Source organism: Variovorax gracilis (assembly GCF_030317115.1).
Classification (GTDB): Bacteria; Pseudomonadota; Gammaproteobacteria; order Burkholderiales; family Burkholderiaceae_C; genus Variovorax; species Variovorax gracilis.
In genome coordinates this window covers 1-102,961 of sequence record NZ_JASZYF010000021.1, presented here as the reverse complement: position 1 = coordinate 102,961, position 102,961 = coordinate 1, and the positions used below count along the sequence as shown (strand labels likewise).

Here is a 102,961-nt window from a genome sequence, read left to right as displayed (position 1 = left end):
CGTGTCGATCACGGTGAAGCTGATCAACCCGATCGCGATGGAAGAAGGCCTGCGCTTCGCCATCCGTGAAGGCGGCCGTACCGTCGGTTCGGGCGTCGTGGCCAAGATCCTCGACGTCTGATTTAAGGATCGCGAAGGGGTATAGCTCAATTGGCAGAGCGTCGGTCTCCAAAACCGAAGGTTGTAGGTTCGATTCCTACTGCCCCTGCCACCTAGGTGGCCCCGAAACAAGCCCGTCATGTCCTGACGGGCTTCGGCGTCTCAAGCGACGTAATGAATTGAAGGCTGCAAGGCCGCAGGAACAAAGCCAAAGATGGCCACTTCTCAAATCGAAACCGTGAGCACGAGTGCGGACAAGGCCAAGCTGGCTGCGGCCGTCGTGCTGGCGGTCGGCGCCATCGTGGCGTTCTATCTGCTTGCGCGCCAGGGCGCGATCGTGCAGTGGATTGCCTTGCTCGTCGGTCTCGCTGCCGCCGTGGGCGCATTCGCGAGTTCGGAGAGTGGTCGCCAGTTGTGGGCCTTCGGCCGCGACTCGTGGCGCGAGGTCAAGAAGGTTGTCTGGCCGACGCGCAAGGAAGCGATCCAGATGACGGCCTATGTGTTTGCCTTCGTGGCCATCATGTCGATCTTCCTTTGGCTCACCGACAAGACGCTCGAATGGGTGTTTTTCGACCTCATTCTGGGCTGGAGAAAATAATGACTGACGACGCTGTCGAAGCCACGCCGGAAAGCACGTCCGTGCTGGCCGCGCCCGCCCATCCCGACCTGCGCTGGTACGTGGTGCACGCGTACTCCGGCATGGAGAAGGCCGTGGAGCGCAACATCACCGAGCGCATTGCCCGCGCCGGCATGCAGGACAAGTTCGGCCGCATCCTGGTCCCGACCGAAGAAGTGGTCGAGATCAAGAACGGCCAGAAGCGCACCACCGAGCGCCGCTTCTTCCCCGGCTACGTCCTGGTCGAGATGATCATGGACGACGAGAGCTGGCACCTGGTGAAGCACACCAACAAGGTGACTGGCTTTGTGGGCGGTGCGAAGAACCGTCCGGCCCCGATCTCCCAGAAGGAAGTCGAGGACATCGTCAGCCAGATGCAGCAGGGCACCGAGAAGCCCCGCCACAAGGTGGAGTTCGTCGTCGGCGAATTCGTGCGCGTCAAGGAAGGTCCGTTCACCGACTTCAACGGCACCGTCGAGGAAGTCAACTACGAGAAGAGCAAGGTGCGCGTGTCGGTCATGATTTTCGGCCGCGCCACGCCTGTCGAACTCGAATTCAGCCAGGTCGAGAAGACCTGAGCCCCTGGTCGAAAGACCGGAACCATTCCGGCTGCGCGTTGTCCGACTCGGCGCGCGGCCCTGATCGAAGAGTCGTTTAACCCCGGGGAGCCACGGCCCAGTGCCAAGGCGATATCACCCGCAAGGAGCAAAGCATGGCGAAAAAAATCGTCGGCTTCATCAAGCTGCAAGTGCCAGCTGGTAAGGCCAACCCGTCACCGCCCATCGGTCCCGCACTGGGCCAGCGCGGTTTGAACATCATGGAATTCTGCAAGGCGTTCAACGCGCAGACCCAAGGCGTCGAGCCGGGCCTGCCGCTGCCGGTGGTCATCACCGCGTTCGCCGACAAGAGCTTCACCTTCATCATCAAGACGCCGCCGGCGATCACCTTGATCAAGAAGGCAATCAAGCTCGAGAAGGGTTCTGCCCGTCCGCACACCGACAAGGTCGGCAAGATCACGCGCGCACAGCTCGAAGAGATCGCCAAGACCAAGATGAAGGACCTGACGGCTGCCGACCTGGACGCCGCGGTTCGCACCATCGCCGGCTCTGCCCGTTCGATGGGCGTGAATGTGGAGGGCGTGTAAATGGCCAAGATCACCAAGAAGCAAAAAGCCCTCGTGGGCAAGGTCGACAGCAACAAGCTGTACCCGCTCGCTGACGCCATCGGCATCATCAAGGAAGCCGCCACCGCGAAGTTCGACGAGTCGATCGACGTGGCTGTCCAGCTCGGCATCGATGCGAAGAAGTCCGACCAGGTCGTTCGTGGCGCCGTCGTGCTGCCCAATGGCACCGGCAAGACCAAGCGCGTGGCCGTGTTCGCACAGGGCGCCAAGGCTGAGGAAGCCAAGGCCGCTGGCGCCGACATCGTCGGCATGGACGATCTGGCAGCGATGGTGAAGGCTGGCGACATGCCCTTCGACGTCGTGATCGCCGCACCGGATGCGATGCGCGTCGTCGGTACGCTCGGCCAGATCCTCGGCCCGCGCGGCTTGATGCCCAACCCGAAGGTCGGCACCGTGACGCCTGATGTCGCGACCGCCGTCAAGAACGCGAAGGCTGGCCAGGTGCAGTTCCGCGTCGACAAGGCAGGCATCGTGCACGGCACGATCGGCCGTCGTTCGTTCGACACCGACAAGCTGCAGGGCAACCTCGCCGCGCTGATCGATGCGCTGGTCAAGGCCAAGCCGGCTACCAGCAAGGGTGTGTACCTGCGCAAGGTGGCTGTGTCGTCGACGATGGGTCTGGGTGTCCGCGTGGACACGCAAACCATCGCCACGCAAGGCTGATGTGCATGAGGGGTCTCGCCGCGGCGGGACCCTGATGAATTTGCCTCGATGCCGAAAGGCGACGGGGCGAAGTGGTGGGTCGGAGCGTCGTTCATTCGGCGCCCCGGGCCATCCAAGACCGCTGGCGTGCAGTGAAGTCTGCACTTAATCGTTCCACCCTCTCGTGGGACAACCAGCGCAGATGGCGATCCCGCTGCAAAGGAATTCGTTTCCGAAACAGTTGGTCGCTGCATGAAGCGCGTTCCGAGGCCCAGGCCGGAGAGCGCATTAAAAGGAGTAGACCTTGAGTCTGAATCGCAGTGAGAAAGAAGCGGTCATCAGTGATGTGACCAGCCTCGCCGCAAAAGCTCAAACGCTCGTGATGGCGGAATACCGTGGCATCACGGTGGCCGATATGACCAAACTGCGCAACGATGCGCGCAGCAAGGGTGTGAGCCTCAGCGTGTTGAAGAACACGCTGGCCCGCCGTGCTGTCGCAGGTAGCCCGTTTGAGATTGTTGGCGACCAGATGACCGGTCCGCTGATCTATGGCTTCTCCGAAGACGCTGTGGCTGCCGCGAAGGTGGTGGCCGATTTCGCGAAGACCAACGACAAGTTGGTGATTCGCGGCGGCGCATTCGGTGGCAAGGCCCTGGACGTCGACGGCGTGAAGCAATTGGCCAGCATCCCCTCGAAGGAAGTGTTGTTGGCACAACTGCTGGGCTTGATGCAATCCCCGATCTCGCGCACGGCCCGTGTTCTGGCCGCGCTCGCCGAGAAGCGTGGTGGTGGCGATGCACCGGCCGAAGCTCCGGCCGAAGCGCAAGCTGCTTGAGCCTTGCGTTTGAAATATTCAACCCAATTGTTAGGAAATCAAAATGGCATTCGATAAAGACGCATTTCTGACCGCGCTCGACAGCATGACGGTCCTGGAACTCAACGACCTGGTGAAAGCCATCGAAGAGAAGTTCGGCGTGAGCGCCGCAGCCATGTCGGCCCCGGCCGCCGGTGGTGGCGCCGCTGCCGCTGTCGTCGAAGAAAAGACCGAGTTCAACGTCGTTCTGCTCGACGCAGGCGCGAACAAGGTGTCGGCGATCAAGGCCGTGCGCGAAATCACCGGCCTGGGCCTCAAGGAAGCCAAGGACCTGGTGGAAGCCGCTCCCAAGGCTGTCAAGGAAGGCCTGCCGAAGGCAGACGCCGAAGCAGCCAAGAAGAAGCTGGAAGACGCTGGCGCCAAGGTGGAACTGAAGTAATTCAGTCTCCCTGGAGGGCTGGAGTGTGCCGAAAGGCCCTCCAGCCTTTGCCGCTTTCAGAGCGCACCCAAAAACCGGCTTGGTCCAAGACGGTTTTTGAGTGTCTTCTGACCCCGACTGCAGAAGACCCCCTTGGTTCGGGCGATGTGCAACGCATCGCCGTCCGCCAGGGCTGGTAGTGGCCAGCCGCCAAGGAGAGTGGTGCTCAGGCACCTCACCACGTCGCTGAAGATCTCAAGCTCCGGAGCTCTCATGGCCCAAACGTCCACGTACAGTTATACCGAACGCAAGCGCATCCGAAAGAATTTCGGCAATCGCGACAGCGTCGTCGAAATTCCCTACCTCCTGCAAATGCAGAAAGACGCGTATACCGCGTTCCTGCAAGCCGGCATCCCGCCCCAGAAACGCACCGTGGAAGGCCTGCAGGCTGCGTTCGACGCGGCGTTCCCGATCGTCTCGCACAACGGTTTCGTCGAGATGAAGTTTCTCGAATACAACCTGGCGAAGCCGGCTTTCGACGTCCGCGAGTGCCAGACCCGCGGCCTGACCTTCGCCTCGGCCGTTCGCGCCAAGGTCCAGCTGATCATCTATGACCGCGAGTCGTCGACGTCGCAGTCGAAGGTGGTCAAGGAAGTGAAGGAGCAAGAGGTCTACATGGGCGAAGTTCCGCTCATGACGGACAAGGGCTCGTTCATCATCAACGGCACCGAGCGCGTCATCGTGTCGCAGCTGCATCGTTCGCCGGGCGTGTTTTTCGAGCACGACAAGGGCAAGACGCACAGCTCGGGCAAGTTGCTGTTCTCGGCCCGCGTGATTCCCTACCGTGGCTCGTGGCTCGACTTCGAGTTCGACCCGAAGGACATGCTGTACTTCCGCGTCGACCGTCGCCGCAAGATGCCGGTCACGATCCTGCTGAAGGCCATCGGCCTGAATCCGGAATCGATCCTCGCGAACTTCTTCGTGAACGACAACTTCCGCCTGATGGACAGCGGCGCGCAGATGGAGTTCGTCTCCGAGCGCCTGCGCGGTGAAGTCGCACGCTTCGACATCACCGACAAGTCCGGCAAGGTCGTGGTCGCCAAGGACAAGCGCGTCACCGCCCGCCACACGCGTGAACTCGAGCAATCGGGCACCACGCACATCAGCGTGCCGGAAGACTTCCTGGTCGGCCGCGTCATCGCCCGCAACATCGTCGACCCCGACTCCGGCGAGATCCTGGCCAAGGCCAACGACGAACTGACGGAAGCGCTGCTGAAGAAGCTGCGCACCGCCGGCGTGCAGGACGTGCAAGCGATCTACACCAACGAACTCGACCAGGGCGCCTACATCTCGCAGACGCTGCGCATCGACGAAACGGTGGACGAATTCGCCGCGCGCGTGGCCATCTACCGCATGATGCGCCCCGGCGAGCCGCCGACGGAAGACGCGGTGCAGGCCCTGTTCCAGCGCCTCTTCTACAACCCCGACACCTACGACCTGTCGCGCGTCGGCCGCATGAAGTTCAACGCCAAGGTCGGCCGCGACGAGTCGACCGGCCCGATGGTGCTGACCAACGAGGACATCCTGGCCGTGGTCAAGATCCTCGTGGACCTGCGCAATGGCCGCGGCGAAGTCGACGACATCGACCACCTGGGCAATCGCCGCGTGCGTTGCGTCGGCGAACTGGCCGAGAACCAGTACCGCACCGGCCTCGCCCGTATCGAGAAGGCCGTCAAGGAACGTCTGGGTCAAGCGGAACAAGAACCGCTGATGCCGCACGACCTGATCAACAGCAAGCCGATCTCGGCCGCGCTGAAGGAATTCTTCGGTGCGTCGCAGCTGTCGCAGTTCATGGACCAGACCAACCCGCTGTCCGAGATCACGCACAAGCGTCGCGTCTCGGCCCTCGGCCCGGGCGGTCTGACCCGCGAGCGCGCTGGCTTCGAAGTGCGCGACGTGCACGTCACCCACTACGGTCGCGTGTGCCCGATCGAAACGCCTGAAGGCCCGAACATCGGCCTGATCAACTCGCTGGCCCTGTACGCCCGCCTGAACGAATACGGCTTCATCGAGACGCCGTACCGTCGCGTGGTGGACGGCAAGGTCACGATGGACATCGACTACCTCTCGGCCATCGAGGAAGGCAAGTACGTCATCGCGCAGGCCAACGCCGCGCTCGACAAGGACGGCAAGCTGACCGGCGACCTGGTCTCGGCCCGCGAAACCGGCGAATCGATCCTGGTCGGCGCCGAACGCGTGCAGTACATGGACGTGTCGCCCGCGCAGATCGTGTCGGTGGCTGCCTCGCTCGTGCCCTTCCTGGAGCACGACGATGCGAACCGCGCGTTGATGGGCGCCAACATGCAGCGTCAGGCGGTGCCTGTGCTGCGTCCCGAAAAGCCGTTCGTCGGTACCGGTATCGAGCGCGTCTCCGCGGTCGACTCGGGCACCGTCGTGACCGCGACCCGCGGCGGTATCGTCGACTACGTCGACGCGACCCGCATCGTCGTGCGCGTGAACGACGCCGAAGCGGCGGCCGGTGAAGTGGGCGTGGACATCTACAACCTGATCAAGTATCAGCGTTCGAACCAGAACACGAACATTCATCAGCGTCCGATCGTCAAGCGCGGCGACAAGATCGCCAAGGGCGACGTGGTCGCCGACGGCGCATCGACCGACCTGGGCGAGCTCGCGCTCGGCCAGAACATGCTGATCGCGTTCATGCCCTGGAACGGCTACAACTTCGAAGACTCGATCCTGATCAGCGAGCGCGTGGTTGCCGAAGACCGCTACACCTCGATCCACATCGAGGAACTGGTCGTGATGGCTCGCGACACCAAGCTGGGCGCCGAGGAAATCACGCGCGACATCCCGAACCTGGCCGAGCAGCAGCTCAACCGCCTGGACGAATCCGGGATCATCTACGTCGGCGCCGAGGTGCAGCCGGGCGATACGCTGGTCGGCAAGGTCACGCCCAAGGGCGAAACCACGCTGACGCCTGAAGAAAAGCTGCTGCGCGCGATCTTCGGCGAGAAGGCTTCGGACGTGAAGGACACCTCGCTGCGCGTGGACCAGGGCTCGCAAGGCACGGTGATCGACGTGCAGGTGTTCACCCGCGAAGGCATCACGCGCGACAAGCGCGCCCAGCAGATCATCGACGACGAGCTCAAGCGCTTCCGCCTCGACCTGAACGACCAGCTTCGCATCGTCGAAGCGGACGCGTTCGACCGGATCGAGAAGCTGCTGACCGGCAAGGTCGCCAACGGCGGCCCGAACAAGCTGGCCAAGGGCACCAAGCTCGACAAGGCGTACCTCTCGTCGATCGAGAAGTTCCACTGGTTCGACATCCGCCCGGCGGAGGACGAAGTCGCGGCACAGCTCGAGTCGATCAAGAACTCGCTCGAGCAGACGCGCCACAGCTTCGACCTCGCCTTCGAGGAAAAGCGCAAGAAGCTCACGCAAGGCGACGAGCTGCCCGCGGGCGTGCTCAAGATGGTCAAGGTCTACCTGGCCGTCAAGCGCCGCCTGCAACCCGGCGACAAGATGGCCGGCCGCCACGGCAACAAGGGTGTGGTGTCGAAGATCGTTCCGGTCGAAGACATGCCGCACATGGCCGACGGCACGCCGTGCGACATCTGCCTGAACCCGCTGGGCGTGCCTTCGCGGATGAACGTCGGACAGGTGCTCGAAGTGCATCTGGGCTGGGCCGGCAAGGGCGTGGGCCAGCGTATCGGCGACATGCTGCAGGCGGAGGCCAAGGTGGCCGAGCTGCGCAAGTTCCTGGATGAGCTCTACAACGGCTCGGGCCGCAAGGAAGACCTCGGCAAGCTGAGCGACACCGACGTGCTCGAAATGGCACAGAACCTGTCGCAAGGCGTGCCTTTCGCGACCCCGGTGTTCGACGGCGCCTCGGAAGACGAAATCCGCGGCATGCTGAAGCTCGCCTACCCGGACGAGATCGCCAAGCTCAAGGGACTGACCGCAACCCGCACGCAGGCGTACCTGTACGACGGCCGCACAGGCGACCAGTTCGAGCGCCCGGTCACTGTCGGCTACATGCACTTCTTGAAGCTGCACCACTTGGTGGACGACAAGATGCACGCGCGTTCGACCGGCCCGTATTCGCTCGTCACGCAGCAACCGCTGGGCGGCAAGGCGCAGTTCGGTGGCCAGCGTTTCGGGGAAATGGAAGTGTGGGCGCTCGAAGCCTACGGCGCTTCCTACGTCCTGCAGGAAATGCTGACCGTGAAGTCCGACGACGTGCAAGGCCGTACCAAGGTGTACGAAAGCATCGTCAAGGGCGAACACTCCATCGAAGCCGGCATGCCGGAATCGTTCAATGTGCTGGTCAAGGAAATCCGCTCCCTTGGCCTGGACATCGAACTCGAACGCTCATAAGCAGACAAGGAAAGAGTCACATGAAGTCATTACTCGACCTGTTCAAGCAATTCACCCCCGATGAGCATTTCGATGCCATCCGCATCGGCATGGCTTCGCCCGAGAAGATCCGTTCGTGGTCTTTCGGCGAGGTGAAGAAGCCCGAGACCATCAACTACCGGACTTTCAAGCCCGAGCGTGATGGCCTGTTCTGCGCCAAGATCTTCGGCCCGATCAAGGACTACGAGTGCCTGTGCGGCAAGTACAAGCGCCTGAAGCACCGCGGCGTGATCTGCGAGAAGTGCGGCGTTGAAGTCACGCAGACCAAGGTGCGCCGCGAACGCATGGGTCACATCGACCTGGCCGCGCCCTGCGCCCACATCTGGTTCCTGAAGTCGCTGCCGTCGCGCCTGGGCCTTGTGCTCGACATGACGCTGCGCGACATCGAGCGCGTGCTGTACTTCGAAGCCTACGTGATCACCGATCCCGGCATGACCCCGCTGAAGAAGTTCGGCATCATGTCCGAGGACGACTACGACGCGAAGCGCAAGGAATACGGCGACGAGTTCATCGCCAAGATGGGCGCAGAAGGCATCAAGGACCTGCTGGAAGGCATCGAGCTCGACAGCGAGATCGAGAAGCTGCGCGGCGACCTGACCGGCTCCGAAGTCAAGGTCAAGAAGAACTCCAAGCGCCTGAAGGTGCTGGAAGCCTTCCGCAAGTCGGGCATCAAGCCCAACTGGATGGTGCTCGAAGTGCTGCCCGTGCTGCCGCCGGACCTGCGTCCGCTGGTGCCGCTGGACGGCGGCCGCTTCGCGACCTCCGACCTGAACGACCTGTATCGCCGCGTCATCAACCGCAACAGCCGCCTGCGTCGCCTGCTCGAACTGAAGGCGCCGGAAATCATCGCGCGCAACGAGAAGCGCATGCTCCAGGAAGCGGTCGATTCGCTGCTGGACAACGGCCGTCGCGGCAAGGCCATGACGGGCGCCAACAAGCGTGCGCTCAAGTCGCTGGCCGACATGATCAAGGGCAAGAGCGGTCGTTTCCGCCAGAACCTGCTGGGCAAGCGCGTCGACTACTCGGGCCGTTCGGTCATCGTGGTGGGCCCGACGCTCAAGCTGCACCAGTGCGGCCTGCCGAAGCTGATGGCGCTCGAGCTGTTCAAGCCCTTCATCTTCTCGCGCCTCGAAGCCATGGGCATCGCGACCACCATCAAGGCGGCGAAGAAGGAAGTCGAATCCGGTACGCCGGTGGTGTGGGACATCCTTGAAGAAGTCATCAAGGAACACCCGGTGATGCTGAACCGCGCACCGACGCTGCACCGCCTGGGCATCCAGGCCTTCGAGCCCATCCTGATCGAAGGCAAGGCGATCCAGCTGCACCCGCTGGTTTGCGCGGCCTTCAACGCCGACTTCGACGGCGACCAGATGGCCGTCCACGTGCCGTTGTCGGTGGAAGCGCAGATGGAAGCCCGCACGCTGATGCTGGCCTCCAACAACGTGCTGTTCCCGGCTTCCGGCGAACCGTCGATCGTTCCTTCGCAGGACGTGGTGCTGGGTCTGTACTACACGACCCGCGACCGCATCAACGCCAAGGGCGAGGGCCTGGTCTTCTCCGACATCGGTGAAGTCCAGCGCGCGCTCGACGCCAACGTGGTCGAACTCACCGCCAAGATCGCCGTGCGCATCACCGAGTACACCAAGGACAAGGAGACGGGCGAGTTCACGCCGTCGATCTCGCTGGTGGACACGACCGTGGGCCGCGCGCTGCTGTCGGAGATCCTGCCGAAGGGCCTGCCGTTCGCGAACATCAACAAGGCGCTGAAGAAGAAGGAAATCTCCAAGCTCATCAACGTCTCGTTCCGCAAGTGCGGCCTGAAAGAGACCGTCGTGTTCGCCGACAAGCTGCTTCAGAACGGCTTCCGCCTGGCGACCAAGGCCGGTATCTCGATCGCGATCGACGACATGCTGGTGCCGGCCGAGAAGCACGGCATCATCGAGCGTTCCGCCAAGGAAGTGAAGGAGATCGAGCAGCAGTACGTCTCGGGTCTGGTCACCTCCGGCGAGCGCTACAACAAGGTGGTCGACATCTGGGGCAAGGCCGGCGACGAAGTGTCGAAGGTCATGATGGCAAAGCTCTCCAAGGAGAAGGCCACCGATCGCCACGGCAAGGAAGTCGAGCAGGAGTCCTTCAACTCCATCTACATGATGGCCGACTCCGGCGCTCGCGGTTCCGCCGCGCAGATCCGCCAGGTCGCCGGCATGCGGGGCCTGATGGCCAAGCCCGACGGCTCGATCATCGAGACGCCGATCACCGCGAACTTCCGCGAAGGCCTGAACGTGCTGGAGTACTTCATCTCCACCCACGGTGCCCGAAAGGGTCTTGCCGACACGGCGCTGAAGACCGCGAACTCCGGCTACCTGACGCGTCGACTGGTCGACGTGACGCAGGACCTGGTCGTGATCGAGCAGGATTGCGGCACCCACGACGGCGCGTCGATGCGCGCAATCGTCGAAGGCGGTGAAGTGATCGAATCGCTGCGCGAGCGCATCCTGGGCCGTACCGCGGCCGAGGACATCCTGCATCCGGAAACGCGTGCGGTGCTGGCGAAGGCGGGCGACATGCTCGACGAGGACGTGATCGAGGCACTCGAAGCCGAAGGCGTCGACGAAGTCAAGGTCCGCACGGCGCTGACCTGCGCGACCCGTTTCGGCATCTGCGCCAAGTGCTATGGCCGCGACCTCGGCCGCGGCGGCCTGGTCAACAACGGCGAAGCGGTCGGCGTGATCGCGGCACAGTCGATCGGCGAACCCGGCACGCAGCTCACGATGCGTACCTTCCACATCGGTGGTGCGGCATCGCGCGCGGCAGTCGCCTCGAGCGTCGAAGCCAAGTCCAACGGCGTGATCGGCTTCAACGCCACGATGCGCTACGTGACCAACAGCAAGAACGAGCTGGTCGTGATCGCACGTTCGGGCGAGATCATCATCCATGATGAACACGGCCGCGAGCGCGAACGCCACAAGGTGCCGTACGGCGCCACGCTGACGGTCAAGGCCGACCAGCAGATCAAGGCGGGCCACGTGCTGGCCAACTGGGATCCGCTGACGCGCCCGATCATCACGGAATTCGCCGGTCAGACCAAGTTCGAGAACGTCGAGGAAGGCCTCACGGTTGCCAAGCAGGTGGACGAAGTCACCGGCCTGTCGACCCTGGTCGTGATCGACCCGAAGCGCCGCGGCGCTGCCAAGGTCGTGCGTCCGCAAGTGAAGCTGATCGACGCCTCCGGCGCCGAGGTGAAGATCCCCGGCACCGACCACTCGGTGACCATCGGCTTCCCGATCGGCGCGCTGGTCCAGGTGCGTGACGGCCAGGACGTGGGCCCCGGCGAAGTGCTGGCGCGTATTCCGGTCGAAGGCCAGAAGACCCGCGACATCACCGGCGGTCTGCCGCGCGTGGCCGAACTGTTCGAGGCGCGTTCGCCGAAGGACAAGGGCATGCTGGCCGAGATGACCGGTACCGTGTCGTTCGGCAAGGAGACCAAGGGCAAGATCCGCCTGCAGATCACCGACCCGGAAGGCAAGGTCTGGGAAGACCTCGTTCCGAAGGAAAAGAACATCCTGGTGCACGAAGGCCAGGTGGTGAACAAGGGCGAAAGCGTGGTCGACGGTCCGGCGGACCCGCAGGACATCCTGCGCCTGCTGGGTTCGGAAGAACTGGCGCGCTACATCGTGGACGAAGTGCAGGACGTGTACCGCTTGCAAGGCGTGAAGATCAACGACAAGCACATCGAGGTGATCGTTCGCCAGATGCTGCGCCGTGTCGTGGTCGAGAACGTCGGCGATACCAACTACATCGCCGGTGAACAGGTCGAACGCAGCGAGATGCTCAACACCAACGACGCCCTGCGCGCCGAAGGCAAGATCCCCGCGACGTTCACCAACCTGCTGCTGGGTATCACGAAGGCATCGCTGTCGACCGACAGCTTCATCAGCGCCGCATCGTTCCAGGAAACGACGCGCGTGCTGACCGAAGCCGCGATCATGGGCAAGCGCGACGAGCTTCGCGGCCTGAAGGAAAACGTCATCGTCGGCCGCCTGATCCCCGCAGGCACCGGCATGGCCTACCACCAGGCTCGCAAGGTCAAGGACGCCATGGACGAAGCCGAGCGCCGCGCGATCGCCGAAGCGGAAGCTGCCGAGCTGTCCGGTTCCGGCGCCGCAATCGACGACGCGACCACGGTCGACGCCAGCGAAGGCGCTGCTACCGAATAACTGGTTAGCATCACCGGCAAATGACCGGTCTCCAGCGCCCCCCTTCCGCTTGCGGATCGGGGGCTTTTTTCTTCCTGCAACAAGAGTGAGCGGTATGCCCGAATCCTTGCCCTACTGGATCGCCGGCGCCCTTGCGCTCTTCTGGTTTGTGGGTGCTTACAACCGGCTCATGCGCCTGCGCTCAACCGCCTTGCAATCCTATGCGGCGCTCGATGCCACCTTGGTGCGGCAGCTCGATTTCGTTCAGGCCCGCATTGCCGAAGAGCCCCAGACGCCGGGCGAGCAGGCGCTTCCGGCGGCCGCCTCGCTCGACGCCGCGGCCAGCCAGTTGGCGACCCTTCTGGCCACGACGCGCCTGCGGCCGCTCGACCCGGCCGGCATGGCCGGACTCGGCACGGCCATGCACATCCTTGTTGCCGCCTGGCAGCGCATGCATCCCGGTGCGGTGGTCAGCTTCGAGGCCGACGGAACGCTGTCGCGTCCCGCTCCACTCGACGGCACGGACGAGCCGTTCGAAGGCGACGCACCCATGGCCTGGCCCGAGCCTTCGGCTGCTGCGGAAATCGCCCGCGGCCAGTTCAACCTTGCCGTCGCCCAGTACAACGCTGCGATCACGCAGTTCCCGGCCGTGCTGGTGGCGTGGATCATGCAGCTCCGACCGGCGGCCCCGCTGCGCTGACTCCGGCGTGCGCGCGGTCTCCGCGTCCCCGCCATTACCATTCGACCCAAGTTGCCAGATTCTTCAGACTCCACCTCCGCCTCGCCCGGTTCGCCGCCCCTGTGGCGCCAATTGCAGCTCACCGCCTCGGCGCTCGCCTCGATCCGCAGCGGCGTGTCGGGTTCTGTCGCCTTCGAGGCCGTCGACCCGGCCCTGCGCCCCGGCGTGCAGGCGCTCGGTTTCCAGGTGCTGCGCTGGCTCGGCCGCGCCGAAGCGCTGCGCCGCCAGCTCGCCAAGCGCACGCCCCCGCCTGCCGCCGACGCGCTGCTCTGCACCGCCCTTGCGCTGGCCTGGGATGCCGGGCGCTCGCCCTACGAACCTTTCACGCTGGTCGACCAGGCCGTCGAAGCCGCCAAGCGCAATCCGGGCACCCGCGCCCAGGCGAGCTTCATCAATGCCTGCCTGCGGCGCTTCCTGCGCGAGCGCGACGAACTCGTCGCCACCACCGAGCGCGAGCCTGTCGCGCAATGGAATCACCCGCGCTGGTGGATCGAGCGGCTCAAGCGCGACCACCCGCGCGAATGGCAGCGCGTCCTGGCGGCCGACAACATGCAGGCGCCGATGACCCTGCGGGTGAACGCGCGGAAGACCGACGTGGCGTCGTTCCGGCGTGCCCTGGAGGCGAACAACCTGCAGGCCGTGCCGGTCGGCACCAACGGGCTGCAACTGGCGCGAGGCCGGCCGGTCCATCAACTGCCGGGTTTCCTCGACGGCGAGTTCTCGGTGCAGGACGCCGCGGCGCAACTCGCTGCCCCCTTGCTCCTCGATGGCCTCCAGGCGCAAGGACCATCGCCGATGCGGGTGCTCGACGCTTGTGCGGCGCCGGGCGGCAAGACGGCCCACCTGCTCGAATTCGCGGCCCCGGGGGCCATCGAGGTCACGGCGCTGGAGGTCGATGCCGCCCGCAGCCGGCGCATCGACGAAACCCTGGCGCGGCTCGCGATGAACGCCAAGGTGGTCGTAGCCGATGCCTCGCGGCCGCCGCAGTGGTGGGATGGCCTGCCATACGACGCCATCCTGCTCGACGCCCCGTGCACCGCTTCGGGCATCGTCCGCCGGCACCCCGACGTGCGATGGCTGCGCCGGGAAAGCGACATCGAACAGCTTGCGCTCCAGCAGGCGATGCTGCTTGCGGCGCTCTGGCCGCTGGTCCGACCGGGCGGGCGGCTGCTCTATTGCACCTGTTCGGTGTTTCGGGAGGAAGGTTCGCACCAGATTGATGCGTTCCTTGCACACAACACCGATGCCCGATTGCTGCCCTCGCCGGGCCATTTGCTACCCCAAAGCGGGGTGAATACCCGTGGTGTCCCGGACAATCCGTTGGGTGATCACGACGGTTTCTTCTACGCACTGCTCGAGAAGCTCTCACGCTGACCCATCCGGCCCGGCCTGGCTGGCCGTGCTGCTGTTGCTTCTTGCCGTCCTGGCGTGCCTGCCCGGATTGGCGGCCGCCGACCCGCACGGAGCGGCGGTGACCCAGATGCGGCTCGAACAGGCGGACGACGGGGTCTATCTCACCGCCCAGGTCCAGTTCGAGTTGCCGCCCTCCATCGAGGAGGTGCTCGAAAAGGGCATTGCGATCTATTTCGTGGCCGAGGCCGAGCTCTACCGGGAACGCTGGTACTGGACCGACCTCAAAGTTGCACAGGCGACGCGGCACATCCGCCTCGCCTACCAGCCCCTCAGTCGCCGATGGCGGCTCAACGTGTCTCCCGTGCCCATCACCAATGCAGGTTTCGGCGTATCGCTGAACCAGAACTTCGACACCCTGGCCGACGCCCTTGACGGCGTGCGCCGGGTCGGGCGGATGCGGCTCGGCGACGCCGCCGAGATCGGTGACGAGGGCCCGCATCCCGTGACCTTCCGCTTCAGGCTCGATACCTCCCAGCTTCCGCGCCCCTTTCAGATCAGTGCCTTCGGCCAGTCGGACTGGAACATTTCCATCGAGAAGAGTGCCCGCCTGCCGCTGGAGAAGGCGAAGTGAGCACCGATTCGCGCGGTGGCAGCAGGCCGCCGCAGGCGGTGCGGCGCTCCCGCGCCCGCCGCTGGGCCCTGGGCGCCGGCGCAGCGCTGGTCACGGCCATCGGCCTCGTGCTCATGTTCCTGCTGGCGCAGGCCACCAACAACCGCGCCTTCTATGAAAGGAATTACGCGCGCCTCTTCGGCATCAACGTCGTCGTGGCGGTGGTGCTGGTGCTTGTCATCGGTTGGGTGGCGTTCAGGCTCCTGCGGCGTTTGCGGCAGGGCAAGTTCGGCAGTCGCCTGCTGATCAAGCTGGCCGCGATCTTTGCGCTGGTCGGCGTGGTGCCCGGCATGCTGGTGTACGTCGTGTCCTATCAGTTCGTCGCCCGGTCGATCGAAAGCTGGTTCGACGTCAAGGTCGAGGGCGCGCTCGACGCCGGCCTCAACCTCGGGCGCGCCACGCTGGACTCGTTGTCGGAAGACCTGATGAACAAGACCAAGGCCGCCAGCGGCCAACTGGCCAATGTTTCCGACGCCGGCGCCGGCCTCGTGCTCGAACGCATCCGCGACCAGCTCGGCGCGACCGATGTGGTGCTCTGGACCGGCAGCGGCCAGCTCGTGGCCGGCGCGGGCCTGTCGCGCTTCCAGCTCAACCCGGAGCGACCTTCGCCACAGCAACTGCGGCAGGTGCGGGCCGATCGCGCGGTCGCCCATATCGAAGGGCTGGACGAAACGCCCGCCCCGGGCGCTGCCGCGCCGCCGCCGGCCAACGTCAGGGCGCTTGCACTGGTGCAGCGGCAGGGCTTCGAATTCAACACCGAGCCGCGCTTCCTCCAGGTCACACAGCCGCTGCCTCCCGCGGTGGTGGCGAACGCGCTCGCCGTGCAGGAGGCCAACCGCGAATACCAGGAACGGGCACTCGCCCGCGAAGGGTTGCGCCGCATGTACATCGGCACGCTCACGCTGACGCTGTTCCTCGCGGTGTTCGGCGCCGTGCTGCTCGCCGTGCTCTTCGGCAACCAGCTGGCGCGGCCGCTCCTGGTGCTGGCCGATGGCGTGCGCCAGGTGGCGGGCGGCGACCTGCGGCCCACGGCCGTGCTGCAAGGCAAGGATGAGCTCGGCGGCCTCACACGCTCCTTTGCCGTCATGACCCAGCAGCTGGCGGACGCGCGCGGCGCCGTCGAAAAGACCATGGGCGAACTCGACGCCGCCCGCTCCAACCTGCAGACCATCCTCGACAACCTGACCTCGGGCGTGATCGTGCTCGACACCCGGGGCATCATCCACTCGACCAATCCGGGTGCGACCCGCGTGCTGCGCGCGCCGCTGGCCGCCTTCGAGGGCCAACCGCTGGCCGAGGTGCCCGGGCTGGGCGAATTCGCGCAGAACGTGCAGCAGCAGTTCGACGACTTCGAGGTCGAGCGCATGCAGCATGGCCTCGACCATTGGCAGCATGCCTTCGAACTGCACGCCGAAGGCGATGCCATGGGCCAGGACGCCATCAACATCGTGGCGCGCGGAGCCGAGCTGCCGGACTCGGCAAGGCTCCTCGTGTTCGACGACATCTCGGAAATCGTGTCGGCCCAGCGCGCGCAGGCCTGGGGCGAAGTGGCGCGCCGGCTGGCCCATGAGATCAAGAATCCGCTGACGCCGATCCAGTTGTCGGCTGAGCGCCTCGAGATGAAGCTCTCGGGCAAGGTAGCGTCGACCGAGCAGGCGATCCTCACCAAATCGGTGAAGACCATCGTCGACCAGGTCGATGCCATGAAGCGGCTGGTGAACGAGTTCCGCGACTATGCGCGCCTGCCCGCGGCCGACTTGAAGCCGGTGGACCTGAACGCGCTCGTGGCCGATGTCCTGCACCTCTATCCGCCCGACCACCACCCGGGCGTCGCGCTGCGCTTCGAGCTGGATGAGCGCTGCCGGCCGATCCGCGCAGATGCCCAGCAGATCCGCCAGGTCATTCACAACCTGTTGCAAAACGCCCAGGACGCGGCGGAGGTCACCGCGCATCGCACCGGGCAGCCGGGCGAGGTCGTCATCCGCACGCGGCTTTCCGACTCGGGCCAGCGCGTGCGCCTCACCGTGCAGGACAGCGGCACCGGCTTTGCCGAGAACATCCTCAAGCGCGCCTTCGAGCCCTACGTCACGACGAAGTCCAAAGGCACCGGCCTGGGCCTGGCGGTCGTCAAGAAAATTGCAGACGAACACGGTGCGCGGATCGAGCTTTCCAACCGCATCGTCGATGGGGCTGTGGCTGGGGCACAAGTCTCGTTATCATTCGCGCTTGCAGCTGAGCCGCAGGGAGCGGTCGCTTACACCGAAGATTCGAAGTCGTCCATCACCTGACGGACCGGCAAGCGAACCTCTCACTCTATAAGACATACGGCGCATAACTAAGCACAAATGGCAAACATCCTCGTGGTCGACGACGAGCTGGGCATTCGAGACCTGCTCTTCGAAATTCTCAATGACGAAGGCCACAACGTGGAACTCGCCGAGAACGCAGCCGAAGCGCGCGCCGCTCGACAGCGTGCCCGTCCTGACCTGGTTCTCCTCGACATCTGGATGCCTGACACCGACGGCGTGACGCTGCTCAAGGAGTGGTCTGCAGCCGGTCTTTTGAGCATGCCGGTCGTCATGATGAGCGGCCACGCCACGATCGATACCGCGGTGGATGCCACGCGCATCGGCGCATTCGCGTTCCTCGAAAAGCCCATCACCCTGCAGAAGCTGCTGAAGGCCGTCGAACAGGGGCTCGCACGCGAGAGCGCACGCCGCGCCGCGGCCAGCGTGGTGCCGCCCGCGAGCAGCTTTGCCGCCGTGGTCACGACGGTGGGCGACAGCGCGCTGGTGCCTGCCGTGCCGACATTGCCCGCTGCGGACCTGGGGCCGCAGTCCACGCAGAGCTTTGACCTGGACCGGCCGCTGCGCGATGCGCGCGACGGTTTCGAGAAGGCCTACTTCGAGTTCCACCTCGCGATGGAGAACGGCTCCATGACGCGCGTGGCCGAGAAGACCGGCCTCGAACGCACGCACCTTTATCGAAAACTGAAGCAACTCGGCGTCGATCTTTCAAGAGGGCGCAGAAGCGCTGTATAATCGCAGGCTGCACACCAAGGCCCGGTAGCTCAGTTGGTAGAGCAGCGGATTGAAAATCCGCGTGTCGGTGGTTCGATTCCGCCCCAGGCCACCAGTCATAGTCCCTTGCAAATCAACAGGTTAGCAAGGGGCACACAGAAAGCGGCCTCCCAAAAGAGGCCGCTTTTTTGTTTTTCTGTCAATTTTTCTGGCAATCGCCAGTGAAACGACTGCCAAAGACTGCGCGGCAAAGGCCATCGAACAGGGCAGCGATGCGGTCGATTTGCGCGCGAATGCGAAGCGTCGCGAGTAACGGCCGTAACGCGTCTCGAGCTCGGAGGTCCGGTACCGGACCTAAAGAGCTCCGGACGCTCGTTGACTAAAAGCCGCTGACTTCACTCAGCTCCACTCAAGGAGTTGTTTTGAAAGTTTTGTCTCTGTCGTCGTCAGCCCGGGCCGCATTGCCCGATGGCTCCTATCGCGCGGCATCGCCGGCGGCCACCCATGGCGTGCGCATCACCTCGTTCCAGGAGGCGACGCATGGCTAAGCCAAAGTCCAGCGCCTACCAGGAAGGCAAAAAGAAACTCTATTCCGCCCGGCTGCGCCGCGATGGGTATGACGTCTACGTCAGTGGCTTCCGTCTGAAGGAAGACGCCAGCAAGGAGGCCAAGGACAGGCTCGAGGAGCTCGTCGAAAAAGGACAGCCCCACGGGAAAGGGCCGCGCCATACAACGCTCGCGCACGCGCTGCAAGACTACGGGATGACCCGCCTGAAGTTCATGAAGGGCGCGCCTCAGGAGGCGCGGCGCATCAACAAGTACCTGCGTGCGGCCGGGCTGCAGATTCTGGTCATCCAGCCCGTCTCGAACCCCGAGACCCCCAAGGTGCGGTTTCTCGTCAAGCTCAAGGAAGAGACTGCCCAACGCAAGATTCCGAATGGGCTCCACCGTCATCGCGCAAAACTACTGGGAAAGACCGCCAACAGTGATGCCCACCGCGCTTCGCTCGCCACCAAGCGCATGCAGGAGGTCCGGCGCAACGACCTGCAGACGTTCGTCGACGCCATGAACGACGAAGGCGTCGCCCCTGCCACCATCGGGCTGGAGCGCGCGCTGCTGCGGAGGCTCTTTAACTATGCAAGGCGGACTTGGAACTGGGTGTCCTTGGCGGACAACCCGGCCCTCGAGTTGACGATGCCCGCCATCGACAACGGCCGCACGCGCGTGCTTTCCGAGCCGGAACAGGTGCGACTCGATGAGGCAATTGAGGAATGCCGCAATGCACGCGTCGGGCCCGGATGGACCCTGCTTCGGGAAACCGCGATGCGGGCTTCCGAACCCGTGGACGAGGCGCGGTGGTGCGATGTCGACTGGGTCGAGAAGGTCATCAGGTTGCCGGACTCCAAGAACAGTCGCCGCGATGTGCCGTTGTCGCCCGCGGCGCTCCGCGCGCTGGAAGAACTCCAAGCGCTCGGTCCGTACGAGCCTACGGACCGGGTGCTTGATATCTCTTACGAGGCACTACGGGCGGCGTTCAGGCGCGCCTGCGAGCGCGCCGGCGTTGACGGCCTGCGCCTGCAGGACCTGAGACATACGGCCGCGACCCGCCTGGCGTTGAAGACGGGGAACGTCTTTCTGGTCCAGGCGCTCACAGGGCACAAGACTCTGAAAATGGTGGAACGCTACGTCAACGTTAAGGCCAGTGACGTGGTGGCGGTCATGCACAGCCCCGAGGAGCCGACGGGCGGTTCAGCGGGAGAGCCTCCTGTGGCCGCGCCAGTGAACTCACCGCCAGCCGACGCAGCGGCGGGGGCAGGAGCAGGAGCAGGGGTGACGGTGACACTGACCCAGGAGCAACTCGACGCGCTCATGGCACGGGCCGCCGTCGCAGGTGCGGCGGCCGTCACGGCCGCTCACACGCCGCCCGAGTCAAGCGATGCACGCGCCGCGGCCTCTGGCGTGAGCAGGCCGAACTCGGGAGCCGGCAGGCAGCCGGTTCCGACGCCGCGCCAAGGCACCGTCCTGCCTTTTCGGAAGGCCGCCTGAGAGGGTTGCCAGAAATCCGCGCGGACGCCGACAAGCCGCGTGCGCCAGACGCGGCTTGTCGTGGTCAGGAGCGTTGCGATTTGACAGGGACCCGTTGTCGACGCTAGATTCCGCCTCGGTAGCTCTTTCCCGAGTTACGGCTGCGTGTTCGTTCTGTTCCGTGGCTGCCGAGTCCGTTGTTCGCGGCTGGCCGCGACCAGGGTTGTGCCCCAAGGTCGCCCAGCGCCCCGTCGACAACCGGCGGGGTTGGTTCAATCCACGACCGCGCACTTATGGCCATCACCTGCTACATCGACGAAGCCGGCTGCCCCGGAAAACTTCCGGCCGCCAATTCCGAAGTTCAACCTTTTCTTGTCATCGCCGCGCTCGCACTTCGAAGCGAAGACGTCGGCGCGTTCACGCACGAAGTGGTGCGATTGAAGCAGGGCTACCTGAGTGCGCTGACGCCCGGGTGTGGGCCCGCGAGCCTGAGCTTCGAGATAAAGGGGTGCGCGCTGCGCGCGCAGCTTCGACAGGCGGGAACGGCCGAGACGCCGGCGCACCGGCTCCTGGACGGCACGTTCGAAGTTCTGCGGCGCTTCGATGCGCGCGTGTGTGCGCAGGTCACGCCCAAGCCCGCCGGACAAGCGTTCGACGGCAGGGCGACCTATGCCTCGTCGATGCTCCGACTGGCATGCGGTTTTGATGCATGGCTCGGCGAGCAAAACGCTCAGGGGCTGATGATTGCCGACTTCCGGGAGCCCAGCCTGAACGAACTGATGTCGCGCCCGATTCGGGACGCGAAGTTTGGTGCGTCGGATGCGCTGCCGCGCTTGCTCGACGTCCCGGTCTTCGGCCACAGCCAAAGCCACGCCGGGCTCCAGGTCGCCGACTGGATGGCCTCGTCGCTGATATTCGCAGCGGCCTCCGCGCGCCACGCAACGCAACTCAGGGGTCATCCACACCTTCATGTGAACGACCGGGCCATCGCCAAGCGTTATCGCAAGCGGCTTAAAGCCCGGCTGGGGCCGTGCGGCAACGCAACGCATGAGGGCCCCTCGCCGGGCACTTACGACCTGGCCCTGCTGCTGCGCTGAAAGGCCTGGTCGCCGGGGCCTCAATGCCGTGCTGCGCCCTTGGGAGCCCAAGCGCGTTGCTTGGCGAACAGGTGGTCCTGCCATGCGGAGACGGCCTGCTCTGTCCAATAAAGGAAGCGGCCCAGGCGCACGCCCCTTGGGAGCTCGCGAGCAGCAACAAGGTTGTCCACGGTGCGGGTGGACACACCGAGTCTGGCGGCGAGCGCCTTCTTATCGAGCAAGGCGCGAGTGACAGGCGTCGTACCTTCGACGGGCTGGGAGCGGGGGGCGTTGGATTCCATGGTGGTCATAGTTTTAAAGTTGAGGAGGCGAGCCCGCCAAACACGGAGTGCACTGGAGGAGCTCAACAACTTGTAGAACTCAATGTTTAAACGTTTGCACTGAATCGCATCGAATCGCGCGTCGGCATAGTCGAGGTGAAGCTGCTCAAAGGACCGCGTCTCCTGCAAAGAGGACGTGTGCGTTGCCTCACGGTTCGCCGTCGAGGCTCTCTGTGCAGAACGGTGGGCGAGAGCGCGCTCTTTGCAGGTGGCCGTCCGCTTCATGCAAGACACCAGGAATGGCGCAGGCCGGGCCATGACGGTGCGGCCTTGGAGTTCAAGCTAGCAGGAACTTGAAACGCTTCCCGTGGCCACTATGCGCCGATGGCGCATGGACAAAGTCTTGGGTAGGCCAAAGCCCTGTCACGCCGTTGCAGCTGTCCAGTTCCCGGGCCAGGCGCCGCATCAACTAAAAAGGCGGTGCTGTGGAGCTCCGCCGTGTGGAAGGTGATACCGCACCCCGTCTGCAGGGCGGGTGCAGTATCTCCCTAAGTAGTAAGAAATAGAGCAGATGCGTCGACCGTCAGAAAACCCGCGTCGTTGCTGGCTTTCTTGACGATAGGGCGTTCGCGAAATGACGGACTGACGCTCGTGATATGACCCGTCATATCGCGAGCACCCGTCATATCGCGAGCGGGGGGGGCCGCGGCTGGAGACCTCGCCCCCGACGCGAGGCGCTTGATTTCTGCGAGTGCTCTGGCGCGGTCCAGTGTGACAGTCCATTCTTCGAGGCTGTCTATCTCGTCCAGAAACTTTCGGACATCGGAGAGGCGACGTCTGACCGTGCTCTTTGGGATGGGCGCAGGTGTAGGAGTGGCACCGAAATCGGCAAGTGGCCAGAGGCGTTCGACCAACGTGCCGAGGTAGGCCCGGCGGGCCTCGCCGGGCCGCATCCATACGGAGAAGAACGCATGCAAAGCGCGGGCGCCGGGGCTCTGAAGTTGCAGTCGCTCCGTGAGAGAAACCGGCATGTAGTGGGCTTCGCAAATCGCCTCGGCGAGGCGGATGTTGAGCGCGACATGGAGCCGTTTGTCGTCGCCGCGGACCATCGCCAGAAGGAAGGATTGGAAGACCGTTTTTGTGCTCGGGTAATGCTCCCAGACGACGCACTCGCACAGGCGCCGAAGTTGCCCTGCGAGGACCTTCTGCGTCGTACCCCCATGCTTGATTTCGGACAGCGATAGCAACTCGGACCAGGTCGTGGCGAAATGAAGCGTATCGGGTACCTTCCCTACCGTGCCGCGGAAAAGCGCTTGTCGCAATTGCACTTCGGCGGGATGCTGGCTCGCCGAGGTCAACAGGGTCTGATATCGCTGGGCGAGTTCCTGCAGGACCAGCAGTAGCGTTTGCTCCTCAATACCCAGTGCGTCTGGGCCCCTGAACTGGAGGACAAGGCTCTTGTCTTTTGGTGTGTACGACACATCGAGCTTTGGTCTCGGCCCCTTCGGCAAGGGACGGAAGAGCGTGGTGAGGCCGACGGTCGGGTCTTGCCTGACGATGCGGTTGAATTCGGGGCTCATCGTTTGCCTCCGACAGCCGCGTTGTCGGCGAACATCGACGCATTCGCTGCGCCTCGTTGGGGAGCCCCTCTGCGGCGTGTAGGGACGCCCTTTTTGAGCCGCGGTGGGACGACCGCGAGCACCCCGCCTTCGACACGCTGGAGGAGGCTCAGCGGCCGGGGCGCCATGTAGTTGGCTTTGGCGATGTTCAGGCACACGTAGCGCGATACGTCATCCGCTGCGATGTCGTACTGCTTCAGGATGGCGGGTGTTGGCCTCCAGAGGTTGGCCTGCCAGCGAGCAGCGTCGCTCAAGGCCGTGGAGCCTCGCGCGGCGCCGGCCTGGTCTGCGTTGCCTTCGTTGGTGGAGGCACGGTTCGTATGGTGAGCAGCGATGACGGCCGCCCCGGAGCGAGTCGCGAGCTGCTGAAGCAACTGGGCCACAGCATTCATGGCATCGCTCTTGTTTTCGTCGCCTCTGTGGAATTGACGCAATGGGTCGAGCACCACAAGCCGTGCCGACTTGCATACGTCAGCCAAGTCGCTGAAGCTGTCCGTGGGCGCGAAGTCTTCATCCAGTAGCGCTAGGTTGCTCACGCCTTGCAGCGGAAACACCACTAGGTTCGCCTGCAGATGTCGAAGGAACTCGGCGCGGTCGTCCACGGTCATGCTCGGGTCGTCCTTCAAGAGATGCGCGGCGATGGCATGTAGGCGGTGCCAAATGATGCTTGCGGATTCCTCTGCGCATACCATGACCACTTTTGCTGGCGCTCTACGAACGGCGTCGATGTCCTCGAAAAGGCCATCGCACAATGGTGTTCCGGTCGCCAACGCAAAGCACATCTGCAGCAGCAGCGTTGTCTTGCCGCTCCCGCCGGCGGCGGCGCAGACGCCGAAAGTTCCGGCGAGCAGCCCTGGGAGCACTTGGTCGAGGACTGGGGGCGGCGTTGTCAGGACCTTGTGAATGTCCATCGGACGCTCGAAGATGCTGAAGCGTTTGGATGTCGCGCTCATTTTGCGGCTCCCACATCACACCGGTTCGCGCTGACGGGAAACGAGTCGAGCCAGGTTTGGACGTCCTGCTGGCGCCAGCGCAGCAGCTTCGTTCCTGGCAGTTGAAGGCGCGGCGGAACCGCATCCGGATTGCGGCGAAGGTCACGTTTGATGGTGCCGGCACTGCGGCCGAGCACATGGGCGATGTCATCGAGAGTCAAGAGGGGTGTCATTGAGAGGGCTTTCATAAACAGGACACCTGAAGCCCCCTGGGGCCGCGTGGTGCCGCTGAAAGCTGCTTCGCTCTCAGCTCTTGGTATAGCGAGCGATTTATGCCGCGCACACGAATGGCTGCGAGGCTTCAAAGAACGCGTTTTTTTAGTTCCGGCAATGGCGACCGCCTTGCCACTGCGGAGTTTCTGACGCCGGGAGCGTTCGGCGCAGGCCTTGGCCCATGGGTGAGTAGCGTCGTTGCTCTTCCCCGCGGTTCACCCCCCCGGTCATCGCCGGCACAAAGGCAATCGGCCACCGAGGGTGGCCGATTGTTGAATGAACGAGAAGGGGGTTTCCTAAGCCGCGGCGTCCTGCGCGGCGGCCGCTTGCGGGGCAGGCTTGGCGAGTTTCGACGCCTCGAAAGCGATGATGAGGCACGTCCCTGTCGGTTTGCCCTCGCGCGAGAGGTAGTGGTCGACTTTGAGCTTGCCCGTGACTTTGACGAAATCGCCCTTCGCCAGACCCGGGTCGACGTCCTTCATGATGCGCACCGTGTACCACGTTGGGTCGTTGTCGACACCGCGTTGGCTCTCGCACATCCGAAACTCCCAGTATCCCCTGCCAGATGCTCGGGTCTCTTTTTTTTCCGGTTTCGTAGCGCAGTTACCGAATGCTTGCATGCTTGTTTCCTATGATTTGCTGATGGAGCGCCCATCGCCTCCTATAGCGACGTAAATCAATCAGGGTCAGGCGCGCTGGTCAGGAACGGGGAGAGGGGCTTGCGCCAGGGGCCGAGCGAGGCTGGCCGGCGGTAGGGCAGGTAGTTCTCAGCGAACCAACCCTCGGTCGAGAATTCTTCGCCCGCGGCAATGCGAACCTTCGGAAGCCAGATTGGCAACATCTGCACTACGACGTGGCCCAGCACGCATTCCCGCAACGAAGAGCGTCCATCGGCAGCTTTGGCCTTCGCGAGGCCGACCACTTCGAACAGCCCGTCGCCAAGCTCTCGAAGAACACGACTGCTCTGGTTTGTGAGCGCGTTCCCCCTTGTTTCCAGCTTTCCGCGCGCAAGGGCCAGGGCCCGTCCCAGGATGCGGTCCGTCTTCGCCAGGACGACCACGCGTCGCAGCGGCTTTCCGTCGAGCATCGTCGCGCCCACCGTTGCGAACAAGGCGCTCAAGGAGGCCTCGCGCGCCGCGCCCCTCTTGCTGCGGTCAATCTCAAACCAGCTTGCACCGTCCTGTTCATAGGCGACGACGTCGGGGCGCAGCAGGCGCTTCTCCTCCGACTTTCCGACGAACACGCTCACGTTGAGCAAACCTTGGGCGAGCTTGTCGTCCTTGCCTTTGCCTCGATTGAGCTCCCGCAGAAACTCGGCCTCCGTCAGGGCGGTGAGCCCGCGGACCTCGCAACACACAGTGATGAAACTCGCCCAGAGCATGTGCTCGGGATTCGTCATATCGCTCACCCGTCGAACCGACGACGATGCCTCGACTCCGTGCTCTTGCAACAAATCCGCCCCTTTCTTCGTCAATCCGTACACATGCTGCTGCCGGTCGGTGCGGTACCAATGCACAAGCCCGGCCTTCTTCAAGCCCCTCATGGCCTTCTGTGCTGCTGTTAGCGCTGCCTTGAACGGCCGTTCGGGCCCGCAGAGCGCGGCGAGGTCGAACGTCCGGATGACGCGGAATCGATTGAGCGCGGACAATGCTCGGAGCACAGTGGCATCTCGCAGCCGCAGCGGCGACACCACCGTGGTTAGCCCTCGGTCGACACCAGGGCGCGTTGACGTCGAACTAGCTCTGGTCCGTGGCGGCGCCGGGGACACCTCGGTGGCTGAGGCAGCGGACACCGGTGCGGAGGAGTCTGCACCCCGTGGTCGACCGTCTCGACCATCTATGGCGCGGGTGATGTTCTTGGGTGCGCCCGAGGAGGACTCGGAGCCTGTTGGTTGAGCCTGTTGTGGCGTGGTAGTGAGCATGACGGTCCCTATGGGTTGGAGTTTTCGCGGCCGCACTTCATCGCTTGCTCAGCGAGCCTGTGTGGCGTGTTCTCCGTGTAGCGAACCGTTGCGGCACCGCCTCGCATAACAGCGCCCACCAGGCAGCGTCGACCGTCCTTCATGTCCTACTAGGGTTCGCAGCACGGTTGCTCGAGGGCGGGGGTCAACTGTGCTTTCCCCTCGTGCAGCCTCTCGCGCCGGGGGCGCTTGTCTCCGACGTTTTCGTCGCGACGTCCCTCAAGGCCGGCTGTGTCATCTCCCGGCTGCGCCGGTGCGAAACCCGCCGCCGACCAGAACCTTCTTCCAATGCCGCTGTGCTCTCGAGGTCGACGGCTCAACTGTGCTTTCGGCATGCCGTGCTCTCGACGGCTGCCCCACATTTCGAAGGCAAACGTCCTCTCGTCGAACCGTGGGGACCCCGACCGTCTGCCTGACGAGAGGCAAGCCTCTCGCCCTTTCCCGCGATGGCTGCAAGCGCTGGCCGGCGGCGGGTTTCACCCCGCCTCAACCGGGCTGTCGCGAGCAACTGTTCGCCCATTGGCCCTCCCGCTATGCCCCGAGCGACCCGTGCACGCAGCATCTCTCCATCGAGGAACGCGGCTGCACGCCGCGCCGTCCGCCTGCTGATTCTCCGAGGCGATGCCGTCAGGTGCCCTCGGGGCAGACCTGCTTCAAGCCGTTTGCCCAACGACGAGGGCGCCGTCGCGACTGCCGAGGCACAGGATTGAGTCGCGCGCGCCCCAGTGTTTGAAGTCCCTCAGCCCCTGAGGCGCAGGCGGTGGTGCCACGGTGCCTACACGACCAATCAACAACTCAATCTGGAGACAGAAAATGGCATTCATCATCAGGAAAGGCAAGCACTCGGCGCGGCTCATTCGGCGCTCGTGGGTCCCGAAGAACTCGAAGAATGGCAACACCCACGGATACGTGGAGGAGGTCAGCCTTGGCAGCATCCCGCTGACGGCAACGGATTGGCCCCCGGGATTTGCCTCAGACCTCCCGACGGAGATTTCCGCTCTCTCGGTTCGCGAACGGGCGCAGGTGAAGACTGAGGTATTCGACGCCGCAGAGGAGCACGCGGCGAAGCTCAGGCTCGAGGCGGAGGAGCGGGAAGCAGACCCGGCTTGGCGCGTTCGGGAGGCGACTAGATGGCTCGCTGAGGCCGCACCTCTTTGCGAGCAGCGTCCCCTTGACGGGGACCTGTTTGGCGAGCTCCTCGCGGTCATCACGTCTCTCAAAACTGGTGGCGCAGGTGTCGGCTCGAAGGGCGACCCATTGGAAGCGCTGATTCACGCTGCCGAGGTCGCGGCCGCGGCGGTCGCCGGAGGGCTCTACGGCACAAGGCCGGCCGACGGCCCAATGAAGGACACGCCGGTCAGCAATCTCTGGAGCAAGGTGCGCGCTGCCGTGTCCGAGGACGAGGTTGGTAGCTTGAGGACGGCCTTGCAGAGGGCAGGATGGGTGGCAAGGCGCTAGGTGACAGCGATGCCTGAGAAGCGACGCTTCCGTCACGGGGCTCATTGACGTCCTGCGCAGGTTCGGGGCAACCGAAAGCACAGTGCTCCCCCACGGCACGCCGCAAAACAGGCATTTCTTCCTTCTCTCGGCGAAACTTTGCCGGCGACGGGGAGGGCGAAGATGGGGATGCGTTAAGCTAGCGAAATGCGAGCGTTTTACTCACAGGAGCCGTAGATGTCAGTCGGCAAGACGGAAGTCGTCAGCGTAAGGGTGGAGCCTCAAATCAAAGCGGCCCTGCAAGCGGCCGCGGAAAGAGAGATGCGGAGCCTTGCCAATATGGTAGAGGTTATGGTTGTGGCCTATTGCCGGACCAACGGTGTGCCATTGGAAGGGGTCCCCGACAAGACCTTGCCCTCGGCCCGCGCGTCGAGAAGGTAGTGGTGCGCGGGTCTCACCAAGAGCCCCTGTCGGAGCTCGGTTTTCGTTTTGGCATCAATGGTCCGCACGCGGCACGGACCATGATGCTGGAAGACTTTCGCGTGCTGATGGCACACACGCCGGCGTACGCAACGCGAGCAGACTACTCCGCGGCCGTAGTCGACGACAACGTCCTCGGAAAGCCTACTCGCAAAGCGCGTGAGCTTGCATCCAGGCATTTGACGGCCCTGTATGCGTTGGACCTCGCGAACCCAATCTTCAGGGCCTTGCGGCGCTTGTGGCCACTCGATGTTGCTGCCCAGCCGCTTCTCGCATTGGCCGTCGCGCTCGCTCGCGACCCTTTGCTACGCAGTACTCAATCCTTCATCCTCGGGAAGTCCCTGGGTGCTCCCGTCCCCCGTGAGGAGACCGAGGCTTTTCTCGAACGCACGTATCCGGGCCGATTTACGCCGGCCTCACTGAAGTCCTTTGCACAGAACGTGGCTGGGACCTGGACGGCGGCGGGTCTTCTCCATGGACGCGTACGTAAGACCCGGTCCATGGTTCAGCCGCATCCCGAATCCGTCACGCTGCTGCTATTCCTCGGGTACTTGGAAGGTCGGACCGGCCAGCGCTTGTTCTCATCTGAATGGATGAGTTTGATTGGATGCTCACCGGATGAAATAGAGGCGCTTGCAAATTTGGCGTCACATCGAGGATTGCTTGTGTTCATGAACGCCGGCGGTGTCAAGGAAGTGCGTTTCCCTGACTACCTCTCCCCCGAAGAAGAACGAATCCGACAGGAGGTTTCGCATGTCATCTAAGGTTGTCAAACTGGTGTCTGCCTATGGCCAGCACCTAACGGTTCCTTGGCAGGCCGGCCTCGCGGCAATTCAGCGCGTGATATTCGCGGTCTACGACAAGGCCGATGAGCTTCGCCTGCGCGCCAATGTCGGAGAGTTTGAACTCGCCACACAGCAGGCCGGCAAGCGGTGGTTGCTGCTGGACGTGAGCAACGCCTTCCCTGAGTGGATGTCAGCGCAGGAGTACCGCGATGCTTACTTCGAGGCGCCTGAAGACTTGGCCGGGTATCAAACGGGCGAACTCACCGAGTTCGTGGCCGACCTTATCGCCAAGCTGAAAGCGCGCATCTCGGAAGAGGCCAGCCCCAATATGGTTGTCGCCTTGCTGGGCGTCGGAACGCTGTTCGGCCTGGCCCGGGTGTCGTCCGTGGTCGAGGGCATCAAGGAGGCTGTCGAGGGGCGGCTGCTGGTCTTCTTCCCCGGCGAGTACCACCCGGAAAACCACGCCTACCGGCTGCTGGATGCCCGAGATGGTTGGAACTACCTGGCCGTACCGCTGCTGGCCAAAGACTGACTCAAGCACAAAGCGCACGCATCAGAACAAGGACAAGCATGCTGAACAGAGACATCTACAACAAGGCCCCGAAGGAAAACCGACTCGTCAACAACGGCGTGGCGGAGGTCTCGGAAGACCACTCTGCCGCCGCCCAGGACATCCTCCGCTACGAGCTCGAGACCTTTGTTTGCGACGGGCAGTACGAGAAGGGGCTCGAGACCATTCTCGACAAATTCCTGGTTAACCTCGACGCCGGCACCGAGCAGCCGGGCGTCTGGATTTCCGGCTTCTACGGCAGTGGCAAGTCGCATCTGGCCAAGATGCTTCGCACCCTGTGGACCGATTACCAGTTCAGCGACGGCGCCACCGCTCGAAGCCTTGCCAAGCTGCCCACTGGCGTGTTCGAGCACTTGAAGGAGCTCAGCACCCAGGGCAAGCGGCACGGCACCCTGCACGCCGCCGCCGGTAAGCTCGGTGCCGGTGCCGGCGACAAGGTGCGCCTGGCGCTGCTCGGCATCGTGTTCAAGTCCAAGGGCCTGCCCGAGCAGTACAACCAGGCGCAGCTTGTCCTGTGGATGAACCGCGAAGGCATCCTGCCCACGGTCGAAGCGGAGCTGAAGGCGGCTGGGCGCTCGCTGGTCCAAGAGCTGCCGCACATGTACGTGTCCAGCCACCTTGCCAAGGCACTGCTGAAGGCCCGCCCCGACCTCGCACACACCGAGGCCGACGCCCGTAAGCTGCTCAAGGAGCAGTTCCCGCAGGTCTCCGACGTCACCAGCGAGCAGATGACCAACGCCATCGAGGCGGCACTGGCGGTGGATGGGAAGTTCCCATTGACGCTGGTGGTGCTCGACGAAGTGCAGCAGTACATCGGCGCCGACGCCGAAAAAGCTTTCCAAGTCCAGGAGGTCACCGAGACCCTGTCCAAGCACTTCAACGGCAAGTTGCTGTTCGTGGGCACGGGCCAATCGGCCCTGTCCGGCATGCCAAACCTGCAGCGCTTAATGGGCCGCTTCCCGGTGCAGGTGATGCTTGGCGACTGGGACGTCGAGAACGTCACGCGTCAAATCATTCTGGCCAAGAAGCCTTCGGCACAGCCCGAGGTCGAGCACGTCTGGCGCGCCAACCTCGGCGAAATCTCTCGCCACCTGAGGGGCACCAAGCTCGAACACGTCACCGACGACGAGGACGTGATGACGTCCGACTACCCGCTGCTGCCGGTACGTCGCCGATTCTGGGAACGCGTTCTTCGGACCATCGACACCACCGGCACAGTGTCCCAACTGCGCAGCCAACTTCGCGTGGTGCACGAGGCCGTTTTGGATACGGCGGACGCTCCACTGGGTCATGTCGTTTCCGGCGACTTCCTGTACGACCAAATTGCCGCGAACCTGGTCTCTACCGCGCAACTGCCGAAGGAAGTGTTCGAGAACGTCCAGCGTTTTGCGGCCGGCGACGCGCATGCACAGCTCAAGGGTAAGCTCCTCAAGCTCATTTATCTCATCAACAAGCTGCCCGCCGATGCCGCGATGGATATTGGGCTAAAGGCGACAGAAGATGCGCTGGCCGACCTTCTGGTGACCGACCTAGCGGCAGGCTCGTCCGAGCTGCGCAAGCAGCTGCCCGCATTGCTGGATGAACTGCAGAACAAGGACCGCCTAGTCATGGCCCTGGTCGGCGGCAGCGGAACCGAGTTCCGCCTGCAGACTCGTGAATCTAGCGCCTGGTACGACGAGTTCCGTGCCCAAGAGGCGGAGCTTAAGGCCGCCCCACAGCGAGTAGAGCAGAAGCGTGCCGACCTGCTCAAGGGCCGCTTTGGCGAGGTGCTGAAGAAGGTCCGTGTTGTCCAAGGCAAGGACAACGTCGAACGCCGTCTGACGCCCACCTATGACGACACCCTGCCGAAGGACCACGACAAGGGCTTGTATCTGTGGATTCAGGATGGTTGGCAAACGGAGGAGAAATCCGTTGTCGCCGAAGCCAAGGCCAAGAGCTCTGAGAACCCCACGCTGTTCGCCTTCCTGCCTGCGCAGCACAAGACCGAGTTGACCAACGCCATCGTCGCGCTGGAAGCGGCGCGCACCACGCTGCAGAAGAAGGGCAGCCCGTCGACCGAGGAAGGCCGCGACGCCCAGCGCTCGATGGAGAGCCGACAGCGCACAGCTGAGAAGGAGCTGGCAGAGTTGCTGGAACAGCTACTAGCTGGCGTGCGCGTGTTTCAGGCCGGTGGGCAGGAAGCGCAGGACGGCAACGACCTGGCCGACCGCATCAACCGCGCGGCCAAGTCCTCGGCAATCCGCCTGTACAGCCAGTTCGACGCAGCCGACCACGACATGTGGAGCAAGGTGCTCGACGAGGCGCGAAAAGGCAATCTGGAAGCTCTGAAGTTTGTGGGCCACACCCAGGAGGCAGATAAACATCCGGTCTGCCAGAAGTTGCTCGCCTACATCGGCCCCGGCAAGAAGGGCGCCGAGATTCGGGACAACTTCGAGGCGCCGCCCTTCGGTTGGCCGCGCGACGCCATCGACGGCGCGCTGTACGCGCTGCTGGCTGCCGGCCACATCAAGGCTGCCGATGCCAGCTCGAAGGCCGTGGACGCCAAGAGCCTGGACCGCGCCAAGCTGACCCAGGCCAGCTTCCAGCGCGAGAGCGTCAACATCACGCCGCCGCAGCTCATCAAGATTCGCTCGCTCTTCAGTGCCGTGGGCGTCCCTTGCCAACCTAAAGAAGAGCTCGTGAAGCTGCCGGCTCTGTTAGCCAAGCTGCGCGACCAAGCTACCAAGGCCGGCGGCCCTGCGCCCGCGCCTGAAGCCCCGAAGCTGGCCGCGCTCGAAGCCATCGAGGCTCAGACCGGCAACGCTCAGTTGCTCGAGCTGTTCACCCGCTATGACGAACTGGTCGGGCTGTCCAAGAGCTGGACCAAGACCGCCGACGACATGGCCAAACGCTTGCCCGTATGGCACAAGCTGAACGACCTGCTGCGCCACTCCAAGGCGCTCGGGCCCTACGCGACGCTGAAGGCAGAGGTGGGCGCCATCTCGGCCCAACGCACCCTGCTGGCTGACCCGGACCCGGTGCGTCCGCTGCTGGACAAGACGGTGGACCTGCTGCGCCAGGCGCTGAATGCCAAGCTCGATGGTTTCCAACAGACCTTCGCCGAACAGCAGGCCCAGCTTCATGCCGACGCAGACTGGAAAAAACTCAATGACACCCAACGAGTGGACCTTGGCGCCCGGCACCACCTGTCGGCGCCTAGCATGCTGCAGCTCGGCACGCCCGAGCAACTGCAGGACGCCCTGGACGACTGCGACCTGGACCACTGGGTCTCCAAGACCCAAGCGCTGCCCAGCCGATTTGAGGCCGCGCGCCATGCGGCCGTGCAATTGCTGAAACCTAACGTCGTCCACGTCACGCTGCCCAAGCGGACGCTGAACGACCAATCCGAGCTGAAAGCCTGGCTGGCCGAGGTGGAGGCCCTGTTGGACGCCAAGCTGAAACAAGGGCCCGTCGCGCTCTGAGCGAAGGCACAAGAAGGCCAGGTAGCACCGGTACCCGTTACTCGGCTACCTGGGTTACTTCGAGAACAAGACACAGAACATCATGTCGACCCACAGCATCAACAACCAGCCCTTGGCAAAGCTCCTGCGCAGCCAGCTCGAAGCCGCCGTCAAGTCCGCCCGCGACGTCGCCGAAAAAGGCGCCCACGCCGCGCTGAGCCAACTGGCTATTGGCGAAGCCAGCGCCCCCAGCTACCTGACCGACAACTTCAGGCCCCTGCGCCGGCGCCTTCGCGCCCATGGCCGCGCGTTGGGCGACAAAAAGGCCAGCGACGACGCCCAGGGCCTGCAGCACCTAATCTGGGAGGTGGCCTATGAGCACTGGCACCGCATGCTGTTCGCCCGCTTCCTAGCCGAGAACGGCCTGCTGCTGTGGGAGCCGGGTGCGGCCGTGTCGCTGGACGACTGCGAAGCCCTGGTGCAGGAAACCGACCTAGCGATGAATCTGGGCGCCAAGTCTAAGTGGGAGTTCGCCGGCAAGCTCGCCGCCCGCATGCTGCCGCAGGTGTTCAAGCCGCAGAGTCCGGTGTTCGAACTGGCCTTCGCGCCCGAGCACCAGCGCGAGCTGGAGCGTCTGCTGGCCGGGCTGCCGCCAGAGGTGTTCAAGGCCAGCGACAGCCTGGGTTGGGTCTACCAGTTTTGGCAGGCGAAGCGCAAAGACGAGGTCAACGCCTTGCAGGTGAAGATTGGCGCCGACGAGCTGCCAGCCGTCACCCAGCTCTTTACCGAGCCCTACATGGTGGACTTCCTGCTCCATAACTCGCTGGGCGCCTGGTGGGTGACGCGCCACCCTGGTAAGAACTGTCCGGTGCCGCTGACCTACCTGCGAACGCTCGAAGACGGCACGCCCGCCGCCGGCAAGTTCGAAGGCTGGCCCGACCGGCTGGAAGAGTTCACCCTGCTGGACCCTTGCTGCGGCTCGGGTCACTTTCTGGTGGCGGCTTTCCTGCTTCTGGTGCCCATGCGCATGGCGGTCGAAGGCATGAGCGCGATGGACGCGGTGGACGCCGTACTGGCCGACAACCTCCACGGCCTGGAATTGGATGCCCGTTGCGTAGAAATCGCCGTTTTCGCGCTGGCCCTGGCGGCCTGGCGTTTCCCGGATGAGAACGGCGACCCGCTGGGGGTGCGCGCCGACATGCCCGCACCGCAGGTCGCTTGCAGCGGCCTGAAGGTGGCAGCCAAGCCAGAGGATTGGATGGCCCTGGTACCGGATGACGCCGCCAACGCCGCCTACCTGCGTCAGGATTTGCGCCTGCTGCATGCTAGCTTCGCCCAAGCTCCGCTGTTGGGCAGCCTGCTGGACCCGGCGCGCAGCCTGAAGAGCGACTTGGCCACGTCCAACTTCGAGACGCTGCGCGAGCTTCTCGGGCGTGCGCTGGCTGCGGAACGTCCCATGACGGTATGGGAGCAGGCCAGCGAAATGCAGGATGACAGTTGGGACCTAACGCTGACCGCCCAAGGCCTGCTGGATGCAGCCCACATACTGGATGGTCGCTATCACCTTGTGGTGACTAACGTCCCGTATTTGACGCGAAGCAAGCAGCACCAAGCAATGAGGGAGTACTCGGACAATCACTATTTCGACGAGAAGAGTGACTTGGCGACGACTTTCCTTGAGCGTTGCTTGGAGTTGTGCAAAGAAGGGGGAAACGCGTCGGTCGTCCTACCGCAAAACTGGCTTTTTCTAAGTAGCTACAAGAGATTTCGCGCAAAGTCACTGAAGCGTGATGCGTGGAAAGTTGTTGCAAGGCTTGGATACGGGGCGTTCAACACTCCGCTGAACGCTGCCCCGGTTCTGGTCTCCATCGACAGCGGGCTGTACTCTGCAGCTTCGACCGAAGCTCCGTTAAGTCTTCTAGATGTCGCGATGGTGGATAGTGCTTCAGAAAAAAGAGACGCCTTGCGCACGGCGCAAATCAAACGTGTTTCTCAAAGGTCTCAGTTGGCCAACCCCGACTCTGTCGTATCTTTTGGTGAAGTACAACGAGGGCTACCACTGCTCAGTGAGGTGGCAATAGCCTATCAAGGCCTTCGAACGGGAGACATCAATCGATTCATCCAATCTTTCTGGGAGCGGGATGGTTTCTCTGATGGATGGGAGCCATTTCAAACGACCATTGACGACGAAAAGCAGTTGTTCTCCGGACTAACAGGCATGATTCGGTGGGAATCAGGTCGTGGTTCGTTGCACGCATATGCAGAAGCGACTCGAGACCGACTTCACGACATGCACGAAAGTGGGAATCGGGCTTGGAGTCGCATTGGAGTCGCAGTCGAGCAGATGGGTGAACTATGTGCAACTGTGTCCTTGGGTTATAAATTTGATAACTCTTTGGCAGTTATTTTTCCAAGGCAAGATGAATCTTTACTTCCTGCCATCGCCGCCTACTTGAGGTCGGAAGAGTTCAGCGGAAATGTCAGGGAGATTGACCAATCTATCAAAGTGACCAATGCAACCCTTACAAAGGTTCCGTTTGATGTTGGTCACTGGAAAGCGGTGGCAGCGCTTGAATTCCCACAAGGGCTGCCCAAACCGCAATCGCATGACTTCAGCCAAGCAATTTTTCACGGCCATCCAGAACCCTCAACCGACCCGTTGCAAGTCGCGGTTGCCCGCCTGGCCGGGTACCGCTGGCCGGCCGAGACCGACACAGCGATAGTACTGGCCGACGAGGCCCGCGCCTGGATTGCCCGGTGCGACCAACTAGCCGAATACGCAGACGACGACGGCATCGTCTGCCTGCCGTCGGTGCGCGGCGAGGCACCCGCGCATGACCGGTTGCTCAACTTGCTAATTGCTGCCTGGGAGACCGTGCAGCCCGGCAGCTGGAAGCCCGCTGTGCTCGCCAAGCTGCTGGCTGACGCCGACTGCGCCGGCAAGGGCCTGGACGTCTGGCTGCGCGACAAGTTCTTCGAGCAGCACGCCAAGCGCTTCCACCACCGCCCGTTCGTCTGGCATGTGTGGGACGGCCTGAAGGACGGCTTCGGCGCGTTGGTCAACTACCACCAGTTCAACCACAAGAAGCTTGAACGCCTCATCCACACCTACTTGGGCGACTGGATACGACAGCAGGAGGTCGGTGTGCGCGAAAGTATCGACGGCGCGCAAACTCGGCTGACCTACGCCCAGGATTTGAAGCGCCGCCTGGAGCTCATCCTCGAAGGCGAATCCCCCTACGACATCTTCGTGCGCTGGAAGCCGCTGGCCGAACAGCCCATCGGCTGGACCCCCGACCTCAATGATGGCGTGCGCCTGAACATCCGTCCGTTCATGACCGCCGAAGTGCTGCGTCACAACAAGAAGCCCAAGCTCAACATCACCTGGGACAAGGACCGCGGCAAGGATGTGGAAAGCGCGCCGTGGTTCAAGACCTTTGGTGGCGACCGCATGAATGACCATCACCTGACGGTGGCGGAGAAGCAAGCAGCGCGGGAGGCAGATAGGGCTACCCCAGCAGCTCTTTTGAATTGAATGGTTGAAACAGGAGGACGCCAGGTGTTCGATACGGTCACTCAGAAGGAGCTCCGCGCGCAAATGGAGCAGCACTTGCTGATGGTGGAGGAGGTGCTTGGAGGCATGGACCAGTTTGTGCAGGGACTCGAGCGCCGCATTGCCCGCATCGAAGACGGCTTGGGGCTTGAGCCGGAGGGGGTCTCGACCTCGGGGTGGGTGGCCGACCTTCAACGGCTCAAGGCAGAAGTCGCCAAGTTTCGCGAGCGCTGAAGGACTCGACATGACTAGTCCGGATTGCCATCGACTCGACGCGTTGTTGCAGCGCTACGCGATTGGGGGCGACCTGCCTGCGGGCGAAGCCTTTCAACAGGCCTTTCGCCGATTCTTGAAGACCAACCGAGAGTCTCTGTTGGACCTCACGGTGGCTGCGGCTTCTGCCCAGTTGTCGCTGGTTGATGGCCCCGAAGACGTCGACCCGCTGCTACTGAAGGCGATTCACGACACCAACCCATCCATCGACGAGAACAACCTGTTTGGGCTCGATGGTCCGGCTCTGCAGGGCGCTGTGAATACTGCCAAGGGCAAGTACTTCGAGTATCTGGTGGTTGAGAAGCTGAACCAGGGCGAGCAGGTGGGCCCCTTGCTGCTGGAGCCAGGGCAATACGCGGTATTGGCTGAGTCCATGACGCAGCCCGGCTGGGACATGCAAATCGTCGATGACCGCGGCGATGTGGTCGAGTACCTACAACTCAAAGCTACCGACAGCGTGAGCTACATCCGCTCTGCCCTGGAGCGATATCCGGACATCGAGATACTCGCCACCGGCGAAGTGGGAGACAGCGGCCTGGTCCTCGACAGCGGCATCACCGACCACAACTTGCGTGAACACGTCGAGCTGGGCCTAGACGCGGTCGACGGCTCACTGGTCGACTCGTTCCTGGACCACTTCCATCCCCTGCTGCCCTTGGCAGCGATAGCCTTGTATGAGGGTCATCGCTTGTCGGTTGGCCGGCAATCGATGGATGCGTTCAAGCTGGCTTTGGCTCGTCGCAGCCAACGCATTGTAGTGACGCAAACTGTCGGTGCTGCGGTTTACGCCCTGGGCGGCGGCCTGCTGTCATTCCCCGTGGCCGTGGCCGGCGGTTTGGTGTTCGACAGAACCATCAACCAGGCTGCACTCGCAACGTCGTACCGTTCTCATCAAGGGCGCCTGTTGGCGCTTCGCCTTCTCCAACAAGAAAGACAGATGTCCAAGGAACACGGATGAGCTTCTTCAGCTGGCTGGCCAACGGCCTGGGGACCCTGATTGGCGTGGTGACGGACGTGGTGTCAACGGTGGTCGACACCGTGCGCTCCGTCTACGACACCTTCGTCGGCAAGGGGGGCGCCGTCAAGGACGTGGCTGCGGAACAGTCACGCAAGAAGCAAGACCGCTTGCGCGAGGTCAACGACGAAATCATGCATCTGCGAAATCGCGGCATGAGCGGTGGGGGGCTGTCGGACCAGGAGCGGCGGCGCTGGAATACCTTGCGCGAAGAGCGCGAAGAGTTGAAGGGGACGCTGCATCAAGCCAAGGAAGTCAAGGCTGCGGAGAAGATTCTGGACTCGGAGTCGGTGCTGCAAAAGGTCGAGGTCGACCTGGAGACCACTCATGTCCTGCAATACAACGCCTTTGCGGACACCCTGGGCAAGACTTGCACCTGCGGTCGCCAGATGAAGCTTCAGTGGAGGCGCGACCTCAGCGTTGCAGGGCCGAGCGACTTCTATTGGGGATGCACGGGGTGGTACGTGCCGATAGGACAAGGCAAGGCCTGCAATCGCACGGAACCCTTGCAACGTTCGGACTACGGCCTTATGACCGACACGTCCGCCCCTGAGTTCAGCGTGACGGCCGAAGAGTTCGGCGTCATTCTGGAAGACCCCGGCACGGCGAATATTGTGGTGACCAGGGTGAACGACCTGCGTTCGGACCTGGCGGCGCGAAAGCGGGGGGTGGAACTGGCGACCTGCCCCGTGCACGGGGAACACATGGTGTTGCGCAAGAAAGGCAACCCCAGCGGCCTGCTGGACACGTATTTTCTCGCCTGTCCGCATTGGCAGCCGCATGACCAGGGGTGCACATTCATAGAAAAGTTGAAGTCGGGCTCTCAGCTGGCGGCACTGCTGAAGGCCGAAACCGGAAGGGGAATTCTTTGAAGCATCAATCGTCTCGAGCGGAGAAGCCGTCACGCGCCCCCATGTCCCGCGGGAGGTGGAGCGCATGACAGACAGCTTGTTGTCACACCTGTCGGCTGCATTGACCGCCGCGTCAGCCGGCAACAGCCATGCGGCGTCTCCGGTAGCCGCGGTGCTCTGGACAGACAAGGAAAGGCACTGGGAGAGCCTTGTCCAGCGACTGATGTCGCAAATGCCGCAGCTGCTTGCACTGGGCAACTACGACCCGTCGCGCCGCACAGGCCCGGCGATTTGGCTCAAGTGCGCCATTGCTGGCACCTTGCCCGAGGTTCAGTTCCAGGGAGTCCCTGTGGTGTACCTGCCGGGTGTGGGTCGTGCCGAATTGCGCGCCATTGAAAGCTGCCCCCGGGACCTTCAGCCGCTGGCAGAGCTGCAGTACCGGGGCGCGTTCTGGAGTCAGGCCAATGCCAAGGACTGGACGGTTAGCGCCTTCCTCGCGTCCAAGAATGGTGGCCTTGGGCTTGACGTCGCGCAGGATAAAGCGACGCTGGAAGCGCTAGGCCAAGCCCTGCAGGCGGGTGTGTTGCTCGAACGACCGGTAGCGGAGCTCAAAGGGCGGGCCATCAACGCAGAGTTCCTGCTGAGCCTGCTGGCGCCAAACCCCACGCGGGACCTGCTTCAGTGGATGAATGCCCCGGAAGCGACTCGTCTGCAGTGGAGAGATGTTCTGTGGGGCGTGTTCACGAAGCTCTGCAAATCCGACTTTGGCTTTGACCCCGTCGCCGATGGCGTACTGGCGGCCGCAGAGCGTTTGGCTAAGGGGGAAGGTAAGTGGGCCGCCGTCGCAGTGCTTTACCGCGACTCGTTCGCCAGCTTTCCGAACATCTACCCGCTGTTGGCTAAAGTGCAGCCGCCGCAGCTGGGACTGTTTCCGGACCAGGACACCCTTGCAGGCTACCCGCAGGCCAACGAACAGGGCGAGTCTGCTTTGCGCTACGCCCTCTCGGCGTGCGCAGCCATGGACGCCGACCAGGCACGCAAGGCTGTGTTGGCGGCGGAGAAGGAGCACGGGCTTCGCCGCGGCTGGCTTTGGACCCGCATGGGGCAGTCGCCGCTGGCGGCTTCGCTGGAACATCTGGCCGACGTCGCGCAACGGAGCTCGGCCCTCCCCATTGGACAGACGCCAGCAGAATTGGCAGCCAGCTACCAGCAATCAGGATGGCTGGTCGACCAGGCGGCGCTGAAGGCGCTCGGCGGCGTCCATGCCAAGAGCGACGTGGAGCCCGTCAGTGCTGCGTTGCGAGCGATGTACCTGCCTTGGCTGAATGAGTCCGCCCGGAGGCTGCAGGAAGCTGTCAAGGGCGTGGGTGGCCTGACGCCGCTTACGACGCAAGACGCCAGTGCGCCCCAGGACGGCACCTGTACGGTCTTCGTCGACGGCTTGCGCTATGACGTTGCCAGACTGCTGGAGCCGCGCCTTTCTTCGCTGGGCAAGACCAGGCTCGAAGCCAAGTGGACCAGCATGCCCTCGGTCACGGCATCCGGGAAGGCCTGGTGCTCGCCGGCGGCCGGCCTCATTGCTGGCACCACTGAGGATGTTGACTTCGAACCAAGAGTGGCCGCTGATGGAAAGCCACTCTCGGCCCACAACTTCCGGAAGTTGCTGGCCGAGCAAGGCGTGGTGCCTTTGGAGAAGCACGAGACCGGCGACCCTCAGGGCCGCGCCTGGACTGAGGCCGGTGACCTGGACCACTACGGGCACGAACACGGCATTCGTCTGGCGCGCGATATGACGACACAACTTGACCAGGTCGTCGAGCGCGTTGGCGAGCTGGCCGGCGCCGGCTGGAAGCGCATCCGCGTCGTCACCGACCACGGGTGGCTGCTGCTGCCGGGCGGGCTACCCAAGTCGGAACTGGCCAAGCATCAGGCGGAGACGCGATGGGGGCGTTGTGCCGTACTCAAGGACAGCGCCCACGGCACGCCCCTGACCTTCGGTTGGGACTGGTGCAAGGAGGTGCAGGTGGCCTACGCGCCGGGGGTGACAAATTTCACTGCCGGCGAAGAGTACGCGCACGGTGGCATCAGCTTGCAGGAATGCCTGGTCCCGGTCCTACAGCTGGAGTGCGCTAGTGCGGCTGGTGCTGGCGGCGCAGTAACGATTCAGTCCATCACGTGGAAGGGACTGCGTTGCACGATAGTAGTGGTTGGCGCCTCAACGGGGCAAAGAGTGGACATCCGCACCAAGGCAGCGCTGGCATCGAGCTCTCTCGCAGCCAGCAAGCCGCTTGCCGGCGGCAAGGCTAGCTTGGCGGTGGCAGATGACGAACAAATGGGCGCCGCAGCCGTGGTTGTGGTGCTTGGGCCTGAGGGGGAAGTCCTGCAAAAGCAGGCGACCACGGTAGGAGAAAAGTGACGATGCAACTCGACGAACTGGACCGGAAGGCTACGGCCGCCTACGAGGGCTACGTCGTGCGCAAGGACTTGGTGCGCACCTTCAGCCGTCAGTTCCCAGTGCCGACCTATGTGGTCGAGTTCCTGCTGGGTCGCTACTGCGCCACGACGGATGAGGCCGAAATCCAGGAAGGCCTGGACATCGTGCAGCGGCAGCTGGGCTCTCGCACCGTGAAGGCAGGCGAGGAAGAGCTGTTCAAGGCCCGGGCGCGTGAATCGGGCTCCGTGAAAATCATCGACATCATCACAGCTCGCCTCGACTCCAAGACCGACTCCTACGTTGCCACCTTGCCCAGCCTACGGCTAAACGAGGTTCGGCTGACGCCGGAGATGGTGAAGGAAAACGAACGCATGCTGACTGGTGGCTTCTATGCCGAGGTCACCCTGGGATACGACGCCTCGATTGCCCAGGAAAAGGGCGGTCGCCCCTTTGGCGTCGATACCCTGCGCGCCATCCAGCTGTCGAAGCGGGAGGTCCTGGACGCCTTGTCCAAGGGCCGCGAACAGTTCTCAACCGCCGAATGGCGTGACCTGCTTCTTCGCAGCGTCGGCTTCGAGCCGGAGACCTTGCCAGAGAGGGCCAAGGACGCCCTGCTGCTGCGCATGGTGCCCTTCGTCGAGCGCAACTACAACCTGGTCGAACTGGGGCCACGGGGCACCGGCAAGTCGCACCTGTTCCAGCAGGTTTCGCCGTACGCCCACCTCATCTCCGGTGGGAAAGCCACTGTGGCCCGCATGTTCGTCAACAACGCTAGTGGTCAGCGCGGCTTGGTTTGCCAGTACGACGTAGTGTGTTTTGACGAGGTATCGGGCGTCTCCTTCGACCAGAAGGATGGCGTCAACATCATGAAGGGCTACATGGAGAGCGGCGAGTTCTCTCGTGGCAAGGAGAGCATTCGCGCCGATGGCTCCATCGTTTTGGTGGGCAACTTTGACGTCGATGTGGAGCATCAGCAGCGCGTTGGCCATCTGTTCGGGCCGCTGCCACCGGAGATGCGGGATGACACTGCATTCATGGACCGCATCCATTGCTTCCTGCCAGGATGGGAGGTGCCAAAGCTGAGCCCCGGGCTCTTCACCGAGCACTTCGGCCTGGTGAGTGACTTCCTGTCCGAGTGCTTCGCCCAACTGCGTGGCCAGAGTCGCGTGTCGGCTTTGCAAGGGCGGGTCTACTGGGGCGGTGCGCTGAGCGGGCGGGACATCAACGGCGTGAACAAGACGGTAAGCGGGCTGCTCAAGCTCCTTTACCCCGACGCGGAGGCGAAGGTCAGCGACGCAGACCTCGAGTGGGCGGTGCGCTTGGCGCTGGAGGTTCGCCGCCGCGTCAAAGAGCAGCAAAAGCGCATCGGCGCCGCCGAGTTCCGCAACACCCACTTCAGCTACACGCTGGGCGCCGAAGGTGTCGAAAAGTTCGTCTCCACGCCCGAACTGCAGAGCCAAAGTGGCATCGGAGATGAGCCGCTGGAATCGGGGCAAATATGGGTGCTCAGCCCAGGCGGCCAGGATGAGCATCCTGGCCTGTTCCGACTGGAGGTGACCGAAGGTCCAGGCGGTGGCGTGCGTGTCCTCAACAATCCAGTCCCGGCGTCCTTCAAGGAATCCATCCGATGTGCGGAGCAGAACCTGTATGCCAGGGCGCAGCAGTTGGTTGGGGACCGCGACCCTCGGTCGCATGAGTTCTCAGTCCAGCTTCGTGGATTTGACGCCGCAAAATCGGGTGCCAAGACAGGTGTTGGGGCGTTGATTGCTCTGTCCAGTGCGCTCCTCAAGAAGTCAGTCCGGGCTGGTCTCGTTGTGGTCGGCGAGGTCACGCTCGGCGGAACCATCGAGCCGATTCACAACGCGGTGACGCTCGCTGAACTGGCAGTGGAGAAGGGCGCCAAGTCGCTCCTGCTTCCCGTCTCGTGCCGTCGTCAGTTGTTCGACCTCTCAGACGAGATGGCGACGAAGCTGGACATCGAGTTCTATCAGGATGGACGCGACGCGCTTTTGAAAGCACTAGCTGACTAACAGTAAGCGTGTCGCGTGTACAACTGCCGTCGCTTTGCTCATCGTGATGACGCGAACATCACGTCTCAGTGCTCGCCAACCCGGCCCTGAGCTGCTCGCGCGCTTACGCTCAAGGGCTGCCTGCCGGGGTCTTTTTGATGTCGCCTTTCGTCAGAGGGCGAATCTCATCCGCGCGGCCCTCTCGGATGAGGAACCTGTTGTAGCGCGCGGTGCCGATGGGGTTTCCATCACCAGCCGCCTCTAGTGCCTTAAGTTCTGCGACCTCGGTGGCCATGACGTCGGAGGTCCACTCGTAGTCAAAGCCGTCCGGCTCGTCATCCCACAGTTGTTCAGCTGCGCTTTTTAGGGCCTCTCCGACCGCAATGTACACCTGACCGAGGGCGTGAATGTCATTGTCGATGGCAGGGACCTCGAGCGTGGCGGAGCCGGAAATCGTGTGCCGACCCGGCGTTATGTACTCCCATAAGACCCGCAATTCAGGTTGTGCGGGCTTGCCATTGAACAGGTCCTTGTCAAACTCGGATTCGGTGAACGGGCTGGTTGGCGAGAAAGAGTCGACTGAGTTTGGTTGTTTCATGGCCGTAGGTATCGGCAGTAGCCGGCGGATTTTTAGGGCTGTCGCCTTCGCCTTGAGCAGGAGTGCCTGCCTTTCAGCCTGGCCGTGACAGCCCTCCGCTGGCCGCGCCAACTCCGGCGTCGCTCCAAACCCATACGCTCCGGCGGCGTCTTCATGCGATGATTTATGGATGTCAGGCCCAGGCAATTTGGTTGTTCGCTCGGTGGACGCCGAGGGAAGAGCCGCGCTTGCCGAACTGGTTTTAGCTTGGGCGCGTGATTCGGAGACGGGAGAGCCCCGCTACATCCTTGAGCTCGGACCTGACCGGCGCGGCGCCAAGTGCGGCTGTGAGTGCGCAAGTTGTGGGCTCGCGCTGACCGCAGTGAACGCGGCCAAGTCCGAGTTCAAGACTCGCCCGCACTTTCGGCATCCCGACGGCGCCGAGAAGAGCGCGTGCACGGTTCTCGCGGCTCGTGCTGCTGTGCTCAGCCATTTCCGCGAGGAAGGGTGGCTCGAGTTACCACGCCGTCGTATGTCTGCTGAAGCAAGAGGACTGAGCGGAACGCAGTACCAAGCTTGGGTCGAGCGTCCTTCGGAAAAGGTCCACATTTCCAACTTTGACTTTCGGGACCGCGCTTTCGCCGTACTTACGCTCGACGATGGTCGTACGCTCCGAGTCCAGCTCACCGGAACCGCTGGCGGGTCTAGCGCGGACGAGCATGGCGTCCCGCAGCCGACAATTTTCCTCGACCTCCAGGACGTGTCTCTTGCGTCGATGACTCCAGCCGACCTTCGGCGGCGGCTGAGCTTGTTGCCCAACAGCATCTGCTGGCTTGGCCACTGGGATGACGCAGATTTGCAGGCAGCAGCAGAGCGCGCCGCGCGGGCCGAAGCGGAACGATACCTGGATGAGGTGCCTGCAGATTTGGAGCTGCCCGAGGGGCTCGCTCCCGCCTGCAGACGCGAGACTCTCCTGCACTACGAAGTTAAGCGAATCCTTGAGCAAGCCCGCGAGCTCATGGTGCCCGGTCTGAAGGTGGAAGTCGAGGTGCCGTTGCACAGTGGGGGCTCATTGAACGGTAGCTGGAGCCTCGATGCCGAGCGGATTCTGCTTTCGAACGTTCGCTTGGAACATCGCTTCGGTCCGCTCGTGCCGGATGTGTTTTGTGACGGAACCACTGTCGCTGGCGTCCAGCTGCGGCCGCTTCTTGTCGAAGTCACTGTCACGAATGTCATCGATGCAGACCGGATTGGGCGAATTCGGACGGCGGGCGCCGCGGCCCTCGAAATCAACCTGGGTTTGACTGGCGGCCGGGTTACCCGCGACGAACTCCGTCAATTGGTGGTCGAAGAACTCGCCGCAAAGCGTTGGCTCCACTATCCAGAACTCGAGAGGCAACGCGCTGTTCTTCAGACGCGGCTCGAGCTCCAAGCGGCGGAGGAAATTGCGGCAAAGATTGCTGCGGACAAGGAGGCCGCGCGGCTAGCCCAGGAACGGCGCCTGGAGGTATTGGCCACTCCCGCGACCGAAATCGGCCGAAGATTCCTAGCAGCGGTGACAGCGAGGCTGGACGAGGAGACATGGGGCCGAAGGCAACTCGAGGCACCGTCGGGACGACCTTTGATGTCCAGGGCGCAGGAGTTGGTCGCGGAGGCTGTCGGCGACCTATCTATGCATGGGTACCCCGAAGCTGGCGACGTAGGCCTCGTCGGCTTCCACGGTTTGTTGTCCCGTCTTTTGACGATACAGCTGGACCGCGGTGTCGGGTTTCGATTCGAAAGTGCCCTGGAGGCGCTGAATGCTTTTAGGCAATCTCACATCGCGGAGCGCACAAACTTCATCCTGTTCTTCATTGCGGTACGGGCATATCGCCCGGACATCCGAGCGCAGGAATGGTTCACCGATTGGACGAACGAGGTGAAGGCGAGCGTGCAGTCCGGGGAGCGAACCTATGCCCGCAACGCGACGTACGACCGCATATTGACGCTTCTCTTTCCAGAGATGGCCGGCGGACTGTCGAAGGATTTCGGCAAACTCAAACCGTCGACAGGCTATGAAGTCCAACCGCGTTACAAGGCGTCGCACCGAGAGAACGTAGCGGAAAGCGAAGCCTCACCGAAAGTTGCCTCGCCGACCCCGCAGCTCGGTGTCCAAGGTAGCGGTTTGGACGCCGATAAACGAGGCTGGTGGTTGCGGGGACGGGATTTGGACGCTTGGTGCAAGGCCAACCCTGAATCTGCCGCCGCGTTCTTCGGCCAACAGAGCCGAAGAAAGTCCTGACCAGCCGAAGCCTGGGCCTGGTCTAAGCTTTTCACCGACGTTCATCCGGCGCCCGGCCTACTTCGGTCGCGTCCTCCTGGCTCACGAAAATCGTGCACCGCGCCGGCGGTGTTGCTCCGCGGTGCTTTCCGGTTGCGGCGCCGCGGACGAAGACTCCCGCTCGAACCGACAAGGTCGTGGCGGCGCGCTGTCCCGGGTAGCCGACCCCTCCCTCATCAAAAGTAATGATTCAAAAAGTGACAGAAGTTGCATATTATGGTGGTTGGGCCCGGGGGCCAAGGTGTGAGGTGGACCAAAAAAGAGGAGCGTTCGATGTCAGGAAGCGGCGGTGGTGGTGGCGGATTTGTCGATGTAGGCGATGTCGCGTGCAGCAATCTTCGACTTCAAATCCAAATTGCGACTCCGGACCCCGTGGGCATCGCGACAGTTCTGGTGGGCATGGTCTTGACAGTCACCCTCCAGCACTTGGGCGGTCATCAGGTCGTTGCGCTTTTCAATGGCGCCACACGCGTCGGTGGCCTCGCAGGAGGCCAGGTCAGCCGGCTGCGCGATTGCCTCGCCGCGGGCACCAATTATTCGGCTACCGTGCAGAGCATCAGCGGACCGCGCGTGCTGGTCAACATCGAGCCGGTCTAAATGACCGTTGATGTTGTAGGCGGTCTGTACCGCGAGGAATGCGTTCGCCCACAGTGGGACCGGGTCTTCGGTTCCGCCGGGCGTGCTGCTGTTGCCATCGCATCAATGGGTGTCGATTTGACGTTGCACTGCTATTCGACGCAGTCTGCTCGCAACACCTTCATGATGGAGGCGGCCTTGCTGCCACTGGCTCTAGCGGACCAGCCCACTGAGCAGACGCCATCGTTCCGCTACCTGCACGACTCCGCCCCGCCGGCCATCAGAGGGGTCGCCGAACCGGCGCTGCCGCCGCTGCGAATCGAAGGGGAGAAGGTCTTGCGTTTCGGCATGCTCGAGAGCGATGCAATCGTTCGCGCCGTTTGGGCTGTCTACGACCCCCAGAACGTTGGAGCTCCAAAGTCTTTCAGTGCGAATGGCTCACAGGCCGACTACCTCGCGTTGGTGTTAAACGCATACGAGGCACGCACAATGGCCGGCCTTCCTCTCGACACACCACCCGAGGTCTGCGCCGAAACACTTGGCAGGCGCGACGACGCCGCAGTGGTCGTCATCAAGCTGGGGCCAGCTGGTGCCCTCGTGTGGACTGAGGAGGGAGTTCAGACTGTACCTGCCTATCGAACAAAGACTGTCTGGAAGATTGGCTCCGGTGATACCTTTGCTGCTCACTTTGCCTTGGCATGGATGCACGAAGGCAAGACGCCGGTAGAGGCCGCAGACTGGGCCTCTCGAGCCACCGCTTTCTACTGTGAGAACCGAATCCTGCCGACTGCGCAGTTTCTGTCGAACTTCACACCCGAAAAAATTACGACTAAGCCGGAATGCAGGGCTGGCAAGCGTCCCAATGTGTACTTGGCGGGCCCATTCTTCGACATTGCCCAAGTTTGGCTTATCGAAGAGACTCTGGCGCGATTGACGGAGCTTGGACTCGAAGTCTTTTCGCCGTTCCACGACATCGGGCTTGGTGCTGCCTCGGATGTGGTGCACCAGGACCTGGAGGCCATTCAACGTTGCGACATCGTGTTCGCCATTGCCGACGGTCTCGATGCAGGCACCCTGTACGAGATTGGATACGCGCGGGCCCTTGACAAGCCGGTGGTCGTGCTGTCCGAGCGCGAGAGCGACGAGAGCATGAAGATGGCTGAGGGCTCCGGGTGTGTGGTCTGCCGGGACTTCACGACTGCACTCTACAGCGCACTGTGGAAGGCGACCTGCGAATGACCACGGCCCTTCTGCTATCGGGAGGCATGGACTCGGTTTCTATTGCCTGGTGGAAGCGGCCAGAGCACGCCATCACCATCGACTACGGCCAACGCGCTGCCCAAGCCGAAAAGAGAGCGTCGGCGGCGGTCTGTGCTGCCCTTGGAATAAAACATCACGTCGTGACGGTCGACTGTCGCGCGCTGGGTTCCGGCGACATGGCGGGCACTGTGCCGGACGCGACGGCGCCGGCAAGTGACTGGTGGCCCTACCGCAATCAAATGCTCATCACGTTCGCCGTGATGAAGGGAATCGCGTTGGGAGTGCGCACGCTCTACATCGGAACGGTACGGTCCGACGAGGGTCATCGCGACGGCACCAAAGAGTTCGTACGCCTCATGAACGACTTGGTGCAGTATCAAGAAGGCGAACTGAAGGTTGAAGCTCCAGCCATCGGGTTCAGCACTCCCGAACTGGTCAGGCATGGCGAAGTCCCGGACAACATCCTGGCGTGGGCCCACAGCTGCCACAAGGCTGACTTGCCATGCAACAACTGTCGGGGTTGCAACAAGTACATCGAGTCCATGGCTGCGCTGAGCGAGGCAGCCTAGATTGTTGGAACCCTCTCCAAGGGCGCGAGCTTTGCCTTACGGGCCAGTTCGATGGGCGGAAGGAGCCTTCCTCGCATTGGAACCGGCGTCTCCAATGCCTGTGGCAGACCTGCTCTCCCTCTTGCGCGACCGTCGCACGCGGCGAGAGTTCGGCGCTTTGGCGCTAGTTCAACTCGCGAACCTGTTGGGAGTTGCGTGCCAGACTCGCGCGGCACGGGCGTCTCTGTATGGCTTCCCCCAGGAACTTCGAGCATATCCTTCCGCTGGGGCCGTCCATCCGATGCATGTGCTTTGCCAGCGCGAAGGCGCGAGACCATGGGAGCGCTACGACCCGATGCGCCACGCATTGCTCGAAATTCCTGGCACCGAAAGCCTTGCGGACGCGGCGCGCAATTGCGCCAACGAGATGGTGGTCAGCAACGAAGCGACGCTGATAGCGCTCGTTGCTGAACCAGGCAAAACTCACGCCAAATACGAGGCGCCGGAAAGCCTCGTCATGCGCGACGGTGGAGTCGTGCTTGGCTACGTTTCAATCGTCGCTGAAGCACTCGGTCTGAGCTTCTGCCCCCTTGGCGTGACCGGTAACTCATTCGTCGCGCCTCTCGCGCCCAGTGGGGTGCTTCAAGGCGCTGGATTGCTTCTCGTCGGGTCGCGGCCAGCCGGCCCGGTCACGATGTAGCGCTCATCGGCCGTCATGCCATGAAGAAAGAGCGCATCACCGCGCTCGCTCAAATGAGCTCGAACTGCACGGTCTTTGGACCAGACTTTCGACTCGGTCTTGCGCCAGGCTTTGGAGCGCGATGCTGCTTTGACAATGCTCGGACTGCCAATGGCGAGTTGGCCATCTCATACCAGATGACGGCGTCAAGTTCTGACGGCCGCACGTCCACCCTCGAACTGAATTCCAGGAAAAGCGACTCTAGCTTCAGGTAGTCCTTCTCGACTTTCATAGACGTATCGAACAAACCGATAGCCTGTCCAAACCGCAGGATGTGTACGTCTAGGATGGCGACGTCATCGGCGTCCATCCAGTTCCTGGCGACCCAGGATGCTGTTTTTGGCCCGATACCGGGCAATGCGAGCAGCCAGTCTCGAAGCTGCCTTCCAGTCGCGAACGAGGGCGCGTCATGAACGATTGGCAGGCATGCTGCCAAGTACCGAGATTTCTGTGCGGCGAAACGATACCGAACGCGCCTAGTCGCGACTTCCAACGGTTCCGCTAGCCAATCCAGGACGGATTCCTCCGTGGGAATGGCTCTTGGGTTGAATGCGTCCTTCAAGCGCATGCGCTCATACGCTGCAAGCCCCACCTCCGCAGGTATGCCATGACCGCCGAGCAGGCAAGCACCAACCTCTTCGGCAAGACTTCTGCCTAGGCGGTAGCGCAGGGGCGCGCTGTTCATGCGCCGGTTTAACGTTTGAAAGACCCAGTAGGCAGGTGTCGGGAAGGCATCGACAGCGCCCCAGCACACGCCTGGCATCAGTTCAATTCCAGCCGAAGGGAGCTCGGCCTTCAGCACTCCAACCCTCGAGTAGAGAACAGCGGTCTGGGTCATTTGGCGGTACGTCAGGAACCGATGGCGCCGCGTGTGGCTACGCAACGCCCGGGGGTGGCAAAACGAGAACCCTCGCATCTTAACGGCGTCCGAACGGAGCTTGCTCGCAGCATTCGCGAGGCGGACAAGCGTAAGCAGCGACGGGCCCTGGTCAATCTCCGCGGTGATGACGCCGCTGAGCTCGGCTCCGATACTCTCGCTGCGCGGCTGGCGCCCCAACGGAGCTTATCTGTCGTCGCAGCGCGAGGTTTTCGAATCCGAATCTGACGTTAGCGTCGCCGAGCATGGACCTCTATTGCTTGGGCTGGCACCTCGAACTCCTACAAAACATGTTCAGTGGCTCAAGTTCGAGTAGTAGCAGGTCGTCCACGCCGCATGTGCGCCAGGAGCTTCAGAAACTGCGGGGGGACCGCTGCCGTCAGCCAAACATCATTCTCAGCTTGCTGAAACTCGAACCCGGCACGATTCATTGCGTAGCTGTCGACAATCAGAACGACGGGCGCCCCGCGACGTCCCCCGACGGCGGCCGCCGCTTCTTTCGTTGCAGACAGATGGACCGCATGTCGGCTCATTGGCTTCAAGCCTTCACGGCGAATCGCCGGCAGGTTTTTGCGAACAGTTCCGTGATAGAGCACCGGCGGTGGCACTACCGTGCGCAGATTGAGGACGACGGGAACGGAGTGCCCCTGCGCGGCGCGAATTCGAACTCCATCTGGCGACAGCGTGAACCTCGCCTTGTCGTTTGTCGCAACGATTTCGTGGAGTTCGCCCAAGCTCAACATCTGGCCGACTTTCGCGGCACCTTCCATTAGCGCCTCGACCGTGCACCACCCCTCTCGGTCGAGCTTCACGCCCCAGAGTTCGGGCTTGTGCCTAAGTACGCGCGCGAGCAGCCTCGACTTGGGAACAAGGTCGGGCTTCATTCCGCTTCGAACCAAAGGAGCTCTGGAACTAGCCGCTATCAGGCCGAGCCCCGACTTCGCCTCTGCCTTTTCAAAAAAGTATGGGCTAGGCTCCCTAGCATGCTCGCGAGATTCAGCCCGCGCGCGCTCGAACGCCTCGAGCTTTGCTGCTCGGTTGGCAGCTTTGCCGGGCTTGTTCATGGCGTATTTCCCTTGGCGTGCATCAGCGCGAGCTTCGTCTTGAGTTCAGCGAGGACTCTCGGTTCGCTGATGCCAAGCTCGTCGTGAGTCCATACCAGTTTTTCACGACACCATGCCGGCCAGTGCAGACAGTCGTCATCGATTGCGAGCCAATCACGCGGCTGGCGTCGCAAGACATCTGCCCACACTTGCAATCCTCGGGGGGTCGCTACGAAATTTCCTTCGTGCATCTCGGTGTGAAATGTCGCCCCGATGACCCGTTGTTGCAGTGGTGGGGGGAGCCGCTTGGCGGCTTTGGAAAAAGTGTAGTGCCGCACCCACGATGTCGACAGGACAATCTTCATGTTCGGATACGGCTCTAGGGCATCGACAAGTACCTGAGTGTGCTGAAAGAGCGTGTAGCACCCGGGGGCCTTGATGTATGGTCCGCGTCTTGGGTGCCACCAAACATCTTCGTGATGCATGACCCCGTCGTAGTCTAGGTAGAGCACCAGCTCCCCGCGGCCACCCGGGACCTTTGTGGGGGCGAGGCCAGTCATGGTCGGGGCTCTTCGGGAGGCGACCACCAGGCCGGCAACACACTCGACGTTAAGAGCAAATCCGAGCCGTTCGGATAATGTCGCAGCAACGCTCTCGCGTAGTCTTGAAGGCGCTCGGGAGATTCCCGCACCATTCGGCCTGCAGCTATTTTCTCCAGGAATCGGCGCGTTTCGACCACTGCTCTTGTGCGCTCACTTGGTATCGTCATGGGTCGACCTTGCATGCTTCACGGAGCGCAGTTGGAAGGCAGCACGAAGCTGCAAATACTCGCGTTCGGTCAGCCCGACGCCTTCGGAACACAGGACGATGTAGGGGCGACGCTCTTCCGGCTGGCCGGCAAATAGGCCGGTCCCCGAAAGGTGGTCATCGAGAACGACCCAGTTGCCGGCAAACTCAGCGTGTGCGTCGAGCCAGGCCTTGATTTCAGTCCATCGAAGATTCGGACGCGAGCCTTTCGGAGTGGCCATGTCCGAATGCAGATTGTCCACAACAAATCCGAGCCCGGTGCGTATGAGTACCTCTCGCAGCGCGTCGTCGTCGAGAAGCCACCACCATGAGGTCGATAAGACGTATACCGGACAAAACTCGTTGTAGAGCGCGCGCAGGTACGAGCAAGCGTCAGCGTCAAAAAGTGTTTGCCATAGTTCGGCGTGGCGCTTCAAGCTCGCTACGCCGGAGGAGCTGACGCCCGAGAAAGCCATAGCGACGTCATAGCCACCGTATGGCGAGTTCTTGCAGATGACGTCGTCGATGTCGAGAAATAGTACCGTCCGATTGGCCAAGCTCGCTGGTCCCCCATAGCCCGTCAAGCTGCGTTGCCGCAGGGACGTCGTGGCCATTCGGTGATTAGTGAGCATCAAATGGCCCCGCCCATTGCGGACCCCAAGCCTTCGGAAGGGCTATCGCCACCATGTGCATGTCCGAGCTATTTGGAAAGTGTCGCAGCAGCCCTTGCACATGCGCCTTCAAGTCCTCGTTGTCGTAGTCGCTTAAGCATCCGGCGACGAAGAGTTCAAGGAAGGCTCGCGTATGTAGGACCGCTTGGGTTCGCTCATTCGGCACTGTCACGAGGCTTCGCTGTCGAATTGCGTCGCACTCATCCATCAGGGCATGCACGAGGGTGCGTTGTCGTGGTTTCGCTTTGTTGTCGTTTCTCAATCTCGGGCCTTTGTGTATCGAATGCGAAGTGCTTTCGAAGGTTCGGTTCTCCGTCCGGGAACTGCAGAGGCTGTGCGTTGGCTGCTCAGACAAGCGCAGGAGGCGATGCACTCGGCAGTCGGAATCGGCTCTATCCCTGATGCTCCCAAGAGACCGGGTGACAGACAAGAAATTTTGATTACACCTCCCCGTTCAGGCTTGCTCGAGAGGTGGTGGCTACACGCAGTGCGGACGACGCGGTGTCGTCCTCATTTGCAAAGGCCATTCATGGCGAAGAAGACAGTAGGGAAGGGCCACATCACCCTGGAAGAGGTGCGCGACGCCTGCATCGCGTTGCTGAAGCAGGGCAGGCGGGTAGGCCCCTGGAACGTGCGATTGGAGTTGGGCGGTCGAGGCAGCTACACGACCATCAACAAGCACCTCAACGCGCTGGGATTTTCCTCGCACGCATCCAAGACGAGACAAGAAGATGATTGATTGAATGAGGGCGGCCATGATGGTCGCCCTCAACGTCCCTGCGCATTCCGAGGAAGGAGGAGTCCCTCGTATTCAATGGTCGTGGAACCGGGCCCGCCTCTGCCGGCCCCCCGGAATCAGAAAGAGGATTTTGTCGACAAAATTTCGCGCTCGGTCGGCGGGCTGCAGGTCCTTTGTCGTGTTGATTTCCTTGAGCCACAGCGCAAAGCCAGGGGCCCCGGACCCGTTGACACCGGCCGACGTCGAGCACAGCGGATTGCTCAGCCGGTTCAGCGTTCTGGGGCAGGGCTCAAGAAGCTTCCCAGTGTCATTGGAGCGCGAGAGCTCACGCGCAATCTCGTGCTTGACAACGAGAAGCTGGTCATCGTTACTCGGCACGTCGACGCGTGGGATTTGAGGCCTCGCGCGACAGCCGCGAGGACCTGGTCGTCTATGACAAGTCGCAGGGCACGTCCGCGTCGCTGACGATGAACAACGCCGGCGGAACAGCACTTCTTCAGAGGCTTCTTCGCGCAGGCCCGAAGGTCTGACTTGCCGGGTCCGGCCTCTGTAGGGGACGAACGCCCGACGTTCGTCGCATTTCAACGACTGAGTCGGACGGGCTGAACAAAGGTTGGTTGCACCTCGGCGACCTGTCCGATTTTGTCGACAAAATCGTGTTGGCTCCTGGCTCCTGGCTCCTGGCTCCTGGCTCAGTGCGGAGTCCTCGACCAATCGACGTCTGGCGGCGTTGATTCCTCGCACTTCGACGACGACCATGCGGGCGCCGCGGAGGGGCGAGCTTCGAGGTAGCCGAGGAATGTGCGGCCTTGCTGGTCAGTCTCGCCGATTTGGTGGTGGCAGCCGTCGACAAATGGCTCGCCGGCGCTCGTTTCGGAGTCCATGGTCGCGTCCTACTCGGCTTCGTGGCACCGTTCTGCGGTGGCACGGTAGAGACTCTCGCGGGCCGCGTGCATCTTGCGCACGACGGCGTCGCGGAACTCAAGCAGGGCGTAGTGCATCGTGAGGGATGGGCGCCCTGGCGTGCGCGTCAAAATCTGCGACCTCGCTTGTTCCATCTCGTCCTCAATCACCCGGACGCGGCGGCGCAGCTCGTAGTAATCGTGAACGGAACTATCTGCATCGTTGGCGTGGTATCGCTGGAGCACCAGCAGCTCGAACGCGGTTGGACAGGCCTGATGGACCAGCCCGCAATTGCCGAAGACGTATGCCCAGTCGGTAGACAGCAGCTGCGCGCAGTGTTCCTCGGCATTGCCTGGACGGTAGGAGTCTGGGCAGGAGCCCGGGTTGAATTTGCGACGGGCCTTCGTTTCCTGCAGTTCTTCGAGGGAAGGAGGCTGGGTTAGGGTCACGGTCATGGGGTGCTTTCAGTGCGGATTGGGTGGTTGTCGGCCGGACATTGCTGCCGGTGCCGTTCGTGTAGAAGCATCTTTTAGATTCGGGCGGCCTAGACGCAAATGCGCGCAAGCCAACCGTCTTTCCAACGAAGAACGGTGAGAACAGTCCGTCGTCAATCACGCCGCAGGCGAGCCTCTAGCTGATTCCTTGACAATCACGCCGCCAAAGGGCGCCTCCCAAGAACTCGGGGAGTAACCGGTGCGCAGCAGATGCAGGCGATGCGCGGACGGGTCGAGCTCAGCTACAGCCCGCTGTGCTACACCGAGCCAGGCAGTGCTTGCCTCCGGAAGCGCCACTTCGGGTTGCCCATCGCTGAGCGAGCGTTGTAAAAACGCCAAGTACTCCTGGGCTTCGCGGTGTCGCACCCACGCGGCGGCCTCGTTCGCGAACTTGCTTCGAAACGCGAGCAGTCGGCGCTCTTCCTCCGCTTCGCGCGCCCGAATCTTCGCGACCTCCTCCCACCGAAGGCGCTGCGCTTCGCGCTCTTCTCGTCGCGCTCGCATCGACCTAGCGGCTGCTACCAACCCGAGGATGACTTCCGTGAGTTTGTCGTCCAGCCGCGCACGCGAACCGTCTGACCAGGTCTTCCTGCCGTCGTAGTAACCGTCGATGGACACCTTGAGGTCGCCGGAAAACTCATACGTGTAGTCGCGATTCTTCAGAGAGGGATACCGAGGGTCTTGTGTGACGTGTTCCGTGCGCTTGAACTTCTCGTCGAGCGAAAAGGTCACTTTCTCGCCGTCGACCTCCACGCTGAGACGCCCGGCATCTTTGGCATGAACGAACTTTGCGTTCACCGCCGGCAGCGCGCGCTCGATGGCATCCAAGAGGCGCACGGCGCGCTCGACCGTCGCCCGACTCAAGCTGCACGACGCCAACTTCGGACCGCCGGAGAACACGAGTCCTGAGTCCGCAGTCTTCGTCTTCAGCAAGCTCACGAAGGTGGCGGCGGCAACCGGTGCGAGGTTGCTCAAGTCCTGCCTCACAACAATCTTCAAGTCCGGGAATTCCTCGGCAACGACCGCCGCACCTGTGGATGGCGGTGCGGGGGCCGTGCTGAGCGCCACCGTGGTTTCATTCGCTTCGGGCAGCGCCGGCCGCATCACGCCTTTGCCGTGAGCGACCTTGGTCCAATGACCAACCGGTGGGGTCGGGATGTTGTGGCGGCGGCAAAGCTTGGCGAGCCCGACATCGGTAAGTCCCCACTCCGCGGCGAGCCTGGTGAGGGGCGTCTCCCAGACGCGTCGGTAAAGGTCTTCGCGCGATATTTCCATGGCGTGGCTCCGCGAGCAAGGTCAGAGGTCGAGCGATTCGCGGCGCCCATTGGCCGCAGCTCGCTCAAGCGCTGCCCGTGAGTCTGCTGCCCGCGGGAATGCCGGGTATCCCAAGGATTGTTCGCCCGCCCTGCTCCTTCCAGCTCCCGGGGTGGGAGTTCCAAGCGATTCCTTGCGCAAACCCCGGTGCCCGCGCCTAGCGCCGACCGTCGGTGTAGGAGCTTTAGATGCGTCAGGGGACACACAGAGCGTCGGACCATCGCCCTAAACAGCCTGCGTTGCCGGGCGCGTGGGATGTTCGAGGGGGGCACGATGATTGCGTGGATAGCCCAACTCCCCTTGAGCTGCCCCATTTTGGGGCCATTCTCCTGTGACTTCCTTCCTTCTCCTGCCTGAAAATTGGCTAGCATGGCACGCGTTCATCGTCAAGGCTTAGAATGTGGTTGTCAGCCCTCCGCGAATACGAAAGTATTACGTTGATGTGCGGGAAAGTCCTACCGTGTGCGGGCGGCGCTGCCCGTACTGTGCGGTGAAATCACGGCGCTGCTAGTGAGGAGTGTCCAAATGCCTGAGGTTTACGACCTGCTGCCTGAAGAGCCCCCTCGTGCTGAGCCGGCCCGTGGGCAGACCTCGTCCGTTTCGATTTTGCGCATCGATGGGTTGGATGTTGCCTTGCTGCCTGAGCTCGAAGGCCTTGAGGCCGCAGCGTCTGACCTCGAAAAGCAGATGCGCGAAGACAAAGTTCCAAGCGGCGTGATTGTCTTCCCTCGAGACGCGGTCGTCAGAGACCTAGAGCCGACACCCGCCAAGCTGGCAGCACGCCAAATCGGGCTGCACAGGAGCAACTCGGAAAGCTTGAAAGCCGGGGCAGAGCAGTACATCAATTGGTACTGGACAAATCGTCGTGAAACGAGACGCGGGCTCATCTAGTCCCCCGCACAGCGCGCTCATAAAAAAAGCTTCGCTTCGGCGAACACCGCATATGGGAGGGTCGAATGCCGAACCAGGCACTCGCGTACCATCGTGTTTCTCCGAGGGTCTTTGACTTAACGAGTCTTCGAACGGGGAACGTTCGCGACCAGTTGCTGCGTGCCACGCTGCTCGCTCAGGGGCTTCTCGATGAAGGCATCCTTTCGTCCGCGTCAAAGTTGCTTGTCTTAGGCGGCGGAGCTGCTGGGATGACGGTCGCCATGACTGCGGCCGAAGGCGGTGTGAATGTGACGGTCATTGAGAAGGACGCAGCGCCATTTTCTACTCTGCTGCAAGCGTCCTTTCGTCGGGTGGACCCGACTGAATACGACTGGCCTCATGCGCACTGGACTAAGGGTGTGTTCCCATTCGGAATGCGCAGCGCTGTCCTTCCGCAGACCGTCGGTCCTGGCAGTGCCTTGGCGAACTCCTTCATGAAAGAATTCCAGGATTGGACGGCCCACCGTGCAGGGCAAATGGGCCGAGGGAAGGTGACCGTTCGACCGCCAGAGAACGCTGACCCCTTTTTTGCGGGAATTACTGACCTGAGTCCGAAAGCAGGTGTAGACGTTTCGGGACCCTGGAAGTCCGCAACCGACACGACCGAACGATTCGCTGTAGTGGTGCGCTGCTACGGGTTTGGCGACGAGTTGACGAGTGACTTTCCACCTCCGGGAAGTTGGGGCGGCTTCTCAGGTCACCGATTCTGGTTCGACAACGACAATCTCTCGGACGGTCATTTGCCGTTACCCAAGGTGTTGAACGGGGTCCTCATCTCCGGCGGGGGTGATGGCGCGATGCAGGACGTCCAGCGCGCACTCACAGGATGGTTCGGCAAAGAACTCTTCGAAAAGCTGGAAACGCGCGGGCGCGAGCTATCACCTACTTTCGATTTGCAACCCGAATGGTTGCGGGCCGACATTTTGGCTGCGGAGGACAAGGCGCGAAGAGCACATGCATGGAAGTCAAACAAGGGTGTGCCGGGGGAACTAGAAGCGTGGCACAAGGCCATCGAGGCAGCGGTGTCCAAGCTGGTTGCGTCGTGGAAAATGTCCCATAGCAACCTGCACGCGTTACTTCGGGCTGTGTTCCGCCCCGAAGTTATGGCAAAGCGCCTGCACGTCACGTGGGTAGTCAAAGAGGCGACTCCGGGATACGCCTACGCGCTCAACCGATTTCTGGTGCTACTGCTCGAGGAGCTTGTCACAGCCTCGAGGACGGTGACGGGCTGGCACATTCATCGCGGGTATGAAATCACGTCTATCAGGCCCCCGAACGGTCACAAGTGCAGCACGCCCGGCGCATGTTTTGGTTACTCTCATACCGTTCACCTCAAGGCGGCGTTTCCATCGATGTCGCCGGTCGCACCCAAAACGGCTGAACTGATTCTTATTCGTCACGGAATTTCTCCATCTGCGGCGCGGGGGCGTGCGCCCGTTCCCGAGCAGATGGTCCCCTTCGACTTGCCTTCCTGAGCTGCCGTGGCGCATCGAGCTTGTCTTGCGCGGCGTAGGCCGCGGTGAAGCGTATCGCTACAATGACTGCATCGCTTGGATTTCTGGCAGCTTTTCTGTCAATGGCGATGGGAAACGAGTGCGAACGAGTGCAAATTGACAGACGTTAGTTGCTGTTCACTTTCCTCTAAGTGCTTGATTTTGTTAGTAGTTGTGTGAGGAAAGCAGTTCACTGACACCCAGGATTGGCATTGAAAATCCGCGTGTCGGTGGTTCGATTCCGCCCCAGGCCACCAGAACAAGACCCGCAAGGGACAAAAAGCCCGCTATCAGATTGGTAGCGGGCTTTTTGTTTGGGTCATCAGCGCTGTAGATGGGACAACTCGCGGGTTCGGTCGAACCGGTCTGATATCGCCGCGCGTTGATCGGCAGAAACGATCTCCATCCATCCGATTGAGGGTGCAGTCCGAGGCTTCCATGCTCAACATCACGACTCCACATCCCGGCGGATGGCCCCACGCCATCGCGTCGGCAAGCATGGATCAATAGAAGCGTGTGGCTCGAGGGGGCCAAGTACTGCCAATGCCAACTGTCACTTCGGCGAGGCGGCGCACAACGAGGAGCGTGGACATGGCGCAGATGAAAAAGCGAAGCACCGTCCTGGGCGGCATCACCAACCTGTCGGTGCTGGCGCCGGTCAAGCAAGGCATGGTGATCGGGTTCGAGCCCATCAGCTATCTCGAACGATTGCGCAAGGTGCTCGATGCGCTGTTCTCGGCGCGGCAGAACGTGCGCGAGTCGGAACTGCTGCAGCCTGTGTTCCCGGATTCGGTGGGGCAGTTCGGCATCATCGACCACTTCCGCTACGCCATCGTGCCGCCCGTCCCCGAGTTGCCGGACGATCAGCAGCCCGACGGCGGCACCTGGCGCCTGTCGCTCAACGTGACCTTCGATGGCGGCTGGGAACCCTACATGCGGGTGATCTACCGCGATCTGGGCGCCTTGCTCGACCTGTTGTTCTGCCACTGCGACGGCTACCCCGGCTCCCTCACATCCACCTACGAGGACTACTGCGCCTGGGTGCGTCGCAACGAGGTGGCGGGCGGCACCTTCTATGCCGATTCGGTGATGCCGCTTGGCGATCAGGACTACCTGGCGGAGGTTGAAAGGGTACAGCGCGAAAAGGGCCATACGCCCGGTGCCGATGCGGCGATCGCCCGGGTGGCCCTGCCTTCGTCGGCGAAGGCGAAAGAATCGGCGCTGGAGCGGGCAGAGAAGGACGTCAAGGGCACGCTGGTGCTGCCATTGCGCACGCTCGCCGGTTTGTACCGGCTGTCGACTTACTTCCCGTCCGGCAACGGCGACAACGCCACGCTGCGCCGCTTTGCTCAATCGATCCTGCAGGGTTCCATCGAATTGAAGATGCGGCTGGACAAACGCAAGGACGGCGAGCGGAACTACAAGGAATGGGCCGAGGTCAACAAGGAACTGGAGCTGTACCGCGATCAGTTGGACTGGCTCGCGGGCAAGGCGCCCTCGATGGGTGCCGCGACCGTGCCCCCGCCCCCGCCGCCTCCCCCCGCCGTGCGCTACGACCCCACATTGCTCCAGGGTCACATCCTTGCCACCAACGAGCCTGTCACGCACGGCTGCGTGGTGCTGCTGCGCGTCTCGAACGCCGGCCACGCGTGCACCGCGCTCCAGGCCCTCGAGCCTCGCTGCGGCCCGCTGGTGCCCAACGGCATCGCCTTCATGATCGGCTTCACGCACGCAGGGCTGGCCGCGCTCGGCATCGCCGCCTCGCGCCTGAACGGCTTGCCGCAGGAGTTCGTCGAGGGCATGGAGGCGCGGTGCTCCTTGCTCGGCGACGTGCGCGCCAACCATCCAGACCGCTGGCGCCGGCCGTTGCGCTGGGGCATGGAGGCGACCGGGCGCCGGGTTGATATCAAGGCGGTGCACGTGCTCGTGCAAATGCGCCTGGCCGACCCGGCCAACGCGTCGGCCGACCTGCATCCGCTGCTGAAGGCAGAGGTGGATGCGCTGAATGCGACAGGCAGCGGTCTGCGTGTGCTGGCCGTGCAGCCGACCCGCAGCTACCGCAATGACAAGGGGGAGGTCACCGGTCACCTCAACTTTGTAGACGGCGTCAGCCAGCCGAAGATCTACACGGGAGCGCTGCCAGCCAATCCGCCGCTGGCGTTCGACGATCGTGTGAGGCCGGGGGAACTGTTGCTGGGTCACGCCACCGGCCGTGGCGATGCCGAGAACCCTGCGCTCGATCCCCTGAAGATGAATGGCACTTTCCTGGTGGTGCGCAAGATGCGCCAGAACATCGACACCCTGAACGCCGCGATGTCGAGGCTCGCGGACGACGCCGAGCGCGACGAACTGCAGACCCGGATGATGGGCCGCAACCGGGATGGTACGGCCCTGGTGCCGCTTCCCGCCGGTGCCGGGCCGAACGAATTCAACTACGACTCCGCGAGCGACAAGTGTCCGTTTCAGTCGCACGTCCGGCGAGCCAACCCGCGCGACGGGCGCTCGTACATGCCGCGCATCTTTCGCCGCGGCATGTCGTACGGGCCCAAGCTGCCGGAGCAGCCCGACGCGGAGCGCGGCTCGGTCTTCATGGCCTACTGCGCCAGCCTCTCGGAGCAGTTCGAGACCCTTCAGGGCTGGATCACAGGCGCCAACAGCAGCGGCGTGGGCTCGGCGCAGGCCGACCCGTTCCTGCGGGTGCCGCAAGTCGGCGAGAAGAACACCTTTCGCTACGTAGACGACAGAGGCAACGTGGTCCGCTTCGATTTCGATCACAAGCCGCTCGCGCATCTGGAATGGGGCCTCTATGTATTCGTGCCGTCGTTGCCGGTGTTGAAGACGCTGGCCGCCTACCATGCCGAGCTGCCGACCGCCGCTCCACGCCCGCGCGCGCCCGGCCCCACGCCGGCAGAAATCGAGGAGGCCGAGCGCGACGAGGTGCGCCAGCAGCTCGACGACCCGGATCGCGCGCCGAAGGCGTGGGAGCTGGTGCGCGGCGGCATCACGACGTCGCCACAGGACACGCCCTACGGCCACCTGCTCGGCACCTGCGACGAGGTCGTGGCGGCCATGAAGGACGATGGCACCCACTACTCGGTGGAGGGTTATGGCGACCGCATGACGGCGTCGATCGGCCTCAATCTGCTCGGCATGGACCCCGGACCGGCACGCGACAGCCAGTTGCCGCTCAACGACGCCATTCTGAACATCAGCGAACAGGCGGCCTACGAGCTGACGATGAAGGTCGTGAAGGGCGCACTCGCCAAATTCCCCGACCTGCCCTCGCCGATCGCGGATGACCTGGTGCGGCGGCCGATCGACCTGGTCTCGCTCGGAGACGGCGTGATGGCCAAGCTGTGCAGCATCTGGATCGGCCTGCCCGATCCGAAGGGCGCCCACATGGTCCCTGGCGGCCGGCTAGAGGTGGACGCGGGCACGCCGCGCTGTCCGGGCAACTTCGCCACGGCCTCGCGCTACATCTTCTCGCCGCAGCCACGCGACGACGTGAAGGCAGCGGGCAAGGAGCAGGGCAAATCGGTGCTGAAGGCCGTGAAGGACTGGCTGGCGGACAGCGGCCAACTGGGAACGCTGGCCATAGACATCAAAGCCCGCCTGGCACCATCCGCGACCGTCGACGACCTTGCCCTCAGCATCGCCGGTGTGCTGCTGGGTTTTCCGCCCACGGTCGAGGGCAACTTCATCCGCACGATGGAAACCTGGATCAAGGAGGAGACGCTTTGGCAGTTCCAGGACGCCCTGTTCGAGGCGACCGCCGGCGCCGACCCCACCTACGACGAGGCCAACGCCGCCTTGCGCAAGGCGTTGCTGGGCACCATGCGCAAGCGGCCGGTGCCGGAGATGCTGTGGCGCTGCCCCGTGGATGCCCATACCGGCATCGACAAGCAAGACAAGCACCGCGTCGTGCTGGGCATTGCTTCGGCGCTGACGGACCCTGCCGCGCCCGATGTCCTGATGTTCGGCCGCAACGGGCCCGACGAAACCAACGAAACGGTCCACGGCTGCCCCGGCTACCACATGGCCATGGGCGTGATGCTGGCCATGATCGCGGGACTGCTGAACGCCGGTGTGCTGCGGCCGACAGGGTCGCCGGTGCTGTTGATCCTCACGCCCAACAAGGCACCCGCACCCGCATAGGCTGCTATCGCGGATGGGCGGCAGTCAACGCCGCCTCGGGCGCCCTGGACTCGTCCCGTGCGTCCGCCTCGATCGAGGCCTGGAGCCGCCTCGCCTCCGCGAGGTGCCATGCCATGCCCATGTGCTCGAACGCAGCCATGGCCTCGACGAGCAAGGCATTGCACCGTTCGCCGCGGTGGAGCCAGGCGATCTCGGCAGTGCACAGTTGCGTCACCGCGACCTCATGCGCGGAGTCGCGCGTGCGCGCGATCTTCATGGCCTTGCCCAGGTAGTGCGGCACGCGCTCGGGCCGCTGCGCCGCGGCGGCGCGCGCCAGTGCGCGGTAGCTCATGGCTGTGCCGAGAAAGTCGCCGAGCCGGCCCCGAAGCAGTGCCCGTGCCGCATAGTGACGGGCCTCGTCGCGTCGCCCGAGGCGCATCATGCCCTCGGCCAGCCAGCCATGATTGAGGGAGCGGAACAAGCCGCTTCCGCGCGGGTCCAGCCAGGCCGTGACGTCGACGATGATCTGCAGCAGCTCGGGTCGGCGCGTCAGCATCCAATCGGCATAGGCGCTCATCGCGCGCGCCACCGACAACTGCGTCAGGCTGCGCGTGGCTTCGGCGATGCGGCCGGATTCGTCGGCGGCCTCGCGCGCCTCCACCCAACGCCCTTGCCAAAGCAGCACCGCGCTGCGCCAGCCATGCACCGAGGCGCCGATCACGTGCGTGACGCCCGCAATGCAGGCCCTCGCCTCATCGAAGCTCTGGTCGGCCTGGGCGAACAGCCCGCGGTCGCCCAGCAGGGCACCGCGACAGACCAGCGAGAAAGCCAGGCCGACATTGAGCTCTCGGCCATCGCGGTGCCGCTCCTTGACGGCGATCGCTTCGTCGAGCAGTTCGGCGGCGCGGTCGTACTGCGCGACCGCGCAATGGGCTTCCCCGAGCGCAGCGACGATCTGCACGGCCAGCTTCTCGTTTCCGGCCTCGCGGGCTTCGGCCAGCGCCTGTTCGCCCTGGGCGATGGACGCGCGCACGTCGCCGAGACTGTAGGTGCTGTAGGCGAGCCAATGGCGCGCGCGAGCGACCGTCGCGGCATCGCCGTAGCGCTCGGCGAGATCGACGGCGCGCTCATGCAAGGCCACTTCGCTGCGCACTGGATCGAAGACCGTCACGCGACCCAGGCTCTGCGCGATGGACACCCAGCGCAACGCCAGCGAAGGGCTTTGCGGCAACCGGTCGAGTGCCGCCAACGCCATGCGGTAGAGGGCGCGGGCGCGATCCAGCGCCGAGGCCTCCAGCGCCTTGTCGCCGGCAAGTTCGGCATAGTGCGCCGCTTGCCCGGCATCGCCGCCCGCGTCGAAGTGCAGCGCCAGGGACTCGATCGCCTCGTCCTCGGCGTCGTCCGTGCTTTGCCGCTGCATCGCCTCGGCAATGCGCAGGTGGAGTTCCTGCCGCAATGCGAGCCCCACCGACTCGTAGATGATGTCGCGCGTCAGGCCGTGCTTGAAGCGCAGCGTGCCGGCACGTTCGCCCGGAAAGATGAAGTCCTGTTCGGCCAGGCCCAGTTGCATGGGACCGTCCGCGCGCTGCCCCGAGATGCGTTCGAGCAGCCAGGCCGGAATCACGTTGCCGATCACCGCGGCCACCCGAACAAGCTCGATTTGCGCCGGGGGCAGGTGCTGCACGCGCGATTCGACGAGGCGGTTCAGCCAGCCCGCGCCGCCCTGGACCCGGCCCAGGCTTCGCCCGGCATCGCCGCGCGCGGCCGAGTGACACAGTTCCTCGAGAAACAGCGGATTGCCGTTGGCATGGCGGCAGATCTCCTCCGCGACGAAGGGGTCGGCCCGAGGCAGCCAGGCGGCGATGACCTGCAGGGATTCGGCATCGCTCAGGGGCATCAACGTGAGCGTGTGGTCTGCCGCCGTGGGAGCGTCGCTGGCGGCGACGACGCGTGTGGACAGCACGATCAGCAACCTTCCCCCCGAGCGTTTGCGCAGCGCCACGAGCACCTGGTGCGATGCATCGTCGGCCCACTGCCAGTCGTCGACGAAGAGGAGCAGAGGTTGCTGCTCGGCCATTCGCGCGAACAGCGCCGCGTAGCTGTCGGGCGTATTGGGCGGCGCCTCGCCGGCCACCGATTGCACCATGTGGTGAAAGGGCTGCAGCGGCTCGGCACCCAGTTCGCTCTCGCAATAGCCGCGCAGCACCGTGCAGCCGCGCTGCACCACGCGACGGAGGAAGTGCTCGACCAGCCGGGTCTTGCCCAGGCCGGGTGGGCCCGCGACCGCCACCGACCGGACCCGTCCGGCCGTGGCGTCGTCCATCGCGCGCTCCAGGAGCGCGAGTTCGGCGCGACGCCCGACGAAGGCGGTCGCACCATGGCGCGCGGTGGCGGCAAGGCTTTCGGCCACGCTGGCGCGCGCATCGACGCGGTAGACCAGGACAGGCGCGGCGCGACCCTTGATCTTCAGCAGTTGCGGCGGACCCGTCACGAAGAATCGACTGGCCGGACCGAGCGTCTCTTCGCTGACCAGGATCTCGTGCGGGCCCGCGGCGTCCGACAGCCGGGCCGCGACATTGGGAACAGGCCCCAGCAGCTCGAAGCGGCCCAACTCGACGTCGCCGGTACTCAACAGCGTCAGTCCTGCATGAATGCCCGTGTGCAGGCACAGCGTGCGGCCCGCCGGAAGCACGGAGCGCAATTCCCGGATCTGCTGGTGCATCTCGAGGGCCGCCGCGACCGCGCCGCGTCCGTCATCCTCCCGCGTCACCGGGTAGCCGAACATCGCCAGCAAGCCGTCGCCTTGCACGCGCACGACCATCCCGCCGTGCAGCGAGATGGTGTCCCGGTAGATTTTTCGCAGCGCCCCGAGCACGGCCGCGTAGTGCTCGGTCTCCATGATCTCTGCCAGCTCGGTCGACTGGGAAAGGTCGGCAAAGAGCAAGGTCAGATAGCGCCTGCCCAGTTGGATGCCAGCCGATCCACCACGCGACTCCTCGATCATTGAAACCCCTCGGCTCGGCGCGGAAGTCGCATCGTGTCGACCACCCGAAGCATTGTTATGGAAGCAAGCGCCTGGCGGAGACTCTCCGCGAGTCAACAGGCCGCCGCATTCTGCGCTCCGCCCTTGACTGGCAAGCGTCGATGTAATGCGAATGTAGTGGATTTCCGAAAATTTGCGGCGCGATGGAGCGCCGCCAGGCCCGCAAAAAAAAAGCGCCCGGTGGGCGCTTTTCATCGACGAGATCAAAGGATCAGAAGACGACCTTGTCGCCGATCTTGATGTCCTTGAACCAGGCTTTCTTGGCCGTGAGATTCTTGCTGCTGCCCAGCATGAGCATGACCGCCGGCGTCGTCGTGGCAAGAGGAACTTTCGCGTCCGGGTTCGGCCAGTTGTAGATGCAGGCGTTCGGATAGGCCTGGATGAGGGCCTGGAGGGACCCACCGGTCGCCGTCTTGTTCGGCATCAGCACGACCGTCGTGCCGTCGGTGGCGTAGATCGCGTTGTCCCAGTGCGACGACTTCCAGGCCTTGCTGCCCGCCGAGATATCGGCGGTGTAGGTGTAGTAGCCGTCGGCATCGGGGCCCGTCGGACTCATGTCACTCAGGTTGGTGATCAGATTCGCCCAGCCGGTGCCATTGCATTCCTTGCTGATGGAATAGTTGACGTACGGAAAGCCGGCGCCAGTGTTCGGACCGGTGCCGTCGTCCTTCGACTTGAAGCTGAATCCTGCAAACTCCGACAGCTTCACCCCATGGAGGATCTCCGTGCCGAGGATGGCCCGGTTGCCGGTAATCCCCGTGTGATAGCTCTTCGTCGCGGCCAGCGATGTGCTGGCGAGCGTTTCGAGAACAAGGGCGTTGGCGCCCGGGTCGAGCCCGACCAGGCTGTTGTTGTCCGAGAAATCCATCGTGCAGGCCGGCAGCTGGGTGCCGTCGGTGGAGCAATCGGCGTCTCGCCAGGTGGCAAGGGCGACGGTCACCGTCACGCTCGCCGGCGCGCTGTCCGCCTTGCCGTCGTTCACGATGAGGCTGAACACATAGTTGCCCGGCACGTCGGCGGTGAATTCGGGCTTCGCGACATTCGGTGAAGCGAGGGTGGCCGCGCTCGTGGCCGGCTTGCTTGCCAGCGTCCACTGGTAGGTGAGGGCGTCGCTGTCGGCGTCCGAGCTGGCGCTACCGTCGAGCTTGAACAACTTGCCGGTGATCGTGCTTTGCGCGGTGCCTGCATTGCTCACAGGCGTCTTGTTGTTGTTGCTGTTGTCGGTCGAGGGACCAGGTTCAGGTGCCGGCGCCGGCGCCGGCGCTTGCGATTGCGAAACCGGGGGAGCGACCGGCGCTTGCGTCGCCGGGGCTGGTGCGAAGGCAGGATAGGAACCCGAACCACCACCGCCACATGCGGTAAGGGCCAGGGCTGCCGCAGTTGCGGCGATCGTGTGGATCAGGGGTTTGGGGCAAGGTGCCAGGGGGGGTCTCATCGGGGACGAACTATGTTACAAAAAGTACTAATTGTAATTATTTCGTCCGTATTTCGGTCTATCTCCCTATGTTCCGGTCTGTGACTTAGTTGTTGAGAATGCTCTCAAAATGACGCAATCCGCAGCAGGCGCGCAAGACGGGGAGGGCGGGGACTGCGCGAACGCGCAGGAAGAGACTCGAACTCCGGTGAAATCCGGTGAAATCACCGAGGCAGGGCTTCGACGACGGCGAAGCCGCCGGCCTCGATCACGGCCGCAGCCTGCAATCTTGCCGGCTCCAGGAGCAATTCGAACGCCTCGCGCGTCCGCTCGCGCCCACCCGGCGCCACCAGCATGTTCAGGTCCGAGAACTTTGCATCGCGCCCCTCGTTGGGCGGCGCGATGATTCGCTCGACCAGCAGCACGCGCCCATCGGCCGCCATCGCCTTGCGCACCACCGTGAGGATGCGAACCGCTTCGACGTCGTCCCAGTCGTGGATCACCGCGCGCAGCACATAGGCATCCGCGCCTTCAGGCACCGCTTCGAAGAAGCTGCCACCCTCGATCCGGCATCGGTCGGCGACACCCGCACGTTCCATGAAGGCACTCGCTGCCGCCACGACGTGCGGTTGATCGAACAGGATGCCTTCGAGCCCGGGATGCGCCCTCAATATGGCCGCCAGCAGCGCCCCTGTCCCTCCGCCCACATCGACGACCGTGCGAAAGCGCCCGAAGTCATAGGCAGCCAGCAGGGCGGCACTCGCCTGACGCGAGAGCGCCGTCATCGCGCCATCGAAAAGCGCGCTTTCTTCGGGCCGTATCGCACGGTAGCTCCACACATCGGCGCCATGAACGTGGCGAAACGCGTTCTCGCCCGTGCGGACGCTGTGCAGCAGCCCGGTCCACGCCTGCCAGTAGCCTTCGCTGCCGATGAATGCCGCCCAGCCCGCCATCGACCCGGCGACGTCCGATCGAAGTTGCTGCCCGAGCGGCGCGAGTTCGAACACGTGGCCATTGCCTTCGCGCAGGATCTCGATGCCCGCGAGCGCCCGCAGCAGCCGATACAGGGTGGGCGCATGCGTGCCGGTGTCGGCAGCCAGTTCGTCGACGGTACGGCTGCGGTCCCCCAGCAGGTCCGCGATGCCGAGCCTCGCGGCAACGTGAATCGCCTGGGACACCTGGTAACCGTCGATCAGACGGCGGAGGGTGATCGCCGGATTCGAATCGCTTGGCATGGCGTGTCCTCGCATCGCGTGGGATCGGTCGAGCATTGTGAACCTCGCGGGGCCATTCGCGACGCTGGCCGCAGGGCTGGAACTTGGGCAAGATGGCGCCTCCCTCGACTTGGTGCCGCCCCATGCGTACTTCCTACTTGTGTATTGGCCCCGTTGCGATCGCCTTGTTCTGCGCCACGCCGGCTTTCGCCCAGCCGGCGCCCACGAAGACCGACGCCGATTGCTACGCGCAGCAGGCCGCGCTGGAAAAGGACATGCGCGCGGCCCGCTCCAGGGGCCAGATGCTGCGCCGTCGGCAGATCGAGGAGAACCTGCACGCCTTGCAAGCCCGTTGCGAGGAAGCCGCCAAGAAGGAGACGCACGAAGCCCGCGTCATGCGCCAGAAGAACACCGTCATGCAGCTTCGAATCGATCTCGACCGCGCCGAGGAAGACCTGCGCAACCTGCTAGCCGAAAAGAAGAAGTAGCCGCCCGTCTGCGAGCCTCCCCCGTACCGCACGGGCCCGCACCGCGCGAGCTGCCGCGGAACCGGCTCCGCCGGGCCGCCGGCAGCGCCCCCTGCAAGGGGGTAGGCGAAGCGGCACGAAGTGCGCGAAGCTGGGGGGTTCGCTAGAAGTCCACCAGCGCGAGCCCGATGTTGAATACTGTGCGCTTGCGGTTGTAGTCGATCAGCGTGTCCCCGTAGCCGTAGAAGAGCTGTGCCTGGAAGCGCAGGTTGCTCTTGACCGGGTCGCCGATCACCTTCAGCCATTCGAGCCGCACGGCCCCCTTGCCGCCGTGCGCCGAAATCGCGACCTGGTTCAAGCGGTCGACCTGCCAGGCGGCCCGGATGTCGGCATTGCCCAGGTATTTGGTGATGTCGGGGTTGTCGTCGTCGGCCCCGTTCTCGGAGATGCGCTTCCAGACGCGCGCGGTGACGACGAACGTGTCGCTCAGTTCCATGCCGCCCATCAGGTAGACGCGGTTCCAACTGCGCGAATAAGGCAGGTCCTGGCCGTTGGACTGGTGCGCCAGCCCGATGCCGGTGTAGCGCACGCGCCAGCCGCCCGGGAGCTGATAGTCGGTCGGATAGCTGTAGATGAGTTCCGGCTCGTGGTCGGTGGTGCGGAAAGGCCGGGAGAGGTCTTCGTTGAACACCTGCCAGGTGGACGCCTGCGAGTACGCGAACCAGAGGCCGTCCTTCTTGATCGGGTCGTCCCCGGTGAGCATCCCCTGCGCGAGCTTGGTACGCACCGACAGGCCGATGCGCATGTCCTGGGCCTGATAGGGCCGGTCGACGCCGTTGCGGCCGGGCGCCGGCGACATCGCAGTCTGGGGATCGTGCGCCGCGACGCCGAGGCCGACGCTGAGAGGGCGGTAGCCGCGAAAGCCGAAGGTGCCGCAACTGCTGCCGGCTTCGAGTTCCCAGAAGCGCGACAGATGCGAATACTGCCGGTCGCGGCACCCGTCCGTGGTGGCGACGGTGACCACGCGCGTGGCTGGTATCTCGGCGTTCACGGGCGGGAGGGTTTCGGCGAGCACCGGCGGCGCGGCCGGAACTGCTGCGGCGGGCAAGGTCTGCTGCTGCGCCCAGCGGTCGAAGCAGGCGAGCCGCGCTTCGCTGTTGGCGTTTCCGGCGAGCTTTTGGCACTGCTGCCAGGTCAGTTCCGATTCGGCCAGGGGGCTGGGCGGCTTGTCCACGGCCTGCGCCTGCGCGCCCGTGGCGGCGCCGATCCCGGTGAAAAGAGCGGTGAAGAAAAGAGTCTGTCTATTCATCGATCAGTTACCGAATTGCCAATCTTGCTCAGGACGAAGGGATGCGTGCTGTCGCTCGCGGCGTCCCGCCAGACGCCTTTCCACTCCTTGCCGCACGACGAAGCCTGCAATTCGCCGAGCCAGACGCCGCTGATGGCGCGGCCGTCGAGCGATTCGTCCAGGCTCAGCATGCCCTCGTCGTCGATATCGCCCGCCAGTTGGGCGACCGTGGCGGGGGTGCCATCGCCGCCTCGGGCGATTGTGCCGCGCACCCCGGCGTAGTCCGGATGTTGACTGAGCTTGACAATTGCAGCGCCCTTCTGTCCGTCGATGCGCGCTTCCCAGGTGCCGAACAGCGCTTGGAGCGGCACCTCGGTCCCGCGAGAGGGGCAGGTTGCCGCTGCCGGTGCCTCCGGCCCGCCCGGCGCCGCGGCGCAGGCGACGCAGACTGCGGCCAGGCAGGCCATGAGCGCGCACCTCATGGCGCCGAGGCGGCCGCTGCGGCAGCGGCGGCGTTGTCCTGCGCCTTCTTGGCAAACTCCGCGCGCAGCGCCTTGAGCTTCTCGCGCGGGTCCTCCTTCATGGTTTTCTTGTCGAGCGCCATTTCGGCGATGAAGCGGCTCGGCTGGGCCGCGACCATTTCGCGGCCTTTCTTGCGGCGCTTGGTCCAGCTCACGGCCAGGCTGCGCTGGGCGCGCGTGATCCCCACGTACATGAGCCGGCGTTCCTCCTGCAGCCGTTCCAGCGTGTTCTCGCTGACCTTTTCCTGCCGGCCTTCGTCGTCGTCGAGCTTGAAGGGGAGCAGGCCCTCGGTCACGCCGACGAGCATCACGTGCGGCCACTCCAGGCCCTTGGACGCGTGCAGCGTCGACAGCGTGACCACGTTCTGGTCCTGCTCGCGCTCGCTGATGGTGGACAGCAGCGAGATGGTCTGCGCGACTTCGAGCAGGCTCTTGCGCTCGTTCTCGACGGTGGCGCCCGACGCATCGTCGATCTGCCCGCCGCAGCGCTGCGACATCCAGTCGCAGAACTCCATGACGTTGGTCCACCGGCTCGCGGCGGCCTGCTCGCTGTCCTCGCCGTCGTAGAGGTGCTTCTCGTAGTCGATTTCCTTGAGCCACTCGGCCAGGAACGCACGCGCGTCCTCGGCGCCGATCGTGCGGCGGGCCCGGTATTCCAGGTCGTTGATGTATCGGCCGAACTCGTGCAGGCCTTCCAGCGCGCGCTTGGGCATCACGCTCGGTAGCGAGGGGCTGAACAGGGCCTCGAAGAGGCTGAGCTTGTACTGGCTCGCGAAAGTGCCGAGGCTGGCCAGGGTGGTGTGGCCGATGCCGCGCTTGGGCGTCGTCACGGCGCGCAGGAACGCCGGGTCGTCGTCGTTGTTGACCCACAGCCGGAACCAGCCGCACAGGTCCTTGATCTCGGCGCGGTCGAAGAAGCTCTGGCCGCCCGAGACCTTGTACGGGATCTGCGCCTTGCGCAGCGCCTGCTCGAACACGCGCGCCTGGTGGTTGGCGCGGTAGAGGATCGCGAAATCGCGGAACTCCTTGAACTGAGGGCCTTGCGAGGTCGCATCGCCGGCGCGCAGGCTCTGGATGCGCGCGACGGTGCGCTCGGCCTCGTGCGCCTCGTTGTCGGCGTCGACGATGCGCACCGGCTCGCCTTCGCCGAGTTCGCTGAACAGCGTCTTCGGAAACAGCTTGGGGTTGGGGCCGATCACGTTGTTGGCGGCGCGCAGGATGGCGCTCGTGCTGCGGTAGTTCTGCTCCAGCTTGATGACCTTGAGGTTCGGAAAGTCGATCGGCAGCTTGCGCAGGTTGTCGAGCGTGGCGCCGCGCCAGCCGTAGATCGACTGGTCATCGTCGCCCACGGCGGTGAAGCGGCCGCGTTCGCCGACCAGGGCCTTCAGCACCTCGTACTGGGTGGCGTTGGTGTCCTGGTATTCGTCGACCAGCACATGGCCCAGCGCGGCCTGCCATTTGCTGCGCACTTCGTCGAAGTCGCGCAGCAGCTTGAGCGGCATGCCGATCAGGTCGTCGAAGTCCACGCTCTGGTAGGCCACCAGGCGCTCTTCGTAGCGGGCCATGATGCGGGCGGTGATGCGCTCGTTGTCGTCGGTGGCCTGCGCTTCGGCCTGCGCGGCGTTCAGGCCCATGTTCTTCCACTTGCTGATGGTCCACTGCCAGATGCGCGCGGTGGCGGCGTCGGTGGTGCCGCCCGCATCCTTCAGGATCTTGGTCACGTCGTCGGCATCGAGAATGCTGAAGGCCGGCTTCAGGCCCAGCACGGCGCCGTCCTCGCGCATCATGCGCACGCCGAGCGCGTGGAAGGTGCAGACCACCACTTTCTTGGCATCGCGCCCGATCAGGCCCTTGGCCCGCTCGCGCATTTCGGACGCGGCCTTGTTCGTGAAGGTGATGGCGGCGATGCGCTGGGGCTCCAGTCCGGCCTGGATCAGGCGCGCGACCTTCTGGGTGATCACCCGGGTCTTGCCGGAGCCCGCGCCCGCGAGAACGAGACAGGGTCCGTGCATGTAGTTGACGGCTTCTTGCTGCGCTAGATTGAGACCGGAAGACATTGAATGGGGAGACAGGCGCAAAAGCGGGCAATGATACGGGGCACCTTGCGCCTGCCGAGGCCCGCCGATGTGCTAGGGCAGCGCCGAAGTCGATCGGTTCGTCGCTGTGGCGCGCCCAAGCACAATCGCCGCGTGCTCCAGATATTTCTTGTCACCGTCCCTTTCTTCGCGCTGATCGCCGCAGGCTATGCCGCCGCTCGCAGCGGCGTGCTGCCCCTGGCGGCGATTCCGGGGCTCAACGCCTTCGTGCTGTACTTCGCGCTGCCTTGCATGCTGTTCCGCTTCGGCGCGGGCGCGCCGATCGACCAGTTGCTGGATGGCGCCGTCGCGCTGATCTGGGGCGTCAGTGCGCTGATCGTCGTCGGGGCCACGGTGGCGCTGAGCCGCAACGAGCGCATCGGCTGGAACGACGCGGCCTTCGGCGCGCTGGTGGCGGCTTTTCCGAACACGGGCTTCATGGGCGTGCCCTTGCTGGTGGCGATCCTCGGCGCGCAGGCGGCCTCGCCGACGATCATCAGCATCGCGTTCGACATGATCGTGACGTCGTCGCTGTGCATCTTCCTGTCGCGCCTCGACGGCGCGGACGAGCATGGCGCAGCCAAGGCCGTGCGTCAGGCGCTGCGCGGCATCGTGCAGAACCCGATGCCCTGGGCCATCCTGCTGGGCGCTGCGGCGTCCGCGAGCCGGCTCTCGCTGCCGGGGCCGGTGGACCGCACGGTCTCGATGCTGGCCGAGGCCGCATCGCCGGTGGCCTTGTTCACCATCGGCGCGGTGCTGGCGCGCTCGGCCTTGCTGGCGCGCGAGCATCGCGCCAGCGCGGTGGTCGCCGAGGCCATGGGCGGCGCAACCCCGCCGACCCGGCAAGCGCCGTTGCGCGACGTGCTGCCGGTGGTCGCGATCAAGCTGGTGGCGCATCCCCTGGTGGTCTACGGCATCGCGATGGGAGCGATGGCGCTCGGGCTGCAGCTGGAGCGACAGGCCCTGGTCACCATCGTGCTGGTCGCCGCGCTGCCCAGCGCGAGCAATGTGTCGATGCTGGCCGAGCGCTTCGGTGCCGACAACGGGCGGGTGGCCCGCGTCATTCTGTGGACGACCGTCGCGGCCTTCTTCAGCTTTCCGCTGGCGGTGGGCTGGCTGCGGTAGCGCCGGGCGCTACGGCGTCAGCACGCCGAGCTTGTAAGGGTCGGCGTCCGACAGCAATTCGCAGCGGGACATGTCGCGGCCTTGCGTGCCGTCGCAATAGAAGGTGTTGTAGACGCGGCCGAAGAGCGTGGGGGTCGAGGTGAACAGCACGCCCTGGCTGGGCTGCCAGCGCTCCTTGAGGATTGGGGCTGGCATGGCAGCGGCTGGCGTCGCGGCCGCCACGGGTGCAGGGGGCTCGGCGGCTGCCGGGGCATCGTCCGCGGGCCCTGCGAACTCGGCCAGGGTCTTCAAGCCATCCTCTCCGCTCCAGCGGCTGACCAGATCGGCCGGCCGCGGCCGCTGCGATACCGGGATCAGCAGGCCGTTGACCTGGAATCCGCGCCCGAAGCGATGCTCCTTGCCCGCCAGGAAGGCGTAGGCGCAGGCGGCGTGGCACTGCCCCTTGGCTTCGGTGTTGACGCCCGTGGCCCGTATCGCCTGAGCGAACTCGCGTGCCACATCGGGCGTTCCGCCGAGCGAGTTCTCGAACACCACGGTCCGGACCTTGCCGCTGAACAGGTGCTCTTCGAACGCCTTGATGGCGGTGCCGTCCAGCATGCCGCTGACCACGAGGCGGCTGCCCTCGAGTTCCAGCTCGGCCGCATTCGCGCCCAACGCCATGCAGGCGAACGAAAGACTCCAGACGACCCCGAGCGACGTTTTCACTTTGTTTCCCCCTTATCGCGAGATTTCGGTGTAAATCCCGCCTTCTCGGAGATTGAACGGCGTGTCGGGCCGACGTCAACTGTTGTTTCAGAGTATTTCCTACAGCCGGTTCCCAGAAAGAAAGCGATAGTGCTAACTATTGCTTTTAGTTAGTGCTTAGGTTCACACAAGCGCTGATAAAGTGAATCCCTGAATCGGGAGAGTTGGCATGACGACATGGTTGCGCGGGGTCCTGTGGGTGGTTTGGCTCGCCAGCGCCTTCTGGCTTTGGCATGTGGGAGCCCTCGGCGTGGGAAGTGCGCTGGCGGTGGGGCTGCTGAGCCTTGTTCTTTTGATCTGGCCTGGCCCGGCAAGTCGACGACGGCGTTCGTCCCTCCAATACGTCGAGATGGGGAAGGCGCCCGTCAGCCTGCGCTGAGCCGCCGGCCAGCAGCGCTCAGATGCTGTGCGGGTCCACGTCGACCAGCCAGCGAATCACTCCCTTGCCTTCGGGCGCACGCCGGAGTTCGTGCAGCAGGGGCTGCCAGCCGGCGAGGACGCGCTGAAGCGCCGCGCGCGATGCGCTTTCAATCAACATCTGCGCCCGCTCCACATTCGCCACGCGCTGGATCGCCAGCGGAACGGCCGGATAGCGCGTGACCCGGTCGGCAGCCTCCAGCGCGTCGGCTGACACGCTCGCAGCGTTCAGGAAGGCCTGGGCCGCATCCTGGGTCCGGGCATCGGCGCGCAGCAGCGCCTGGAAGGCGAAGGGCGGCATGCCCGCAGCCGCACGATCGTCCAGCTCCTGTTGCGCGAAAGCCGGATAGTCATGCCGGCGCAGCGCCGCGAAAAGCGGGTGTTGCGGATGATGGGTCTGGATCCACATCTCCGCTGTAGCACCCTGCGATGACAGGTACGCCGCATCGCGGCCCGCGCGCCCGGCCGATTGCATGAGCAGGCTGAACAAACGCTCGGGCGCCCGGAAGTCGCTTGAAAACAGCGCCCCATCGGGGTTGATGGCCGCCACCAGCGTGATGCGCCGGAAATCGTGGCCCTTGGCGATCATCTGGGTGCCGACCAGCACGTCGACCTCGCCGGAATGCACGGCGGCAAGCTGGGATTCGAGCGCGCCCTGCTTGCGCGTGCTGTCCGCGTCGATGCGCGCGATACGAACCTCGCTGCCGTCCGGCCGCTTGACCGCGGCGAACAGCTCGCCCAGATGCTCTTCGAGCCGCTCGGTGCCTCGGCCGACCGGTGCGATGTCGAGGTTGCCGCAGGCCGGGCAGGCGCGCGGCACCCGCTCGGTGAACCCGCAGTGGTGGCAACGCAGCGTGCGGTCGATCTTGTGGAAGACCCGGTAGGCGCTGCAGTGCGGGCATTCGCTCTTCCAGCCGCAATCGCCGCAGGCCAGCACCGGCGCGTAGCCCCGGCGGTTCAGGAACACCATGCTCTGCTCGCCGCGGGCGATCCGCTGGCCGATCGCGTCCAGCAGTGCGCCCGACAGCACCGTCCGGGGCGGCTGCAGGTTCATGTCGACCAGCCGCACCGCCGGCAGCGTGCTCGCGCCAATGCGCGATGGCATCGCCAGCCGGATGTAGCGGCCTCCCGCATCCTCGCCTTGCGCCGGACGGCTCTGGTGCCAGCTCTCCAGCGACGGGGTGGCCGACCCGAGCATCACCTTGGCGCCTTCGCGCTGGCCGCGCCATACCGCGAGGTCGCGCGCCGAATAGCGTGCGCCTTCCTGTTGCTTGTAGCTCGGGTCGTGCTCCTCGTCGACCACGATCAGCTTCAGGCCCGGCATTGACGCGAACACGGCCATGCGCGTGCCGAGCACGATGCGCGCCGTGCCGCTGTGCGCCGCGAGCCAGCTGGCGAGTCGTTGCGGATTCGTCATGCCGCTGTGCAGCGACACCACCGCTGCGGCGCCGAAGCGGCCGTCGAAGCGCTCCTTGAAGCGCGCTTCGAGCTGTGGGGTGAGGTTGATCTCCGGCACCATCACCAGCGCCTGGGCGCTCGGGTCGCGCTCCAGCAATGCGGCGACGGCGCGCAGGTAGACCTCGGTCTTGCCGCTGCCCGTGCTGCCGAACAGCAGGAAAGGGCCGGGTTCCGCATCGAAGCGGGCCAGCGCCTGGATTTGCTCGTCGGTGAGCGCCACGGGGTGAGGGACCTCGCCCGTGGCCTCCGGCGTACCCGCAGCCGCCTGGCGCTTGAGCCGCCGGGCGAGTTGCACGGTCGTCAGGTCCCGAAGCTGCGGCGGCAGGGCGGCGAGCGCGATTTCCCCCAGCGAGCGCTGGTAATAGCGTGCCGCGAAGGCGACCAGATCGCGCCAGGCGTCACCCAGCGGCGGGAGCCCGTCCAGCAGCGCGCCTACGGGCTTGAGTTCGATGGCCGTCTCTGCCTCGTCCTCGTCCAGATGCACCGCCCAGACGACGCCCAGAACCTCGCGACGGCCCAGCGGCACCCGCACGAGGGCCCCGGGAAGCATCGGCACAACACTTGCGTAGCTAAGGACATCCCCTAATGCGCTGTGCGCGGGGGTCTGGACCGCGACGTCCACACGCCATTTCAAAGCTGACTCCCGCTACGGGCGTTTGTTAAAGCGACTTTGAGCAAAACGACCTAAGTTGTTGATTTGTCTGCGCTTTGCAGGCCATCCAGTTTTTCTGTGGATAACTTTGTTGATATCGGGGCTTGACTCGCCGCGAGCCCTTGAAAATCAAGGCTTCGGCTGGAATGCACGCAAAAAAAGCAAAGTTCGAAACCTATGTAAATCAATGACTTAGCTTCGCTATCGCTTTAGGAGCAGGGGTGCATGGGCAAAATATAGTTTTGCGCACCGCAACAGGGGTTTTGTGCATAAGTCAGTCCCTCCTCACGCTTTTCGTCCTTGACAAACGCCCGGGACTCGTTCTCGTTGCTTACAAGTGATAACAATACGCTCATGCACGCAGGGCGCGGGACTGGGCGTGCACCGCTGCAACGAGGGCAGCGACGTGCTCGGGCGGCGTGAACTGGCTGATGCCGTGGCCCAGGTTGAAGATGTGCGTCGGCCCGCTCGTGGCGCGATCGGTGTGCGGCCGGCCGAAGCTCTGCAGCACCTTCCCCACTTCGGCTTCGATCTGCGCGGGCTGTGCGAACAGGACGTTGGGATCGATATTTCCTTGCAGGGCCTTGCCGGACGGCCCCTCGCCCACGAGTGAACGCGCCTTGCCGAGGTTGACGGTCCAGTCCAATCCCAGCACTTCGCAGTCGAGCGCGCGCATGTCCTGCAGCCAGAGCCCGCCGCCCTTCGTGAACACGATGCGCGGTACCGGGAGCCCGTCGGCGCCTTCGCGCTTCAGTTGCGAGAGCACGCGCGCGGTGTAGGCGAGGCTGAATTCCTGGAAGGCGCCATCGGCCAGCACGCCGCCCCAGCTGTCGAACACCATCACGGCCTGCGCGCCGGCGTCGATCTGGGCATTGAGGTAGGCGGCGACCGAATCGGCATTCACGGCCAGCAACCGGTGCATCAGGTCCGGGCGGCTGTAGAGCAGCGTCTTGACCCGCCGGTAGTCGCTCGATCCGGCGCCTTCGACCATGTAGCAGGCGAGCGTCCAGGGACTGCCCGAAAACCCGATCAGCGGCACCCGGCCGTCCAGCGCGCGCCGGATCGACGCGACGGCGTCGAAGACGTAGCGGAGCTTGTCCATGTCGGGCACCGCCAGCGCGCCGACCGACGCCTCGTCGCGCACCGGTCGCGCAAAGCGGGGGCCTTCGCCGGCTTCGAACGAGAGGCCCAGGCCCATCGCGTCCGGCACGGTCAGGATGTCGGAGAACAGGATCGCTGCGTCCAGCGGGTAGCGCTCCAGCGGTTGCAGCGTCACCTCGGTCGCGTAGTCGGTGTTCGTGGCCAGGCCCATGAAGCTGCCGGCCTTGGCGCGCGTGGCCACGTATTCAGGCAGGTAGCGCCCGGCCTGGCGCATGAGCCAGACGGGGGTGTGGTCGGTGGCCTGACGCCAGCAGGCGCGCAGGAAGGTGTCGTTCTTCAGGGGGGCGAAAGGCATCCCGCGATTGTCGCAGGGCAGCCTTTCTCCCTCGCTAGAAGAGCCTGCTGTGCTCCACCATGATGCAGCGGTCCTGCACCACCTCTAGCCCCGCCGCGCGCGCCTTGGCGGCTGCGGCTTCATGGCGGATGCCGAGCTGCAGCCAGACAGCCGGCGCGCCGATGGCAATGGCTTCGTCGATCACGGGCGGCACGTCCTCGGCATTGCGGAACACGTCGATCAGGTCGATCTGCTCGACCTCGGCCGCCGCGGTGAGCGTCGGGTACGCCTTCTCGCCGAAGACTTCGCTGGCGTTCGGATTCACCGGAATGATCCGGTAGCCGGCCGACTTCATGTACTGGGCCACCCCGTGGCTCGTGCGGTGCGGTTTCGGTGACAGGCCGACGACCGCGATCGTGCGGGTCCGCTTCAGCAGGGGGGCGATTTCGGCGTTGAGGGCCGTGGGGTTGGCGGTGTTGTCCATGTGTCCCATGGTGGCCGGCCCATCGCGCAGCGCCAGCCGCCGGTGTCCTACGCGGGTAGGCCGGCGGCCGACAGGCTCAAGTCTTGTACTTGATCGAGCAGCCGTAGGGCCGGGTGGCGGCGGCGCTGATCGCCTTGCCGTCGAAGGCTTCGCCCAGCGCCTGGTTCACGTAGTTGGTGGCGGTCTTGATGTCCTCGGCGCGCGACGAGGGGATGCTGTCGATCCCGCCCGCATAGACCAGCGTTCCCTTGGGGTCGACGATGAAGATGTGCGGGGTGGTGCGCGCGCCGTAGGTCCGGCCGATCACGCCGTCCTCGTCCATGAGTACGGCCGTCGGGGCGGCGGACTGGTCCTTCATCCAGGCGTCGAGAGCTGGGGGCTTCAGATAGTCGCTGGCGGCGCGCTCGGTGGAGTTGATGGCGAGCCAGACCACGCCCTTTGCCGTGGCGGCTTTCTGGGTGGCGGGCATGTTGCCGCTGCCGTAGTGCTTGCGCACGAACGGGCAGCCCGGGTTGGTCCATTCGAGCACCACGAACTTACCGGCGAAATCGGAAAGACGGTGCTGCTTGCCGGCGGTGTCGACGCCGATGAAATCCGGCGCCGGCTGGCCAACGGCCGGTGCGGCGAGGGCTTGGGAATTGATCAGGAACGTGGCACCCAGTGCCACTGCGGCCGTCATGACCGCCCGGCGCGAAGCCCTGTCGAGCGCTGCGCGGGCATTGCGCGCAGCACGGTAGGAACGCGACTCGGAAGATGACGATGAAGACATGGTCGGCTTGACCTCCAGTGGATAAATCTCAATAACCACTGCAGCTTAGAACGGTTTCTTCATCCGCTTGTGACAACCCGTACCCGTGTCAAGGTCAATGATTGTCAAAGGTCGGCGAGCGCTGCGCGCACCTCGTCCTTGCTGAGTATTTCGGTCAGCACGACCGGCGCCTTGCCGGGGGCTTGCAGCACGTACACCGGAACGCCGCTGCGGCCTAGTGCCGTCAGGGCCGCCGTGATTTCAGGGTCCCTTCGCGTCCAGTCGGCGCGGAGCATCGCGACGTTCCTGGCATCGAAATCGGACAACAGCTCGGCGTCGGCGAGCGTGCTTCTCTTGTTGTATTGGCAAGTTACACACCAGGCAGCCGTAAAGTCCACGAACACCGGACGGCCAGCCGCCGTGAGTTCGCTCGCACGAGCGGCGGACCAGGGTTGCCAGCGTTCGCCCGATGCAGTCGCCACGGGCTCCGCGGGCCGGACCACATTGCCGCCAATCGCGCCGGCCAACGCCGCCGTGGTCGCGAGCGTCAGGCCCGTCAGCACGATGCGGGTGCGACCACGCAAGGTCAGCGCCCAGACGATGGCCGCCAGACACACCAGCAGGGCCAGCAGCGCACCGGCCCCGTCGATGCCGCTTTGCTGGCCCAGCACCCAGACCAGCCACGCGACCGTAGCGAACATGGGGAAGGCCAGCAGGCGGCGCAGGGTGTTCATCCACGGGCCGGGCTTGGGCAGCAGTCGCGCGACGGCCGGAACGAACCCCGCCGCCAGATAGGGAAGCGCCAGCCCCAGGCCGAGCACCGCGAACATCAGCAGTGCCTGCGCGGCAGGCAGCCCGATCGCGAAACCCAGCGACGCGCCCATGAACGGCGCGGTGCAGGGTGACGCGATGACGACGGCGAGCACCCCCGAAAGAAAGTCGTTCGCCACCGGATGCCGGGCCTGGACGCCGCAGAGCGAGGCCGGCGCCACGTTGCCGAATTCGAAGACGCCGGCCAGGTTCAGCCCGATCAGCGTGAACAGGCCGGCCAGTACCGCAACCACCGCAGGGGACTGGAGCTGAAAGCCCCAGCCGAGCTGGGCGCCCGCCGCGCGCAGCGCGAGCATGGCGCCGCCCAGCCCCAGGCAGGAAAGGATGACGCCGCCTGTGTAGGCCATCGCGGCCAGGCGGTGGCCGCGCCGGTCCTCGGCATGCCGGGTGAAACTGAGCACCTTGATCGCCAGCACCGGAAACACGCAGGGCATCAGGTTCAGCAGCAGGCCGCCGATCAGGGCGCCCAGCAAGGCTGCGACCAAGGTGCCGGTGGGCTGGGTCAGCGGCGGTGGGGCAGCGGTGTTGGCTGCGAGCGCGGCCTGCAGCGCCGGCGACACCTGCGCCCGCGGCGCCACGGTCGGCCACGTACCGCTGACCGGCGGCTCGGCGCGCCAGGCGATGGGCTGGCCGGCTTGCCTGTCCGCTTCCGCCAGCGCGACGACCACCGGCATCACCGAGGGACTGGCGCTGCGCTGGCCGGCGAGCGGCACGGTCGCGGTCCAGGCGTCGCCTTGCCAGGATTGCGTCCAGTCCTTCCCGAGCACGGCGGCGGTGTGGACCACCTCCGGCGTTTCGGGGAAGAACTCCAGCGTCTTGCCACGAGCCGATGACGGCAGCCCGTCGAGGCGGATCTGCAGCTTGTCGCCTGCGATAGCGATCTCGCCGGGCTTGCCGAGCGGCGCGGGCTGCGCGGCCAGGGCCGCATCGAACTCGGCCTTGTGCAGCGCGGTCGAGCCCTGCAGCGGCAGCTTGAGCTGGAACTCGCCTTCCTCGGGGATGCACTCCTTGCGGCAGACCAGCCAGGAGGCCTTCAGCCGCACGTCGAGTTCGGCCGCGCCCGTCAGGGAGGTGGGGGGCTTGAAGTCCGGCGCGATGGTGAGCGGCACCGGCAGCAGCACCGTGCCCTCGTAGCCATAGTTGGCGAGATTGCCGATCGGGATCTTCCTCGGCACCGGCCACGCGATGTCGCCGTTCGATACGCCCGCCGGCAGCGACCAGGCGAGCTCGGTCGGCAGGCCGGAGTCGCCAGCGTTCTTCCAGTAGGTATGCCACTCGGGCTGGTGCGCGATCCGCAAGCCGACCCAGACCGGGGCGCCGGGGGAGACGCCGTCCGGCGCATGGGCGAGGAGTTCGGCCCGCACGTGCGGGGTCGTGACCACCGGCCCGATGCGGGAGGACAACTGCGCCGCAGCCGGCATGCAGGCTGCGAGGGTGGCGAGCAGAAGGCCCGCGAGACGAAGAGGGGAGAAAAGTGCCATGCCGGTCTGTCGGAGCGGGCCGGGCCGGGTGAAGTTCCAGCCTCCCCTCATTGCGCAGGGGCCCATCCGAGCACCACGCGGCGGCTGTTGGCGCTCTTCTTCTCGATCTTGGTCACCACGACCGTGCCGATCTCGCGCGTGTTCGCCACGTGCGTGCCGCCACAGGGCTGGAAATCGATCGATTCGCCATCGCTGCCGATGCGGATCGTGCGCACGGTGCCCGTGCCGCGCGGCGGCTGAACGCTCATGCTCTTGACCAGCGCCGGGTTGGCGTCGAGTTCGGCGTCGGTGATGGCGCCCACGGTCAGCGGAATGCCCGCCTCCACCAGACGGATCAGGCCGGCCGTGAGCGCTTCCTTGTCCAGCGGGTCGGTCATGTGGAAGTCGAGCCGCGCGTACTCGGGCGTGATCGAGCAGCCATTGACCGGCTGCGGCACCAGATGGCACAGCAGGTGGGTGGCCGTATGGAAGCGCATCAGCTTGTGGCGGCGCTCCCAGTCGATGCGCGCGGTCACGCCATCGCCCGGCTCGAGCGCGCTCGGCAACCCGGCTTGCTCCGGCGCCGGGACATGAAGGATGTCGTCGGTCGGCTTGCCCTCGGCATCCTTGGACTTTCGGGTGTCGGCGATGGCGATCTCGCGCCCGTCGGCGAGCACCAACCAGCCGCTGTCCCCGGCCTGGCCGCCGCCCAGCGGGTAGAACACGGTGCGGTCCAGCACGATGCCGTCCTCGTGGATGCGCACGATGCGGGCCTCGCACTCGCGCAGATAGGCGTCGGAACGGAACAGGTCGTCGGTCATCGCCCGATGGTAGCGGCGACGCCACACCGGGGTGCGCCCACGCCAGAAAGCGCCCACAGCCGACAGCCGGGGCCGGTGCGGCCCGATCATCGTTTGAAGCGCGCATCCCATGCGCGCCCCGCCATGGAAGGACCTGGACCATGAGACCCCCCATCCGCATCCCGTGCCGCGCCGCACTGCTCGCTTCGTTGGCCGCCGCCGTGCTGCTCGCCGCCTGCGGAGAGACTGCCCGGCTGCCGCCCGAGGCCGGCATCGGCCCCACGCCGCAACTGCCCACGCCCAACAAGACGCTGATTCCCACGGTGAACATCGCGCCCGCCGTCGGCTGGACCGATACCGCCGGGCCGAGCGCGCCCGAGGGCTTCACGGTGACGGCGCTGGCGCGGGGCCTGGACCATCCGCGCTGGGTGTACGTGCTGCCCAACGGCGACCTGCTGGTCGTCGAGAGCAACAAGCCGCCCAAGCCCGAAGGCGCCAAGGACGGCGGCGACGGACTCTATGCGCGGGTCCGCTCGATGGTGATGGGCGCGGTCATGAAGCGCGCCGGCGCCCAGGTGCCGAGCCCCAACCGCATCACCTTGCTGCGCGATACCGACGGCGACGGCGTCGCCGAGGTGCGCCAGGTGTTCATGCAGAACCTGAATTCGCCCTTCGGCGTCGTGCTGGTCGGCAATGAGCTGTTCATCGCCAACGCCGACGCGCTGGTCAAGGTGCCCTATGCGGCCGGCCAGACCGCCATCACCGCCGCGCCCACGAAGGTGACCGACCTGCCCGCCGGCATCAACCACCATTGGACCAAGAACGTCATTGCCAACCGCGAGGGCACCAAGCTCTATGTGACGGTCGGCTCCAACAGCAACGTGGGCGAGAACGGGCTCCCGGCGGAGGAGGGGCGCGCGGCGATCTGGGAAGTGGACGTCGCCACGGGCGCGAAAAGGATCTACGCCGGCGGCCTGCGCAACCCGAACGGCATGGGCTGGGAGCCCGATACCAACGTGCTCTGGACGGTCGTGAACGAACGCGACGAGATCGGCAGCGACCTCGTGCCCGACTACCTCACCTCCGTGAAGGAAGGCGGCTTCTACGGCTGGCCCTGGAGCTACTACGGCGGCCACGTCGATGCGCGCGTGAATCCCCAGCGGCCCGACCTGGTGGCCCGGTCGATCGTGCCCGACTACGCACTCGGTTCCCACGTGGCGCCCCTCGGCATGGCCTTCTCCAGCGCTCGCGGCATGCCGGCCGAATTCGCGAGCGGCGCCTTCGTCGGCCAGCACGGCTCGTGGAACCGCAGGCCGCTGTCGGGCTACAAGGTGGTGTTCGTGCCCTTCATCGGCGGCCGGCCGAGCGGGCCGCCGGTCGATTTCCTCACCGGCTTCCTCACCGCCGACGAGAAGGCGCAGGGCCGACCCGTCGGCGTGGCGCTCGACAAGAGCGGCGCGCTGCTGGTGGCGGACGACGTGGGCAACGCGGTCTGGCGCGTCAAGAGAAAGTAGCTCCGCGGGCTGCGCCGCGATGGGCGCGGGACCACTAAGATCGCCGCATGACAGCCCCCGCCAGCCGCTTCTGGTCCCAACTCACGACACGCGATTTCGGCGCGCTCGATCCCGCGACGACGGTCGCGGTGCTGCCGCTCGGCGCCACCGAGCAGCACGGCCCGCATCTGCCGCTCAACGTCGATTCGACCCTGGCCGACGGCATCGTGGCGGCAGCCCTGCCCTTGCTGGCGCCGGATCTGCCGGTGCTCTTCCTGCCTACTCAGCAGGTCGGCCTGAGCCCGGAACATGCGCGCTTTCCCGGCACGCTGACGTTGTCGTCCGAGACGCTGATCCGCCTCTGGAGCGAGATCGGCGCCGGCGTGGCCCGTTCGGGCCTGAGAAAGCTGGTGCTCTTCAACGCGCACGGCGGACACACCGGCGCGATGGATATCGTCGCGCGCGAGCTGCGTGCGGCGCACGGCCTGATCGTCTACAGCGTGAGCTGGTTCAACCTGCCGCTCGGCGATGCCGGCGCGCAGTTCAGCGCCGACGAGCATCGGTTCGGCGTGCACGCGGGCGACATGGAGACATCGATGATGCTGGCGCTCGCGCCGGAGCGGGTGGCGATGGATGCCGCGCGCGATTTCGGCTCCACCTCGCGCCAGCGCGCCGCCGACTACGCCATCCTCGGCAACGGCCGCAGCGCCAAGCTCGGCTGGGCGATGGAGGACTACAACCCCGACGGCGCCGCAGGCAACGCCGCCGCGGCAACGGCGGAAAAAGGGCGTGCGCTGGTCCACGCCGCTGCCACCCAACTGGCGGCATTGCTCGCCGAAGTCTCGCGCCTGCCGTTGAGCACGGCCCACACGGAGCCTTTGCAGCCGCTGCGCTGACAGCCGGGCCGGCTCAGCCCGCGATCAACGGCCCCGCGGGCGCGGCATCCTCGATCCTGATCGAGCCGTCCGGCCGCTCGCAGGTGCCGATCAGCAAGCCGCTCGCGATGGCGTGCGCCTTCAGCGCATCGAAGACCTCGTCGCGTCCCGGCGTCGCGGAGAACTCGTACGCGGTGCCCAGCGCGAAAACCTGGAACGCGTAGCGGTGCACGCCGTGGCCCGGCGGCGGATCGGGCGGCATCCAGGCCACCTGGAGGAAGGAATTGCGGCCCGCATGGAGGCCGATTCCGTCCTGATCGGCGCTGGGAAATGCCGCCTCTTGCAGGCTGCCGTCGGCGGCGGGCAGGTCGACGGCGATCGCGTGCACCATCGGATGCGGCGTCGGCGAATCGGCGTCCTCCACCATCAGCACCAGCGAGGCGGCGCCGGCCGGCACGCCGAACCATTGCACCGGCGGCGACATGCCCTCGCCGTCGGCCGTGTAGCGCTGCGGGATCGGCGCGTGGTCGGCGAAAGCCAGGCTGGCGACCGTGATCGAGGCCATTCCCTCGCGCAGGCCCAGCGTGTTGAATGCGATTTCGTCCAGGCCCGCGCGCACCTCGTGCAAGGCGTGGCCGATGGCGTCAGGGAGCTTTTCGAGCATGCCGCAGGTATAGCCTGCGCGCCTCGGAATGTGTGTAGGACGGGAGCAGGAGCAGTCGGCATGCAGGCGGGGCTCCGCTATCATGAAATTGCTACTCGATCACAACCCACAAAGGGAACCTATGAGCATCGTCTGGACCATTCTGATCGGCTTCGTCGCGGGCCTCGTGGCGCGCGCCATCAAACCCGGCGATGACTCGGCCGGCTTCATCGTCACGACGCTGATCGGCATTGCCGGTTCGCTCATCGCGACCTACGTCGGGCAGGCCATGGGCTGGTACACCGCGGGCCAGGGCGCGGGATTCATCGCGTCGGTCGTCGGCGCGATCGTGCTGCTCGTCCTCTACGGGCTGATCAAGCGCAAGTGAGATCGGCGGGCAGCGTGCCGCATGCCGGTCCGCAAGACGCGCAGCCGTCATCATCACTACGTGTACGTGGTCGAGCTGGACGACCGCGTGTGGAACGTGGCGCGCTACCGGCGGGCCAATCCTGACTACCGGCTCGGCATGCCGTTCGTCTATGTGGGCATGACCGGGCTGGACCCGGACGTGCGCTTCGACAAGCACAAGGCGGGCATCCAGGCCAACAGCTTCGTGCGGGACTACGGGTTGCGCCTGCTGCCGGCGCTCTATGAGATGTACAACCCCATGCCGTACGAGGCTGCGCGCGAAATGGAAGTCGAACTCGGCATCGCCCTGAGAGAGGCCGGTTACGGCGTATGGCAAGCGTAGGGACATGCACACCCCCAGGCTTGCGCCATGCCGGCGGCCCGGCGGAGCCGGCTCCGCGGTATTTCCGGAAGGCGATTGAGAGGCACATATGGACCGCACTGCTTGCATCGTGATGACCAGCATCGGCACGGAGGATGAGGCCGAGGAACTGGCGGCGGCCATCGTCGAGGCGCAGCTTGCCGCCTGCGTGCAGATCCAGCGTGTGCGCAGCCTCTATGTCTGGCAGGGCGAGTTGCACCGTGAGCCCGAATGGGTGCTTCACATCAAGACACTCGTTGCGCGCTACGCGGCGCTCGAAGCCTTCATCCGCGAGCGGCACAGCTACCAGACGCCGGAGATCGTGCAGGTTCCGATCACGGCCGGCTCGGCCGACTACCTGCACTGGCTTGCGGCGGGCAGTGCCCCGGCCGCTCAGGAGTAGGTCACCCAGCCCTCGTACGCCGGGCCGTCGAGGTGCGGCAGCGTGTTGTAGGTCACCAGCATGTGGCGCTTGGGCGTGAACGCGAATTCCGTGACCGAACTGTTGCGGATGCGCAGGTTCAGCTCGATGGTGGTTTCGGCGCTGGTGCCCAGCACGTGCCCGACCGCGGTGCTGATCGGACCGCCGCTCGACACCACCAGAACCTTCGCGCCGTGGTGCTTGTCGCGCACGTGGTCCAGCGCGGCGGTCACGCCAGCCAGGAAATCGACGTAGCTGGGCATGCCCCGGGGCTCCGTGCGGCCCTGCATCCAGGCGCCGAGGCCGTCGCGCAGCAGCCTGAAGTGATGGCGGTACATCTCCGGCGTGTCGGGCTTCTGCAGCTTCTCGGGGTGGATGGTCGCAATCACGGCCTCGCTGTCGTATTCGTTGAGGCCGGGCCACGGGAGCACGTCATCGCGCTGCAGCCCGAGCCCCTCCGCGATGCCCTCCCAGGTCTGGCGATGGCGCTTCAGCGTGCCGGTGATGACCGCGTCGAAGCGCATCCCGCGCTCGCGCCAGTACTCGCCGAGCCGCACGGACTGCTTGTGGCCGAGTTCGCTGAGGTTGTCGTAGTCGGCCGCGCCGAAGCTGGCTTGCCCATGGCGCACGAGGTAGAGGGTTCCCATGCGCGGGATTCTGCCAACGGGCCCGGTTCGCGCCCGTCGCGACGGTGACCGATGCTATCGATTTCGTAGCAAATTCGACACTGCGTGCGACGACGGCAACAGAAGTGTAAGAACGTGAGCTAGAAAGTTCTCAATATGTAAGAATGAACACTTTAGTTGACGCCAAATGTTGCGCACAGCGCACACGGCATGTAGCCCCAAAGGACCGCAGGAGCATGAACAAGTCATATCGCAGCGTCTGGAACCACGCCCTCGATGCATGGGTGGCCGTCTCGGAAATCACGGCCACTCGGGGCAAGCGCTCCGGCGGCCTCGTCGCGACGACGCTGGTGCTCGGGCTGGGCGCCTTCGCCGGCCACGGCGCCGCACAGACGGTGAACTACGCTGACGGCGAGAACAATGCGACGCCCTTGGTCGCCGCCCCGCCATCGGCCACGCTCAATACCGCTGCGTCGGTCGCTGCGACCCAGTCGGGCGAGATCAGCGGTACGGGCGGCATCACCAAGACCGGCACCGGCACGCTCGTCCTGACGGGGGCCAACAGCTACCGGGGCGCGACCACGATCAACGGCGGCACGGTGCAGGTCGCCACCGACGCCAACCTGGGCAATGCCGACCCCGGCATCGCGCCGGTGGGCTCGATCGCCATCGACAACGGCACGCTGCGCATCGGCACCCCCCTGCCCGCCACTCCCCCGGCCCCCAGCCCTCCGCCCCCCGTCCCGCCGCCTTTCATCACATCCCGCGCCATCACGCTCGGCGCGAATGGCGGCACGATCGACGTCAATGACTCCGTGTCGAATGCGCTGAACGGCGAGATCTCCGGCACCGGACAGCTCAGGCTCATCAACTCCGGCACGAGCAGCGCCGACGTCCGGCGGCTGCGCATCGACAACGCGGGCAACAACTACCAGGGCGGCACCCGCATCGACGGCCAGACGAATGGGCGCATGAGCGTTTCCACCGGCACCTCGGGCTCGCTGGGCACTGGCCCCGTCGATATCTACACGAACGCCCAACTGGAATTTCTCGGCGCGAACGCGGGGAACCTCGCCATCACCGTGCACACCAGCACGGACTACTTCGGCACGAACAGCGGCATCGAGTTCAATTCCGATATCTACGGCAACGGCTCCAGCGCCGGCACGTCGACACTGAAAATCAACGGTGCCGGGTCGTACGTGATCTTCGGGCGAAATTCGACGGCCGCCGGCTCGACGGTCGAAAGCAACGGCGGGCGCGTCTTCTTCAATGTCAACAGCGACGGCGGCAGCGCCACGGTGCGCAACAACGCCGGACTGATCTACCTCGCCAACACGCCCGACCTGAGTGGTGCGACGATCGAGAACCGCGCGGGCGGCAGGCTCTACATCCACGCCGTGGACACCTCGGTGTCCGTCGGTTCACTGTACGGCGACGGCGACGTGACGCTGGGCTCGAAGAACCTGACCGTCGGCGCCTTGAATCGCCCGAACGACGTGATCAATGGCGTGATTTCCGACCAGGGGCCCGCCAACTATCCCGCCAATCCTCCCTCCGACCCGACGGCGCCGGTCCTTCCATACAACTACATGATCCTCGACGCGGGCGGCTCGCTGACCAAGGTCGGCGTCGGCACGCTCACGCTCGGCGGCGCCAACACGTACACCGGCCTCACGACCGTCAACGCCGGCACGCTGCGCGCCGGCGCAGCGGATGTCCTGAGCGCCCGGTCGGGGCATGTCGTGGCGTCAGGCGCCACGCTGGACCTCGCCGGCTACAACCAGACAGTCGCCTCCCTGACGAACAGCGGCACGGTCTCGCTCGCGGGCGCTGCGCCGGGCACGACGCTTCGCGTGACCGGCGCCTACGTCGGGAACAACGGCACGCTCCGGCTGGCCTCCCGGCTCGACGCCGCGGGAACGTCCGACCGCCTGATCCTCGACGGCGGCTCGGCGAGCGGAAACACCAACGTCCAGATCACCAACATCGGCGGCCTCGGCGGCCAGACGAGCGGCAACGGGATCGAGGTGATCTCGGCAATCAACGGCGCCACCACGACGGCGCAATCGACGCGCAGCGCCTTCGCACTGAGCGGAGGCCACGTGGACGCAGGCGCGTTCGAGTACCGGCTGTACGCGGCCGATGCTGCGGGCGCGGGCGAGAACTGGTATCTGCGCTCGCAGGTCATGCCGCCGCCTCCGCCTCCGCCGCCCCCGCCGCCGGCCCCTCCGGCCCCGCCCGCGCCTCCGGCGCCTCCAGCACCGCCAGCACCGCCAGCCCCTCCTGCGCCACCGGCGCCACCGGCGCCACCTGCTCCGGCGCCGGCACCCGCACCGGCCCCGACGACGGCATCGCCGGCGGTCGCGGCGCCTGCAGCTTCGGCGGCGCTGACGGCAGCACCCGCGCCGCGGCCAGTGACGGCCTATCGGGCCGAAGTGCCCATGCTCGCGGCGGTGCCCGCCCAGCTGCGCCAGAACGACATGGCGATGCTCGGCAACATCCATTCCCGACTCGGCGACGATGACGCCAGCGCGCCGGCCGTCGCGAGCCTCTCGCCGGTCGCCGGTGCGCTGACGACCGACCGCCACGCCTGGGCGCGGGGCGTCTACAGCGACGTCGACATCCGCCAGGACGGGACCGTGAACCCCTCCACGCAAGGCCATGTCAGCGGCGTGCAGGCCGGTACCGACCTCTACGTGTCTCCGCTCGGCGACTGGCGCGCCGGTGTCTATGTCGGCACGCTCGACGGCAATTCCGACGTGAGCGGCCTGGCCAGCGGCCTGTGGCGCGCCGTGGGAAGTACCGACACGCGCTCGCGCTACTTCGGCGCCTATGCCACCTACGCCAACACGACCGGCTTCTACGCGGACACCGTGCTCCAGTACGGATCGCAGCGCTACACGATCCAGCCGCTCGGCGGCTTCGAGGCTTCGGGCAAGGGCAACAGCCTGCTGGCGGCGATGGAGGTTGGCCAGGCCTTCGCGCTCGGCAACGGCTGGACCCTCGAGCCGCAGGCGCAGTTGGTCTACAGCCATGCAAGCCTCGACGACATGGTGATCCAGGGCGCGCTCGTGCAGCAGGACAACCTGGACAGTTGGACCGGCGGCCTCGGCGTCCGGGTGAAGGGCGACTTCGCGACTTCGGCCGGGCGCCTGCAGCCTTACGCCCGCGTTGCGGTGATCCACGGCACCGGCGGCAACACGATCGCGCGCTTCATCGGGCCCGCGGCATTCACCGACATCGCCAGCGCGGCCAGCTACACCTCGATGGAATTGGCGGGGGGCTTCACCCTGGCGCTCTCGCGCAGCGTGAGCGTCTACGGCGAAATCGGCAGGCTGTTCAGCACCAGCGGCGACACGGAGGTGAAAGCCTCGGTCCAGGGCGCTGTCGGGATGCGCGTGCGCTGGTGATGCTTCGCCGCGGAGCGCGGCACCGTTGCCGCGCTACTTGCGATCGGTCATCGCGATGCGTACGGCCAGCCCCGCGAGCACACTGCCCATCACGTAGCGCTGCGCGCGCAGCCAGCCCTCGCTCTGCGAGAGAAATGCCGTGATGCTCGCCGCGGTCAGCACGAGCATCGCGTTGACCGCGCCGCTCACGCCGATCTGCACCGCGCCCAGCGCCAGGCTCTGCAGCAGCACGGAGCCGCGTTCCGGATGCAGGAACTGCGGGAAGAAGGACAGGTAGAACATCGCCACCTTCGGATTCAGCAGGTTGGTGAGAAAACCCATGCTGAAGAGCTTGGCCGGCGGATCGTCCGGCAGCAGCCGTGCCTCGAACGGCGCGGTGCCGTTCGGCTTGACTGCCTGCCAGGCGAGCCAGAGCAGATACGCCGCACCGGCCAGGCGGATCGCATCGAACGCGAAGGGCACTGCGGCCAGCAGCGCCGTCAGCCCCAGCGCCGCCGCCATCAGGTGCACCACGAAGCCCAGCAGCACGCCGGCCAGCGAGACTAGCCCGGCCGCGCGGCCCTGGCACAGCGTGCGCGACACGCAATAGATCATGTTGGGGCCGGGCGTCAGCACGAGCACCAGCGCGGCGAGCGAGAACCAGGCGAGTTCGGTGGCGCTCAGCATGTTCAGATTCCTCCGGATTCAAGTGTGACGGTGCCGCGCGGCGTGTCGAACACGGCGCGCAGGCGCGGTGCGCCGGTGGCCAGCGACACGCCGGCAAGGCCGATGGCCTGGAGCGCGACTTCGAGATCCGTCTTGCGCGGATGGGCGAGATCGAGCGAGCGCAGCGTGATACCGGAATCGCCCATGCTGTCGGTCGGATGCACTGGCCCCCATTCAATGAGTGTCGGCAGCGCGCCGTAGAAGAGCCGCTGGCCGTCGTCGCGCACCGTGATCTGCCACGACAGTCGTCCAGCTGGCGTGTCGCGCGATGCTTCGAGCACCTGGCCCCGATCGATGCGCACATGGGCCAGCGCCTGCACGGCGGCAGCGGCATCGGGCACCTCGGCGACAAAGTGGATCAACCGCGGTCCGCCACGCGCCAGCGCCGCTTGCAGCAGGGCGTCGTCCAGGTCGAACCAGCGACGCGCGTCGACGGTCCGCGCGGGTCTGGCCTTCGGATCGATGGCGATGATTTCGAGATACGCGCGCGGAAAGTCTGCTGTCGCCACCTTGATCAGCCGGTTGTGCGTGCCCATCAGCGGATGCGCGCCGCCCGGACCGGGCTCGATACCCAAGGTGGTCCGGCACCAGCGCACGCCTTCGTCGAGGCTGCGGGCCGCGATGACCAGGTGATCGACGCGCGCGTTCATGGCGCGGGCTCCTAGATCGCGACCGTACCGTCGATGCAGGTCACCGACGAGCCGCCGACCCACACCTGCCCGTCGGCGTCGCGGGTGACGTGCACGCGACCCGAGCGACCCAGCGTCTGGCCTTGGGCGGCGACGTAGCGTTCCGGCATCTGGCCGTCGGCGATGAGCCATTGCGCGAGGCTGGCGTTGAAGCTGCCGGTGACCGGGTCTTCCTCGATGCCGACCGGCGCCGCGAAGACGCGCACTTCGATGCCGGCGGGCGCTTCCTCGGTGCGCGCGAAGGCGCGGGCCTCGCGATTGGAGCGAACGATCAGCGGAGGCGAATCGTCCGTCGACCAGATCCCCGCGACGCCGACCTTCTGGCCCAGCTCGCGCAGCATGCGATGGTCGGGTTTGAGGGCGAGCACCGTGTCCGCGTCGTCCAGCAGGAGGCCGAGCCAGACCGGACCGTTGTCGAGCAGCTGCGCGGCGACGATCTGCTGGGCCTTGAGGCCGAGCGCCGCCGCGACCTTTGCCAGCAGCGTGGGGCTCGGCGCACTGCGGCGCAGCGGCGGGGCGGCAAAGACCAGCCGCTCGCCTTCGCGCTGGATCGGCACCAGTCCCTGCGCGCACTGCTGCACGATGTGCGAGCTTGACTTCGGCTTGCCGCCGGCCTGCAGCCAGGCATGGCAGCTTCCCAGCGTGGGGTGGCCCGCAAACGGCAGTTCGCCGCCGGGCGTGAAGATGCGCACCCGGTAGTCTGCCGTGGGCTCGGTGGGTGGCAGCAGGAAGGTCGTTTCCGAAAGATTCGTCCACTTGGCGAACCGCTGCATCTCGGCGTCGTCGAGGCCGGAGCCGTCGAGCACCACGGCGAGCGGATTGCCGAAGTAGGGCGTCGACGTGAAGACATCGACTTGCTTGAAAGGGCGGGTGGTCATCGGTTTCATTCCAGAGCAAGGTCGAGCACGCCGCGCGCGCCCGCGCGGATGCGCAGGTCGCCGAACCAGCGCTCGACGTTCGGCCAGATGGGCCGGGTGTATTCGGTCTGCGGCAGCCCGAACCAGCGGTGGGCCTCGCAGCCCACCGGGATGTCGGCCATCGTGAAGTGCTCGCCCAGCATGAAGGTGCGGGTCGAAAGGTGGGCGTCCAGCATCGCGAACAGCGGCTCGGTAGCGTTGACCGACTTCGCGATCACCTCCGGATTGCGCTGCGCCGGCGGCGTCCGCACCCATTGCCTGAAGGCGCTGGAGCCGGCCGGGTTGAGCGTGGTCTGCTGCCAGTCCATCCAGCGCTCGGCGTCGAAGCGCTCGGACAGCAGGTCGGGGTAGAGCCTGCCCATCGAATGCTTGGCGCAGAGATAGCGCACGATCACGTTCGATTCCCAGAGCGTGACGCGCTCCTCGCCCTCGCCGTCGTCGATGGCCGGCACGAGGGCATTCGGATTCAGCCGCTGGTATTCGGGCGTCTGTACCACGCCGAACCGGCCGCCGGCCTCCGTGCGCTGGAAGTCGAGCCCGAGTTCCTGCGCGCACCACACCACCTTGCGAACGTTGATGGAGCTGATGCGCCCCCAGATGTTGAGCATGTCAGAACCCTTTGGATGGACGATCGATGAAGAGGAGACGCAGCGCCAGCGCAACCATCACCGTGGCCAGCAAGCCACGCTGGAAGCCGGCGGCGCGACGGCGCTGCAGCCAGCGGCCGATCTGGCCGCTGCACGCGCCGAGCATGGTATTGAACAGCAGCCCGGCGAGCGAGAGCGAGATGCCGAGTTGCAGCAGTTGCATCGGCACACTGCCGCGCGCGGGCGAGACGAACTGCGGCAGGAACACCATGAAGAACAGCAGCGCCTTCGGATTGACCAGGTTGTTGAGCCAGGCCATGCGCACGACGCGCCAGAAGCTCATGGCATCGGCGCGGCCCTGCAGTCGTTCATCGCCGGTGCGGATCGCCTGCCAGGCGAGCCAGAGCAGGTAGAGCGCTCCCGCATGACGCAGCACATCGAAGGACGGCGGCCACGCGGCCACGAGCGCGGTGATGCCGGTCGCGGCGCAGAGCGTGTGCACCAGGTCCGCGCCGGCGATGCCCAGCCCGGCGGCGAAGCCCGCGCGCGGCCCCATGGCGATGCCATGGGAGAGGACGAACGCCATGTTCGGTCCCGGCGAGAGGAACAACGCCAGCACCGCGAGCAGGAACAGCGAGAGCGTGCCGCCGTCGATCATGGCGTGAGGAGGTCGATGCGCATCGCTGCTCCGTGATCGGTTCCGGCTCAGGCAGGGCTCGCGGCCAGCTGACTCTGCACCTCGGCGGCCGCGTTGTGTGCCAGTTGCTCGCGCAGGACTTCGGCCAGCGCGGCGATCGCGGTGTCGATCTCGTCGACGCTCGCCGTCACGAAGGACAGGCGCATCGTGCGCGGATCGCTGGCGCCGGCGTAGAAGGGTGCGCCCGGCACGAAGGCCACGCCGCGCTCCACCGCCTTGGGCAGCAGCGCGACGGTGTCGATGCCTTCGGGCATGCGTACCCACAGGAACATGCCGCCGGCCGGCTGGGTGAACTCGACCTGCAGTCCCTTCATTTCACGCGTGAGCGCGGCCAGCATCGCATCGCGCTGGTGCTTGTAGAGCTTGCGGATGGTGGGCACGTGGCGAGCCAGGAAGCCGTCCTTCATCACTTCGGAAACCATGCGCTGGTTGAAGCTCGGCGTGTGCAGGTCGGCGGCCTGCTTGGCCTGCAGCAGCTTCGGGTAGATCGCCTTGGGAGCGACCATGAACCCCAGCCGGAGGCCGGGCGCCAGCACCTTCGAGAAGGAGCCGAGGTAGATGCAGCCCTCGGGGTTGCGCGCCGTGAGCGGCAGGGGGGGCGCTTCGTCGAACCAGAGTTCGCCGTAGGGGTTGTCCTCGACGATCGGCAGCCCGGCCTTCGCCGCCGCCGCGGACACGGCCGCGCGGCGCTCCTCGGTCATCGTGCGGCCGGTCGGGTTCTGGAAGTTGGGCAGCAGGTAGACGAAGCGAGCGTCCGGGGCCTTGGCGACCAGGTCGTCGACGACCACGCCCTCGTTGTCGCTGGCCACGCTGACCGGCTCGGGCTCCATCGGCGAGAAGGCCTGCAGCGCGCCGAGGTAGGTGGGCGTTTCGACCAGCACGCGGCTGCCCGGGTCGAGCAACACCTTGGCAATCAGGTCCAGGCCCTGCTGCGATCCGGTGGTGATCAGCACCTGGGCGGGGTCGACCGCCCACGGCAGCATTTCCACGACGGCTTCACGCAGCGGGCCATAGCCCTCGCTCGCGGCATATTGGAGCGCCGCCTGGCCGTCCTTGTGCAGCACCTCGGCGCAAGCATCCGCGAAATCGCTGATCGGGAAGGTCTTGGGCGAGGGCAGGCCGCCGGCGAGGCTGATGATGCCGGGGCGCTCGGTGACCTTCAGGATTTCACGGATCACCGAAGGATTCATCTTTTCGGCGCGGGCGGCGAGTTTCCAGTTCATGTTGTTTCCTTGAATGTGCGATGGGTTATCGCGAGGCCGTCGCGAGAGCGGCCGGATGGCGCGGCTGGGAAAGCTTCTTCCCCGCGACCACCGTGGCGACCACGGCGGCGGCGAAGCCGAGGGTCACGACGTCGAGGGGCTCGCCGAGCAGCGGCACCGCGGCGAGGATCGAGAGAAAGGGTTGCAGCAACTGGGTCTGGCTGACACGCAGCGCACCACCCATGGCAAGGCCGCGATACCAGGCGAAGAAGCCCACCCACATCGAGAATACGCCCACGTAGACGAAACCGACCCAGGCGGACGGGGCGACCGGCTGCTGCGGCCACAGCCACAGCGTGCCCGGCAGCGAGATGGGGAGCGCCAGCACGCAGACCCAGCAGATCACGCGCTCGGCGCCCAGCGCCGGCGTGACCTGCGCACCGTAGATGTACCCCAGCGAAGCCGCAAACACCGCGGCTACCAGCAGCGCGTCAGCCCATTCGAAGCCGAAGCCGGAACCGTGGCTCTCGGCGCGCAGCAGCGAGAACACCACCACCAGCAGGCTGCCCGCGATGGCGCAAAGCCAGAACCCCATCCGCGCGCGCTGGTGCAGCACCCATGCGGCGCACGCCGCCGTCACCAGGGGCAGCAGCGCGGTGATCACCGCCGCGTGGCTGGCGCTCACGACGCGCAGCGCAAAGGCCAGAAGCAAGGGGAAGCCGATCGCGTTGCCGAGCACGGCCATGCCCAACGGCTTCCATTGCGCTCGCTTCGGCAGGGGCGAGCGCGTGGCGAGCAGGAAGATGGCCGACAGCAAACCCGCCAGCGCCGCGCGGCCGAGCGTCAGGAACCACGGGGAGAGTTGCGGAGCGGCCTGCGTGCCCGTGGCGAGCCGCGTCATCGGCAGCGTCACCGCGAAGAAGGCCACGCCGAGAACGCCGAGCCACATGCCGAGCGTTTCGTCCTTGATCTTCATACGCCGAGCATCCACCAGGCAGTCAGCACCAGGACTGCGGCCATCGCACGGTTGAACCACAGGAGGCGCCGCCCCTGCGCCAACCAGTTGCGCAGCAACGCGCCGGCCAACGCGTAGGCGAAGTTGCTCGTGAAGGCGTAGACCAGCATGACCGGCGCGACGATGGCGAAACGCCGCAACGCATCCGGCTGCCCGGCGATCCAGCCCGCGACCAGCGTGAGGGCCAGCAGCCAGGCCTTGATGTTGAGGAACTGCAGCATCACGCCTTGCTTGAATCCGACCCGGAGCTGTTCGCCTTCGGCCTGGCCGAGCGCTGCGCTGCCGCTGAGCTTCCATGCCAGCCACAGCAGGTAGACGATGCCGAGGGCCTTGATGAGCCAGCGCAGCGAGGGCACTGCGACCACCAGCGCGCCGATGCCTGCGGCGCACAGCGCGAGCAGCAGGGTCCAGCCTACGGGCACGGCGATCACGAAACGCATCGCACGCGGCAGGCCGCCGTTGGCGCCGAGGGCGGTGGAAAGGGTGGTGTTCGGCCCTGGCGAAAAACTCATCGCCGTGGCCAACACCAGCAGCGCAGTGAATTCTTGCCAGTTCATAGGACACACTTTAAACTGATGACCATTACAGTTCCAGTACAGATTGCCGAACATAGGGTGAGACTGTATCGGTCTGGGGATTGACACAGAACTCGGACGCGCATGCTGACACGCACCTCTACCCAGTCGCTGACGGAGCAACTCGCCGACCGTTTCGCCGAGCGTATTCGCAACCGCCTGCTGGCGCCCGGGGCGCGCTTGCCTTCGGTGCGCGAGTGTGCGCGGCAGCAGGGCGTGAGCCCGCACACGGTGGTCGCGGCCTACGACCAGTTGCTGGCGCAGGGGCTGGTCGAGGCGCGGCGCCAACGCGGCTTCTTTGTGCGCGACTCGATCGCCGCCAGCGGCGGGCCGGCCTTGTCGAGCATGAGCCTGGTCGTCCAGCCGCCGGCGCCCCAGATCGTGGCGGCCGATGCGAGCACCCTGATCCGCGGCATGTTCCACCGCCCGAGCGACAAGCCGCAGCCCGGCATGGGCGTCTTCCCTTCCGAATGGCTGGATTCGACTTTCATGCCAGCCGCCGTGCGCCGCGTGACCAACACCAAGGCCTTGCGGGAGTTCTCGCTCCAGTACGGCGAGCCCGAAGGGGATGGCGGGCTGCGCCGCAGCCTCGCCACCAAGCTCGGAAGCATCAACGTGCCGGCCGGACCGAAGCAGATCCTGACGACGGTCGGCGCTACCCATGCGCTCGATATCGTGAGCCGGACCCTGTTGCGCGCCGGTGACCCGGTGATGGTCGAGGAGCCGGGCTGGGCGCTCGAATTCGCGCGCCTGGAAGCGCTGGGCATGCGCATCCTCCCCGTGCCGCGCAAGGCCGACGGTCCCGACCTCGAGGTCATGGAGCGCTACTGCAACGCGGGCGAGGGCCACAAGCCCAAGCTCTTCGTGAGCGTCAGCGTGCTGCACAACCCGACCGGCTACAGCCTCACGCCGGGCAGCGCCCACCGCGTGCTCCAGCTTGCCAACCGGCACGACTTCCACATCGTCGAGGACGACACCTACAGCCATCTCGCGCCCGAGCATGCGACCCGGCTCAGCGCGCTCGACGGCTTGCAGCGCACGATCTATGTCAGCGGCTTCGCGAAGATCCTTGCGCCCAACTGGCGCGTCGGCTTCCTCGCGGCATCGCCCGAGTTGGTCGGCCGCCTGCTCGAAACCAAGTTGCTCGCCACCTTGACGACGCCTTCGCTGTTCGAGAAGGCCTTGGCCTGGTGCATCGATCAGGGGCAATTGCGTCGGCATGCAGAGCGCGTCCGCCTCCGGCTCGACGGAGCGCGGGGCCGCACGGTCAAGCTCGCGCTGGCAGCGGGCTGCAAGCTGGCGTCGGAGCCCGCAGGACTTTTCGGCTGGGTCGACACCGGCGTCGATACCGACGCGCTCACGCAGCGCATGCTCGACGAGGGCTATCTTCTGGCTCCGGGCTCCCTGTTCCATGCCAGGAGGCCGCCGAGCACCTTGATGCGCATCAATTTCGCGACCGCCCAGGACGCGACGTTCTGGAAGGTGTTCGCGCGGGTCAGGGACCAGCAGGCCTGAGGCCGGCCGCGCCGGTGGCTACAGGAGCCGGTCGGGTGCGAGCGGCCCGAACATCTTGAGCATCAGCCGGAGACTGGCGCTGGCGTCAGGCTCGGTGGTCGTGTCCTGGAGTCCGCTGCCTTGTGGGGCGCGCCAGATCAGTTGCCCCTCATTCCGCTCGACGCGCCATGCGCCTTCGCGCAACGCCGTCTCGATCTTGCCGGCCGCCACGCGGGAGAGTTCGTCGCTGCGGATCAGGAGCGCAATCTCGGTGTTCTGCAATTGCGAGCGCAGGTCGAGATTCATCGAGCCCACCACCAGCAGGCGGCCGTCCATCACCAGCGCCTTGGAATGGAGCATCGAGCGCGACTGGCCCGACATGTTGCTGCCGGAACTGCCGAAGGCGCTGCCCAGGCCCGCCTGCTCGCTGCGCAGTTCATAGAGCTCGATGCCCATGGCCAGCAACTCTTCGCGATGACGTGCATAGCCGACGTGGGCCACGGGTGCGTCGTTCGAGGCCAGCGAGTTCGTCAACACGCGGACCCTGACGCCGCGCGCGCGTGCGGACGCGAAGGCCTGCTTCATGTCGGGGCCGGGGACGAAGTAGGGCGAGATGATGAGAAGGTCGCTGCGGGCCTGGCCGATCAGTTGAAGCAGGCCTTCGACGACGGTGTCGCCGGTCGCGGCCGTGTCGGCGGCAACGTCGAGCGAGTTGCCCGGCCGGGCGCCGGACGGTCGGCCAGTCTGCCGCGTCACCACGAGTCCGGGAGCCTTGCCGGCGTCGGGGCCCGAAGTGGCGCCGTCTGCCGGGATCTTGCCTGGCCGGTCGACCAGCACGACGGCCGGCGCCCACACGAAGTCGGCCGTGCTCAGGTCCATCGCTTTCTGGTCCCAGGCGTAGGCGCGCTGTTCGGGCGTAGGGGCTTCGCCTTCCGGGCGCTGCTCGCCAGCGGCCGGTGCGGACGACCCGTCCGCGGCGCCGGAATTGCCCTGTGCCGCATCGGCTTTCCTGGCGCGGGCACGCATCTCGTCGAGTTCCTCTCGCGTGACGAGCGACTGGACCGGATAGGCACGCTCGTTGTTCCAGTAGGCGTCGAAGCTGCGCGACAGGTCCTGCACGATCGGTCCCGCCACCAGGACGTCGAGATCGATGAAATTGGCCTTGCTGCCGTTGCCGAAGTAGGCGTCGCCGAGGTTTCGCCCGCCCGTCACGGCCAGCACGTTGTCGGCGATGAAGAGCTTGTTGTGCATCCGCTGCTGGATACGCGACGCGTCGTCCAGCGAGTTGAAGAGGCGCCCCACCGTCGATGCCCGGGCGCCTGCGAGCGGATTGAACATCCGCATCTCGATGTTGGGCTCGAAAGCGAGGCGCATCACGAGCGCGTCGCGGCCGGTGCTGTGGAAATCGTCGAGCAGGATGCGCACGCGCACACCGCGCCGCGCCGCGTCGCGCACACCGATGAGCAGGCGTGCCGTGCTCGCGTCCGCGTGGATCGCGTAGTACTGGAGATCAAGGGTCTTCTGAGCGCCTTCCACGAGCGCGAGCCTGCTGCCGTAGGCGGCTGGGGCACCGTCGAGCAGCATGAAGCCGGAGTCGAAGCGTCCCTTCGCGGCCGCCCTGCGCTTCTGCACGACCGACGCCAGCGGCGTGTCCGCAACTGCAGGGGATGTCAGCGCGTTGGAGACCGGCCGGTCGACGTTCTTCGGAAGCTCCGCGCATGCGGAAAGGCACAGCACCACCCCTCCAATCGCGAGGGAGCGCTGCAACAGGACGGCGAAGCGCCGGAGGAATGACGACATGCGGCGGAGGGGGGAAGCCTGGGTGCCGCATATATAGCGCAGCCCGGACGCGCCGGGCGTCGGACAAGAACGCCGCTAGCCCTGGCGCGCCGTGCCGAGTTCTTCCCAGCGTTCGAGTGCGGCGAGCAGTTCGTCGTCGATGCGGGCATGGCGCTCGCCGAGCTCGGCTGCGCGCGATGCGTCGGTGGCGTAGATGGCGCCGCCGTCGAGTTCGAGGATTTCGGAGATGCGCTTCTGCTCGTCTTCCAGGGCGGCAATTTGCGCGGGCAGGGTTTCGAGTTCGCGCTGCTCCTTGTAGCTGAGCTTCTTGCGGGTCGTGCGGGCGCCGGCGTCCGCCGCAGGCGCGGGTGCCGGCGCGGGAGCCGTGACCGCGACCGGCGCCGACGCAGCCGCGCGCTGTTCGGCGAATTCTCGCGCGCGCTTCGATTGGGTCAGCCAGTCCTGCACGCTGCCTTCGTACTCGCGCCAGCGGCCATCGCCTTCGAACGCGATCGTGCTCGTCACCACGTTGTCCAGGAACGTGCGGTCATGGCTCACGAGGAAGACCGTGCCGTCGTAGTTCTGCAGCAAGTCCTCGAGGAGTTCGAGCGTGTCGATGTCGAGGTCGTTCGTCGGTTCGTCGAGCACCAACACGTTGGCGGGGCGAGCGAACAGGCGTGCCAGCAGCAGCCGGTTTCGCTCGCCGCCGCTGAGCGATCGAACAGGCGAATGCGCACGCGCGGGCGAGAACAGGAAATCCGCCAGGTAGCTCTTCACGTGCTTGCGCTGGTTGCCGATCTCGATCCACTCGCTGCCGGGGCTGATGAAATCCTCCAGCGTGGCGTCGAGGTTCAGCGCATTGCGCATCTGGTCGAAATAGGCGACCTGCAGGTTGGCGCCGCGGCGGACCTTGCCGCTGTCGGGTTCGAGTTCGCCGAGGATCAGCTTGAGCAGGGTGGTCTTGCCGGCGCCGTTCGGCCCGATCAGGCCCACCTTGTCGCCGCGAAGGATCGTGCCGCTGAACTTGCGGATGACCGTCTTGTCGCCGAATGCCTTGGTGGCGTCCGTCAGCTCGGCGACGATCTTGCCGCTGGCCTGGCCCGAAGCGACGTCCATGTTGACGCTGCCCAGGACTTCGCGGCGGGCGGACCGGTTGGCGCGGAGTGCTTCGAGACGGCTGATCCGGCTCTGGCTGCGCGTGCGGCGGGCCTCCACGCCCTTGCGGATCCAGATCTCTTCTTGCGCCAGCAGCTTGTCGGCCTTGGCGTTGATGATCGCCTCCTGGGCAAGCTGCTCTTCCTTCTGAACAAGGTACTGCTCGAAGTTCCCTGGGTAGGAGCTGAGCTTTCCCCGATCCAGTTCGACGATGCGCGTGGCTACACGGTTCAGGAAGCTGCGGTCATGGGTGATCGTCACCACGCTGCCCTTGAAGTCGATGAGCAGTTGCTCGAGCCATTCGATGGAATCGAGGTCCAGATGGTTGGTCGGCTCATCGAGCAGCAATACGTCAGGGGCGGCCACGAGGGCTTGTGCGAGTGCCACGCGCTTGCGGGTGCCGCCTGAGAGAGAACCGATCCGGGCTGCGCCGTCCAGATGCAGGCGATGCAGTGTCTCGTCGACACGCTGCTCCCAGTTCCAGGCATCGAACGCTTCGATCTGGGACTGCAGCGCATCCAGGTCGAGCCCGGGAGCGCCGGACAGATACTGGTCCCGGATCGCGATCACCTCCGCCAGCCCTGCACTGGCCGCGGTGAACACGTCGGCTTCCATATCAAGAAGAGGTTCCTGCGCGACGTAGGTGACGCGCAAGTTCTGCTGGACTTGCAGCGTGCCGTCGTCGGGCTTCTCCAGTCCTCCCAATATCTTGAGGAGCGAAGACTTGCCCGCCCCGTTGCGGCCGATCAGGCCGATGCGCTCCGATTCAATGAGAGAGAAGTCCGCATGATCGAGCAGCGGGACGTGACCGAACGCGAGTTGGGCGTCGAGGAGTGTGATGAGTGCCATGTGGCATCAATTATCCGATCGGGCAGTCGATTCTTGGCATATACTCGTGGGCTCGGCTAAGAACGCGAAAGCTAGATCTGTCAGGCGGCCTCCAAGGCCAGCTGACGAAGCCAAGAAAAAAATCCGAAGAGGTTGACGAAGTTTGAAAAAACCAGTCATAATCCAAGGCTCAGCAGAAAACGACTCGCTGAGTGGCTCCCGAAGGGGGTTGCGAAGGGAGTCGGAGGAAGCTGAGAAAAAAGTCCTTCGGGCTTGACGGGATTGAAAAAATCGTGT

Annotated in this window: 85 protein-coding genes and 2 tRNA genes; 47 read left to right on the top strand and 40 right to left on the bottom strand. The window is 64.9% G+C overall.

The genetic code is table 11. The features are described 5' to 3' along the window. The 19 genes from QTH97_RS27395 to QTH97_RS27305 form a co-directional block, all read left to right on the top strand. The coding region (locus QTH97_RS27395; protein ID WP_506555389.1) for an EF-Tu C-terminal domain-related protein at positions 1 to 121 on the top strand (121 nt) is incomplete at its 5' end. A gap of 14 nt (positions 122 to 135) precedes the next feature. Continuing rightward, a tRNA-Trp gene (locus QTH97_RS27390) sits at positions 136 to 211 on the top strand. A gap of 102 nt (positions 212 to 313) precedes the next feature. Next, on the top strand, positions 314 to 697 hold the full coding sequence (gene secE, locus QTH97_RS27385; protein WP_286571679.1) for a preprotein translocase subunit SecE: 384 nt from the start codon (positions 314 to 316) through the stop codon (positions 695 to 697). After that, positions 697 to 1,293, top strand: coding sequence for a transcription termination/antitermination protein NusG (gene nusG / locus QTH97_RS27380; protein WP_286571678.1), 597 nt, complete (start codon positions 697 to 699; stop codon positions 1,291 to 1,293). Before secE ends, nusG begins: the two co-directional genes overlap by 1 nt. 134 nt (positions 1,294 to 1,427) lie before the next feature. Next, a complete protein-coding gene (gene rplK / locus QTH97_RS27375; protein ID WP_028252759.1) occupies positions 1,428 to 1,859 on the top strand; it encodes a 50S ribosomal protein L11 in 432 nt (143 codons plus the stop codon). After that, complete coding sequence (gene rplA / locus QTH97_RS27370) at positions 1,860 to 2,561, top strand: 50S ribosomal protein L1 (protein ID WP_286571677.1); 702 nt, start codon at positions 1,860 to 1,862, stop codon at positions 2,559 to 2,561. 283 nt (positions 2,562 to 2,844) lie between these two features. Beyond that, the gene (gene rplJ / locus QTH97_RS27365) at positions 2,845 to 3,375 is read left to right on the top strand and encodes a 50S ribosomal protein L10 (RefSeq protein ID WP_286571676.1); all 531 of its coding nucleotides are present in this window, start codon (positions 2,845 to 2,847) and stop codon (positions 3,373 to 3,375) included. A 43-nt stretch (positions 3,376 to 3,418) separates the two neighbouring features. After that, positions 3,419 to 3,793, top strand: a complete 375-nt coding sequence (gene rplL / locus QTH97_RS27360; RefSeq protein WP_286571675.1) for a 50S ribosomal protein L7/L12 — start codon at positions 3,419 to 3,421, stop codon at positions 3,791 to 3,793. Between the two features lie 252 nt (positions 3,794 to 4,045). After that, on the top strand, positions 4,046 to 8,170 hold the full coding sequence (rpoB, locus tag QTH97_RS27355; RefSeq protein WP_286571674.1) for a DNA-directed RNA polymerase subunit beta: 4,125 nt from the start codon (positions 4,046 to 4,048) through the stop codon (positions 8,168 to 8,170). Between the two features lie 20 nt (positions 8,171 to 8,190). Beyond that, on the top strand, positions 8,191 to 12,426 hold the full coding sequence (rpoC, locus tag QTH97_RS27350; protein ID WP_286571673.1) for a DNA-directed RNA polymerase subunit beta': 4,236 nt from the start codon (positions 8,191 to 8,193) through the stop codon (positions 12,424 to 12,426). A 94-nt stretch (positions 12,427 to 12,520) separates the two neighbouring features. Then, a complete protein-coding gene (locus QTH97_RS27345; RefSeq protein WP_353655657.1) occupies positions 12,521 to 13,105 on the top strand; it encodes a lema family protein in 585 nt (194 codons plus the stop codon). 33 nt (positions 13,106 to 13,138) lie between these two features. Next, positions 13,139 to 14,518, top strand: coding sequence for a 16S rRNA (cytosine(967)-C(5))-methyltransferase RsmB (rsmB, locus tag QTH97_RS27340; protein WP_444813477.1), 1,380 nt, complete (start codon positions 13,139 to 13,141; stop codon positions 14,516 to 14,518). A gap of 67 nt (positions 14,519 to 14,585) precedes the next feature. Then, complete coding sequence (locus QTH97_RS27335; protein WP_286571670.1) at positions 14,586 to 15,128, top strand: DUF4390 domain-containing protein; 543 nt, start codon at positions 14,586 to 14,588, stop codon at positions 15,126 to 15,128. Further along, positions 15,125 to 17,455: a sensor histidine kinase gene (locus tag QTH97_RS27330; RefSeq protein WP_286571669.1), complete on the top strand. Its 2,331-nt coding sequence runs from the start codon at positions 15,125 to 15,127 to the stop codon at positions 17,453 to 17,455. The genes QTH97_RS27335 and QTH97_RS27330 overlap by 4 nt, the downstream gene beginning before the upstream one ends. A gap of 57 nt (positions 17,456 to 17,512) precedes the next feature. Then, entirely contained in the window at positions 17,513 to 18,208 is a 696-nt protein-coding gene (locus QTH97_RS27325) for a response regulator (protein ID WP_286571668.1), read from the top strand. A gap of 18 nt (positions 18,209 to 18,226) precedes the next feature. Further along, positions 18,227 to 18,302: transfer RNA gene (locus QTH97_RS27320), tRNA-Phe, on the top strand. Positions 18,303 to 18,609: 307 nt separating this feature from the next. Continuing rightward, entirely contained in the window at positions 18,610 to 18,735 is a 126-nt protein-coding gene (locus QTH97_RS27315; RefSeq protein WP_286571667.1) for a hypothetical protein, read from the top strand. Next, positions 18,728 to 20,233 carry a tyrosine-type recombinase/integrase gene (locus QTH97_RS27310; RefSeq protein ID WP_286571666.1) on the top strand — a complete coding sequence of 502 codons (1,506 nt, stop codon included), beginning with the start codon at positions 18,728 to 18,730 and terminating at the stop codon, positions 20,231 to 20,233. Before QTH97_RS27315 ends, QTH97_RS27310 begins: the two co-directional genes overlap by 8 nt. A 272-nt stretch (positions 20,234 to 20,505) precedes the next feature. Continuing rightward, the gene (locus QTH97_RS27305) at positions 20,506 to 21,309 is read left to right on the top strand and encodes a DUF3800 domain-containing protein (protein WP_286571665.1); all 804 of its coding nucleotides are present in this window, start codon (positions 20,506 to 20,508) and stop codon (positions 21,307 to 21,309) included. 20 nt (positions 21,310 to 21,329) lie between these two features. On the opposite strand, the gene QTH97_RS27300 is transcribed toward QTH97_RS27305, so the two are convergent. From QTH97_RS27300 to QTH97_RS27275, 6 genes are all read right to left on the bottom strand, one after another. Beyond that, positions 21,330 to 21,854: a helix-turn-helix transcriptional regulator gene (locus QTH97_RS27300; RefSeq protein WP_286571664.1), complete on the bottom strand. Its 525-nt coding sequence runs from the start codon at positions 21,852 to 21,854 to the stop codon at positions 21,330 to 21,332. Positions 21,855 to 22,117: 263 nt separating this feature from the next. Next, entirely contained in the window at positions 22,118 to 23,149 is a 1,032-nt protein-coding gene (gene repC / locus QTH97_RS27295; protein ID WP_286571663.1) for a replication protein C, IncQ-type, read from the bottom strand. After that, complete coding sequence (locus tag QTH97_RS27290; RefSeq protein ID WP_286571681.1) at positions 23,146 to 24,099, bottom strand: helicase RepA family protein; 954 nt, start codon at positions 24,097 to 24,099, stop codon at positions 23,146 to 23,148. Before QTH97_RS27290 ends, repC begins: the two co-directional genes overlap by 4 nt. 38 nt (positions 24,100 to 24,137) lie before the next feature. Beyond that, on the bottom strand, positions 24,138 to 24,341 hold the full coding sequence (locus tag QTH97_RS27285) for a helix-turn-helix transcriptional regulator (RefSeq protein WP_286571662.1): 204 nt from the start codon (positions 24,339 to 24,341) through the stop codon (positions 24,138 to 24,140). A 348-nt stretch (positions 24,342 to 24,689) separates the two neighbouring features. Beyond that, positions 24,690 to 25,013: a single stranded DNA-binding domain-containing protein gene (locus QTH97_RS27280; RefSeq protein WP_286571661.1), complete on the bottom strand. Its 324-nt coding sequence runs from the start codon at positions 25,011 to 25,013 to the stop codon at positions 24,690 to 24,692. Positions 25,014 to 25,069: 56 nt separating this feature from the next. Beyond that, positions 25,070 to 26,041 (bottom strand): replication-relaxation family protein, encoded by a 972-nt coding sequence (locus QTH97_RS27275; RefSeq protein ID WP_286571660.1) that lies wholly within the window; start codon positions 26,039 to 26,041, stop codon positions 25,070 to 25,072. 1,125 nt (positions 26,042 to 27,166) lie between these two features. Here QTH97_RS27275 and QTH97_RS27270 point away from each other — a divergent pair. The 10 genes from QTH97_RS27270 (at position 27,167) to brxL (ending at position 43,222) form a co-directional block, all read left to right on the top strand. Further along, complete coding sequence (locus tag QTH97_RS27270; protein WP_286571659.1) at positions 27,167 to 27,811, top strand: hypothetical protein; 645 nt, start codon at positions 27,167 to 27,169, stop codon at positions 27,809 to 27,811. A 500-nt stretch (positions 27,812 to 28,311) separates the two neighbouring features. Beyond that, on the top strand, positions 28,312 to 29,034 hold the full coding sequence (locus QTH97_RS27265) for a hypothetical protein (protein ID WP_286571658.1): 723 nt from the start codon (positions 28,312 to 28,314) through the stop codon (positions 29,032 to 29,034). Beyond that, positions 29,024 to 29,587: a BREX protein BrxB domain-containing protein gene (locus QTH97_RS27260; RefSeq protein WP_286571657.1), complete on the top strand. Its 564-nt coding sequence runs from the start codon at positions 29,024 to 29,026 to the stop codon at positions 29,585 to 29,587. The genes QTH97_RS27265 and QTH97_RS27260 overlap by 11 nt, the downstream gene beginning before the upstream one ends. A 38-nt stretch (positions 29,588 to 29,625) precedes the next feature. After that, on the top strand, positions 29,626 to 33,087 hold the full coding sequence (brxC, locus tag QTH97_RS27255) for a BREX system P-loop protein BrxC (protein ID WP_286571656.1): 3,462 nt from the start codon (positions 29,626 to 29,628) through the stop codon (positions 33,085 to 33,087). A gap of 82 nt (positions 33,088 to 33,169) precedes the next feature. After that, on the top strand, positions 33,170 to 36,601 hold the full coding sequence (locus QTH97_RS27250) for an Eco57I restriction-modification methylase domain-containing protein (RefSeq protein WP_286571655.1): 3,432 nt from the start codon (positions 33,170 to 33,172) through the stop codon (positions 36,599 to 36,601). Positions 36,602 to 36,625: 24 nt separating this feature from the next. Next, entirely contained in the window at positions 36,626 to 36,853 is a 228-nt protein-coding gene (locus tag QTH97_RS27245; RefSeq protein WP_286571654.1) for a hypothetical protein, read from the top strand. A gap of 10 nt (positions 36,854 to 36,863) precedes the next feature. Next, the gene (locus QTH97_RS27240) at positions 36,864 to 37,850 is read left to right on the top strand and encodes a hypothetical protein (protein ID WP_286571653.1); all 987 of its coding nucleotides are present in this window, start codon (positions 36,864 to 36,866) and stop codon (positions 37,848 to 37,850) included. Next, the gene (locus tag QTH97_RS27235; protein ID WP_286571652.1) at positions 37,847 to 38,779 is read left to right on the top strand and encodes a hypothetical protein; all 933 of its coding nucleotides are present in this window, start codon (positions 37,847 to 37,849) and stop codon (positions 38,777 to 38,779) included. Before QTH97_RS27240 ends, QTH97_RS27235 begins: the two co-directional genes overlap by 4 nt. Before the next feature lie 64 nt (positions 38,780 to 38,843). Continuing rightward, on the top strand, positions 38,844 to 41,174 hold the full coding sequence (pglZ, locus tag QTH97_RS27230; protein WP_286571651.1) for a BREX-1 system phosphatase PglZ type B: 2,331 nt from the start codon (positions 38,844 to 38,846) through the stop codon (positions 41,172 to 41,174). 2 nt (positions 41,175 to 41,176) lie between these two features. After that, a complete protein-coding gene (gene brxL / locus QTH97_RS27225; RefSeq protein ID WP_286571650.1) occupies positions 41,177 to 43,222 on the top strand; it encodes a protease Lon-related BREX system protein BrxL in 2,046 nt (681 codons plus the stop codon). Positions 43,223 to 43,331: 109 nt separating this feature from the next. Here brxL and QTH97_RS27220 read toward each other — a convergent pair whose 3' ends face one another. After that, positions 43,332 to 43,799: a hypothetical protein gene (locus tag QTH97_RS27220; protein WP_286571649.1), complete on the bottom strand. Its 468-nt coding sequence runs from the start codon at positions 43,797 to 43,799 to the stop codon at positions 43,332 to 43,334. 361 nt (positions 43,800 to 44,160) lie between these two features. On the opposite strand from QTH97_RS27220, the gene QTH97_RS27215 reads away from it, so the two are divergent. The 5 genes from QTH97_RS27215 (at position 44,161) to QTH97_RS27195 (ending at position 49,182) form a co-directional block, all read left to right on the top strand. After that, positions 44,161 to 46,059, top strand: a complete 1,899-nt coding sequence (locus tag QTH97_RS27215) for a hypothetical protein (RefSeq protein WP_286571648.1) — start codon at positions 44,161 to 44,163, stop codon at positions 46,057 to 46,059. Positions 46,060 to 46,371: 312 nt separating this feature from the next. Then, entirely contained in the window at positions 46,372 to 46,695 is a 324-nt protein-coding gene (locus QTH97_RS27210; RefSeq protein ID WP_286571647.1) for a hypothetical protein, read from the top strand. Further along, entirely contained in the window at positions 46,696 to 47,913 is a 1,218-nt protein-coding gene (locus QTH97_RS27205; RefSeq protein ID WP_286571646.1) for a PfkB family carbohydrate kinase, read from the top strand. Beyond that, positions 47,910 to 48,503, top strand: coding sequence for a 7-cyano-7-deazaguanine synthase (locus QTH97_RS27200; protein WP_286571645.1), 594 nt, complete (start codon positions 47,910 to 47,912; stop codon positions 48,501 to 48,503). The genes QTH97_RS27205 and QTH97_RS27200 overlap by 4 nt, the downstream gene beginning before the upstream one ends. Positions 48,504 to 48,837: 334 nt before the next feature. Then, entirely contained in the window at positions 48,838 to 49,182 is a 345-nt protein-coding gene (locus QTH97_RS27195; RefSeq protein ID WP_286571644.1) for a nitroreductase family protein, read from the top strand. 49 nt (positions 49,183 to 49,231) lie between these two features. Here QTH97_RS27195 and QTH97_RS27190 read toward each other — a convergent pair whose 3' ends face one another. The 6 genes from QTH97_RS27190 to QTH97_RS37045 form a co-directional block, all read right to left on the bottom strand. After that, positions 49,232 to 50,059: an 8-oxoguanine DNA glycosylase gene (locus QTH97_RS27190; protein WP_286571643.1), complete on the bottom strand. Its 828-nt coding sequence runs from the start codon at positions 50,057 to 50,059 to the stop codon at positions 49,232 to 49,234. 341 nt (positions 50,060 to 50,400) lie between these two features. Beyond that, positions 50,401 to 51,162: an RNA 2'-phosphotransferase gene (locus QTH97_RS27185; RefSeq protein WP_286571642.1), complete on the bottom strand. Its 762-nt coding sequence runs from the start codon at positions 51,160 to 51,162 to the stop codon at positions 50,401 to 50,403. After that, complete coding sequence (locus tag QTH97_RS27180) at positions 51,159 to 51,701, bottom strand: HAD domain-containing protein (protein ID WP_286571641.1); 543 nt, start codon at positions 51,699 to 51,701, stop codon at positions 51,159 to 51,161. Before QTH97_RS27180 ends, QTH97_RS27185 begins: the two co-directional genes overlap by 4 nt. Next, positions 51,698 to 51,910: a BPSL0761 family protein gene (locus QTH97_RS37050; protein WP_353655656.1), complete on the bottom strand. Its 213-nt coding sequence runs from the start codon at positions 51,908 to 51,910 to the stop codon at positions 51,698 to 51,700. The genes QTH97_RS27180 and QTH97_RS37050 overlap by 4 nt, the downstream gene beginning before the upstream one ends. Further along, positions 51,894 to 52,541: an HAD domain-containing protein gene (locus QTH97_RS27175; RefSeq protein ID WP_286571640.1), complete on the bottom strand. Its 648-nt coding sequence runs from the start codon at positions 52,539 to 52,541 to the stop codon at positions 51,894 to 51,896. The genes QTH97_RS37050 and QTH97_RS27175 overlap by 17 nt, the downstream gene beginning before the upstream one ends. 7 nt (positions 52,542 to 52,548) lie before the next feature. After that, positions 52,549 to 52,806, bottom strand: a complete 258-nt coding sequence (locus tag QTH97_RS37045) for a BPSL0761 family protein (RefSeq protein WP_353655658.1) — start codon at positions 52,804 to 52,806, stop codon at positions 52,549 to 52,551. A gap of 321 nt (positions 52,807 to 53,127) precedes the next feature. Between QTH97_RS37045 and QTH97_RS27170 the strand changes: the two genes are divergently transcribed. Next, complete coding sequence (locus QTH97_RS27170) at positions 53,128 to 53,337, top strand: DNA-binding protein (RefSeq protein WP_286571639.1); 210 nt, start codon at positions 53,128 to 53,130, stop codon at positions 53,335 to 53,337. Positions 53,338 to 54,230: 893 nt separating this feature from the next. Here the strand turns inward: QTH97_RS27170 and QTH97_RS27165 are convergent. Together QTH97_RS27165 and QTH97_RS27160 are read right to left on the bottom strand one after the other, a co-directional pair. Then, a complete protein-coding gene (locus QTH97_RS27165) occupies positions 54,231 to 54,695 on the bottom strand; it encodes a hypothetical protein (protein WP_286571638.1) in 465 nt (154 codons plus the stop codon). A gap of 156 nt (positions 54,696 to 54,851) precedes the next feature. Further along, positions 54,852 to 56,009: a hypothetical protein gene (locus QTH97_RS27160; RefSeq protein ID WP_286571637.1), complete on the bottom strand. Its 1,158-nt coding sequence runs from the start codon at positions 56,007 to 56,009 to the stop codon at positions 54,852 to 54,854. 564 nt (positions 56,010 to 56,573) lie between these two features. On the opposite strand from QTH97_RS27160, the gene QTH97_RS27155 reads away from it, so the two are divergent. From QTH97_RS27155 to QTH97_RS27145, 3 genes are all read left to right on the top strand, one after another. After that, positions 56,574 to 56,939 carry a hypothetical protein gene (locus QTH97_RS27155; RefSeq protein ID WP_286571636.1) on the top strand — a complete coding sequence of 122 codons (366 nt, stop codon included), beginning with the start codon at positions 56,574 to 56,576 and terminating at the stop codon, positions 56,937 to 56,939. A 65-nt stretch (positions 56,940 to 57,004) separates the two neighbouring features. Beyond that, the gene (locus QTH97_RS27150; RefSeq protein WP_286571635.1) at positions 57,005 to 58,453 is read left to right on the top strand and encodes an FAD-binding protein; all 1,449 of its coding nucleotides are present in this window, start codon (positions 57,005 to 57,007) and stop codon (positions 58,451 to 58,453) included. 609 nt (positions 58,454 to 59,062) lie between these two features. After that, a complete protein-coding gene (locus QTH97_RS27145; RefSeq protein ID WP_286571634.1) occupies positions 59,063 to 62,626 on the top strand; it encodes a Dyp-type peroxidase domain-containing protein in 3,564 nt (1,187 codons plus the stop codon). A 4-nt stretch (positions 62,627 to 62,630) separates the two neighbouring features. On the opposite strand, the gene QTH97_RS27140 is transcribed toward QTH97_RS27145, so the two are convergent. The 3 genes from QTH97_RS27140 to QTH97_RS27130 form a co-directional block, all read right to left on the bottom strand. Beyond that, on the bottom strand, positions 62,631 to 65,609 hold the full coding sequence (locus QTH97_RS27140; RefSeq protein WP_286571633.1) for an ATP-binding protein: 2,979 nt from the start codon (positions 65,607 to 65,609) through the stop codon (positions 62,631 to 62,633). A 250-nt stretch (positions 65,610 to 65,859) separates the two neighbouring features. After that, positions 65,860 to 66,843, bottom strand: coding sequence for a PKD domain-containing protein (locus QTH97_RS27135; protein WP_286571632.1), 984 nt, complete (start codon positions 66,841 to 66,843; stop codon positions 65,860 to 65,862). A 443-nt stretch (positions 66,844 to 67,286) separates the two neighbouring features. Continuing rightward, on the bottom strand, positions 67,287 to 68,297 hold the full coding sequence (locus QTH97_RS27130; RefSeq protein WP_286571631.1) for a methyltransferase: 1,011 nt from the start codon (positions 68,295 to 68,297) through the stop codon (positions 67,287 to 67,289). 122 nt (positions 68,298 to 68,419) lie between these two features. Between QTH97_RS27130 and QTH97_RS27125 the strand changes: the two genes are divergently transcribed. Continuing rightward, positions 68,420 to 68,764 (top strand): DUF1090 family protein, encoded by a 345-nt coding sequence (locus QTH97_RS27125; RefSeq protein WP_286571630.1) that lies wholly within the window; start codon positions 68,420 to 68,422, stop codon positions 68,762 to 68,764. Positions 68,765 to 68,906: 142 nt separating this feature from the next. On the opposite strand, the gene QTH97_RS27120 is transcribed toward QTH97_RS27125, so the two are convergent. From QTH97_RS27120 to QTH97_RS27110, 3 genes are read right to left on the bottom strand one after another with little or no spacing between them, the layout of a single operon-like run. After that, complete coding sequence (locus QTH97_RS27120) at positions 68,907 to 70,052, bottom strand: phospholipase A (protein ID WP_286571629.1); 1,146 nt, start codon at positions 70,050 to 70,052, stop codon at positions 68,907 to 68,909. Further along, a complete protein-coding gene (locus QTH97_RS27115; RefSeq protein ID WP_286571628.1) occupies positions 70,049 to 70,498 on the bottom strand; it encodes a hypothetical protein in 450 nt (149 codons plus the stop codon). Before QTH97_RS27115 ends, QTH97_RS27120 begins: the two co-directional genes overlap by 4 nt. Positions 70,499 to 70,509: 11 nt before the next feature. Next, complete coding sequence (locus QTH97_RS27110; protein WP_286571627.1) at positions 70,510 to 72,609, bottom strand: ATP-dependent helicase; 2,100 nt, start codon at positions 72,607 to 72,609, stop codon at positions 70,510 to 70,512. 132 nt (positions 72,610 to 72,741) lie between these two features. Here QTH97_RS27110 and QTH97_RS27105 point away from each other — a divergent pair, with 132 nt between their 5' ends. Further along, positions 72,742 to 73,752, top strand: coding sequence for an AEC family transporter (locus QTH97_RS27105; RefSeq protein WP_286571626.1), 1,011 nt, complete (start codon positions 72,742 to 72,744; stop codon positions 73,750 to 73,752). 9 nt (positions 73,753 to 73,761) lie between these two features. Here QTH97_RS27105 and QTH97_RS27100 read toward each other — a convergent pair whose 3' ends face one another. The 7 genes from QTH97_RS27100 to QTH97_RS27070 form a co-directional block, all read right to left on the bottom strand. Then, positions 73,762 to 74,457 carry a hypothetical protein gene (locus QTH97_RS27100; RefSeq protein WP_286571624.1) on the bottom strand — a complete coding sequence of 232 codons (696 nt, stop codon included), beginning with the start codon at positions 74,455 to 74,457 and terminating at the stop codon, positions 73,762 to 73,764. 436 nt (positions 74,458 to 74,893) lie between these two features. Then, positions 74,894 to 77,005 (bottom strand): replication restart helicase PriA, encoded by a 2,112-nt coding sequence (priA, locus tag QTH97_RS27095; protein ID WP_286571623.1) that lies wholly within the window; start codon positions 77,003 to 77,005, stop codon positions 74,894 to 74,896. Between the two features lie 370 nt (positions 77,006 to 77,375). Beyond that, positions 77,376 to 78,479, bottom strand: a complete 1,104-nt coding sequence (gene hemE / locus QTH97_RS27090; protein WP_286571622.1) for a uroporphyrinogen decarboxylase — start codon at positions 78,477 to 78,479, stop codon at positions 77,376 to 77,378. A 34-nt stretch (positions 78,480 to 78,513) separates the two neighbouring features. Further along, complete coding sequence (locus QTH97_RS27085; protein WP_286571621.1) at positions 78,514 to 78,942, bottom strand: CoA-binding protein; 429 nt, start codon at positions 78,940 to 78,942, stop codon at positions 78,514 to 78,516. A gap of 76 nt (positions 78,943 to 79,018) precedes the next feature. Continuing rightward, a complete protein-coding gene (locus QTH97_RS27080) occupies positions 79,019 to 79,711 on the bottom strand; it encodes a redoxin domain-containing protein (protein WP_286571620.1) in 693 nt (230 codons plus the stop codon). 104 nt (positions 79,712 to 79,815) lie between these two features. Continuing rightward, a complete protein-coding gene (locus QTH97_RS27075) occupies positions 79,816 to 82,002 on the bottom strand; it encodes a protein-disulfide reductase DsbD family protein (RefSeq protein ID WP_444813476.1) in 2,187 nt (728 codons plus the stop codon). A gap of 47 nt (positions 82,003 to 82,049) precedes the next feature. Then, positions 82,050 to 82,802, bottom strand: a complete 753-nt coding sequence (locus tag QTH97_RS27070; RefSeq protein WP_286571619.1) for an alanyl-tRNA editing protein — start codon at positions 82,800 to 82,802, stop codon at positions 82,050 to 82,052. 140 nt (positions 82,803 to 82,942) lie between these two features. Here QTH97_RS27070 and QTH97_RS27065 point away from each other — a divergent pair, with 140 nt between their 5' ends. Continuing rightward, positions 82,943 to 84,295, top strand: a complete 1,353-nt coding sequence (locus QTH97_RS27065; RefSeq protein ID WP_286571618.1) for a PQQ-dependent sugar dehydrogenase — start codon at positions 82,943 to 82,945, stop codon at positions 84,293 to 84,295. 47 nt (positions 84,296 to 84,342) lie between these two features. After that, complete coding sequence (locus QTH97_RS27060) at positions 84,343 to 85,170, top strand: creatininase family protein (RefSeq protein ID WP_286571617.1); 828 nt, start codon at positions 84,343 to 84,345, stop codon at positions 85,168 to 85,170. Positions 85,171 to 85,183: 13 nt separating this feature from the next. Here QTH97_RS27060 and QTH97_RS27055 read toward each other — a convergent pair whose 3' ends face one another. Beyond that, positions 85,184 to 85,813, bottom strand: a complete 630-nt coding sequence (locus tag QTH97_RS27055; protein WP_286571616.1) for a YbhB/YbcL family Raf kinase inhibitor-like protein — start codon at positions 85,811 to 85,813, stop codon at positions 85,184 to 85,186. A gap of 121 nt (positions 85,814 to 85,934) precedes the next feature. Here QTH97_RS27055 and QTH97_RS27050 point away from each other — a divergent pair, with 121 nt between their 5' ends. From QTH97_RS27050 to cutA, 3 genes are all read left to right on the top strand, one after another. Then, positions 85,935 to 86,180, top strand: coding sequence for a GlsB/YeaQ/YmgE family stress response membrane protein (locus tag QTH97_RS27050; protein WP_286571615.1), 246 nt, complete (start codon positions 85,935 to 85,937; stop codon positions 86,178 to 86,180). Between the two features lie 21 nt (positions 86,181 to 86,201). Continuing rightward, on the top strand, positions 86,202 to 86,543 hold the full coding sequence (locus tag QTH97_RS27045) for a hypothetical protein (protein WP_286571614.1): 342 nt from the start codon (positions 86,202 to 86,204) through the stop codon (positions 86,541 to 86,543). Between the two features lie 88 nt (positions 86,544 to 86,631). After that, a complete protein-coding gene (cutA, locus tag QTH97_RS27040) occupies positions 86,632 to 86,964 on the top strand; it encodes a divalent-cation tolerance protein CutA (protein ID WP_286571613.1) in 333 nt (110 codons plus the stop codon). Here the strand turns inward: cutA and QTH97_RS27035 are convergent. After that, entirely contained in the window at positions 86,955 to 87,629 is a 675-nt protein-coding gene (locus QTH97_RS27035) for a histidine phosphatase family protein (protein WP_286571612.1), read from the bottom strand. The two genes, cutA and QTH97_RS27035, sit on opposite strands and share 10 nt — an antisense overlap. Positions 87,630 to 87,844: 215 nt before the next feature. On the opposite strand from QTH97_RS27035, the gene QTH97_RS27030 reads away from it, so the two are divergent. Beyond that, the gene (locus tag QTH97_RS27030; protein ID WP_286571611.1) at positions 87,845 to 91,021 is read left to right on the top strand and encodes an autotransporter outer membrane beta-barrel domain-containing protein; all 3,177 of its coding nucleotides are present in this window, start codon (positions 87,845 to 87,847) and stop codon (positions 91,019 to 91,021) included. A 33-nt stretch (positions 91,022 to 91,054) separates the two neighbouring features. Here the strand turns inward: QTH97_RS27030 and QTH97_RS27025 are convergent, their stop codons facing one another. From QTH97_RS27025 to QTH97_RS26990, 8 genes are read right to left on the bottom strand one after another with little or no spacing between them, the layout of a single operon-like run. Further along, positions 91,055 to 91,687: a LysE family translocator gene (locus tag QTH97_RS27025; protein WP_286571610.1), complete on the bottom strand. Its 633-nt coding sequence runs from the start codon at positions 91,685 to 91,687 to the stop codon at positions 91,055 to 91,057. 2 nt (positions 91,688 to 91,689) lie between these two features. Then, positions 91,690 to 92,376 (bottom strand): VOC family protein, encoded by a 687-nt coding sequence (locus QTH97_RS27020; RefSeq protein ID WP_286571609.1) that lies wholly within the window; start codon positions 92,374 to 92,376, stop codon positions 91,690 to 91,692. Between the two features lie 11 nt (positions 92,377 to 92,387). Next, on the bottom strand, positions 92,388 to 93,293 hold the full coding sequence (locus QTH97_RS27015; RefSeq protein ID WP_286571608.1) for a PhzF family phenazine biosynthesis protein: 906 nt from the start codon (positions 93,291 to 93,293) through the stop codon (positions 92,388 to 92,390). Positions 93,294 to 93,298: 5 nt separating this feature from the next. Next, positions 93,299 to 93,940: a glutathione S-transferase gene (locus QTH97_RS27010; RefSeq protein WP_286571607.1), complete on the bottom strand. Its 642-nt coding sequence runs from the start codon at positions 93,938 to 93,940 to the stop codon at positions 93,299 to 93,301. Between the two features lies 1 nt (position 93,941). After that, positions 93,942 to 94,577 carry a LysE family translocator gene (locus QTH97_RS27005; RefSeq protein WP_286571606.1) on the bottom strand — a complete coding sequence of 212 codons (636 nt, stop codon included), beginning with the start codon at positions 94,575 to 94,577 and terminating at the stop codon, positions 93,942 to 93,944. Between the two features lie 47 nt (positions 94,578 to 94,624). After that, a complete protein-coding gene (locus tag QTH97_RS27000; RefSeq protein ID WP_286571605.1) occupies positions 94,625 to 95,839 on the bottom strand; it encodes an aminotransferase-like domain-containing protein in 1,215 nt (404 codons plus the stop codon). Positions 95,840 to 95,864: 25 nt separating this feature from the next. Then, the gene (locus QTH97_RS26995; RefSeq protein WP_286571604.1) at positions 95,865 to 96,794 is read right to left on the bottom strand and encodes a DMT family transporter; all 930 of its coding nucleotides are present in this window, start codon (positions 96,792 to 96,794) and stop codon (positions 95,865 to 95,867) included. Further along, positions 96,791 to 97,390: a LysE family translocator gene (locus QTH97_RS26990; protein WP_286571603.1), complete on the bottom strand. Its 600-nt coding sequence runs from the start codon at positions 97,388 to 97,390 to the stop codon at positions 96,791 to 96,793. The genes QTH97_RS26995 and QTH97_RS26990 overlap by 4 nt, the downstream gene beginning before the upstream one ends. Before the next feature lie 102 nt (positions 97,391 to 97,492). Here QTH97_RS26990 and QTH97_RS26985 point away from each other — a divergent pair, with 102 nt between their 5' ends. Further along, complete coding sequence (locus QTH97_RS26985) at positions 97,493 to 98,923, top strand: aminotransferase-like domain-containing protein (protein ID WP_286571602.1); 1,431 nt, start codon at positions 97,493 to 97,495, stop codon at positions 98,921 to 98,923. Between the two features lie 18 nt (positions 98,924 to 98,941). Here QTH97_RS26985 and QTH97_RS26980 read toward each other — a convergent pair whose 3' ends face one another. Together QTH97_RS26980 and QTH97_RS26975 are read right to left on the bottom strand one after the other, a co-directional pair. After that, positions 98,942 to 100,702 (bottom strand): phospholipase D family protein, encoded by a 1,761-nt coding sequence (locus tag QTH97_RS26980; RefSeq protein ID WP_286571601.1) that lies wholly within the window; start codon positions 100,700 to 100,702, stop codon positions 98,942 to 98,944. 75 nt (positions 100,703 to 100,777) lie between these two features. Continuing rightward, positions 100,778 to 102,685 (bottom strand): ATP-binding cassette domain-containing protein, encoded by a 1,908-nt coding sequence (locus QTH97_RS26975; RefSeq protein WP_286571600.1) that lies wholly within the window; start codon positions 102,683 to 102,685, stop codon positions 100,778 to 100,780. Positions 102,686 to 102,961: the final 276 nt, after the last annotated feature.

What these genes read in the sequence shown, in the direction of transcription:
- secE (WP_286571679.1), top strand. Translation starts at nt 314, where the DNA reads ATGGCCACTTCTCAAATCGAAACCGTGAGCACGAGTGCGGACAAGGCC.
- nusG (WP_286571678.1), top strand. Translation starts at nt 697, where the DNA reads ATGACTGACGACGCTGTCGAAGCCACGCCGGAAAGCACGTCCGTGCTG.
- rplK (WP_028252759.1), top strand. Translation starts at nt 1,428, where the DNA reads ATGGCGAAAAAAATCGTCGGCTTCATCAAGCTGCAAGTGCCAGCTGGT.
- rplA (WP_286571677.1), top strand. Translation starts at nt 1,860, where the DNA reads ATGGCCAAGATCACCAAGAAGCAAAAAGCCCTCGTGGGCAAGGTCGAC.
- rplL (WP_286571675.1), top strand. Translation starts at nt 3,419, where the DNA reads ATGGCATTCGATAAAGACGCATTTCTGACCGCGCTCGACAGCATGACG.
- rpoB (WP_286571674.1), top strand. Translation starts at nt 4,046, where the DNA reads ATGGCCCAAACGTCCACGTACAGTTATACCGAACGCAAGCGCATCCGA.
- rpoC (WP_286571673.1), top strand. Translation starts at nt 8,191, where the DNA reads ATGAAGTCATTACTCGACCTGTTCAAGCAATTCACCCCCGATGAGCAT.
- QTH97_RS27345 (WP_353655657.1), top strand. Translation starts at nt 12,521, where the DNA reads ATGCCCGAATCCTTGCCCTACTGGATCGCCGGCGCCCTTGCGCTCTTC.
- QTH97_RS27325 (WP_286571668.1), top strand. Translation starts at nt 17,513, where the DNA reads ATGGCAAACATCCTCGTGGTCGACGACGAGCTGGGCATTCGAGACCTG.
- QTH97_RS27310 (WP_286571666.1), top strand. Translation starts at nt 18,728, where the DNA reads ATGGCTAAGCCAAAGTCCAGCGCCTACCAGGAAGGCAAAAAGAAACTC.
- QTH97_RS27305 (WP_286571665.1), top strand. Translation starts at nt 20,506, where the DNA reads ATGGCCATCACCTGCTACATCGACGAAGCCGGCTGCCCCGGAAAACTT.
- QTH97_RS27300 (WP_286571664.1), bottom strand. Translation starts at nt 21,854, where the DNA reads ATGAAGCGGACGGCCACCTGCAAAGAGCGCGCTCTCGCCCACCGTTCT.
- repC (WP_286571663.1), bottom strand. Translation starts at nt 23,149, where the DNA reads ATGAGCCCCGAATTCAACCGCATCGTCAGGCAAGACCCGACCGTCGGC.
- QTH97_RS27290 (WP_286571681.1), bottom strand. Translation starts at nt 24,099, where the DNA reads ATGGACATTCACAAGGTCCTGACAACGCCGCCCCCAGTCCTCGACCAA.
- QTH97_RS27280 (WP_286571661.1), bottom strand. Translation starts at nt 25,013, where the DNA reads ATGCAAGCATTCGGTAACTGCGCTACGAAACCGGAAAAAAAAGAGACC.
- QTH97_RS27270 (WP_286571659.1), top strand. Translation starts at nt 27,167, where the DNA reads ATGGCATTCATCATCAGGAAAGGCAAGCACTCGGCGCGGCTCATTCGG.
- QTH97_RS27265 (WP_286571658.1), top strand. Translation starts at nt 28,312, where the DNA reads ATGATGCTGGAAGACTTTCGCGTGCTGATGGCACACACGCCGGCGTAC.
- QTH97_RS27260 (WP_286571657.1), top strand. Translation starts at nt 29,024, where the DNA reads ATGTCATCTAAGGTTGTCAAACTGGTGTCTGCCTATGGCCAGCACCTA.
- brxC (WP_286571656.1), top strand. Translation starts at nt 29,626, where the DNA reads ATGCTGAACAGAGACATCTACAACAAGGCCCCGAAGGAAAACCGACTC.
- QTH97_RS27250 (WP_286571655.1), top strand. Translation starts at nt 33,170, where the DNA reads ATGTCGACCCACAGCATCAACAACCAGCCCTTGGCAAAGCTCCTGCGC.
- QTH97_RS27240 (WP_286571653.1), top strand. Translation starts at nt 36,864, where the DNA reads ATGACTAGTCCGGATTGCCATCGACTCGACGCGTTGTTGCAGCGCTAC.
- QTH97_RS27235 (WP_286571652.1), top strand. Translation starts at nt 37,847, where the DNA reads ATGAGCTTCTTCAGCTGGCTGGCCAACGGCCTGGGGACCCTGATTGGC.
- pglZ (WP_286571651.1), top strand. Translation starts at nt 38,844, where the DNA reads ATGACAGACAGCTTGTTGTCACACCTGTCGGCTGCATTGACCGCCGCG.
- brxL (WP_286571650.1), top strand. Translation starts at nt 41,177, where the DNA reads ATGCAACTCGACGAACTGGACCGGAAGGCTACGGCCGCCTACGAGGGC.
- QTH97_RS27220 (WP_286571649.1), bottom strand. Translation starts at nt 43,799, where the DNA reads ATGAAACAACCAAACTCAGTCGACTCTTTCTCGCCAACCAGCCCGTTC.
- QTH97_RS27210 (WP_286571647.1), top strand. Translation starts at nt 46,372, where the DNA reads ATGTCAGGAAGCGGCGGTGGTGGTGGCGGATTTGTCGATGTAGGCGAT.
- QTH97_RS27205 (WP_286571646.1), top strand. Translation starts at nt 46,696, where the DNA reads ATGACCGTTGATGTTGTAGGCGGTCTGTACCGCGAGGAATGCGTTCGC.
- QTH97_RS27200 (WP_286571645.1), top strand. Translation starts at nt 47,910, where the DNA reads ATGACCACGGCCCTTCTGCTATCGGGAGGCATGGACTCGGTTTCTATT.
- QTH97_RS27195 (WP_286571644.1), top strand. Translation starts at nt 48,838, where the DNA reads ATGCGCCACGCATTGCTCGAAATTCCTGGCACCGAAAGCCTTGCGGAC.
- QTH97_RS27190 (WP_286571643.1), bottom strand. Translation starts at nt 50,059, where the DNA reads ATGACCCAGACCGCTGTTCTCTACTCGAGGGTTGGAGTGCTGAAGGCC.
- QTH97_RS27185 (WP_286571642.1), bottom strand. Translation starts at nt 51,162, where the DNA reads ATGAACAAGCCCGGCAAAGCTGCCAACCGAGCAGCAAAGCTCGAGGCG.
- QTH97_RS27180 (WP_286571641.1), bottom strand. Translation starts at nt 51,701, where the DNA reads ATGACTGGCCTCGCCCCCACAAAGGTCCCGGGTGGCCGCGGGGAGCTG.
- QTH97_RS37050 (WP_353655656.1), bottom strand. Translation starts at nt 51,910, where the DNA reads ATGACGATACCAAGTGAGCGCACAAGAGCAGTGGTCGAAACGCGCCGA.
- QTH97_RS27175 (WP_286571640.1), bottom strand. Translation starts at nt 52,541, where the DNA reads ATGGCCACGACGTCCCTGCGGCAACGCAGCTTGACGGGCTATGGGGGA.
- QTH97_RS37045 (WP_353655658.1), bottom strand. Translation starts at nt 52,806, where the DNA reads ATGGATGAGTGCGACGCAATTCGACAGCGAAGCCTCGTGACAGTGCCG.
- QTH97_RS27170 (WP_286571639.1), top strand. Translation starts at nt 53,128, where the DNA reads ATGGCGAAGAAGACAGTAGGGAAGGGCCACATCACCCTGGAAGAGGTG.
- QTH97_RS27165 (WP_286571638.1), bottom strand. Translation starts at nt 54,695, where the DNA reads ATGACCGTGACCCTAACCCAGCCTCCTTCCCTCGAAGAACTGCAGGAA.
- QTH97_RS27160 (WP_286571637.1), bottom strand. Translation starts at nt 56,009, where the DNA reads ATGGAAATATCGCGCGAAGACCTTTACCGACGCGTCTGGGAGACGCCC.
- QTH97_RS27155 (WP_286571636.1), top strand. Translation starts at nt 56,574, where the DNA reads ATGCCTGAGGTTTACGACCTGCTGCCTGAAGAGCCCCCTCGTGCTGAG.
- QTH97_RS27150 (WP_286571635.1), top strand. Translation starts at nt 57,005, where the DNA reads ATGCCGAACCAGGCACTCGCGTACCATCGTGTTTCTCCGAGGGTCTTT.
- QTH97_RS27145 (WP_286571634.1), top strand. Translation starts at nt 59,063, where the DNA reads ATGGCGCAGATGAAAAAGCGAAGCACCGTCCTGGGCGGCATCACCAAC.
- QTH97_RS27140 (WP_286571633.1), bottom strand. Translation starts at nt 65,609, where the DNA reads ATGATCGAGGAGTCGCGTGGTGGATCGGCTGGCATCCAACTGGGCAGG.
- QTH97_RS27130 (WP_286571631.1), bottom strand. Translation starts at nt 68,297, where the DNA reads ATGCCAAGCGATTCGAATCCGGCGATCACCCTCCGCCGTCTGATCGAC.
- QTH97_RS27125 (WP_286571630.1), top strand. Translation starts at nt 68,420, where the DNA reads ATGCGTACTTCCTACTTGTGTATTGGCCCCGTTGCGATCGCCTTGTTC.
- QTH97_RS27120 (WP_286571629.1), bottom strand. Translation starts at nt 70,052, where the DNA reads ATGAATAGACAGACTCTTTTCTTCACCGCTCTTTTCACCGGGATCGGC.
- QTH97_RS27115 (WP_286571628.1), bottom strand. Translation starts at nt 70,498, where the DNA reads ATGGCCTGCCTGGCCGCAGTCTGCGTCGCCTGCGCCGCGGCGCCGGGC.
- QTH97_RS27110 (WP_286571627.1), bottom strand. Translation starts at nt 72,609, where the DNA reads ATGTCTTCCGGTCTCAATCTAGCGCAGCAAGAAGCCGTCAACTACATG.
- hemE (WP_286571622.1), bottom strand. Translation starts at nt 78,479, where the DNA reads ATGCCTTTCGCCCCCCTGAAGAACGACACCTTCCTGCGCGCCTGCTGG.
- QTH97_RS27085 (WP_286571621.1), bottom strand. Translation starts at nt 78,942, where the DNA reads ATGGACAACACCGCCAACCCCACGGCCCTCAACGCCGAAATCGCCCCC.
- QTH97_RS27080 (WP_286571620.1), bottom strand. Translation starts at nt 79,711, where the DNA reads ATGTCTTCATCGTCATCTTCCGAGTCGCGTTCCTACCGTGCTGCGCGC.
- QTH97_RS27075 (WP_444813476.1), bottom strand. Translation starts at nt 82,002, where the DNA reads ATGGCACTTTTCTCCCCTCTTCGTCTCGCGGGCCTTCTGCTCGCCACC.
- QTH97_RS27070 (WP_286571619.1), bottom strand. Translation starts at nt 82,802, where the DNA reads ATGACCGACGACCTGTTCCGTTCCGACGCCTATCTGCGCGAGTGCGAG.
- QTH97_RS27065 (WP_286571618.1), top strand. Translation starts at nt 82,943, where the DNA reads ATGAGACCCCCCATCCGCATCCCGTGCCGCGCCGCACTGCTCGCTTCG.
- QTH97_RS27060 (WP_286571617.1), top strand. Translation starts at nt 84,343, where the DNA reads ATGACAGCCCCCGCCAGCCGCTTCTGGTCCCAACTCACGACACGCGAT.
- QTH97_RS27055 (WP_286571616.1), bottom strand. Translation starts at nt 85,813, where the DNA reads ATGCTCGAAAAGCTCCCTGACGCCATCGGCCACGCCTTGCACGAGGTG.
- QTH97_RS27050 (WP_286571615.1), top strand. Translation starts at nt 85,935, where the DNA reads ATGAGCATCGTCTGGACCATTCTGATCGGCTTCGTCGCGGGCCTCGTG.
- QTH97_RS27045 (WP_286571614.1), top strand. Translation starts at nt 86,202, where the DNA reads ATGCCGGTCCGCAAGACGCGCAGCCGTCATCATCACTACGTGTACGTG.
- cutA (WP_286571613.1), top strand. Translation starts at nt 86,632, where the DNA reads ATGGACCGCACTGCTTGCATCGTGATGACCAGCATCGGCACGGAGGAT.
- QTH97_RS27035 (WP_286571612.1), bottom strand. Translation starts at nt 87,629, where the DNA reads ATGGGAACCCTCTACCTCGTGCGCCATGGGCAAGCCAGCTTCGGCGCG.
- QTH97_RS27030 (WP_286571611.1), top strand. Translation starts at nt 87,845, where the DNA reads ATGAACAAGTCATATCGCAGCGTCTGGAACCACGCCCTCGATGCATGG.
- QTH97_RS27025 (WP_286571610.1), bottom strand. Translation starts at nt 91,687, where the DNA reads ATGCTGAGCGCCACCGAACTCGCCTGGTTCTCGCTCGCCGCGCTGGTG.
- QTH97_RS27020 (WP_286571609.1), bottom strand. Translation starts at nt 92,376, where the DNA reads ATGAACGCGCGCGTCGATCACCTGGTCATCGCGGCCCGCAGCCTCGAC.
- QTH97_RS27015 (WP_286571608.1), bottom strand. Translation starts at nt 93,293, where the DNA reads ATGACCACCCGCCCTTTCAAGCAAGTCGATGTCTTCACGTCGACGCCC.
- QTH97_RS27010 (WP_286571607.1), bottom strand. Translation starts at nt 93,940, where the DNA reads ATGCTCAACATCTGGGGGCGCATCAGCTCCATCAACGTTCGCAAGGTG.
- QTH97_RS27005 (WP_286571606.1), bottom strand. Translation starts at nt 94,577, where the DNA reads ATGATCGACGGCGGCACGCTCTCGCTGTTCCTGCTCGCGGTGCTGGCG.
- QTH97_RS27000 (WP_286571605.1), bottom strand. Translation starts at nt 95,839, where the DNA reads ATGAACTGGAAACTCGCCGCCCGCGCCGAAAAGATGAATCCTTCGGTG.
- QTH97_RS26995 (WP_286571604.1), bottom strand. Translation starts at nt 96,794, where the DNA reads ATGAAGATCAAGGACGAAACGCTCGGCATGTGGCTCGGCGTTCTCGGC.
- QTH97_RS26990 (WP_286571603.1), bottom strand. Translation starts at nt 97,390, where the DNA reads ATGAACTGGCAAGAATTCACTGCGCTGCTGGTGTTGGCCACGGCGATG.
- QTH97_RS26985 (WP_286571602.1), top strand. Translation starts at nt 97,493, where the DNA reads ATGCTGACACGCACCTCTACCCAGTCGCTGACGGAGCAACTCGCCGAC.
- QTH97_RS26980 (WP_286571601.1), bottom strand. Translation starts at nt 100,702, where the DNA reads ATGTCGTCATTCCTCCGGCGCTTCGCCGTCCTGTTGCAGCGCTCCCTC.
- QTH97_RS26975 (WP_286571600.1), bottom strand. Translation starts at nt 102,685, where the DNA reads ATGGCACTCATCACACTCCTCGACGCCCAACTCGCGTTCGGTCACGTC.